The organism is Streptomyces sp. CAU 1734, from assembly GCF_039888735.1.
Taxonomy (GTDB): Bacteria; Actinomycetota; Actinomycetes; order Streptomycetales; family Streptomycetaceae; genus Streptomyces.
Genome location: NZ_JBDQQP010000002.1, coordinates 1 through 114,931, shown reverse-complemented (window position 1 = coordinate 114,931; position 114,931 = coordinate 1). Strand labels below are relative to the sequence as shown.

The 114,931-nt window shown below is 72.2% G+C and carries 101 protein-coding genes, 1 pseudogene and 2 riboswitches (1 of these 104 cut by a window edge); of the genes and pseudogenes, 51 read left to right on the top strand and 51 right to left on the bottom strand.

Annotated features, from left to right (window positions below; translation table 11 throughout):
• Positions 1-29: the final stretch of an RDD family protein gene (locus tag AAFN69_RS04200; RefSeq protein ID WP_347726890.1), read on the top strand. 439 nt of this gene lie to the left of the window's left edge; only the last 29 of its 468 coding nucleotides appear in the window; its start codon lies off the left edge, out of view; it ends in the stop codon at positions 27-29.
• Between the two features lie 111 nt (positions 30-140).
• Here AAFN69_RS04200 and AAFN69_RS04195 read toward each other — a convergent pair whose 3' ends face one another.
• The 4 genes from AAFN69_RS04195 to lipB all read right to left on the bottom strand — a co-directional run bounded on the left by AAFN69_RS04195 (position 141) and on the right by lipB (position 3,385).
• A complete protein-coding gene (locus AAFN69_RS04195; protein WP_347726889.1) occupies positions 141-854 on the bottom strand; it encodes a DUF4191 domain-containing protein in 714 nt (237 codons plus the stop codon).
• Between the two features lie 10 nt (positions 855-864).
• Complete coding sequence (locus AAFN69_RS04190) at positions 865-1,083, bottom strand: hypothetical protein (protein WP_347726888.1); 219 nt, start codon at positions 1,081-1,083, stop codon at positions 865-867.
• A 429-nt stretch (positions 1,084-1,512) separates the two neighbouring features.
• Positions 1,513-2,466, bottom strand: coding sequence for a lipoyl synthase (gene lipA / locus AAFN69_RS04185; RefSeq protein WP_347726887.1), 954 nt, complete (start codon positions 2,464-2,466; stop codon positions 1,513-1,515).
• A gap of 124 nt (positions 2,467-2,590) precedes the next feature.
• Complete coding sequence (gene lipB / locus AAFN69_RS04180) at positions 2,591-3,385, bottom strand: lipoyl(octanoyl) transferase LipB (RefSeq protein ID WP_347726886.1); 795 nt, start codon at positions 3,383-3,385, stop codon at positions 2,591-2,593.
• A gap of 227 nt (positions 3,386-3,612) precedes the next feature.
• Between lipB and AAFN69_RS04175 the strand changes: the two genes are divergently transcribed.
• Entirely contained in the window at positions 3,613-5,088 is a 1,476-nt protein-coding gene (locus AAFN69_RS04175; protein ID WP_347726885.1) for a regulator, read from the top strand.
• Between the two features lie 63 nt (positions 5,089-5,151).
• Here AAFN69_RS04175 and AAFN69_RS04170 read toward each other — a convergent pair whose 3' ends face one another.
• Complete coding sequence (locus tag AAFN69_RS04170) at positions 5,152-6,474, bottom strand: NAD(P)/FAD-dependent oxidoreductase (protein ID WP_347726884.1); 1,323 nt, start codon at positions 6,472-6,474, stop codon at positions 5,152-5,154.
• 288 nt (positions 6,475-6,762) lie between these two features.
• Entirely contained in the window at positions 6,763-7,662 is a 900-nt protein-coding gene (locus AAFN69_RS04165) for a TIGR01777 family oxidoreductase (protein ID WP_347726883.1), read from the bottom strand.
• A gap of 185 nt (positions 7,663-7,847) precedes the next feature.
• On the opposite strand from AAFN69_RS04165, the gene AAFN69_RS04160 reads away from it, so the two are divergent.
• Positions 7,848-8,327: a GNAT family N-acetyltransferase gene (locus AAFN69_RS04160; RefSeq protein ID WP_347727264.1), complete on the top strand. Its 480-nt coding sequence runs from the start codon at positions 7,848-7,850 to the stop codon at positions 8,325-8,327.
• A 31-nt stretch (positions 8,328-8,358) separates the two neighbouring features.
• On the opposite strand, the gene AAFN69_RS04155 is transcribed toward AAFN69_RS04160, so the two are convergent.
• Positions 8,359-8,880, bottom strand: coding sequence for a DUF4240 domain-containing protein (locus tag AAFN69_RS04155; RefSeq protein WP_347727263.1), 522 nt, complete (start codon positions 8,878-8,880; stop codon positions 8,359-8,361).
• Positions 8,881-9,009: 129 nt separating this feature from the next.
• Here AAFN69_RS04155 and AAFN69_RS04150 point away from each other — a divergent pair, with 129 nt between their 5' ends.
• Positions 9,010-9,984 (top strand): SDR family oxidoreductase, encoded by a 975-nt coding sequence (locus tag AAFN69_RS04150; RefSeq protein ID WP_347726882.1) that lies wholly within the window; start codon positions 9,010-9,012, stop codon positions 9,982-9,984.
• Here AAFN69_RS04150 and AAFN69_RS04145 read toward each other — a convergent pair.
• The 8 genes from AAFN69_RS04145 to AAFN69_RS04110 form a co-directional block, all read right to left on the bottom strand.
• Positions 9,968-11,044 carry a WYL domain-containing protein gene (locus AAFN69_RS04145; protein ID WP_347726881.1) on the bottom strand — a complete coding sequence of 359 codons (1,077 nt, stop codon included), beginning with the start codon at positions 11,042-11,044 and terminating at the stop codon, positions 9,968-9,970. The two genes, AAFN69_RS04150 and AAFN69_RS04145, sit on opposite strands and share 17 nt — an antisense overlap.
• Positions 11,045-11,081: 37 nt before the next feature.
• Positions 11,082-11,903 (bottom strand): MerR family transcriptional regulator, encoded by an 822-nt coding sequence (locus AAFN69_RS04140; protein WP_347726880.1) that lies wholly within the window; start codon positions 11,901-11,903, stop codon positions 11,082-11,084.
• Positions 11,904-12,043: 140 nt separating this feature from the next.
• Positions 12,044-14,725: a pyruvate dehydrogenase (acetyl-transferring), homodimeric type gene (gene aceE / locus AAFN69_RS04135; RefSeq protein WP_347726879.1), complete on the bottom strand. Its 2,682-nt coding sequence runs from the start codon at positions 14,723-14,725 to the stop codon at positions 12,044-12,046.
• Between the two features lie 264 nt (positions 14,726-14,989).
• Positions 14,990-15,613, bottom strand: coding sequence for a GntR family transcriptional regulator (locus AAFN69_RS04130; protein WP_347726878.1), 624 nt, complete (start codon positions 15,611-15,613; stop codon positions 14,990-14,992).
• Positions 15,614-15,761: 148 nt separating this feature from the next.
• Entirely contained in the window at positions 15,762-17,579 is a 1,818-nt protein-coding gene (gene sucB / locus AAFN69_RS04125) for a 2-oxoglutarate dehydrogenase, E2 component, dihydrolipoamide succinyltransferase (protein WP_347726877.1), read from the bottom strand.
• Between the two features lie 92 nt (positions 17,580-17,671).
• Positions 17,672-19,060 (bottom strand): dihydrolipoyl dehydrogenase, encoded by a 1,389-nt coding sequence (lpdA, locus tag AAFN69_RS04120; RefSeq protein ID WP_347726876.1) that lies wholly within the window; start codon positions 19,058-19,060, stop codon positions 17,672-17,674.
• A gap of 721 nt (positions 19,061-19,781) precedes the next feature.
• A complete protein-coding gene (locus AAFN69_RS04115) occupies positions 19,782-21,302 on the bottom strand; it encodes a leucyl aminopeptidase (RefSeq protein ID WP_347726875.1) in 1,521 nt (506 codons plus the stop codon).
• A gap of 708 nt (positions 21,303-22,010) precedes the next feature.
• Positions 22,011-22,805: an adenosylcobinamide-GDP ribazoletransferase gene (locus tag AAFN69_RS04110; protein ID WP_347726874.1), complete on the bottom strand. Its 795-nt coding sequence runs from the start codon at positions 22,803-22,805 to the stop codon at positions 22,011-22,013.
• A 105-nt stretch (positions 22,806-22,910) separates the two neighbouring features.
• Here AAFN69_RS04110 and AAFN69_RS04105 point away from each other — a divergent pair, with 105 nt between their 5' ends.
• Positions 22,911-23,654: a hypothetical protein gene (locus AAFN69_RS04105; protein ID WP_347727262.1), complete on the top strand. Its 744-nt coding sequence runs from the start codon at positions 22,911-22,913 to the stop codon at positions 23,652-23,654.
• A gap of 19 nt (positions 23,655-23,673) precedes the next feature.
• On the opposite strand, the gene cobT is transcribed toward AAFN69_RS04105, so the two are convergent.
• A complete protein-coding gene (gene cobT, locus AAFN69_RS04100; protein WP_347726873.1) occupies positions 23,674-24,849 on the bottom strand; it encodes a nicotinate-nucleotide--dimethylbenzimidazole phosphoribosyltransferase in 1,176 nt (391 codons plus the stop codon).
• Positions 24,850-24,955: 106 nt separating this feature from the next.
• Positions 24,956-26,155 carry a bifunctional adenosylcobinamide kinase/adenosylcobinamide-phosphate guanylyltransferase gene (locus tag AAFN69_RS04095; RefSeq protein WP_347726872.1) on the bottom strand — a complete coding sequence of 400 codons (1,200 nt, stop codon included), beginning with the start codon at positions 26,153-26,155 and terminating at the stop codon, positions 24,956-24,958.
• Positions 26,156-26,247: 92 nt separating this feature from the next.
• Here AAFN69_RS04095 and AAFN69_RS04090 point away from each other — a divergent pair, with 92 nt between their 5' ends.
• A complete protein-coding gene (locus AAFN69_RS04090; RefSeq protein ID WP_347726871.1) occupies positions 26,248-26,454 on the top strand; it encodes a hypothetical protein in 207 nt (68 codons plus the stop codon).
• 126 nt (positions 26,455-26,580) lie between these two features.
• Here AAFN69_RS04090 and AAFN69_RS04085 read toward each other — a convergent pair whose 3' ends face one another.
• The 4 genes from AAFN69_RS04085 to AAFN69_RS04070 form a co-directional block, all read right to left on the bottom strand.
• Positions 26,581-27,738, bottom strand: a complete 1,158-nt coding sequence (locus AAFN69_RS04085) for a trypsin-like peptidase domain-containing protein (protein ID WP_347726870.1) — start codon at positions 27,736-27,738, stop codon at positions 26,581-26,583.
• A 140-nt stretch (positions 27,739-27,878) separates the two neighbouring features.
• The gene (locus AAFN69_RS04080) at positions 27,879-29,702 is read right to left on the bottom strand and encodes an ABC transporter ATP-binding protein (protein ID WP_347727261.1); all 1,824 of its coding nucleotides are present in this window, start codon (positions 29,700-29,702) and stop codon (positions 27,879-27,881) included.
• A 165-nt stretch (positions 29,703-29,867) separates the two neighbouring features.
• Positions 29,868-30,590, bottom strand: a complete 723-nt coding sequence (locus tag AAFN69_RS04075; protein ID WP_347727260.1) for a methyltransferase domain-containing protein — start codon at positions 30,588-30,590, stop codon at positions 29,868-29,870.
• Positions 30,591-30,835: 245 nt separating this feature from the next.
• Positions 30,836-31,429, bottom strand: coding sequence for a DUF3043 domain-containing protein (locus tag AAFN69_RS04070; RefSeq protein WP_347726869.1), 594 nt, complete (start codon positions 31,427-31,429; stop codon positions 30,836-30,838).
• A gap of 381 nt (positions 31,430-31,810) precedes the next feature.
• Between AAFN69_RS04070 and AAFN69_RS04065 the strand changes: the two genes are divergently transcribed.
• From AAFN69_RS04065 to AAFN69_RS04045, 5 genes are all read left to right on the top strand, one after another.
• On the top strand, positions 31,811-32,596 hold the full coding sequence (locus AAFN69_RS04065) for a PspA/IM30 family protein (protein ID WP_347726868.1): 786 nt from the start codon (positions 31,811-31,813) through the stop codon (positions 32,594-32,596).
• Positions 32,597-32,680: 84 nt separating this feature from the next.
• Positions 32,681-32,968 carry a hypothetical protein gene (locus tag AAFN69_RS04060; RefSeq protein WP_347726867.1) on the top strand — a complete coding sequence of 96 codons (288 nt, stop codon included), beginning with the start codon at positions 32,681-32,683 and terminating at the stop codon, positions 32,966-32,968.
• A 200-nt stretch (positions 32,969-33,168) separates the two neighbouring features.
• Positions 33,169-34,476, top strand: coding sequence for a histidine kinase (locus AAFN69_RS04055; protein WP_347726866.1), 1,308 nt, complete (start codon positions 33,169-33,171; stop codon positions 34,474-34,476).
• Positions 34,473-35,153 carry a response regulator transcription factor gene (locus AAFN69_RS04050; RefSeq protein ID WP_347726865.1) on the top strand — a complete coding sequence of 227 codons (681 nt, stop codon included), beginning with the start codon at positions 34,473-34,475 and terminating at the stop codon, positions 35,151-35,153. Before AAFN69_RS04055 ends, AAFN69_RS04050 begins: the two co-directional genes overlap by 4 nt.
• A gap of 200 nt (positions 35,154-35,353) precedes the next feature.
• Entirely contained in the window at positions 35,354-38,512 is a 3,159-nt protein-coding gene (locus tag AAFN69_RS04045; protein WP_347726864.1) for an efflux RND transporter permease subunit, read from the top strand.
• Between the two features lie 84 nt (positions 38,513-38,596).
• Here AAFN69_RS04045 and AAFN69_RS04040 read toward each other — a convergent pair whose 3' ends face one another.
• Positions 38,597-39,823: a multidrug effflux MFS transporter gene (locus tag AAFN69_RS04040; protein WP_347726863.1), complete on the bottom strand. Its 1,227-nt coding sequence runs from the start codon at positions 39,821-39,823 to the stop codon at positions 38,597-38,599.
• Between the two features lie 222 nt (positions 39,824-40,045).
• Positions 40,046-41,239, bottom strand: a complete 1,194-nt coding sequence (nadA, locus tag AAFN69_RS04035; RefSeq protein WP_347726862.1) for a quinolinate synthase NadA — start codon at positions 41,237-41,239, stop codon at positions 40,046-40,048.
• A 280-nt stretch (positions 41,240-41,519) separates the two neighbouring features.
• On the opposite strand from nadA, the gene AAFN69_RS04030 reads away from it, so the two are divergent.
• Positions 41,520-41,876, top strand: coding sequence for an iron-sulfur cluster assembly accessory protein (locus AAFN69_RS04030; RefSeq protein WP_347726861.1), 357 nt, complete (start codon positions 41,520-41,522; stop codon positions 41,874-41,876).
• An 89-nt stretch (positions 41,877-41,965) separates the two neighbouring features.
• Here AAFN69_RS04030 and AAFN69_RS04025 read toward each other — a convergent pair whose 3' ends face one another.
• Positions 41,966-43,513, bottom strand: a complete 1,548-nt coding sequence (locus tag AAFN69_RS04025; RefSeq protein WP_347726860.1) for a hypothetical protein — start codon at positions 43,511-43,513, stop codon at positions 41,966-41,968.
• A gap of 103 nt (positions 43,514-43,616) precedes the next feature.
• Complete coding sequence (locus AAFN69_RS04020; protein WP_347726859.1) at positions 43,617-43,835, bottom strand: hypothetical protein; 219 nt, start codon at positions 43,833-43,835, stop codon at positions 43,617-43,619.
• Positions 43,836-43,966: 131 nt separating this feature from the next.
• On the opposite strand from AAFN69_RS04020, the gene AAFN69_RS04015 reads away from it, so the two are divergent.
• Positions 43,967-44,941, top strand: coding sequence for a carbohydrate kinase family protein (locus AAFN69_RS04015; protein ID WP_347726858.1), 975 nt, complete (start codon positions 43,967-43,969; stop codon positions 44,939-44,941).
• A 78-nt stretch (positions 44,942-45,019) separates the two neighbouring features.
• Here the strand turns inward: AAFN69_RS04015 and AAFN69_RS04010 are convergent, their stop codons facing one another.
• Positions 45,020-46,399, bottom strand: coding sequence for an aminotransferase class V-fold PLP-dependent enzyme (locus AAFN69_RS04010; protein ID WP_347726857.1), 1,380 nt, complete (start codon positions 46,397-46,399; stop codon positions 45,020-45,022).
• Positions 46,400-46,823: 424 nt separating this feature from the next.
• On the opposite strand from AAFN69_RS04010, the gene coxB reads away from it, so the two are divergent.
• The 4 genes from coxB to AAFN69_RS03990 all read left to right on the top strand — a co-directional run bounded on the left by coxB (position 46,824) and on the right by AAFN69_RS03990 (position 51,336).
• Positions 46,824-47,789, top strand: coding sequence for a cytochrome c oxidase subunit II (coxB, locus tag AAFN69_RS04005; protein ID WP_347726856.1), 966 nt, complete (start codon positions 46,824-46,826; stop codon positions 47,787-47,789).
• A complete protein-coding gene (ctaD, locus tag AAFN69_RS04000; protein WP_347726855.1) occupies positions 47,786-49,525 on the top strand; it encodes a cytochrome c oxidase subunit I in 1,740 nt (579 codons plus the stop codon). Before coxB ends, ctaD begins: the two co-directional genes overlap by 4 nt.
• Positions 49,522-49,920: a cytochrome c oxidase subunit 4 gene (locus AAFN69_RS03995; RefSeq protein ID WP_347726854.1), complete on the top strand. Its 399-nt coding sequence runs from the start codon at positions 49,522-49,524 to the stop codon at positions 49,918-49,920. The genes ctaD and AAFN69_RS03995 overlap by 4 nt, the downstream gene beginning before the upstream one ends.
• A gap of 162 nt (positions 49,921-50,082) precedes the next feature.
• Positions 50,083-51,336, top strand: coding sequence for an Ig-like domain-containing protein (locus tag AAFN69_RS03990; RefSeq protein ID WP_347726853.1), 1,254 nt, complete (start codon positions 50,083-50,085; stop codon positions 51,334-51,336).
• 137 nt (positions 51,337-51,473) lie between these two features.
• Here the strand turns inward: AAFN69_RS03990 and AAFN69_RS03985 are convergent, their stop codons facing one another.
• Complete coding sequence (locus AAFN69_RS03985; protein WP_347726852.1) at positions 51,474-51,875, bottom strand: hypothetical protein; 402 nt, start codon at positions 51,873-51,875, stop codon at positions 51,474-51,476.
• 182 nt (positions 51,876-52,057) lie between these two features.
• Between AAFN69_RS03985 and AAFN69_RS03980 the strand changes: the two genes are divergently transcribed.
• The 6 genes from AAFN69_RS03980 to AAFN69_RS03955 all read left to right on the top strand — a co-directional run bounded on the left by AAFN69_RS03980 (position 52,058) and on the right by AAFN69_RS03955 (position 59,810).
• A complete protein-coding gene (locus tag AAFN69_RS03980; protein ID WP_347726851.1) occupies positions 52,058-52,675 on the top strand; it encodes a heme-copper oxidase subunit III in 618 nt (205 codons plus the stop codon).
• Between the two features lie 75 nt (positions 52,676-52,750).
• Positions 52,751-53,563 (top strand): c-type cytochrome, encoded by an 813-nt coding sequence (locus AAFN69_RS03975; RefSeq protein ID WP_347726850.1) that lies wholly within the window; start codon positions 52,751-52,753, stop codon positions 53,561-53,563.
• On the top strand, positions 53,560-54,639 hold the full coding sequence (locus AAFN69_RS03970; protein ID WP_347726849.1) for a Rieske 2Fe-2S domain-containing protein: 1,080 nt from the start codon (positions 53,560-53,562) through the stop codon (positions 54,637-54,639). Before AAFN69_RS03975 ends, AAFN69_RS03970 begins: the two co-directional genes overlap by 4 nt.
• The gene (locus AAFN69_RS03965; protein ID WP_347726848.1) at positions 54,636-56,276 is read left to right on the top strand and encodes a cytochrome bc complex cytochrome b subunit; all 1,641 of its coding nucleotides are present in this window, start codon (positions 54,636-54,638) and stop codon (positions 56,274-56,276) included. The genes AAFN69_RS03970 and AAFN69_RS03965 overlap by 4 nt, the downstream gene beginning before the upstream one ends.
• Before the next feature lie 129 nt (positions 56,277-56,405).
• A complete protein-coding gene (gene trpD / locus AAFN69_RS03960; protein WP_347726847.1) occupies positions 56,406-57,470 on the top strand; it encodes an anthranilate phosphoribosyltransferase in 1,065 nt (354 codons plus the stop codon).
• 604 nt (positions 57,471-58,074) lie between these two features.
• Positions 58,075-58,192, top strand: a riboswitch (SAM riboswitch).
• Between the two features lie 241 nt (positions 58,193-58,433).
• Complete coding sequence (locus AAFN69_RS03955) at positions 58,434-59,810, top strand: aminotransferase class V-fold PLP-dependent enzyme (protein WP_347726846.1); 1,377 nt, start codon at positions 58,434-58,436, stop codon at positions 59,808-59,810.
• Here the strand turns inward: AAFN69_RS03955 and AAFN69_RS03950 are convergent.
• The 7 genes from AAFN69_RS03950 to AAFN69_RS03920 form a co-directional block, all read right to left on the bottom strand.
• On the bottom strand, positions 59,759-60,973 hold the full coding sequence (locus AAFN69_RS03950) for a glycerate kinase (protein ID WP_347726845.1): 1,215 nt from the start codon (positions 60,971-60,973) through the stop codon (positions 59,759-59,761). The two genes, AAFN69_RS03955 and AAFN69_RS03950, sit on opposite strands and share 52 nt — an antisense overlap.
• A gap of 39 nt (positions 60,974-61,012) precedes the next feature.
• Entirely contained in the window at positions 61,013-62,425 is a 1,413-nt protein-coding gene (locus tag AAFN69_RS03945) for an SLC13 family permease (RefSeq protein WP_347726844.1), read from the bottom strand.
• Positions 62,426-62,512: 87 nt separating this feature from the next.
• Positions 62,513-63,175 carry a response regulator transcription factor gene (locus AAFN69_RS03940; protein ID WP_347726843.1) on the bottom strand — a complete coding sequence of 221 codons (663 nt, stop codon included), beginning with the start codon at positions 63,173-63,175 and terminating at the stop codon, positions 62,513-62,515.
• Positions 63,172-64,647 (bottom strand): HAMP domain-containing sensor histidine kinase, encoded by a 1,476-nt coding sequence (locus AAFN69_RS03935; protein WP_347726842.1) that lies wholly within the window; start codon positions 64,645-64,647, stop codon positions 63,172-63,174. Before AAFN69_RS03935 ends, AAFN69_RS03940 begins: the two co-directional genes overlap by 4 nt.
• Positions 64,634-65,017 carry a small secreted hydrophilic protein gene (locus tag AAFN69_RS03930; RefSeq protein ID WP_347726841.1) on the bottom strand — a complete coding sequence of 128 codons (384 nt, stop codon included), beginning with the start codon at positions 65,015-65,017 and terminating at the stop codon, positions 64,634-64,636. Before AAFN69_RS03930 ends, AAFN69_RS03935 begins: the two co-directional genes overlap by 14 nt.
• A 186-nt stretch (positions 65,018-65,203) precedes the next feature.
• The gene (locus tag AAFN69_RS03925) at positions 65,204-65,485 is read right to left on the bottom strand and encodes an Lrp/AsnC ligand binding domain-containing protein (protein ID WP_347726840.1); all 282 of its coding nucleotides are present in this window, start codon (positions 65,483-65,485) and stop codon (positions 65,204-65,206) included.
• Positions 65,482-66,219 carry a rhomboid family intramembrane serine protease gene (locus AAFN69_RS03920; protein WP_347726839.1) on the bottom strand — a complete coding sequence of 246 codons (738 nt, stop codon included), beginning with the start codon at positions 66,217-66,219 and terminating at the stop codon, positions 65,482-65,484. The genes AAFN69_RS03925 and AAFN69_RS03920 overlap by 4 nt, the downstream gene beginning before the upstream one ends.
• 157 nt (positions 66,220-66,376) lie before the next feature.
• On the opposite strand from AAFN69_RS03920, the gene AAFN69_RS03915 reads away from it, so the two are divergent.
• The 5 genes from AAFN69_RS03915 (at position 66,377) to AAFN69_RS03895 (ending at position 72,404) form a co-directional block, all read left to right on the top strand.
• Entirely contained in the window at positions 66,377-66,622 is a 246-nt protein-coding gene (locus AAFN69_RS03915) for a hypothetical protein (RefSeq protein ID WP_347726838.1), read from the top strand.
• A gap of 43 nt (positions 66,623-66,665) precedes the next feature.
• A complete protein-coding gene (locus tag AAFN69_RS03910) occupies positions 66,666-68,027 on the top strand; it encodes an NYN domain-containing protein (RefSeq protein ID WP_347726837.1) in 1,362 nt (453 codons plus the stop codon).
• Between the two features lie 355 nt (positions 68,028-68,382).
• Positions 68,383-69,408, top strand: a complete 1,026-nt coding sequence (locus tag AAFN69_RS03905; protein ID WP_347726836.1) for an NlpC/P60 family protein — start codon at positions 68,383-68,385, stop codon at positions 69,406-69,408.
• A gap of 219 nt (positions 69,409-69,627) precedes the next feature.
• Complete coding sequence (locus AAFN69_RS03900) at positions 69,628-70,662, top strand: C40 family peptidase (protein WP_347726835.1); 1,035 nt, start codon at positions 69,628-69,630, stop codon at positions 70,660-70,662.
• Between the two features lie 503 nt (positions 70,663-71,165).
• Positions 71,166-72,404, top strand: coding sequence for a hypothetical protein (locus AAFN69_RS03895; RefSeq protein WP_347726834.1), 1,239 nt, complete (start codon positions 71,166-71,168; stop codon positions 72,402-72,404).
• On the opposite strand, the gene AAFN69_RS03890 is transcribed toward AAFN69_RS03895, so the two are convergent.
• The gene (locus tag AAFN69_RS03890) at positions 72,358-73,659 is read right to left on the bottom strand and encodes a glycosyltransferase 87 family protein (RefSeq protein WP_347726833.1); all 1,302 of its coding nucleotides are present in this window, start codon (positions 73,657-73,659) and stop codon (positions 72,358-72,360) included. The two genes, AAFN69_RS03895 and AAFN69_RS03890, sit on opposite strands and share 47 nt — an antisense overlap.
• Before the next feature lie 157 nt (positions 73,660-73,816).
• On the opposite strand from AAFN69_RS03890, the gene AAFN69_RS03885 reads away from it, so the two are divergent.
• Positions 73,817-74,959, top strand: coding sequence for a glycosyltransferase family 4 protein (locus AAFN69_RS03885; RefSeq protein WP_347726832.1), 1,143 nt, complete (start codon positions 73,817-73,819; stop codon positions 74,957-74,959).
• Between the two features lie 150 nt (positions 74,960-75,109).
• Positions 75,110-76,729: a GMC oxidoreductase gene (locus AAFN69_RS03880; protein ID WP_347726831.1), complete on the top strand. Its 1,620-nt coding sequence runs from the start codon at positions 75,110-75,112 to the stop codon at positions 76,727-76,729.
• Positions 76,730-76,859: 130 nt separating this feature from the next.
• Here the strand turns inward: AAFN69_RS03880 and AAFN69_RS03875 are convergent, their stop codons facing one another.
• Positions 76,860-78,656, bottom strand: a complete 1,797-nt coding sequence (locus tag AAFN69_RS03875) for an AMP-dependent synthetase/ligase (protein ID WP_347726830.1) — start codon at positions 78,654-78,656, stop codon at positions 76,860-76,862.
• Between the two features lie 341 nt (positions 78,657-78,997).
• Between AAFN69_RS03875 and AAFN69_RS03870 the strand changes: the two genes are divergently transcribed.
• The 6 genes from AAFN69_RS03870 to AAFN69_RS03845 all read left to right on the top strand — a co-directional run bounded on the left by AAFN69_RS03870 (position 78,998) and on the right by AAFN69_RS03845 (position 84,423).
• Positions 78,998-79,774, top strand: a complete 777-nt coding sequence (locus AAFN69_RS03870) for a metallophosphoesterase (protein WP_347726829.1) — start codon at positions 78,998-79,000, stop codon at positions 79,772-79,774.
• 169 nt (positions 79,775-79,943) lie between these two features.
• Entirely contained in the window at positions 79,944-80,393 is a 450-nt protein-coding gene (locus AAFN69_RS03865) for an SRPBCC family protein (RefSeq protein ID WP_347726828.1), read from the top strand.
• Positions 80,393-81,601 carry an ArsA-related P-loop ATPase gene (locus tag AAFN69_RS03860; protein WP_347726827.1) on the top strand — a complete coding sequence of 403 codons (1,209 nt, stop codon included), beginning with the start codon at positions 80,393-80,395 and terminating at the stop codon, positions 81,599-81,601. Before AAFN69_RS03865 ends, AAFN69_RS03860 begins: the two co-directional genes overlap by 1 nt.
• A gap of 323 nt (positions 81,602-81,924) precedes the next feature.
• The gene (locus AAFN69_RS03855) at positions 81,925-82,413 is read left to right on the top strand and encodes a DUF5304 domain-containing protein (protein ID WP_347726826.1); all 489 of its coding nucleotides are present in this window, start codon (positions 81,925-81,927) and stop codon (positions 82,411-82,413) included.
• A gap of 170 nt (positions 82,414-82,583) precedes the next feature.
• Positions 82,584-83,525: an ROK family glucokinase gene (locus tag AAFN69_RS03850; protein WP_347726825.1), complete on the top strand. Its 942-nt coding sequence runs from the start codon at positions 82,584-82,586 to the stop codon at positions 83,523-83,525.
• Positions 83,526-83,667: 142 nt separating this feature from the next.
• Positions 83,668-84,423: an endonuclease/exonuclease/phosphatase family protein gene (locus tag AAFN69_RS03845; RefSeq protein WP_347726824.1), complete on the top strand. Its 756-nt coding sequence runs from the start codon at positions 83,668-83,670 to the stop codon at positions 84,421-84,423.
• A 51-nt stretch (positions 84,424-84,474) separates the two neighbouring features.
• On the opposite strand, the gene AAFN69_RS03840 is transcribed toward AAFN69_RS03845, so the two are convergent.
• Positions 84,475-85,230, bottom strand: a complete 756-nt coding sequence (locus AAFN69_RS03840; RefSeq protein WP_347726823.1) for a hypothetical protein — start codon at positions 85,228-85,230, stop codon at positions 84,475-84,477.
• A complete protein-coding gene (locus AAFN69_RS03835) occupies positions 85,223-86,002 on the bottom strand; it encodes an alpha/beta fold hydrolase (protein WP_347726822.1) in 780 nt (259 codons plus the stop codon). The genes AAFN69_RS03840 and AAFN69_RS03835 overlap by 8 nt, the downstream gene beginning before the upstream one ends.
• 190 nt (positions 86,003-86,192) lie before the next feature.
• Here AAFN69_RS03835 and AAFN69_RS03830 point away from each other — a divergent pair, with 190 nt between their 5' ends.
• The 5 genes from AAFN69_RS03830 to AAFN69_RS03810 all read left to right on the top strand — a co-directional run bounded on the left by AAFN69_RS03830 (position 86,193) and on the right by AAFN69_RS03810 (position 91,337).
• On the top strand, positions 86,193-86,945 hold the full coding sequence (locus tag AAFN69_RS03830; protein WP_347726821.1) for a lysophospholipid acyltransferase family protein: 753 nt from the start codon (positions 86,193-86,195) through the stop codon (positions 86,943-86,945).
• A gap of 76 nt (positions 86,946-87,021) precedes the next feature.
• Positions 87,022-88,245, top strand: a complete 1,224-nt coding sequence (locus AAFN69_RS03825) for a DUF5931 domain-containing protein (protein ID WP_347726820.1) — start codon at positions 87,022-87,024, stop codon at positions 88,243-88,245.
• 23 nt (positions 88,246-88,268) lie between these two features.
• Positions 88,269-88,916 carry a response regulator transcription factor gene (locus AAFN69_RS03820; protein WP_347727259.1) on the top strand — a complete coding sequence of 216 codons (648 nt, stop codon included), beginning with the start codon at positions 88,269-88,271 and terminating at the stop codon, positions 88,914-88,916.
• Positions 88,917-89,140: 224 nt separating this feature from the next.
• Positions 89,141-90,169 carry a 6-phosphofructokinase gene (locus AAFN69_RS03815; RefSeq protein WP_347726819.1) on the top strand — a complete coding sequence of 343 codons (1,029 nt, stop codon included), beginning with the start codon at positions 89,141-89,143 and terminating at the stop codon, positions 90,167-90,169.
• A 133-nt stretch (positions 90,170-90,302) separates the two neighbouring features.
• Positions 90,303-91,337, top strand: coding sequence for a 2-hydroxyacid dehydrogenase (locus tag AAFN69_RS03810; RefSeq protein WP_347726818.1), 1,035 nt, complete (start codon positions 90,303-90,305; stop codon positions 91,335-91,337).
• 98 nt (positions 91,338-91,435) lie between these two features.
• Here AAFN69_RS03810 and AAFN69_RS03805 read toward each other — a convergent pair whose 3' ends face one another.
• Positions 91,436-93,421, bottom strand: coding sequence for an anthranilate synthase family protein (locus tag AAFN69_RS03805; RefSeq protein ID WP_347726817.1), 1,986 nt, complete (start codon positions 93,419-93,421; stop codon positions 91,436-91,438).
• Between the two features lie 312 nt (positions 93,422-93,733).
• Here AAFN69_RS03805 and AAFN69_RS03800 point away from each other — a divergent pair, with 312 nt between their 5' ends.
• Together AAFN69_RS03800 and AAFN69_RS03795 are read left to right on the top strand one after the other, a co-directional pair.
• Entirely contained in the window at positions 93,734-95,086 is a 1,353-nt protein-coding gene (locus AAFN69_RS03800; protein ID WP_347726816.1) for a 3-deoxy-7-phosphoheptulonate synthase class II, read from the top strand.
• Positions 95,087-95,273: 187 nt separating this feature from the next.
• Complete coding sequence (locus tag AAFN69_RS03795) at positions 95,274-95,585, top strand: (2Fe-2S)-binding protein (RefSeq protein ID WP_347726815.1); 312 nt, start codon at positions 95,274-95,276, stop codon at positions 95,583-95,585.
• A 38-nt stretch (positions 95,586-95,623) separates the two neighbouring features.
• Here AAFN69_RS03795 and bfr read toward each other — a convergent pair whose 3' ends face one another.
• Positions 95,624-96,103: a bacterioferritin gene (bfr, locus tag AAFN69_RS03790; protein WP_153481579.1), complete on the bottom strand. Its 480-nt coding sequence runs from the start codon at positions 96,101-96,103 to the stop codon at positions 95,624-95,626.
• 157 nt (positions 96,104-96,260) lie between these two features.
• Here bfr and AAFN69_RS03785 point away from each other — a divergent pair, with 157 nt between their 5' ends.
• The gene (locus tag AAFN69_RS03785) at positions 96,261-96,893 is read left to right on the top strand and encodes a sulfite oxidase-like oxidoreductase (RefSeq protein ID WP_347726814.1); all 633 of its coding nucleotides are present in this window, start codon (positions 96,261-96,263) and stop codon (positions 96,891-96,893) included.
• A 60-nt stretch (positions 96,894-96,953) separates the two neighbouring features.
• Here AAFN69_RS03785 and AAFN69_RS03780 read toward each other — a convergent pair whose 3' ends face one another.
• From AAFN69_RS03780 to thiO, 5 genes are all read right to left on the bottom strand, one after another.
• A complete protein-coding gene (locus AAFN69_RS03780) occupies positions 96,954-97,805 on the bottom strand; it encodes a deoxyribonuclease IV (RefSeq protein ID WP_347726813.1) in 852 nt (283 codons plus the stop codon).
• A 179-nt stretch (positions 97,806-97,984) separates the two neighbouring features.
• Complete coding sequence (pknB, locus tag AAFN69_RS03775; RefSeq protein WP_347726812.1) at positions 97,985-99,916, bottom strand: Stk1 family PASTA domain-containing Ser/Thr kinase; 1,932 nt, start codon at positions 99,914-99,916, stop codon at positions 97,985-97,987.
• Between the two features lie 243 nt (positions 99,917-100,159).
• Positions 100,160-100,969: a thiazole synthase gene (locus tag AAFN69_RS03770; protein ID WP_347726811.1), complete on the bottom strand. Its 810-nt coding sequence runs from the start codon at positions 100,967-100,969 to the stop codon at positions 100,160-100,162.
• Between the two features lie 7 nt (positions 100,970-100,976).
• Positions 100,977-101,192 (bottom strand): sulfur carrier protein ThiS, encoded by a 216-nt coding sequence (gene thiS, locus AAFN69_RS03765; RefSeq protein ID WP_347726810.1) that lies wholly within the window; start codon positions 101,190-101,192, stop codon positions 100,977-100,979.
• The gene (gene thiO / locus AAFN69_RS03760) at positions 101,189-102,424 is read right to left on the bottom strand and encodes a glycine oxidase ThiO (RefSeq protein WP_347726809.1); all 1,236 of its coding nucleotides are present in this window, start codon (positions 102,422-102,424) and stop codon (positions 101,189-101,191) included. The genes thiS and thiO overlap by 4 nt, the downstream gene beginning before the upstream one ends.
• Positions 102,422-102,534, bottom strand: a riboswitch (TPP riboswitch). Its footprint overlaps the gene before it by 3 nt.
• A 76-nt stretch (positions 102,535-102,610) precedes the next feature.
• Here thiO and AAFN69_RS03755 point away from each other — a divergent pair.
• The 6 genes from AAFN69_RS03755 to AAFN69_RS03730 all read left to right on the top strand — a co-directional run bounded on the left by AAFN69_RS03755 (position 102,611) and on the right by AAFN69_RS03730 (position 107,772).
• Complete coding sequence (locus tag AAFN69_RS03755) at positions 102,611-102,985, top strand: hypothetical protein (RefSeq protein WP_347726808.1); 375 nt, start codon at positions 102,611-102,613, stop codon at positions 102,983-102,985.
• Positions 102,986-103,019: 34 nt separating this feature from the next.
• Positions 103,020-104,261, top strand: coding sequence for an FAD-dependent oxidoreductase (locus AAFN69_RS03750; RefSeq protein WP_347726807.1), 1,242 nt, complete (start codon positions 103,020-103,022; stop codon positions 104,259-104,261).
• Positions 104,262-104,382: 121 nt separating this feature from the next.
• A complete protein-coding gene (locus tag AAFN69_RS03745; RefSeq protein WP_347726806.1) occupies positions 104,383-104,748 on the top strand; it encodes an Rv2175c family DNA-binding protein in 366 nt (121 codons plus the stop codon).
• A 365-nt stretch (positions 104,749-105,113) separates the two neighbouring features.
• The gene (thiE, locus tag AAFN69_RS03740) at positions 105,114-105,857 is read left to right on the top strand and encodes a thiamine phosphate synthase (RefSeq protein WP_347726805.1); all 744 of its coding nucleotides are present in this window, start codon (positions 105,114-105,116) and stop codon (positions 105,855-105,857) included.
• 60 nt (positions 105,858-105,917) lie between these two features.
• A complete protein-coding gene (metF, locus tag AAFN69_RS03735) occupies positions 105,918-106,835 on the top strand; it encodes a methylenetetrahydrofolate reductase [NAD(P)H] (protein WP_347726804.1) in 918 nt (305 codons plus the stop codon).
• Positions 106,836-106,887: 52 nt separating this feature from the next.
• Positions 106,888-107,772 carry a hypothetical protein gene (locus AAFN69_RS03730; RefSeq protein WP_347726803.1) on the top strand — a complete coding sequence of 295 codons (885 nt, stop codon included), beginning with the start codon at positions 106,888-106,890 and terminating at the stop codon, positions 107,770-107,772.
• Between the two features lie 145 nt (positions 107,773-107,917).
• Here AAFN69_RS03730 and AAFN69_RS03725 read toward each other — a convergent pair whose 3' ends face one another.
• The 5 genes from AAFN69_RS03725 to AAFN69_RS03705 all read right to left on the bottom strand — a co-directional run bounded on the left by AAFN69_RS03725 (position 107,918) and on the right by AAFN69_RS03705 (position 113,970).
• Complete coding sequence (locus AAFN69_RS03725; RefSeq protein ID WP_347727258.1) at positions 107,918-109,426, bottom strand: NAD(P)/FAD-dependent oxidoreductase; 1,509 nt, start codon at positions 109,424-109,426, stop codon at positions 107,918-107,920.
• A 74-nt stretch (positions 109,427-109,500) separates the two neighbouring features.
• A complete protein-coding gene (locus tag AAFN69_RS03720; RefSeq protein ID WP_347726802.1) occupies positions 109,501-110,112 on the bottom strand; it encodes a DUF4126 domain-containing protein in 612 nt (203 codons plus the stop codon).
• 370 nt (positions 110,113-110,482) lie between these two features.
• Positions 110,483-111,100, bottom strand: a complete 618-nt coding sequence (locus AAFN69_RS03715; protein ID WP_347726801.1) for a helix-turn-helix domain-containing protein — start codon at positions 111,098-111,100, stop codon at positions 110,483-110,485.
• A 63-nt stretch (positions 111,101-111,163) separates the two neighbouring features.
• Positions 111,164-113,251, bottom strand: coding sequence for a YhgE/Pip domain-containing protein (locus AAFN69_RS03710; protein WP_347726800.1), 2,088 nt, complete (start codon positions 113,249-113,251; stop codon positions 111,164-111,166).
• Positions 113,251-113,970 (bottom strand): ATP-binding cassette domain-containing protein, encoded by a 720-nt coding sequence (locus AAFN69_RS03705; protein ID WP_347726799.1) that lies wholly within the window; start codon positions 113,968-113,970, stop codon positions 113,251-113,253. Before AAFN69_RS03705 ends, AAFN69_RS03710 begins: the two co-directional genes overlap by 1 nt.
• Before the next feature lie 157 nt (positions 113,971-114,127).
• On the opposite strand from AAFN69_RS03705, the gene AAFN69_RS03700 reads away from it, so the two are divergent.
• Positions 114,128-114,667, top strand: coding sequence for an SAV_6107 family HEPN domain-containing protein (locus AAFN69_RS03700; protein WP_347726798.1), 540 nt, complete (start codon positions 114,128-114,130; stop codon positions 114,665-114,667).
• A gap of 136 nt (positions 114,668-114,803) precedes the next feature.
• Here the strand turns inward: AAFN69_RS03700 and AAFN69_RS03695 are convergent.
• Positions 114,804-114,931, bottom strand: a pseudogene (locus tag AAFN69_RS03695) (IS481 family transposase); the annotation flags it as partial.

Here is a 114,931-nt window from a genome sequence, read left to right as displayed (position 1 = left end):
TCGGCCACGCCGTACAGGTACGGATCTGACCCCGCCCGCCGGCGGGACACGGGTACGAGTGAGGGGCGCTCCCGGTTCGGGAGCGCCCCTCAGGTGTTCGTGGCGCCGTGCGCGGGGCCGCGCACAGCGGAGTGCCGGGGTCAGCGGCCCTTCGGTCCGCCGCCGCGCGGCATCCGCATGCCCTTGGGCATCGGACCCTTCGGCAGCGGCATATTGCTCATCAGGTCGCCCATCGCGCGCAGCCGGTCGTTCGCCGACGCCACCTGCGCGCCCGAGAGCACCCGGGGCAGCTTCAGCATCGTCGTCCGGACCTTCTTGAGCGGCACCTGGCCCTCGCCCTTGCCGACCAGGATGTCGTGCACCGGGACATCCACCACGATGCGCGCCATCTTCTTCTTCTCGGCCGCGAGCAGGGTCTTCAGCCGGTTCGGGTTCCCCTCGGCCACCAGCACGATGCCCGCACGGCCGACGGCCCGGTGCACCACGTCCTGGTTGCGGTTCATCGCCACGGCCGGAGTCGTGGACCAGCCGCGGCCGACATTCTGGAGAACGGCGGCAGCCGCTCCCGGCTGCCCCTCCATCTGTCCGAAGGCGGCCTGCTCGGCCCTGCGGCCGAAAATGATCGCCATCGCGAGGAAGGCGAGCAGGAAGCCCAGAATGCCCAGATAGACCGGGTAGCCGATCAAGAAGCCGATCCCGAGGAAGACACCGAAGGTGACGATTCCCACAGCGGCGATGATCAGACCGATCTTCGGATCGGCCTTTCGCGTCATCTTGTACGTCAGAGCGATCTGCTTCAGTCGCCCCGGGTTCGCAGCAGCGTCAGTGCTGTCTGATTTTGCCTTCCTCGCCATAACAGGAAGTTTACGTGGCCTGCGAGACCCGGCCCGCCACGGCCTCCAGTACATGCTGCGCCTCGACCCGGTCCCTGGCCCGGCGGCGGTCCTCCAGGACCGATGTCCAGGCGTTCCGGCGGGCGGTGCGCTGCCCCTGGCCGAGGAGCAGCGACTCCATGGCGCGCAGGGCGCCGGTGACGGACGGGAGAGCGGTTGCGCGTACGGATCGTCCTGGCGCGGCCTGCATGACGGGGATCCCCTCGGGGTGAATGACGAGCCGGGTACGGGAGAAGGCGCCCGCCCGGCCCGGCCTGTGGGGGTGGGCCGGGACGGGCTGTCTGTGCGCTACAAGAAAAATGGTTGCCTGTCGGTGTTACCAGTGCGTGACCGGGTGGTCAAACAGCGGTGAACCGTTCCTTCAGTGGCCGGGGAAAGCGGAACGGCCCGTACACCGCCCCGACCTGCGGGGAGCGTACGGGCCGTGAGGAGCTGGGGGCTACTGGTGGGTAGTTTCCTGTGCGCGACCTCACACAGAGCGTGAGGGGCGGAGCAGCCCTCGGGCGGACCCCCGACCTACGCCACCGCTCGGCTCCGCCGCACTGTGCCGGTGGTCGCGCTCCGCCTCGCCCTGGCTCCGGCCGCGTGCCCGCCCTCGTACCTCGGGCGGACCCCCGACCTACGCCACCGCTCGGCTCCGCCGCTCCATCGCCTGGCCGAAGAGGCGTCCCGCCCGGTACGACGAGCGCACCAGCGGGCCGGACATCACGCCCGAGAAGCCGATCTCCTCGGCCTCCTCCTTCAGCTCCACGAACTCGTGCGGCTTCACCCAGCGCTCCACCGGGTGGTGCCGCACCGACGGGCGCAGGTACTGGGTGATCGTGATCAGCTCGCAGCCCGCCTCGTGCAGATGCCGCAGCGCCTCGCTGACCTCCTCGCGCTCCTCGCCCATGCCCAGGATCAGGTTGGACTTGGTGACCAGCCCCGCCTCACGGGCCCGGGTGATCACCTCCAGCGAGCGCTCGTAACGGAAACCGGGGCGGATCCGCTTGAAGATCCGCGGCACCGTCTCGACGTTGTGCGCCAGCACCTCGGGACGCGAGGAGAAGACCTCGGCCAGCTGCTCCGGCACCGCGTTGAAGTCGGGGATCAGCAGCTCGACCTTGGTCTGGCCGCCCGCGCGCTCCGCCGTCATCGTGTGGATCTGCCGCACGGTCTCCGCGTACAGCCACGCGCCGCCGTCGTCCAGGTCGTCGCGGGCGACGCCGGTGATCGTGGCGTAGTTCAGGTCCATCGTGACGACCGACTCGCCGACCCGGCGGGGCTCGTCACGGTCCAGCGCCTGCGGCTTGCCCGTGTCGATCTGGCAGAAGTCACAGCGCCGGGTGCACTGGTCCCCGCCGATGAGGAAGGTGGCCTCGCGGTCCTCCCAGCACTCGTAGATGTTGGGACAGCCCGCCTCCTGGCACACCGTGTGCAGACCCTCGCTTTTGACGAGCTTCTGCATCTGGGTGTACTCGGGGCCCATCTTCGCCCGGGTCTTGATCCACTCGGGCTTGCGCTCGATGGGGGTCTGGGCGTTCCGGACCTCCAGGCGCAGCATCTTGCGTCCGTCGGGTGCGACAGCGGACACGTCGGCGCCCCTTTCTGCTATCGCGGCATTCGATTCTGCGGCGTCCACCAGAGTACGCCGGTCATTTGTTCGGCCATACGTCCGGCCAACCCCCGGAGTGCGGGGTGCATTCCCGTGCTCCTGGCTACACCGGTGCCTCCACCGGCCTCGGGCGGGGGTCGGCGTTCGCCAGGATCGTCCGCAGATGGCGCTCCACCACCGGCAGCACCTCCGCGATCGTGATCTCCCGGCCCAGCTCGTTCGCCAGCGACGCCACCCCCGCGTCCCGGATGCCGCACGGCACGATCCGGTCGAACCAGGTGTTGTCCGGATTCACATTGAGGGCGAAGCCGTGCATCGAGACACCCTTCGCGATCCGGATCCCGATCGCGGCCAGCTTCCGGTCCTCCCGGCGCTGGCCCGCGTTGGACGGCGCGTACTCCGGGCCGTTCAGCCGGGGGTCGAATTCCTCGTCCATCAGCCGGGGGTCGAAATCCAGCGAGAGGCCGCCGGGCGACGGACGCGTCTCCACCGGGTCGCCCAGCACCCACACCCCGCTGCGGCCCTCCACCCGGCTGGTCGCCAGACCGAACTCCGCGCAGGCGCCGATCAGGGCGTCCTCCAGCCGGCGGACATGGGCGACCACGTCCACCGGACGCGGCAGCTTCAGGATCGGATAGCCCACCAGCTGGCCGGGGCCGTGCCAGGTGATCTTCCCGCCGCGGTCCACATCGACGACGGGGGTGCCGTCGAGCGGACGCTCGCTCTCCTGGGTGCGCCGGCCGGCCGTGTAGACCGGCGGGTGCTCCAGCAGCAGACAGGTGTCCGGAATCTCATCCGCGAACCGGGCGGCATGCACCTCGCGCTGCTTCTGCCACGCCTCCTGGTACTCGACCGCTTCCCCGCCGAAGCCCAGCCGGACGAACCGCAGCTCATTCACGGCACTGCCTCCCTAGAACCTTCACCACGCACATAACGCGCACCAGCCACTGTACGGCCGTCCGGCCCCGCGTCGCGGGGGCGGTGAGGGCGTCAGCACCGACCCCAATCCTCACACGATCGGATGAATGTGGGGCGAAGGAGGCAGTACTCGCGGTAAGGGCCGCTAAATTCACGCCGTTCCATGAGGGCTGCGTCTGGCCCGGAAGGCAGGAGACCGCACAGCTGATGACGGAACGACCCTCGCAGCGCATCCCCAACCGCCAGCTCGCCGCACTCATCCAGGAAGCGGGATTCTCCCACGCGGGTCTCGCCCGCCGCGTCGATCAGCTCGGGCTGGAGCACGGCCTCGATCTGCGCTACGACAAGACGTCCGTGACCCGCTGGCTGCGCGGCCAGCAGCCCCGCGGGACCACCCCGGCACTGATCGCCGAGGTGTTCACCAGACGCCTGGGGCGGCGGCTCTCGGCCCAGGATCTCGGTCTCGACGCCTGCGCCCCCGTCTACGCCGGGCTGGAATTCGCCGCCACCCCCGAGGAGGCCGTGGACATCGTCAGCGGCCTCTGGCGGAAGGACTCCGGCAGCCACGCCGAACTCCGCAAGATCGCCTTCACCCCGGCCGGTCTCGTCGTCCCCAGCCGCGACTGGCTGATCGGCCGGGCCGACGAACGCGTCGGACGCGGCGACCCCCCGTCCCCGCTCCGCGAGACCACCCCCGGCGGCGCCCGGGTCCCCGCCCAGGGAGTCGGCAGTGTGCCCCGGCAGCGCGCCGCCGAGCGGTCCACCGACCGCGGGCCGGGGCAGCGGGTGTCCGGCGGCGACATCGGCGCCCTGCGCGCCGTCGGCGAGCTCTTCCGCACCCTCGACCAGGCATACGGCGGCGGCCACGCCCGGCAGGCACTGGTCCGCTATCTGGAGCACGAGGCCGAGCCGATGCTGCGCGGCGCCTACGGCGAGACCACCGGGCGGCGGCTCTTCGCCGCCGTCGCCGATCTGACCCGGCTGGCCGGGTGGACCTCGTACGACATCGCCGCACACGGTCTCGCCCAGCGCTACTTCGTCCAGGCGCTCCGGCTGGCGCAGGCCGCCGGGGACCGGGCGTACGGCTCGTATGTGCTGGTCACCATGGCCCGCCAGGCCGTCTATCTCGGCCACGGCCGGGAGGCCGTCCAGCTCACCCGGGTCGCCCAGCAGGGCGTCGGCCCGGCCGCGCCGCCGGTGGTGCAGGCCCTGCTCCACGCGGTCGAGGCGCGCGGCCACGGGGTCCTCGGCGAGGTGCGGGCCTGCACCGGCTCCCTCGTACGGGCCGAACGCGCCCTCGGCGCCGCCCGGCCCGGTGACGAGGTGCCCCACTGGGCCCGCTTCTTCGACGAGGGACAGCTCGCGGACGAATTCGGTCACTGCCACCGGGATCTCCAGCAGTACCGGCCGGCCGTGCAGTACGCCGAGCGCTCCCTCCAGCTCCGGCCGCCCGGTCTCGCCCGCAGCCGGCTCTTCTGCCGGGTCGTCCTCGCCTCCGCCCGGCTCGGGCTCGGCGAGCTGGAACAGGCGTGCGCCCTCGGCGCCGAGGCCGCCCACCAGGCCGCCGAAATGCGCTCGGCGCGCGCCGCCGAGTACGTACGCGACTTCGAGCGCCGCCTGGAGCCGTACCGCGACGCCGCCGCCGTGCGGAACTACCGCGACCGGGTCTCCGCCCTGGGCTGAGCCGGCGGTACGGAGAAGTCGCCGGGCACCCCGTCACCGGGCGCCCGGCGTTCCGTGTGCCGGTCAGGCCGCCGAGGGCAGCGGGCGGGGTTCGAGCGGGCTGCTGATCGCGAAGTCCTGGAGGATCGCCGTCGCCGCCCGGCGGGCCGACAGCAGCGACCCCTGCACCGTGCTCGTCGCCCGGTGGTCACCGCAGACGTACAGGCCCGACAGCACCCGCACCGGGCGGCGCACATCGTGCGAGGGTGCCATCGCCGGAACCGCCTCCGGGGTGTGGTGCACCGCCAGCAGCTCCCAGTCGTCCACCGGGGTTCCGTACAGCCTGGCCAGATGCGCCGCCACCTCGCGCTCCAGATCCGGTGAGGGCGTGCCCAGGACCGTCGAGGAGATCAGCGTCCGGCCGCGCGGCGCCCGGGAGGGGTCCACCTCGCTCATCACCGTCGTGTACGCGACAGGGCCGCCGCCCTCGCCGTCCAGCAGCAGCGCCGTGCCCGTCGGCGGCGCCTGCGGGGCCGAGTGGTGCAGCACCGTCACCGGGTGGAAGCGCGGCACCCGCAGGCCCGGCAGCAGCTCCGCCGCCTCCCGCGCGCCGGTGGCCAGGACCAGCGCCCGGCAGGAGAGCTCGCCGTACTCCAGGGTGGTCACCCGGTTGATCGACGCCTCCTTGACCCGTACGCCGGTCAGGATCGTGCCCGGCGGCAGCTCGGCGGCCAGCCGGTCGGGGAGCGAGGCGGCGCCGCCCGCCGGTACGCAGAGCCGGCCCCTGGCGAAGGCGCGCAGCGCCAGATCGGCGCACCGGCTGGAGGTGGTCAGCTCCGGGTCGCAGAGCAGCGCGGAGAGCAGCGGGCGGAGAAAGCCCTGGACCGTGCGGGGCGGCAGGCCCCGGGCCGCCAGAGCCTCGGCCGCCTGCCGCTCGGGGCGCGCCAGCAGACGCTCCACCGGTGTCGCGGCGAGCCGGGCGAGGGAGGCGCCCAGCCGTGCCTCGTCCAGCGGTCTGGGGGCGCTCGCCAGGGCGCGTGCCATGGTCAGTGCGCCTCTCGCGCTCCCCGGCTCACTGCCCCGGCGAACCGTTTCCCCCATCCGCTGGAGCCGTTCGCCGCTCCGTACCAGGACACCCGGTGCGAAGAGGCGCAGCGGCACTCCGGCGAGGCCCGCCGTGCGGTGCGGTTCGGGGTACGCGGCGTTCATCAGTCTGCCGACCCGGTCGAGCCGGAAGCCGTCGACCTCGTCCGTGGTCATCCGGCCGCCCGGTTGGGGCGCCGCCTCCAGAACGCTGACGCTGACACCGGCTCTGGTCAGTTGTTGGGCCGTGGCGAGACCGGCGACACCGGCCCCGACGATGATGACGTCCGCATGGTCCGCGGTGTGAGCGGTGCGTATGAGCACGTGGGCCCTCCCGAGGTCGGCGCGGCGCTGGTGCGGGGAGTTACCCCGACGCGCTCGCGAAATGCCCGAGTCCGCCTTGAGGGTAAGGATGAGTGACGGGGCGTCGGACACGCGCACAGGACGGGGCACGGGTGCGCGCGGGGCGCATTTCCCGGCGGTTCGGGGCGTGGGGGACCCTTGGGCACACTGTTGCGCCCGGCAGGGCGGGATCCGGCCCCCGGGCGGCCGGTTCGGCGCGGCGGCGGGCGGTGTTCAGGCGGAGGCCGGAGGGGCGGGTGGGGCCGGTGGTCAGCGGGGTTCGCGCAGGGCCGCGGTGATCGCGTCGTCGATGTCCGGGAAGGCGAAGGAGAAACCGGAGTCCAGCAGCCGGCGCGGCACCGCGCGCTGACTGCCCAGCACGTCCTCCGCCATCTCGCCCAGCACCGTCCGCAGCACCGGGGCCGGCACCGCGAGGACCGCCGGGCGGCGCAGCACCCGGCCCATCGCCGCCGTGATCTCGCGGTTGGTGACCGGGAAGGGGGCGGTGCAGTTCACCGGTCCCGAGAGGGATTCGGTGTCCAGGATGTGCCGCAGCGCGGCCACCTCGTCATGGAGGGAGATGAAGCTCCAGTACTGCCGGCCGGAGCCCAGCCGGCCGCCCAGCCCGGCCCTGAAGAGCGGGAACATCCGGGCCCACGCGCCGCCCCGGCGGGAGACCACCAGACCGGTGCGGGCGAACGCCGTCCGGATGCCGGCCTCCTCGGCGGGCGCGGCGGCCTCCTCCCACTCCACACAGACCCCGGGGAGGAAGCCCTCGCCGGGCGGGGCGGTCTCGTCGACCGTGCGGCTTCCGGTGTCGCCGTAGTAGCCGACGGCGCTTCCGTTGAGCAGCACCCGGGGCGGGGTGTCCAGCGAGGCGACCGCCTCGGCGAGGGCCGCCGTGCCCAGGACCCGGCTGTCCCTGATCCTCCGGCGGTACTCCGGTGTCCAGCGGTGGTCGCCCACCCCGGCACCGGCGAGATTCACCACGGCCCCGCAGCCCGCCAGGCCCGCCGTGTCGACGAACTGACGGTCCGGATCCCAGCGGACCTCGTCCCCGGCCCGGGCGGGACGCCGCACCAGACGCACCACCTCGTGCCCGTCCGAGCGGAGTGAGTGGGCCAGTGCCGTACCGATGAGGCCGGAGGAACCGGCGATGGCGATCCGCATGGGCCCATCCTGCCCCTTCGGGCCCTCATGACACAGTTGCCTCCATGTCCGAATCACGTGAATCACCTGAACCCCTTGCGTCGCACAGGTCAGAGGTGACCTCGGTGCCGGATGTGCCGGAAGTGTCGGACGAATCCGGTGCGCCGGGCGGGACGGAGGTGGCGGGTGCGGCGGAGGCGCCGCGCATACGCCTCGCCGAGCTCGCCGACGGTCCCGAGCTGACCGCCGTCGACTGCGCGACCTGGTCCACCCTGCACGCCGTCTCGGCCCGGCCGGTCCCGCCGTACGACCCCTTCTTCGACTCCAACCACCGGCCCGGGGAGTACCTCGTGGCCACGGACGGGCAGGGCGCGATCCTCGGCTATCTCCGGCTCGCGTCGCCCACCCCGCTCGCCTCCAACCGCCATGTGCGCCAGATCCAGGGCCTCGCCGTCCTGGACCGGGCGCGCGGGCGGGGTGTCGGGCGGGCCCTGCTGCGGGCCGGCTGCGCCGAGGCGAGGCGCCAGGGCGCGGTGCGCATCACCCTGCGGGTGCTCGGGCACAACACACCCGCGCGGGCGCTGTACGCATCCGAGGGCTTCACCCTGGAGGGCGTACTGCCCGGGGAGTTCTGGATCGGCGGACAGTATGTGGACGATGTGCTGATGGGGCGCCCGCTGGGCTGACCGGAACGCGGGGGCCGGGGCCCCGGGATCCTCAGCCGGGGCCGAATCGCTCCCACAGCCGGGGGAACCGGGCCGCCAGCGCCGTCTCGTCGTCGAAGTCGAAGGGCGTGCCCACCGGCTCGGCCGCCTGCGGAGCGATCCCCAGATCCGGCGCCACCACACCGGTGAGCTGCTCATACGCCTCGTCCGCCGCGTACCCGAGCTCCTCGCCGTCGCCGTCGAGCTGCTCGTCGAACTCCTCCAGCAGCTCCGCCAGCGCGTCCGGCTCGTGCACCGCGCCCTCGAAGATCTCCCGGCCCTGGCCGATCAGCCAGCAGCGGAAGTAGTCGAACGCGTCATCGCTCGCGCCCCCCAGCAGCACCGCCGCCGCGCCCCACAGATCCCAGGTGTACGCGCGGTTGTAGCGGGCCTCGAAATGGCGCGCGAAATCCAGCACGGAGTCCGGGTCGAGCTGCGTCAGCCGCTCGACCAGCAGGTCGGCATGTTCGTCCGGGTCGCCCTCGGCGGCCTCGCGGGTGCTGTCGACGATCTCCCAGAACTCCGTCTCGTCCATCACGGGTCCAGCATCACGGCCCACGGGGCGCGGCGCACGCGGAGCCGGGCGAATGACGCCCGGAAGCGGGCCGGATCCGGCCCGAAAGCCGGACAGCGGATGTCGGGCATCCGTGCGACGGTCGTGCGTATGACGACAGGAGAGAGCCGCGGGGCGGCCGGACAGCGGGCGGGGACACGGCGGGCGGAGGCGGCGGACGGACCCCTGGCGGGACGGGTCGCCCTGGTGGCCGGGGCCACCCGCGGGGCCGGCCGCGCCATCGCCGTACAGCTCGGAGCCCTGGGGGCGACCGTCTACGCGACCGGACGCACCACCCGCGAACAGGTCAGCGAGATGGGCCGGCCCGGCGAGACCATCGAGGAGACCGCCGAACTGATCGACGCGGCGGGCGGCCGGGGCATCGCCGTGCCCGCCGACCATCTGGTGCCGGACCGGGTGCGGGAGGTGGTGGCGCGGATCGAGCGCGACCACGGGCGGCTGGACATCCTGGTCAACGACGTCTGGGGCGGCAACTCCCTGCTCGACTTCGACACCCGGATGTGGGACGTCGACCTGGACCGCGGACTGCGCATGATCGACCTCGGCGTCAGGAGCCACATCATCACCAGCTCCATCGCCCTGCCGCTGCTGGTGCGGCGGCCCGGCGGACTGGTCGTGGAGGTCACCGACGGCACCGCCGAGACCAATCGCGGATTCCGCGAGAACTTCTACTACGACCTGGCGAAAAACGCTCCCCTCCGCATGGCGTATCTGCTCGGCGAGGAACTGGCCGATGTGAAGTGCACCGCCGTGGCCGTCACCCCCGGCTTCATCCGCTCGGAGGAGATGCTCGACCACTTCGGCCTCACCGAGGAGACCTGGCGCGACGGCATCCCCCGGCAGGAGCACTGGGCGCTCTCCGAGTCACCGCTCTATCTCGCCCGGGGCGTCGCCGCCCTCGCCGCCGACCCGGAGCGGGACCGGTGGAACGGGAAGTCGCTGGACAGCGGGCGGCTCGCCCGGGAGTACCGCCTCACCGACGCGGACGGCAGCAGGCCGGATGTGTGGGGATACATCCTCGCCCAGCGGGCCGGGGAGAGCCCCGAGGTCAACGACTACCGGTAGCCGGAGCGGACGGCGGGCCCGCGTCCCGGTACAGCGCCGCCGTGCGCTCCGCCGCCTCCGCGAAGAGCGCGCGCAGCTCCGCGGGCTCCACCACCTCCGCCTCCGGGCCCAGGGTGGAGAGCTGTGCGTGCGCCACCGCCGGCGACTCCACCCGCAGGGTGACCGTGACCCGGCCGGAGGCGTCCGGCGGGTCCGCCGCCGCCAGGGCCTCCCGGGCCGCCCCCCGGTCCGTCACATACGGCAGCCGCCGGGCGCCGTCCTCCGTCAGCCGCAGCACCACCTCGGCGCGCAGCAGCGAGCGGGCGAACTGATCCGCCCGCTCCGCCCAGAACCCCGGCAGATCGAACTCCTCGTCCCGGGTGAAGTACGGCTCCCCGGCGGCGGCGCCCGGGGCGCCCGGGGTCCCCGAGGCGGCGGGGGTGCCGGGCGGCGCGGCCCCCGGCACCTCCGCCACCGAGGAGAAACGGTCCACCCGGTACACCCGGAAGCTCTCCTCCACCCGGGCGCACAGATACCAGACCCCCGCCTTCAGCACGAGGCCGTACGGCTCCATCAGCCGCTCCACCCGCGCACCCCGGCGGTTGCCGTACTCCGCCAGGATCCGGCGGTCCTCCCAGACCGCCGCCGCCACCGCCGGCAGCAGGGGCGGGGTCCCGGGCTCCTGGTACCAGCCCGGGGCGTCCAGATGGAAGCGCTGCGCCGCGCTCCGGGGGGCGTCGCCCAGCGCGGGCAGCAGCGCCGCCGAGACCTTCAGCCGGGCCGCCGACGCCGCGTCCTCCAGCCCCATCTCCCGCAGCGCCCCGGGCAGCCCGGAGAGAAAGAGCGCCTCGGCCTCGCTGCGGCCGAGGCCGGTGAGGCGGGTGCGGTAGCCGCCGATCAGCCGGTAGCCGCCCGCGCGGCCCCGGTCCGCGTAGACCGGGACCCCCGCCTCCGACAGGGCCAGCGCGTCCCGGGTGACCGTCCGTTCCGATACCTCCAGCTCACGGGCGAGCTCGGCGCCGGTCATGGAGGACCGGGCCTGGAGGAGCAGAACCATCTTGATCAGCCTGGCAGCGCGCATGGCCCCATCCCATCACCCCGGATGCCCCTTCAGAGGGTCAGAGCAGCGGCTCCTGGAGCTCGGTCACCCACTGCTCCTGATCGGGCGGGCAGGCGAGGGTGACCTCGCGGGCGTAACCCGCCGAGCGGTGGCCGCCCGTGTCCAGCCACCGGGCCAGGGTCTGCTCGGTGGCCACGATCCGGCTCATCGGGCCCCGGTGCACGATGGTCGCCGCCCGCTCGATCGGCGGGAGGTCCACGATCGCGAAGTCCGCCCCGTCCCGCCCGGCCGGCACGGAGACCGTGACCGCCGCGTGCACGATGACGGCGCCGTCGGTACCCGGGGCGTCCTCGTAGTACGCGATACCGGGCCCGGACGGAGTCACCCCGGCCGCGTTCAGCCGGGTGAACAGCTCGTCGTAGAGCGGGCCGATCACCGGGCCGATGTGCTCCGGGGCGTAACTGGCCGCCGTGCCGGTCAGCTCCGCGACCCGTACCGCCGGAACGCTCTTCACAAGAATGTCGCTGGTGGGCATCTGCCCCTCGCTCTCAAGAGAGCGGAGTCTCGCCTCGACCTGGCCGAGCCGGGCCGCCGCGGCGGCCATCGCCTCCGCCAGCTCGGCCCTGCGGAGCACGAGCATGCCGCGCAGCTCCTCCGCGGTCACCCGCTCCCGGAGGATCAGCCCCACCTGTTCCAGGGTGAAGCCGAGATCCTTCAGGGCGACGATCCGGTTGAGCCGGGCGAGCTGGGCCGCCTCGTAGTGCCGATAGCCGGTGACCGGGTCGGTACGGGCCGGGCGCAGCAGCCCGATGGCGTCGTAGTGACGCAGCATGCGGGCCGACACCCGGCCGTACCTGGCGAAATCTCCGATGGTGAACATGACTCCCTCAGTGCACGGGTTCACACGGTGTCAGGGTCAAGTCCGCCCGGCGGATTCTCCCGGCCGGCCGGGGCGACGCGCCCCGGACACGCGCGAACACCCCCGGGCCCTGAGGCCCGGGGGTGTTCGACGGAAAGGAACTAGAGACCGTACCGGTCCCGGGCGTCCTTCACGGCCGAGGCCGGGACCTCGCCGCGCCGCGCCAGCTGCGCCAGCGCCGCGACCGTGATCGACTGCGCGTCCACACCGAAGTGACGGCGGGCCGCGTCCCGGGTGTCGGAGAGGCCGAAGCCGTCCGTGCCGAGCGAGGACCACTCCTGCTCCACCCACTGGCTGATCTGGTCCGGCACCTGCCGCATCCAGTCGCTGACCGCCAGCACCGGACCCGGGGCGCCCTCCAGCGCCTTGCGGATGTACGGGGTGCGCTGCTCACCGCGGAGCAGGGCCGCGTCGGACTCCAGCGCGTCCCGGCGCAGCTCGCCCCAGGAGGTCGCGGACCAGACATCGGCCGTGACGCCCCAGTCGGCGGCGAGCAGCCGCTGGGCCTCCAGGGCCCAGTGGATCGCCGTACCGGAGGCCAGCAGCTGGAGGCGCGGCGCGGTCGCGGACGGCGCCTCGCCCTCCTTGAAGCGGTACAGACCCCGGATGATGCCCTCCTCCACGCCCTCGGGCATGGCGGGCTGCGGCTTGGGCTCGTTGTAGACGGTGAGGTAGTAGAAGACGTCCGAGTCCTCGCCCGGGCGGGCCTCGCCGTACATCCGGCGCAGGCCCTCCTTGACGATCACCGCGATCTCGTACGCGAACGCCGGGTCGTAGTTGAGCGACGCCGGGTTCGTGGAGGCGATCAGATGCGAGTGGCCGTCCGCGTGCTGGAGACCCTCACCGGTGAGGGTGGTGCGGCCCGCCGTGGCGCCCACGATGAAGCCCTTGCCGAGCTGGTCGGCGAGCTGCCACATCTGGTCGCCGGTGCGCTGCCAGCCGAACATCGAGTAGAAGATGTAGAAGGGGATCATCGTCTCGCCGTGCGTCGCGTACGACGTGGACGCGGCGATGAAGTCCGCCATGGCACCGGCCTCGGTGATCCCCTCGTTGAGGATCTGGCCGTCCTTGGCCTCCTTGTAGTACATCAGCTGGTCGCGGTCGACCGGGTCGTACGTCTGGCCCAGCGGCGAGTAGATGCCGGCGGACGGGAAGAGCGACTCCATGCCGAAGGTGCGGGCCTCGTCGGGGACGATCGGAACCCAGCGCCTGCCGGTCTCCTTGTCCCGCATCAGGTCCTTGACCAGGCGGACGAAGGCCATGGTGGTGGCCATCTCCTGCTTGCCGGAGCCCTTCTCCAGCGCCTTGAACGCACGCTGCTCCGGCGCGGGCAGCGCCGCCGCGCGCACCCGGCGGGCCGGCGCGGGGCCGCCGAGGGCCGCGCGGCGCTCCTGGAGGTAGCGGACCTCGGGGGAGTCGGCGCCGGGGTGGCCGTAGGGCACCAGGCCGCTCTCGAAGGCGCTGTCCGGGATCGGGAGTCCCAGCAGCTCGCGCATGTCCTTGAACTCGTCGATGGACAGCTTCTTCATCTGGTGGTTGGCGTTCTTCGACTCGAAGCCCTTGCCGAGGGTGTGACCCTTCACCGTCTGGGCGAGGATCACCGTCGGCGCGCCCTTGTGGGCGAGGGCCGCGCGGTACGCCGCGTACACCTTGCGGGCCTCGTGGCCGCCGCGGGAGGTGTGGAAACACTCGGAGATCTGCGCGTCGGTCAGGACCTTCGCGAGCTCGGCGAGGGCGGGCTCGACGCTGAAGAAGTGCTCGCGGATGTAGGCGATGTCACGGGTGGCGTACGTCTGGAACTGCGCGTCGGGCACCGTGCGCAGCCGGCGTACCAGCGCGCCCGTGGTGTCGAGGGCGAAGAGCTCGTCCCAGGCGGAGCCCCACAGGGTCTTCACGACATTCCAGCCGGCGCCCCGGAACTGCGCCTCCAGCTCCTGCACGATCTTGAAGTTGGCGCGGACCGGGCCGTCGAGCCGCTGCAGATTGCAGTTGATGACGAAGGTCAGATTGTCGAGCTGCTCACGGGCCGCGAGGGCGAGGGCGGCGGTCGACTCGGGCTCGTCCATCTCGCCGTCGCCCAGGAAGGCCCAGACGTGCGAGTTGGCGGTGTCCTTGATGGAGCGGTTGTGCAGATAGCGGTTGAAGCGCGCCTGGTAGATCGCCGAGAGCGGGCCGAGGCCCATGGAGACGGTGGGGAACTCCCACAGCCAGGGCAGCCGCCGCGGGTGCGGATACGAGGGCAGACCGGCGCCGCCGGACTCCTGGCGGAAATTGTCCAGGTGGGCCTCGGTGAGGCGGCCGTCGAGGAAGGCGCGGGCGTAGATGCCGGGCGACGCGTGGCCCTGGATGTAGAGCTGGTCGCCGCTGCCGTCGCCCTCCTTGCCGCGGAAGAAGTGGTTGAAGCCGGTCTCGTAGAGCCAGGCGGCGGAGGCGAAGGTGGCTATGTGGCCGCCGACGCCGAAGCGCGAGCCGCGGGTCACCATGGCGGCGGCGTTCCACCGGTTCCACGCGGTGATCCGCTGCTCCATCGCCTCGTCGCCGTCGAAGGCGGGCTCGGCGGAGGTGGGGATGGTGTTGACGTAGTCCGTCTCCAGCAGCCGCGGCACCGGGACTCCGGCGGCCTGGGCGTGGTGGAGCGTGCGGCGCATCAGGTACGCGGCGCGATGCGGGCCGGCGTGCCTGGCGACGGCGTCGAGGGAGGCCGCCCATTCGGCGGTCTCCTCGGCGTCGCGGTCCGGGAGCTGGTCGAGCTCGCTCGGAAGCTTGCCTACGGGGTCGGACATGATCGCCGCCTTCCGGACTGGGAGGGGGTGGAACAGGGGGGTGTAAGGGGTGCCGTGTCTGGCAGGACAGGGCGTGGGGATGCCCTTGACGGAGAACCCCGCAGAGACTGTAAGCCGCTGATCGATGATCGATCAAAGTATTCGGAGATAAAACTTCTCCGTAAAGCGAAATTGGCATGCCGTGCCGCAAAATAGGGCACTCCGTGCCGCGATATGGGGCGGTTGGGGCTGTTGGGGTGGGTGGCTCGTCCGCCGGCCGCGTTCTCAGGCCCGGGGCGCGCAGCCGAGAACATGCGACTTGACGAGCTGGCCGATCTCCGGATCCTGCCGCTTGAACGCCTGGACGAGCGCGTCGTGCTCCTCCGCGTACGACTGCTGGACGGTCCCCAGCCAGCGGATCGACAGCGCGGTGAAGACCTCGATGCCCAGCCCCTCCCAGGTGTGCAGCAGCACCGCATTGCCCGCCGCCCGCACCAGCTCCCGGTGAAAGGCGACGGTGTGCCGCACCTGCCCCGCCGAGTCGCCCGCCAGATCCGCCGCGTACAACGCTGTGACCTGCGGTTCCAGCGCCGAACAGTCATCGGCGAGCCGGTCAGCCGCCAGCTCGGCGGCGATCTGCTCCAGACCGGCCCGGACCGGGTAGCTCTCCTCCAGATCGGCCGCGGTGAGATTCCGTACGCGTACGCCCTTGTTCGGCGCCGACTCGATCAGCCGCAGGCTCTCCAGCTCCCGCAGCGCCTCCCGGACCGGGGTCTGGGAGACCTGGAGCTCGGTCGCGATGCCCCGCTCCACGATCCGCTCACCCGGCTTCCAGCGCCCGCTGACGATCCCCTCCACGATGTGGGCGCGGATCTGCTCCCGCAGCGATTGGACGACGGGCGGGGTCATGAAGGCTCCTTCAGGGGGGCACCGGCTGATACCGGCGAGTACAGCCATCGATTATGCGCCTCGCGGGGGAGCGGGCACTTCGAACACGAGGAAGCGCCCCCGCCCGGTTCCGGGTGGGGGCGCTTCCGCACAGCACTGCCGCCGGGTCTCAGAGACCCAGCTCGACCTCGAACTCGCCCGCTTCGAGGATCGCCTTGACCGCCGACAGGTAGCGGGCGGCGTCGGCGCCGTCCACCAGACGGTGGTCGTAGGAGAGCGACAGGTACGTCATGTCACGGACGCCGATGACGGTGCCCTCGGCGGTCTCGATGACCGCCGGGCGCTTGACCGTCGCGCCGATGCCCAGGATGGCGGCCTGGTTCGGCGGCACGATCACGGTGTCGAAGAGCGCACCGCGCGAACCGGTGTTGCTGATCGTGAAGGTCGCGCCCGCCAGGTCGTCCGGCCGGATCTTGTTGGAGCGCACGGCCCCCGCGAGTTCCGCCGTCTTCTTGGCGATGCCGGCGATGTTCAGATCGCCCGCGCCCTTGATGACCGGCGTCATCAGACCCTTCTCGGAGTCCACGGCGATGCCGATGTTCTCCGAGTCGAAGTACGTGATGGTGCCCTCGTCCTCGTTGATCCGGGCGTTGATGATCGGGTGCGCCTTCAGGGCCTGCGCCGCCGCCTTCACGAAGAAGGGCATCGGCGACAGCTTGACGCCCTCGCGGGCGGCGAAGCTGTTCTTGGCCTGGTTGCGCAGCCGCATCAGCTTGGTGATGTCGACCTCGACCACCGAGGTCAGCTGCGCCTGGCTGTGCAGCGCCTTCATCATGTTGTCGCCGATGAGCTTGCGCATCCGGGTCATCTTGACCGTCTGGCCGCGCAGCGGGGAGACCTCCAGGGCGGGGGTCTTCGCGGCGGCGGCCGGTGCGGCGGCGGGCGCCGCCGGAGCCGGTGCGGCGGCCTTGGCGGCCGCGGCAGCCGCTGCCTCGGCGGCGGAGATGACGTCCTGCTTGCGGATGCGGCCGCCGACGCCGGTGCCCTTGACCTCGGAGAGGTTCACGCTGTTCTCGGCGGCGAGCTTGCGGACCAGGGGGGTCACGTAAGCGTCACCGGAGGGGACAGCCACAGGCGCGGCGGGAGCGGCGGGAGCCGGAGCCGGTGCCGGGGCGGCGGCCGGAGCCGGAGCCGGAGCGGCCGGAGCGGGCGCCGGGGCCTGCTGAACCGGGGCGGGCGCGGGCGCGGGAGCCGGAGCCGGAGCCGGGGTGGGCTCCGGTGCCGGTGCCGGTGCCGGTGCCGGGGCGGCGGGCTGGGCGGGTGCGGCCGGAGCCGTACCCGGAGCACCGATGACGGCCAGCTTGGCGCCGACCTCGGCGGTCTCGTCCTCGCCGACCGTGATCTCCAGCAGCACACCGGCGACGGGCGCCGGGATCTCGGTGTCGACCTTGTCGGTGGACACCTCCAGCAGCGGCTCATCGGCCTCGACCGAGTCGCCGACCTCCTTCAGCCAGCGGGTGACGGTGCCCTCGGTGACGCTCTCGCCGAGGGCCGGGAGGGTGACGTCCGTACCGCTCGCACCGCCCGCGGGCGCGGCCGGAGCCGGTTCCGGAGCGGCGGCCGGGGCCTCGGCGGCGGGTGCCTCGGCGGCCGGCGCGGGGGCCGGCTCCGGGGCGGCGGCGGGCTCCGGGGCGGCGGCCGGGGCCGGGGCCTCGGCGGCGGGAGCCTCGGCGGCGGCGGGCGCGCCCGAGCCGTCGTCGATGATCGCCAGCTCGGCGCCGACCTCGACGGTCTCGTCCTCGGCGACCTTGATGGACGCCAGAATGCCCGAGGCGGGGGCCGGGATCTCGGTGTCGACCTTGTCGGTCGAGACCTCCAGCAACGGCTCATCGGCCTCGACGCGCTCGCCCTCGGCCTTGAGCCAGCGGGTGACAGTGCCCTCCGTGACGCTCTCGCCGAGCGCCGGCAGGGTTACGGAAACCGACATGGTTTCAGTTGCTCCTAACGATGGGGTCTCCCCAGCTCAAGCGAAGCGCGAGCGTGGGGGAAGTGCGGAAGTGGTCGTCGCGCCCGAGCGGGTCAGTCATGCGCGTGCAGCGGCTTGCCGGCCAGGGCCAGGTGGGCCTCGCCGAGCGCCTCGTTCTGCGTCGGGTGCGCGTGGATGAGCTGCGCGACCTCGGCCGGCAGCGCCTCCCAGTTGTAGATCAGCTGCGCTTCGCCGATCTGCTCGCCCATCCGGTCACCGACCATGTGGACGCCGACCACGGCACCGTCCTTGACCTGGACGAGCTTGATCTCGCCCTGGGTCTTCAGGATCCTGCTCTTGCCGTTGCCCCCGAGGTTGTACTTGAGGACGACGACCTTGTCCGCACCGTGGACCTCCTTGGCCTTCGCCTCGGTCAGGCCGACGGAGGCGACCTCGGGGTGGCAGTACGTCACCCGGGGCACGCCGTCGTAGTCGATCGGGACGGTCTTCAGACCGGCCAGACGCTCCGCCACCAGGATGCCCTCGGCGAAGCCGACGTGCGCGAGCTGGAGGGTGGGAACGAGGTCGCCGACGGCGGAGATCGTCGGGATGTTGGTCTGCATGTACCCGTCCACGAGGACATGGCCGCGCTCGATGGCGACGCCCTGCTCCTCGTAGCCGAGACCGGCCGAGACCGGGCCGCGGCCGACCGCGACCAGCAGCACCTCGGCCTCGAAGGTCTTGCCGTCCGCCAGCGTGACGCGGACGCCGTTCTCGGTGTACTCGGCCTTCTCGAAGAAGGTGCCGAGGTTGAACTTGATGCCGCGCTTGCGGAACGCGCGCTCAAGAAGCTTGGAGCTGTTCTCGTCCTCGGCCGGGACCAGGTGCTTCAGGCCCTCGATCACGGTCACATCGGCGCCGAAGGACTTCCAGGCGGAAGCGAACTCGACACCGATGACGCCGCCGCCCAGCACGATCGCGGACTGCGGTACGCGGTCCAGCTTCAGCGCGTGGTCGGAGGAGATGATGCGGTTGCCGTCGATCTCCAGGCCCGGCAGCGACTTCGGTACGGAGCCGGTCGCCAGCAGAATGTGACGGCCCTCCACCCGGGTGCCGTTGACATCGACGGAGGTCGGCGAGGAGAGCCGGCCCGCACCTTCGATGACGGTGACCTTGCGGGAGGCGATCAGGCCGGTCAGACCCTTGTAGAGGCCCGAGATCACGTCGTCCTTGTACTTGTGGACGGCCGCGATGTCGATGCCCTGGAAGGTGGCGAGAACTCCGAACTGCTCGGACTCGCGCGCCTGGTCGGCGATCTCACCGGCGTGCAGCAGCGCCTTGGTGGGGATGCAACCCTGGTGCAGGCAGGTGCCGCCGACCTTGTCCTTCTCGATCAGGGCGACGTCCAGGCCCAGCTGAGCCCCGCGCAGCGCCGCAGCGTAACCGCCGCTACCGCCGCCGAGGATCACTAGGTCGAAAACGGTGCTGGCGTCGTTCGCCACGTCACGTCCTCCATGCATGTGCGCCGGCGCCGGGATCCCCTCTGTCCCGGGGGAACCGGCCGTTCGGCTGGTGTGCGGCCGCTGATTCGTCGGCCCTCTGGTCGGGGCCCTGTCCTGCCGAGAACCCATCTTTGCACTTGTTGGCCGAAGAAGGGACGCGGGGCAGGGGTCTGAGGGCGTCTGATCGATCACCCCAAGGGTTACCGGTCCGTAGCAACGGTTCCGGGGCACCCTCTGATTCCGTCCCCGGAGGCGGTTTCACAGAGAGCGAACGGCCCCTTCGGGGTCCGGTCCGCCACCGTCACCGAGGGGCGCCGGGGGCGATCGCCGGGTGATGGCGGCGGTGACCGCGGGACGCCGGGGGCGATCGCCGGGTGATGGCGGCGGTGACCGCGGGGCGACGGGGCGTGAGGGCGGCGGTGACCGGGGGGCGACGGCGGGTGAGGGCGTACGGCCCCGGCTTCGAGCCCGGCTCCAGCGCGGGTACGGGTCCGGCACCAGCGGGAGGGGGGACGCGTACGGCCCCGGGCCGATGCGTGGCCCGGGGCCGTACCCGTGTCTCCGTGTCCCGCGCCTCCGCGTACCCGGTGTACTCGGTCCGGTTCCCCGGGGCGGCCGTCCGCCGATGTCGGCCGCCCCGGGGAAATCCGTCCCTGTGGTCATCCGTCCCGGGGATCACCCCGGTCCGGAGGTCACCCGCCTCGCGGGTGTCCCGGTGCGGTCAGCCGAGGTCGCCGGCGCCGATCCGCTCCGCCAGCCGGACCAGGGTGCGCACCGAGGAGCCGGTGCCGCCCTTGGGGGTGTAGCCGTACGGCGCGCCCTCGTGGAAGGCCGGGCCCGCGATGTCCAGGTGCGCCCAGCTGATGCCCTCGCCCACGAACTCCTTCAGGAAGAGCCCGGCCACCAGGCCGCCGCCCATCCGCTCGCCCATGTTGGCGATGTCGGCGGTCGGGGAGTCCATGCCCTTGCGCAGGTCCGCCGGGAGCGGCATCGGCCAGGACTGCTCGCCGACCTCCTCCGCGGTCTCGTGGACGGCGGTCCGGAAGGCGTCGTCGTTGCTCATGATGCCGAAGGTGCGGTTGCCGAGGGCGACCATCATCGCGCCGGTCAGGGTCGCGACGTTCACGATCGCGTCCGGCTTCTCCTCGGACGCCTTCCACAGGGCGTCCGCGAGCACCAGCCGGCCCTCGGCGTCGGTGTTGAGCACCTCCACCGTCTTGCCGCTGTACATGCGCAGCACGTCGCCGGGCCGGGTGGCGCTGCCGGACGGCATGTTCTCGGCGAGCGCCAGCCAGCCGGTGACATTGACCGGGAGGCCGAGCCGGGCGGCGGCGATGACGGCCGCGAACACGGCGGCGGCACCGGCCATGTCGCACTTCATGGTCTCGTTGTGACCGGCCGGCTTGAGGGAGATGCCGCCCGAGTCGTAGGTGATGCCCTTGCCGACCAGGGCGAGGGTCTTGGAGTCCTTGGCGTGGGTGTAGGTGAGCTTCACCAGCCGGGGCGGGTTCTGCGAGCCCTGGCCGACGCCGAGGATGCCGCCGAAGCCGCCCTTGAGGAGCGCCTTCTCGTCCAGCACCTGAACCTTGACACCGACCTCCTTGGCGGCGGCGGAGGCCACCGCGGCGAACGCCTCGGGGGTGAGGTCGTTCGGCGGGGTGTTGACCAGGTCGCGGGCGCGGTTGATCTCCTCGGTCACCGCGATGGCGCGCTCGGCGGCGGCCTTGTAGGCCTTGTCGCGCGGCTTGGCGCCCAGCAGGGCGACCTCGGCGAGCGGACCCTTGGGGCCGCCGTCCTTCTTGCCGCCGCCCTGGTAGGCGGTGAAGGCGTACGCGCCCAGCAGCGCGCCCTCGGCGATCGCCTCGGCGTCCTCGGTGGCCTCGATCGGCAGCGCGAACGCGGCCTTCTTCGCCCCGGCCAGCGTGCGGGCGGCGGCACCGGCCGCGCGGCGCAGCGTCTCGGCGGCGTACGCCTCGTCCTTGGCGGGGGCGGCACCGAGGCCGACCGCGATGACCACCGGCGTCTTGAGCCCGGCCGGCGAGGGAAGCTTGGTCACCTCGCCCTCGGCACCCGAGGCACCGAGGGTCTCCAGGACGGCGGCGAGCTTTCCGTCGAACGCCTTGTCCACGGCCTCCGCGCCCGGTGCGACGACCGGACCCTTGGCGCCCTTCGCGACCCCGACGACAAGGGCGTCGGCGCGCAGCGTCGCGGCGCCGGCAGTGCTGAGAGTGAGAGCAGTCACGGTGGTGAAATCTCGCTTCCGTTGAGTTCCTGGGCCTTTCGGGCCCGTTGTGGGGATAGGTCGACATCCCGCCCGGGGAGAGCCTACGCGCGGTCACATTCCCGTCCCACGGCGGCGGTGGCCCCGCACCCGCCGTCCGGCCGGGCCGGCTCCGCCCCGGGCCCTTGCGGGCCGGGCCCGCCGGGCACTCCGGCACCCCGGCGCGCGGGCGCCGCGCACATCCGTACGCCCCGGGGGCACGGCTGTGCGCCGGGGTGACGCCGTGTACGGAGGGTGGTGAAGCGGCGGCGGATTCCCCCGGGCGCCGGCGCCCAACGGCCGCGCCCGGCAGGGACGATGACCCCCGGCCCCGAGAGGTGTCCGGCCCGGTCCGATCCACACCGCGCGGCGCCCGGAGCGGGCCCGGCGGCGGCGTCCCGCGCGGTGCGCGTCCGGTGGCGTCCGGTTCCGCGGGTGCGCGTCCGGTGACGGAGCCCCGCTTCGCAGCCGGCCGGCGGCGGCTCGTCCGGTACGCGTCGGGCGGCGTGCGGCCCGATGCGACGCGGACCCGGCGGCCCGCCGCCGTACTCCGCGCGATCTTCCCGACCGGGACGCCCCCGACGGCGATGGACCGACCGCCCGCCCGGCACGGTGCGGTCCCGGGGACATCCGGCCTGCTCCGCACCGGACCCGGGGCGTCCCGCCGCCCTCGGGCGGGGCCGGGCCGGTTCAGCCCAGGAGGAGTACGACCAGGCAGACCGTCGCCGCGGTCTCCGCCAGGCCGCCGAAGACATCGCCCGTCACCCCGCCGAACCGCCGGACGCAGTGCCGCGACAGCAGCTCCGCCGCCGCGAGCCCGGCGAGGACGGCCAGGGCCTGCCGGAGGGCGGCCGGGCCGCCGAGGGCCGCGCCGGCGCCCGCGCAGGCCGCCGTCACCACCGCGGTCACCAGGAGGGCGGCGGATACCGGGACGGTCTCCGCGACCGCCGCGCCCAGGCCCTCGGGCCGGGCGGCCGGCACTCCCGCCCGGGCCGCGAGGGTGAGGGCGAGACGGGCCGTCACCCCGGCCGTGAGGGCGCCGAGCGCGCCGTGCGCCCAGCTCTCCCCGTACAGCTCGGCGAGGGCCGCGACCTGCGCGAGCAGCACGAGGAGCAGGGTGATGACACCGAACGGCCCGATGTCCGACTGCTTCATGATCCGCAGCGCGTCCCCGGCGGGCTTCCCGCTGCCGAGACCGTCGGCGGTGTCGGCGAGGCCGTCGAGATGGAGCCCCCGGGTGAGGACGGCGGGCACGGCGACGGCCGCCACGGCGGCGAGCGGCGGCCCGGTGCCCGCCAGGAGGAGCAGTCCGCCGGCCGCCGCCGCGAGAAGCCCCGCCACCGCCCCGGCGAGCGGGGCGCAGAGCATGCCCGCGCGTGCCGCCCCCCGGTCCCAGCGGGTGACCCGGACCGGCAGCACCGTCAGGGTGCCGAAGGCGAAACGTATCCCGGCCGCCGCGGAGGGGCCCCTCACTTCATCGTCCACCGCCGCAGGGTAGCCCGGACGCCACTGCGCAGGGCGAATGGTGACGCAGGGGATAAATTGCGCATACATCATGTGCTGCTGCCGGAACGGACGGGGACGATCTGCATGGGCGGCTGGTTCCGGGAGAACATCCTCGACGCCGGGAAGCTCCCGACGCTGCTGGCCCTCGCCTCCTTCGTGCTCACCTTCCTCATCACCCGCACGGTCACCCGGCTGATCAGGGCCGGCCGCGGGCCGTTCCGGAACATCACCCCCGGCGGGATGCACATCCACCATGTGGTTCCGGGGGTCGTGCTGATGGTCGTCGGCGGCTTCGGCGCGGTCGGCAGCGGCCGGTACGGGGTCGCCGCGAGTGTCTGCGCGGTCGTCTTCGGCATCGGCGCGGGGCTGGTGCTCGACGAGTTCGCGCTGATCGTGCACATTCACGACGTCTACTGGAGCGAGGAGGGCCGCCAGAGCGTGGAGGTGGTCATCCTCGCCACCGCCCTCGCCTCGCTGGTGCTCAGCGGTTTCTCCCCGCTCGGCGTGGACACGCTCTCCCCGGACGAGCGCGAGGACCGTGTCACCGTCGTCGCGACCCTGGTGGTGAACTTCCTGCTGGTGCTGATCACCCTCGCCAAGGGCAAGCTCCGGATGGCGCTCATCGGGGTGCTGGTCCCCTTCGTGGCGGTCTTCGGAGCGGTACGGCTGGCCCGGCCCGGCTCCCTGTGGGCCCGCCGCTTCTACCGCGGACGCCACCGGGCCCGCGCCCGGGCCGCCCTGCGCTCCTACCGCCACGACCGCCGCTGGGACCGGCCGCGCCGCCGGCTCCAGGATCTGATCGGCGGCGCCCCGGACCGGGCGGACTAACCCTTCGAAACCGGGCGGACTAACCCTTCGAACCGGCTTCCGAACCCGCTTCCGCCTGGTCTGCCGCTCCTGCCTCCGGACCCGCTTCCGCTTCATCCGCCGGGCCGGCTTCCGCTCCGGCTTCCGCTCCGGCCTCCGGATCCTTGTGCTCCGGCCGCTCCGGAAGCTCCGCGGCCAGCGCGGCGGCGGCCTGGACGAGCGGAAGCGCGAGCAGCGCCCCGGTGCCCTCGCCCACCCTGACACCGTGATCGAGCAGCGGGGTCAGCGTCAGCCGGTCCAGCGCCTTGGCCTGCGCCGGCTCCCCGGTCAGCTGCCCCGCCAGCCAGTAGTCCGGCGCCCGGAAGGCGGCCCGCTGCGCGACCATCGCCGCGGCCGCGGTCACCACCCCGTCGATGATCACCGGCATCCGGCGCACCGCGCTCTGGAGCAGGAATCCGGTCATCGCGGCCAGATCCGCACCGCCGGACGCCGCCAGCAGCTCCAGCTGGTCACCCAGGACCGGCCGGGCCCGGCGCAGCGCGTCCCGGATCGCCGCGCACTTGCGCATCCACGCCAGATCGTCGATGCCCGCACCGCCGCGCCCGGTCACCACCGAGGCGTCCGTACCGCAGAGCGCCGCGATCAGCGTGGCCGCGGCGGTGGTGCCGCCCACGCTCAGATCGCCCAGGACCACCAGATCCGTGCCGGAGTCGGCCTCCTCGTCGGCGAGCGCCACCCCCAGCCGTACCGCCTTCTCGGCCTCCTCGACGGTCAGCGCGTCCTCGATGTCGATCCGCCCGGAGCCGCGCCGCACCCGGTGGCGCACCACCTCGTCCGGCAGCAGCGCGGGATCGCAGTCCAGCGCGGCATCGACGACCCGCACCGGCACCCCCGCCCGGCGGGCCAGCACGGCGACCGGGCTGCCGCCCTCCAGCACGGCGCGCACCAGTTCGTGCGCGGTGCCCTCCTCCCGGCCGGAGACGCCCAGGGACGCCACCCCGTGGTCGGCGGCGAACAGCACCACCCGGGGCCGCTCCAACGGCCGCACCGGCACGGCGGCCTGAGCGGCCGACAGCCACTCGCCCAGCTCGTCGAGTCGGCCGAGGGAACCGGGCGGGACGACCAGCCGCTCCCTGCGGTCCTCGGCATCGCGCCGCACACCGCCGTCGGGGCGCTCGATCAGATCGGAGAAGTCATCGAGATTCAGCCTGCTCATTCGCCGAACAGTACCCGTACGGCACGGCCCGGGGCCGGTCGCCTTCCGGCGGCTCCCGGCGGGCCGCCGCGCCCCGCCCGGCGGTCCCTCCCCGTCCCGTACGAGGTCAGCCGCGCAGAACCAGCGCCTGCCCGGCCACCACCAGCAGCAGTTGCTCGCACTCGGCCGCGAAAGCCGCGTTCAGCCGCCCCAGCTCGTCCCGGAAGCGCCGGCCGGACGCGGTCGCGGGGACCACCCCGGAGCCCGCCTCATTGGTCACGGCCACCACGGTGCGCGAGCTCTCCCGGACCGCGGCGATCAGCTCGGCGATCCGCTCGCGCAGCGCCGTCCGCCCCTCCGCCCGCCACCGGTCGTCGTCCCAGGCGCCGACCCGGTCCATCGCGTCGGTGAGCCAGAGCGAGAGACAGTCGATCAGCAGCGGCGGCCCGTCGGCGCGGAGCAGCGGTACGAGATCGCAGCCCTCCTCGGTCCGCCAGGAGGAGGGGCGCCGCTCCCGGTGCAGCGCCACCCGGTCCGCCCACTCGGAGTCCCCCTCGCGGCGCCCGCCGGTGGCCGCGTACACCACACCGGGGAAGGTCTCCAGCCGCCGCTCGGCCTCCACCGACTTCCCCGACCTGGCGCCTCCGGTCACCAGCGTGCGGCGCGGCACATCCGGCACGGCGTGGTACTCGCCGACGATCAGAGTCGTCCCGTCGGGCACCGCGCGGGTGCCGGCCGCGGCCAGCCTGCGGTCCAGCTCGGGGCCGCCGGGCACCTCGTGGTCCAGATGGACGGCGATCACATCGGTGGTCGCGCCGATCGCCCCGCTGGCGCGGAGCAGCGCGACGGCGTCCGGCCGGCCGATCACATCGGCGACGACCATCTCGTACGCGGCCAGCCCCTCCGCCAGCCCGGCGGGCGCGCCGCCCGGCGGCAGATAGAGCAGCCGGTCGCCGTCGGGCGAGGTGACCTCGTACCCCGTGCCGGGGTTGTCCATCGGCACCGCCCGCACCCGGTGGCCGCTGATCAGTGTCAGTACGCGCCCGTCCGGCACCCGCCCGGCGGACGGCAGCCCGGCGGGGACGTCGACGGCGGGTCCGTCGTGCGGGTGAGTGAGCAGCACCTGGCGCACGCCCACGAGCGAGTGCCCGGCCCGGGCGGCGGCGAGGGCGGCGCCCGGGGTCAGGTCGAGCAGCAGCGCGCCGTCCACGAGCAGCGCGGTGGCCGCCCGCGCCTGGGGGCCGCGGGCGGTCGCGCAGACGGCGCAGGGACAGTCGGGCCGGGGGAGTCCGGCCGGGGCGCCGGTGCCGAGCAGAGTCAGTTCCACAATCCTGATCCTCCCGTGTCACCGCGACGCGTGCGCGCCCGGCTACGCTGCGGGCAGGACGGAGATCACTTCAGCGCCCTTGGGAGGCGGACATGGCCTGGACGTGGCGGTTCGAGAAGTCCGACGGAACGGAGGTCCAGCCGGCGATCGAGCCGGAGGAGTTCACGACGCAGGGGGACGCGGAGTCGTGGATCGGTGAGTACTGGAAGGAACTGCGCGACGGCGGCGCGGACCGGGTGGTGCTCTCCGAGGACTCGACCGTGATCTACGGCCCGATGAGTCTGGACGCCCCGGAGTAGCGCGACCGGGCGCCCCTGTGCGGAGCCATCTCCGGTCCGGCTTCCGTTTCCCGTTCCGTTCGCGGTCCGGCGGCGGTTCCGGCCTTCCGCGCGGGGGTGCCCAGCGGCTCGCTCGCGGCGACGGGCTCAGATCTCGCCCAGGGTCACCCGGGCCGTTCTCTCCTCGCCGTCCCGCACATACGCCACCACGACCTGCTGCCCCGGCCGCTTCGACGCCAGGGCCTCCGCGAGGGTGGTGATGGTGGTGATCTCGGACGAGCCGACCTTGACGATGATGTCCCCGGGCCGCAGCCCCGCCTTGTCCGCCGCGCCGTTCTCCGTGACATCCACGATCGCGGCGCCCGACGGCTGGTAGTTGTCGTCCAGGACCGTCCGGGCGGTGATGTCCAGCGCCGCCCGGCCCGAGTCGGTGACCTTGCCCTTCTGGATGATCTGGTCGGCGACCGTCTTCACCATCGAGACCGGGATGGCGAATCCGATGCCCGGCGCGGCGCTGTCGCCCAGATCCGGATCGGTCGCCGCGAGCGTCGGGATCCCGATCACCTCACTGTCCAGATTGACCAGCGCGCCGCCGCTGTTGCCCGGGTTGATCGCCGCCGAGGTCTGGACCATATTGCCGATGGTCGCCCCGGTCCCGCCGCCGGTCGTGCTCTCGCTCACGGTGCGGCCGATACCGGAGACGATGCCCTGGGTCACGCTGCTGGAGAGCCCGAGCGGCGACCCCATCGCCAGCACGATCTGGCCGACCGCGACCTTCGACGAGTCACCGAAGGCCGCCGCCTCCAGACCGGCCGGGACCCGGTCCAGTCTGATGACCGCCAGATCCTGTTCCGGATAGGCGGAGACCAGCTTGGCGGTCAGCGGCTCCTCGCCGGTGGCGACGGTGACCAGGAAGGAGCTTCCCTCGCCCACCACATGGGCGTTGGTGACGACATGGCCCTTGCTGTCGTAGACGATCCCCGAGCCCAGGCTGTTGCCGGCCTCGATCTGGACGACCGACGGCAGTACGTTCTTGATCACCGTCTCGTAGTCGCTCTGGAGCTCGTTCACCGCCTTGGGGGGCACCGCCCGCGTCGAGTTCCGCGGCTGCCGGTCCGCCGCCGCCGACCCTGCGGGCGACGAGGAGGGGATCCCCGTACAGCCGCTCGCCAGGACGAGTACGCAGACCCCGGCCGCCAGCACGGCCGGCAACCGGCGGCGCGGGCCGCGGGCGGGACGGCGGGGCGGTTGGCGGGGCGGGTGGTGAGCGGGACGGCGGGGCGCGGGATCCTGGGACTCGACCATAAGCGGAGTATGGCTTTTGACCCGATTGCCCGGCATGTCGTGCGCGGCCGATCAGGTGGCGCCGTGCTCCGTCCCGGCCCCTCCGGCCCCCCGGCCCCCCGCCCGCTTCCGCCGCCCGGACGCCCCGGCGTCCCGCCCGCTCAGGCCGTCCGCACCGGGACCCCCGCCCCGGCCGTCCCGCCGCCGCCCGCCGCCCCGGCCGGCGGGACCTCGGCCGGCGGTGCCTCCGCCGGGTCGGGCCCCTGGGTCGCCAGGAATTGGGTCGCCGCCAGCTCCCCGTAGAGCGGATCCCCGGCCACCAGCTCCTCGTGCGTCCCCACCGCCCGGACCTTCCCCGCGTCCATCACCACGATCCGGTCCGCCATGGTCACCGTCGACAGCCGGTGCGCCACCACCAGCACCGTCACCTCCCGCGACACCTCCGCGACCACATCGCGCAGCGCCAGCTCATTGACGGCGTCCAGCTGTGACGTCGCCTCGTCCAGCAACAGGATCCGCGGTCGCCGCAGCAGCGCCCGCGCGATCGCCACCCGCTGGCGCTCGCCGCCGGAGAGCTTGGAGCCCCGGTGGCCGACCACCGTGTCCAGCCCGTCCGGCAGCCGGTCCACCAGCGTGTCCAGCCTCGCCCGCACCAGTACGTCCCGGATCTCGTCGTCCGTGGCCCCGGGGGCGGCGAAGACCAGATTCTCGCGGAGCGTCCCCGCCAGTACCGGCGCGTCCTGCTCCACATAGCCGATGGCCGCCCGCAGCTCCGCCATCGGCCAGTCGCGCACATCCGTGCCGTCGACCAGGATCCGGCCGCCGTCCGGCTCGTAGAAGCGCTCGATCAGCCCGAAGACGGTGGTCTTGCCCGCGCCGGAGGGACCCACGAAGGCGGTCATCCCCGCCCCCGGCACCGTGAAGGAGACGCCGTGGTGCACATCCGGCAGCCCCCGCGCGTAACGGAAGCGGACGTCGTCGAAGACGACCGCCGCCGGGCCGCCCGCCGACGGCCGGGGCGTGCCCAGCTCCTCCGTGCCGAGCCGTTCCGCCTCCACGATCCGGGCGATGGCCGCCGAACCCGCCTGGTACTGGGTCGCCGCCTCCACGAGCTGGGTGATCGGCGAGATCAGATAGAAGAGGAAGAGCAGAAACGCCACCAGGGTGGAGATGGTGATGGCGCCGGAGGCCACCCGGGCGCCGCCGATGCCGAGCACCGCCAGGAAGGACACCTGCACCGCGAGCCCCACCGACGAGCCCGCGACCGACTGCCACTTCGCGGACCGGATGCCCTGCCGCCACGCCTCCTCGGCAGCGGCGGAGACCACCGCGGTCTCGCGTGCCTCGGCGCCGGACGCCTTGAGGGTGCGGAAGGCGCCGAAGGCCCGCTCCAGCACGGTGGCGATCTCGCCCACGGCGGCCTGCGACCGCTCGGTCGACTCCGCGATCTTCGGCATCACCAGGGCGACACAGCCGCCGATGCCCACGATCACCGCCACGGTCACCCCGAGCAGCACCACATCCATCACCCCCATCATCACCAGCGTGGCGACGAAGGCGAGACCGCCGGTGGCGGCCGAGATGATCGACTGGGTGGTCACCGCTCGGAGCAGAGTGGTGTCGGAGGTGACCCGGGACATCAGATCGCCGGGCGGGATCCGCTCCACCTCGGGGAGCCGCAGCCGCAGCAGCCGCCCGATCAGGGTGCGGCGGGCGGCCAGCACCACGGACTCGGCGGTGCGCTCCAGGATGTACGAGCCGACCGCGTCGATGGCGGTGCCGACGACCACCAGCGCGGTGAGCAGGATCAGCACCGCGGCGATCGGCTCGTCGCCGCCGAGCCGCTCCACCAGCTCCTTGGCGGCCAGCGGCTGGGCCAGCCCGGTGACGGTGCCTATCAGGGCGAAAAAGGCCCCGATTGCGACCAGCCGCCGGTGCGGGCGGAAGTGGGTGTACAGCGCCCGCCAGGTCTCCCCGGCGGACAGCTTCACACCGGGCGCTCCGGTGCCGCCGGTCTCCGGGGACGCGGGTACGGGCAGGGGGGCCGGGGTGGATTCAGCGGTGCTCACTTCCGCAAGGACGCGAGAAGGCGCGTTCCACCTGACAGGCCGGCCGGTCTTTCGCGAGCGGTGCCGCCGGGGCGGTGCCGGTCAGCCCCGTACGCCGCACAGATGCAGCAGCGCCGCGACGTGGCGGTACGGATCCGTCCGCCCGGCCCGGTCCTCCGCCGCGAGATGCCGCTCCAGGACATCCACGGCCGGCATCCCGGAGTCGGCCCGCCATTCGGTGAAGACCTGGACGCCGTACCAGGTGTGCAGCGGCGCGGCGATTCCGGCGAGGGTCGAGGTCAGCGCCGCGAGCCGATAGGCGCGTACGACCTCCCCGCGCCGGTCGGTGGTGGTGTCCGCGTCCAGCGCGGCGAGGGTCCCGGCCCAGTCCCCGGTGAGCCCCGGCCGCATGGCCAGCGCGTCGGCGTTCCGCACGAGAAGGGAGAGCAGACCGCCGGGCGCGAGCATCCGGGCCAGCCCGGCGAGCATCGCGTCGGGCTCCTGGGACGACATCAGCGCACCGTGGCAGAGCACCACGTCGAAGCTGCCGGGCAGAAAGTGCACACCGGTCTCGCGGCAGTCGCCCTCGATCAGCCGGACCCGCTCGCGGATCCCGGCCGGCTCGGTGGTCAGCGACTCCCGGGCCTCGCGCAGCAGCGCGGTGTCGGATTCCAGTCCGGTGACGGTGTGGCCGGCCCGGGCCAGCCGGAGCGCCTGCGCGCCCCGGCCCATGCCCACATCGAGGATCCGCAGCCGCTGGCCCACCGGGTAGCGGGAGGCGATCTGCTCGTCGAGCTGGCGGGCGACCAGATCGTGCCGGACGATCTCGCGCAGCCCGCTGCCGAGATCCGGGCCGCCGGGTACGTCGGGTGCCGCGGCCGGGAGCGGCGCGGCGGGAGCGGGCGGGGCGGAGGGCGCGACCGCGCCGGACGGAACAGCCTCCGGGGACGCCGGGGCGTCCGCCGGTACCTCTATCTGCGCGGGGTCGCCCTGGGGGGCGGGGACGAAGAGTCCGCCCGCCACCCTGGGATCGTCCGGCACCGCGTCCGGGAGCCCCACGGCCTCCGTACTCAGGGTCGCTCTCCCCGCTTGACCTGCGGCTTCGGCAGGCGCAGCCGGCGCAGCTGGAGCGTACGCATCAGGGCGTAGGCGACCGCGCCGCGCTTCGGCTCATCCGGGAAGCGCTCATTGAGCTGCTTCTTCAGCCGGATGCCCAGACCGATGGAGTCGATCACCATCATGACGATCACACCGAGCCAGACCAGCAGCGAGGCGCTCTTCAGCGCCGCCACCGGAATGGTGCTCATGATCAGGATGACGACGGCCATCGGCAGGAAGAACTCGGAGACGCAGAAGCGCGAGTCCACGAAGTCACGGGCGAACTTGCGCACCGGACCCTTGTCCCGCACGGGCAGATACCGCTCGTCGCCATTGGCGAGCGCGGCGCGCTGCTTCGCCAGATCGGTACGGCGGGCCTCCCGCTGTCGCTTCATGGCCTCCTTGCGGTCGAGCGGCTGGCTGACCGCACGACGACGCTGGGTCTGCGCCTCACTCCGCTTCGGAGTGGGGCGGCCCTTGGGAGCCTGAGGGTCACGGTTCGGCTGGGAGAGGTCCGGCACCTGATCGGTGGGGGCCTTCTCTGTCTTGGCACGGCTACGGAACACAGCAACCAGGGTACGGGGTGACACGCATGGACCCAACGCCGGAGGGGAACCATCCGAGAGCGTCCTGTGCCAATAAGAGATGGAAAGCCATGGAAAGCCCGCGATGTGCCAATGAATCGAAGCGCAGGGTGTGCGGCGGGCAGGGAAAAGAGAGTGGCCGGATGTGTCCGGGAGAACAGACCGGGTGGCGGACCCGAGGGATCCCTGACAGCCGTCTACTCCTTGCGCGGGATCGGGAACGGTGCGCAGTCGTCCTTGGGGATGAGCGCATCGGCGTCCGAACAGTGCGGTAATGGATGCAGGGCCCGTACTGTTGGTCCTGTTGGAGTGCTGGAGTCGTAGTCCGTCAGAAGGGGGCGCGCGAAGCCCATGAGCGGTGTCATGAAGCGTATGGGGATGATCTTCCGCGCGAAGGCCAACAAGGCCCTGGACCGGGCCGAGGATCCGCGCGAGACCCTCGATTACTCGTACCAGAAGCAGCTGGAGCTGCTTCAGAAGGTACGCCGCGGCGTCGCCGATGTGGCGACCTCGCGCAAGCGTCTGGAGCTCCAGCTCAATCAGCTCCAGGGCCAGTCGTCCAAGCTGGAGGACCAGGGCCGCAAGGCGCTGGCGCTCGGCCGCGAGGACCTGGCCCGTGAGGCGCTCTCCCGCCGTGCCGCGCTTCAGCAGCAGGTCAGCGATCTGGAGACGCAGCACCAGACCCTTCAGGGCGAGGAGGAGAAGCTCACCCTCGCCGCCCAGCGTCTTCAGGCCAAGGTCGACGCCTTCCGCACCAAGAAGGAGACGATCAAGGCCACCTACACCGCCGCCCAGGCACAGACCCGGATCGGTGAGGCGTTCTCCGGTATCTCGGAGGAGATGGGCGATGTCGGCCTCGCGATCCAGCGGGCCGAGGACAAGACCGCTCAGCTCCAGGCCCGTGCCGGGGCCATCGACGAGCTGCTCGCCTCCGGCGCCCTGGACGACTCCTCCGGGATGGCGAAGGACGACATCGCGGCCGAGCTGGACCGCATCTCCGGCGGTACGGATGTCGAGCTGGAGCTCCAGCGGATGAAGGCCGAGCTGGCCGGCGGAAGCAGCGCCTCCCAGCAGGCCATCGAGGGCGGCGGCGCGCAGGACGCCTCCCGGTCGCAGCACAGCACCCGGCCCGACTTCGACAAGAAGTAGCCGCCGCCGGGGCCGTTCGGCGGGCATCGCCGGGCGGCCGGCGCCGGTGCGGGAAGCCGGGGACGCCGACGAAAGGTACGCGTCATGATCGTACGGATCATGGGGGAGGGTCAGCTCAGACTGGCGGACAGCCACTTCGCCGAACTGAACAGACTCGATGACGAACTGCTGGCCGAGATGGAGCGGGGCGACGGACCCGCTTTCCGCGGGACCCTCGCGGCGCTGCTGGACCGGGTCCGCGAGCTCGGCGAGCCACTGCCGGACGATGCCCTGGAGCCCTCGGAGCTGATCCTCCCCGGGCCGGACGCGACCCTGAGAGATGTACGGGACATGCTGGGCGACGAGGGTCTGATCCCGGGCCTGCCCGGCTGACCCGGCACCGACCCGCCCCGTACGCCCCCCGCACGCACACCGGGGCCGGGCCCCCCCGCGCCCCCGGGGGCGCGCGCACTCCAACACACCCGCACCGCTCCCGCCCGGGGCGGTGCGGCGCCGCCCCCGGTGTCCGGTCCGGGACTCCGGCCACCCCGCGCCGGAGTCATCCCGCCCGGCACGCCGTAACGTTGCCTGCCGTGACCTCACTCGCCACCGGCTTCGCCCGCACCCAGCGCTGGCTCCGCGAACATCCGCTGGCCTTCGACGGTGCGATCGCCGCGACCGCCATGGTCTGCATGGTCATCGGGTCGTTCGCCGTGAACGGCGAGCACGGACCCGAATTCGGGTCCCGCACCCCCTCCGCGCGCAGTGTGGTGCTGATCGCGCTGGTCGCCGCCGCCCTGGTGTTCCGGCGGCGCAACCCGATGGGCGTACTGGTCTTCGCCGGCCTGCTCTCCGTGGTCGAGCTCAGCTTCGGCGACCCCTCCGCACCGGTCGCCATGGGCGCCGTGATCGCCCTCTACACCGTGGCCTCCCGCACCGACCGCCCCACCACCTGGCGCGTCGGACTGCTGACGATGACCGTGCTCACCGGCACCGCCATGTTCTACGGCTCCACCCCCTGGTACACCCAGGAGAATCTCGGCATCTTCGCCTGGACCGGCATGGCGGCGGCGGCCGGGGACGCGGTGCGCAGCCGCCGGGCCTTCGTCGACGCCATCAGGGAACGCGCCGAGCGGGCCGAGCGGACCCGTGAGGAGGAGGCCCGCCGCCGGGTCGCCGAGGAGCGGCTGCGGATCGCCCGTGACCTCCACGATGTCGTCGCCCACCACATCGCCCTGGTCAATGTCCAGGCCGGGGTGGCGGCCCATGTCATGGACAAGCGGCCCGACCAGGCCAAGGAAGCCCTCGCCCATGTGCGGGAGGCCAGCCGCTCCGCGCTCAACGAGCTCCGTGCCACCGTCGGACTGCTGCGCCAGTCCGGGGACCCCGAGGCGCCCACCGAGCCCGCCCCCGGACTCGGCGTGCTGGACGAACTCGTCACCACCTTCCGCCAGGCCGGGCTGCCCGTGGAGGTCGCCCGCGCCGACGACGGGCTCAAGCCCCCCTCCGCCGTCGACCTCGCCGCGTACCGGATCATCCAGGAGGCGCTGACCAATGTGCGCAAGCACGCCGGCCAGGAGGCCAGGGCCGAGGTCAGTGTGATCAGGGTGGGCCAGACCCTGGAGGTCACCGTGCTCGACAACGGCCCCGCACCGGAGCGCCCGCCCGCCGCGGGGAACGCCCAGGGGAACACAGCCGGGAACGCCGGGAACGCCGGGAACACAGCCGGGAGCTCCGCCGGGAACGGTGTCGCCCAGCCCGAGGGCGGCCACGGCCTGCTCGGCATGCGCGAACGCGTCACCGCCCTCGGCGGCCGGCTCAGCGCCGGACCCCGCTACGGCGGCGGCTTCCGGGTGCAGGCGATACTTCCTCTCACCGTGCGCCCGGGGGAGAACCGATGACGATCAGAGTGCTGCTCGCCGACGACCAGACGCTGCTCCGCAGCGCCTTCCGGATCCTGGTCGACTCCGAGCCCGACATGGAGGTCGTCGGCGAGGCCGCCGACGGTGCCGAGGCATTCGCCCTCGCCCGCTCCGAGCGGGCCGATGTGGTCCTGATGGACATACGGATGCCGGGCACGGACGGCCTCGCCGCCACCCGGCTGATCACCGCCGACCCCGAACTCGCCCGGGTCCGGGTCGTCATGCTGACCACCTTCGAGGTCGACGAGTACGTCGTGCAGTCCCTGCGGGCCGGCGCCTCCGGCTTCCTCGGCAAGGGCGCGGAGCCGGAGGAACTCCTCAACGCCATCCGGATCGCCGCCAATGGCGAGGCGCTGCTCTCCCCGGCCGCCACCAAGGGCCTGATCGCCAAATTCCTCGCCCAGGGCCATGACGACGACCGCGACGCCCGGAAGTACTCCGCCCGGCTCGAAGCGCTCACCGTCCGCGAACGCGAAGTGCTCGTCCTGGTCGCCGGCGGCCTCTCGAACGACGAGATCGCCGAACGCCTCCAGGTCAGTCCGCTCACCGTGAAGACCCATGTCAACCGGGCGATGGCGAAACTCGGCGCCCGCGACCGCGCCCAACTCGTCGTCATCGCCTATGAGTCCGCACTGGTGCGCCCGCGCGTGGAGTGACGCGGGCGCCGTGCCGGGGGCCGGGGCGCGCGCGCCGCGCCGCGTACTCCAGCCGCGGTATGCGCGGAAGGAAGAAACGGGACCTGCGGGCGACGGGGCGCCCTCCGCGATGGCTGATCGTATAAGCGAGCACCGGGGCCGTGCGCAAGCCGGCCGCGACCCGCGCATGCCGCACGCAAGCCACGGAAGAGAGACACCCCATGTCCTGGCTGTCGAAATTCAGCCTCTCGCAACGTGCCCTCGTCGGGCTGATGGCGATCGTGGCGATCGTCTTCGGCGCGATCGCCGTACCGCAGCTCAAACAGCAGCTGCTGCCCTCCATCGAACTCCCCATGGTCTCGATCCTCGCCCCGTACGAGGGCGCCTCCCCCGAGGTGGTCGAGAAGCAGGTCGTCGAACCGCTGGAGAGCGCCGTCGAGGCCGTCGACGGCATCAAGAGCATCACCTCCACGGCGAGCGAGGGCAACGCCGTGATCATGGCCGGTTTCGACTACGGGGACGGCACCGAGCAGCTCGTCGCCGATGTCCAGCAGGCCGTGAACAGGGCCCGCGCCTTTCTGCCGGAGAGTGTCGACCCGCAGGTCATAGCCGGCTCGACCGACGACATCCCCACCGTCGTCCTCGCGGTCACCTCCGACAAGGACCCGCAGTCCCTGGAGGACCAGCTGGAACGCACCGTCGTCCCGGCCCTGGAGGACATCGACGGCGTCGCCCAGGTCTCCATCGACGGCGTCCGCGATCTCCAGGTCTCCGTCACCCCCGACGACGCGAAGCTCGCCCGCGCCGGACTGACCACCGCCGCCCTCGCCGAGGCGCTGCGCGCGGGCGGCGGCACGGTGCCCGCCGGAATCCTCAGCGAGGACGGCAGGAGCCGCACCGTGCAGGTCGGCGGCGGCTACACCGAGCTCGCGCAGATCGAGAATCTGCGGATCACCCCGCCGCCGGCCCGCCCCGGCGCGAAACCGCGCCCGCCGGTGCGGCTCGCCGACATCGCCGCCGTCGAGCAGACCCCGGCCTCCGCCGTCTCCCTCACCCGCACCAACGGCGAGCCCAGCCTCGCGGTCCTCGCTACCATGGACAACGAAGGCAGCGCGGTCGCCATCTCCGAAGCGGTCCGGGAGAAACTGCCCGAGCTGCGCGCGGACCTCGGCTCCGGCGCCGAACTGACCGTCGTCTCCGACCAGGGTCCCGCGGTCTCCAAGTCGATCTCCGGCCTGACCACCGAGGGCGCGCTCGGCCTGCTCTTCGCGGTCCTGGTGATCCTGGTCTTCCTGGCCTCGGTGCGCTCCACCCTGGTCACGGCCGTCTCCATCCCGCTCTCCGTGGTCCTCGCGCTGATCGTGCTCTGGACCCGTGATCTGTCGCTCAACATGCTCACCCTGGGCGCGCTCACCATCGCCATCGGCCGGGTCGTGGACGACTCGATCGTGGTCCTGGAGAACATCAAGCGCCATCTCGGCTACGGCGAGGAGCGCGAGAGCGCGATCATCAACGCGGTGCGGGAGGTCGCCGGCGCGGTGACCGCCTCCACCCTCACCACGGTCGCCGTCTTCCTCCCGATCGGACTGACCGGCGGCATGATCGGCGAGCTCTTCGGCTCGTTCTCGCTGACCGTCACCGCGGCGCTGCTGGCCTCGCTGCTCGTCTCGCTCACCGTCGTCCCGGTGCTCTCCTTCTGGTTCCTGCGCGCCCCCAGGGCGGTACGCGGCATGGACCCGGACGAGGCCCGGCGGATCGCGGAGGAGAAGGAGGAGCGCAGCCGGCTCCAGCGGGGCTATGTCCCCGTGCTCCGGTTCGCCACCCGCCGCCGCTTCACCAGCATCGCCATCGCCGCCGTCGTCCTGCTCGGCACCCTCGGCATGGGCGGCCTGCTGAAGACCAACTTCTTCGACCAGGGCGAGCAGGAGGTCATGTCCATCAGGCAGGAGCTGCCGCCCGGCACCTCCCTGGACGCCGCCGACGCCGCCGCGCGGAAGGTCGAGAAGGTCCTCGACGGTGTCGACGAGATCAAGGACTACCAGGTCACCGTGGGCTCCTCCGGCTTCATGGCGGCCTTCGGCGGCGGCACCGGCGCCAACCAGGCGTCCTACCAGCTGACCCTGAAGGACGCGGGGGAGTACGAGCGGGCCCGCGACCGCATCGACGCCGGGCTGGCGAAGCTCGACGGCATCGGCGACACCACCATCGCGGCCGGTGACGGTTTCGGCAGCCAGGATCTGAGTGTGGTGGTCAAGGCCGCCGACCCGGCGACCCTGAAGGCGGCCTCGGAGTCGGTCCGCGAGGAGATCGCCGGGCTCGACAACGTCACCGACGTCCAGAGCGATCTCGCCCAGAGCATTCCCCGGATCACGGTCAAGGGCAATGCCGGGGCGTCGGCCGCCGGCTTCAGCGAGGCCACGCTCGGGCTCGCCGTCGCCCAGGCGGTGCGCGGCACCCCGGCCGCCAAGGCGATCCTCGACGACACCGAACGCGATGTCGTCATCACCTCCGCCGAGCCCGCCGCCACCCTCGCCGAACTGCGCGCCCTCGACCTCGGCGGCGTCCGGCTCGGGGAGGTCGCCACGGTGCGGGTGGAGCCCGGACCGGTCTCCAAGACCCGGATCGACGGCGCCCGGGCGGCCACCGTCTCCGCCAAGCCGACCGGTGACAACACGGGCGCGGTGAGCAGCGCGCTCCAGTCGAAGCTGAGCTCCCTCGATCTGCCGGAGGGCGCCACCGCCTCCATCGGCGGTGTCTCGGAGGACCAGGACGAGGCGTTCGCCTCGCTGGGTCTGGCGATGCTGGCGGCCATCGCGATCGTCTTCATGCTGCTCGTCGCCGCCTTCCGCTCGCTGGTGCAGCCGCTGATCCTGCTGGTCTCCATCCCCTTCGCGGCGACCGGCGCGATCGGTCTGCTGGTGATCACCGGCACTCCGCTGGGGGTTCCGGCCCTGATCGGCATGCTGATGCTCATCGGCATCGTCGTGACCAACGCGATCGTGCTGATCGATCTGATCAATCAGTACCGGGCGCAGGGGTACGGAGTGGTCGAGGCCGTCGTGGAGGGCGGCCGGCACCGGCTGCGGCCCATTCTGATGACGGCACTGGCGACGATCTTCGCCCTGCTCCCGATGGCGCTGGGCATCACCGGCCAGGGCGGCTTCATCGCCAAACCGCTGGCCGTGGTGGTGATCGGCGGTCTGATCAGCTCCACGCTGCTCACGCTGCTGCTGGTGCCGACGCTGTACGCGATGGTCGAACTCCGCAAGGAGCGCCGCGCCGCGAAGAAGGCGGCCGGGCGCCCGGGCGGGAAGAGCGGCCCCGCGGACTCCGGCGGATCCGAGGGCGGCGCCGGGGAGCCCGCCCCGGCCGCGGTCTGATCCGCCCGCCCCACCGCACCCCGGTCCGGGACCTGTACGGGTCCCGGACCGGGGTGCGGTGCGTACGGAGCGGGCGGCCGGCCCTCAGCCGGCCCGCGCCGGGCGCCCCGTACCGGCCGCGTCCTGAGCCGGGCCGGCCCCCTCCCGTACCGCCCGGTCGGCCATCCGGCCCGCGGCCACCGCCAGCACCGCGCAGACCGTCATACCCGCGAACATCGGCACCGCCGTGTCCGCCCCGCCGAGCCCCACCAGCGGGGCGACCACGGCACCGAGCGCGCTCTGCGCCGTGCCCAGCAGGGCGGAACCGGTGCCCGCCGCGTCCGGGACCCGGCCGATCGCCAGGGCCGCCGCATTGGCGAAGGCCGGCCCGATGCCGCCGCAGACCACCGCGATCAGCGGCAGCGCGACCGCGGTGGTGAGCACCCCGGCCACCGCCGCCAGCAGCAGCCCGGCACACCCCGCCACCATCGCGTACAGCCCCGCCCGCAGCAGCCGCCCGGGACCCGTCCGGGTCACCAGCCGGGCATTCGCCAGCCCGGTCAGCGCCGCGACGACCGCCCCGCCGCTGAAGGCCACCGATGACACCCCGACACTCAGGCCCAGCACGTTCTGGAGCAGAAACGGCGACCCGGCGATATAGCAGAAGAGGGTGCCGAAGCCGAAGGTGAACGCCAGGGTGTAGCCGTTGTACGCCCGGTCGGCCAGCACCCGGCGCGCCGAGCCGAGCAGTTGCGCCGCGCCGCCGCCCATCCGGCGCTCCTTCGGCAGACTCTCCGGCACCGCGACGAGGACGGCCACCGCGACCACCGCCGCGACCGCGCCGAGCACCCAGAACACCATCCGCCAGCCGGCCGCCTCGATGATCGCGCCGCCCGCGAGCGGGGCCACGATCGGCGCGATGGTGCCCAGCGTCATCAGCAGCGCCAGCAGCCGGGCGGCGGCGGCTCCCTCGGCGACATCGGAGACCACGGCCCGGCCGATGACGACCCCGGCCGCGCCGCTGAACCCGGCGGCGAAACGGGCGGCGATCAGCCACCCCAGGGAGGGCGCCACGGCGCACAGCACGGTGGCGAGCGCACAGGCCGCGGCCCCGGCGAGCAGCGGCCCCCGCCTGCCCCGGCGGTCGGAGAGCGGGCCGAAGACCAGATGCCCGAGGGTCATTCCGGCCAGATACGAGGTCAGGGTGAGCTGTACGCCGGAGGCGTCCGTGCCCAGCTCCCGGGCCATGCCGGGGAAGGCGGGCAGATACATGTCGGTCGACAGCGGACCGACGAGGGTGAGCAGCGCGAGCGCGCCGGTCAGTACGGGCACGACGAGGAACCCCCGGGGGGAGAGAGGACGGCCTGGGGCGGTCGGGCGCTGAAGTGAGAGGTGGAGCGGGACAGGGGCCCGCTCGGAACACCGGAGCCACCGGGGCGGCGGGGCCCATCGGTGGCGCGGCACTCATGTTCGCCGGGAATCCCGCCCGGCACAAGGGAGTACGGGCCCGGAAGCCGCGGCTTCCGGGCCCGTACCGCAGTGGCGGGAGGCGCGCTACGGCAGCGCCAGCATCCGCTCCAGCGCGAGCTTGGCGAAGCTCTCCGTCTCCGGGTCGACCCGGATCCGGTTGACCAGGGTGCCCTCGGCCAGTGATTCCAGCGTCCAGACCAGATGCGGCAGATCGATCCGGTTCATGGTCGAGCAGAAGCAGACGGTCTTGTCGAGGAAGACGACTTCCTTGTCCGGGTGGGCCTTGGCCACCCGGCGCACCAGATTCAGCTCCGTGCCGATCGCCCACTTCGACCCGGCGGGGGCGGCGTCCAGGGTCTTGATGATGTACTCGGTCGAGCCGACGTGATCCGCCGCCGCCACGACCTCGTGCTTGCACTCGGGGTGGACCAGCACATTCACCCCCGGTATCCGGTTCCGGACATCCTCCACGGAGTCCAGCGAGAACCGGCCGTGCACCGAGCAGTGCCCGCGCCACAGAATCATCTTCGCGGCGCGCAGCTGCTCCGCGGTGAGTCCGCCGTTCGGCTTGTGCGGGTTGTAGAGGACGCAGTCGTCGAGCGACATGCCCATGTCCCGCACCGCGGTGTTGCGGCCGAGGTGCTGGTCGGGCAGGAAGAGCACCTGCTCGCCCTGCTCGAACGCCCACTCCAGGGCCTTCTTGGCATTGGAGGAGGTGCAGATGGTGCCGCCGTGCTTGCCCGTGAACGCCTTGATGTCGGCCGAGGAGTTCATGTACGAGACGGGCACGACCCGCTCGGCGATGCCGGCCTCGGTCAGCACATCCCAGCACTCGGCGACCTGCTCCGCCGTCGCCATGTCGGCCATCGAGCAGCCGGCCGCCAGATCCGGCAGTACGACCTTCTGGTCGTCGGTGGTCAGGATGTCCGCGGACTCGGCCATGAAGTGCACACCGCAGAAGACGATGTACTCGGCCTCGGGCCGGGCGGCCGCGTCCCTCGCCAGCTTGAAGGAGTCGCCCGTGACATCGGCGAACTGGATGACCTCGTCGCGCTGGTAGTGGTGGCCCAGGACGAAGACCTTCTCGCCGAGCTTCTCCTTGGCCGCGCGGGCGCGGGCGACGAGATCGGGGTCCGAGGGGGACGGCAGATCGCCGGGACACTCCACTCCGCGCTCGCTCCTGGGGTCGGCCTCGCGGCCGAGCAACAGCAGGGCGAGCGGCGTCGGCTGGACGTCGAGCGAGTCCGGGACGGGCTGGGCGGTGGGCACGACACACACCCTTTCTATTTCTGCGCAGACCTTTTCGTCTATTTGACGCTATCTATCATAACCGCTTCATGTCACTTTGACGATGGCCATAGCGTCGATGTGACGCACCCCCCGGTTGCCGCGTCGTGTCCGCCGGGGGAGCGGTGTGCGAGCATGAAGGAGAAACACCGGTGAAAGGCTCGGTCCCGGAATGAATCCGCGACCGCGCCGGTTGCAATCGTCGGCAAGCAGTCTCCGTACCACCCCTGCCCTCGGGCGGGGTGACCCCATCCCGGGAGTGATGAAGCAGATGTCCGTATCGGACGAGACCAAGACCGCGAACGACGGCATCCTCCTGTCCGACGCCGCGGCGGCCAAGGTCAAGGCCCTGCTGGACCAGGAAGGCCGGGACGATCTGGCCCTACGCGTCGCCGTACAGCCCGGCGGCTGCTCCGGCCTGCGCTACCAGCTCTTCTTCGACGAGCGTTCGCTCGACGGCGATGTCATCAAGGACTTCGACGGCGTCAAGGTCGTGACCGACCGGATGAGCGCTCCGTATCTGGGCGGCGCCTCCATCGACTTCGTCGACACCATCGAGAAGCAGGGCTTCACCATCGACAACCCCAATGCCTCGGGCTCCTGCGCCTGCGGTGACTCCTTCAACTGAGTCCCCCTCCCGGGCCCTGTTCCCCGGAGACACGGCGAAGGCGGTGACCCCCGTACGACAGGGGGTCACCGCCTTCGTCATGCCACCGCTCAGCCGGCCCGCCGCTCCATCGGCTTCCCGGACTCCGCGTCCACCACCTTCCGCGACCCCAGCGGCCGGTCCAGCGTGACCGTCTCGGTCAGCTCCTTCGCCATGGCGACACAGACCCGGCCCGCCTCCGGCTCCGGCTCGGTGATCCGTACCCGCACCTCGGAGCTCCGGCTCTCGTCGGCCGTCACCACCGGCTCACCGCAGACCCCGCCCCAGAACGTCACCGACAGCTTCCGGCCGTCGGCACGGTACGAGGGGCCGCCGGTCTCCGGCTCCCCGGAGGGCGGTACCGGCTCCGACGGCGCCGGACGGTCCAGATATTCGGCCGGCAGCGCGGGCGCGGCCACCGTCCAGGACTCCCCGCCGGCCTCCGGGGCCACCCGGAACAGCCAGGAGGGGACCAGTACCGGGCCGCCGTCCGTCTGAAGCGACGACAGCCCGAAGACGGCTCCGGTCACCTCCAGGGGCCGGGGCGCGGACGGCGGCGGCGCGGGCGCGCAGGGATCGGACGTCCCGGGCTCCGCGCGCTCCTCCAGCGGCACCGCGCTGGCGCAGGCGGGCGCCGGCGGCGGGCAGGGCACATCGTCCCCGGCCCGGAGATCGCCCGGCGCCGGTGATCCGGCCGCGCCCGCCGGCACCCGAGGGGGCTTCACCGCCTGTGTCCCGCACTCCGGCGGCTTCGGGGCGCGGGTCCGCTCCGGGGAGTTCAGCCCCTTCAGCGCCGCCGCCGCCGAGAGCACCGGATACTCGTCGCCCGCCGCCACCGGCGACAGCCGGCCGCTTCCGCCCGTCACCCGGCCGTCCGGGCCGATCCGCACACTCGTCGTCCAGCCGTACGTCGGCAGTCCGCCGAGGACCGGTTCCGCGTTCACCACCCGCTCGGAGCCGGTGACCAGCTTCGCGTTCAGCGCGGCGGTGGACTGGCCGAGCGCCCTGAGCACCGGCCCGGCGGCCTTCTCGGCGGCCTTCTCGCCCAACGGCCGGCCCTCCCCGGAGGCCGCCGGGTCGCCGTCGGACGGGCATGCGCCGCCCCGGACACAGCTGTCACCGGCCGGAGCCGGGCCGTGGGCCAGATGGAGCCAGTTCCCCGGGGCCCGTACATCCACCCGGAGCGACGGCCCGGTGCCGTCCCCGTCCGGCCCGATCGTCCAGGCGGTGCCGTCGGAGACGGGGATGCCCGTCATCCCCAGCGCCCGCGCCAGCCGGGTCACCTCGGCCGCGCCCACGGAGCCCTCGGGACGGTGCACGGCGGCCCGCTCCGGTCCCGCCGGCAGCTTCCCGGCCGCGCGCAGCACCGCGCCGCCGCCCGGGTCCGGCTCACCGGGAGCGATATCCCGCCACATTTGCCCGTCCGGGGAGACCGAGAGCCGGGGCGGCGGCGCGGCGGCCGTGTCCTTCCGGGCGTCCGTCCCGCCGTCGCCGGCCGTCCCCACCAGGGCCGCGTACGCACCGCCGCCACCGGCGATCAGCACCACGGCCGCCACCGAGGCAATGAGCGGAATGCGCCGGCGACCCGTGCTGTCCTGCGACTTCTCCGTACTGCTCACCGCATGGCTCCTTCTCTCCCGGCCCCGAGCGCCGGGGCATGGGTGGGACGGAGCGGGAGCGCGCGCGGTTCCCCGGATCCCGGGGCCGCCGAAGCCTCCCCGGTCAGCCGCCGTATGCCGGCATACGGGAAACCAGCCGGGCCGAGTCCGCCGATACGAAGACTCCATGAATTCTCGAGGGAGACACGGGCGCCGGCGCCGCCACCGCCGGAACCACCCAGTGCGGAGCCATCCGCGCACAGTCCCCCCGCAGCTGGGCCAGCGTGAATTCGGTTTCCCGGAGTGTTTCCGCTGTGCCGGGCAAGGCGATCTGGTTCGTCATGTTCGCACCGTACGCACGGTGGAGCGCGGGTGAAAAGACCTACTATCGGGTAGTTTCGCCCTGTCGGCTCCACCCCTCGCATCGGGGTAGCGTTAAACGTCAACGCCCCCCTGCCACAGGAGCGCCCAGCCGTGCGAATCGCAGTCACCGGCTCCATCGCCACCGACCACCTCATGACCTTCCCCGGTCGTTTTGCCGACCAGTTGGTCGCGGACCAGCTCCACACGGTCTCGCTCTCCTTCCTGGTCGACGGTCTCAATGTGCGCAGGGGAGGTGTCGCCGCGAACATCGCCTTCGGCATGGGCCAGCTCGGCACCAGCCCGATCCTGGTCGGCGCCGCCGGTGCCGACTTCGACGAGTACCGCGCCTGGCTGGACCGCCACGGGGTGGACACCGAGTCGGTGCGGATCTCCGAGGTGCTGCACACCGCGCGCTTCGTCTGCACCACCGACGCCGACCACAACCAGATCGGCTCCTTCTACACCGGCGCGATGAGCGAGGCCCGGCTGATCGAGCTGCACTCCGTCGCCGAGCGGGTCGGCGGGCTCGACCTCGTCTCCATCGGGGCGGACGACCCCGAGGCGATGCTGCGCCACACCGAGGAGTGCCGCTCGCGGAACATCCCGTTCGCCGCGGACTTCTCGCAGCAGATCGCACGGATGAGCGGCGACGAGATCCGCATCCTGCTGGAGGGCGCCACCTACCTCTTCTCGAACGAGTACGAGAAGGGGCTCATCGAGTCCAAGACCGGCTGGAACGACGACGAGATCCTCGCCCGGGTCGGCCACCGGGTCACCACCCTCGGCTCGCGCGGAGTCCGCATCGAGAAGGCCGGCGCCGACCCGATCGAGGTCGGCTGCCCGGAGGAGGAGGCCAAGGTCGACCCCACGGGTGTCGGCGACGCCTTCCGGGCCGGATTCCTCTCCGGCCTCTCCTGGGGCGTCGGGCTGGAGCGGGCGGCGCAGGTCGGCTGCATGCTGGCGACCCTGGTGATCGAGACCCTCGGCACCCAGGAGTACACCCTGCGCCGGGCGCACTTCATGGACCGCTTCCGCAAGGCGTACGGCCATGACGCGGGCGCGGAGGTCCAGGCGCACCTCGGCTGATCCCGATCCCGACGCCCGGGGCCCCGCACGCGCGGGGCCCCGGGCGCGGGCCGTCCGGCCTGATCCGAAAGAGACGCCCTAGACCGCCCGCCGGACCGTGTACGCCGAACCCCGCTCGCGCGTCTCCTCGCCCAGATACTCCTGGTCCCGCATCTCGCACCAGGCCGGGATGTCCAGCCGGGCCGCCGCGTCGTCCGAGAGCACCGTCACCGTGCCGCCGACCGGAACATCGCCGATCACCTTCGCCAGTTCGATCACCGGAATCGGGCACCGCTTGCCCAGCGCGTCCACCAGCAGCGAGGCCGGCCCGGTGGGCGTGCTCGGCGCCGAGGGCGCCGCGCCGAGCCTCTCCCGTACCGCCGCGACCACGCCCGGCAGCACCTCCAGAAAGCGCTCCACCTCCCCGGCCGGAGTCCCCGGCGGCAGGGAGACCCGGACATTGCCCTCGCTGAGCACCCCCATCGCCCGCAGCACATGGCTCGGGGTCAGCGTGCCGGAGGTGCACGAGGAGCCGGACGACACCGAGAACCCGGCCCGGTCCAGCTCGTGCAGCAGCGCCTCACCGTCCACATGGAGGCAGGAGAAGGTGACGAGCTGCGGGAGGCGGCGGACCGGGTCACCGACCACCTCCGCATCCGGCACCAGCCCGGGCACCCGGGCACGGATCCGGTCCACCAGCGCCCGCAGGCGCACCGCCTCGTCCGCCGCCTCCGCCCGGACCGCGCGCAGCGAGGCCGCCGCCGCCACGATCGCCGGGATGTTCTCGAAGCCGGGGGAGCGGCCCGACTCCCGCTCGTCCGCCGGCCCGCCGGGCGCGAACCGCACCCCCTTGCGGACCACCAGCAGACCGACACCCGCCGGGCCGCCCCACTTGTGGGCGCTCGCGGCCAGCAGCGACCACTCCCCGCCGACCGGGCCCCACCCCAGCGACTGGGCGGCGTCCACCAGCAGCGGCACCCCGGCCGCCCGGCAGGCGGCGGCGGTCTCCGCCACCGGCTGCTCGGTGCCGACCTCGTGATTGGCGGACTGGAGACAGGCCAGCGCGGTGTCCGCGCGCAGCGCCTCCGCGAAGGCCGCCGGTGTCACCCGGCCGGTGCGGTCCACCGCGACCTCGGTGGTCTCACCGCCGGTACGGGCGGGGTCGGCCGCGTGGAGTACACAGGAGTGCTCCACCGCCGACACCACCACATGCCGCCCGACCCGGCGGCGGCCCGCGAGCGCCCCCGACACGCCGAGCCGGACCGCATGGGTCCCCGAAGGGGTGAAGACGAGCTCGTCGGGGCGGCAGCCCACCGCGTCGGCGGCGGCCTCCCGCGCCGCGTCCAGCAGCAGCCGGGCCCGCCGCCCCTCCCGGTGGAGCCGCGCGGGATCGGCCCACCCCTCGTCGAGGGAGGCCAGGAGGGCCTGCCGGGCCACGGGGTGCAGCGGGGCGGCGGAGGCGGAATCGAAGTAGGACACGCCGCCACGCTAACCCCCGCCCCGGAGGGTCCGTCAGATGCCCCGGCCCCCCGCCCCGCTCACCCCGCCCCGGCGGTACGCCCGCCGGCCCGTCCGGCGGCCCCTCCCCCAACACGCCCGGCGGCGCGCCACTCGCAGCGGAACGGGCCCCCCGGTCCCATGCCCGCCGAAGTCCTCCCGGAAGCGATTATGTGAGCGAATAGCGGTCCGATTCCCTCGGAAAACCCGGGGATTTCCAGGGGGATTCCACCCCTTCGGGGTGTCGGACGGCGCGTTGGGCACCCTCCCCGCGCGACCCCAAATAGCGTCCAGTAGGGTTTGGTCCGCATAAACATCCAAACCCCTGCCCGCGTCAGGGCCGGCGACCGACCAGCGAGACGGCCGCAGCCCGTCGCGCGGGCCGAGACTCTCGGGAAGGCGCTACGTGAGTCCCAACGGCTCCGACCGCTCGTCGCGGCGCCCGATGCGGCGGAAGCTGCCGCAGGTGCTGACTGCGGGCCTGATCCTGGTTACCGCCACCGGTTGCGAATACACATGGGAAGACTTCCCCCGCCTCGGTATGCCCACCCCGGTCACGGAAGAGGCGCCGATCATCCTCTCCCTGTGGCAGGGCTCGTGGGCTGCCGCGCTCGTCACGGGCGTTCTGGTGTGGGGTCTGATCCTGTGGAGTGTGTTCTTCCACCGGCGTACCCGCTCCAAGGTGGAGGTACCTCCGCAGACCCGGTACAACCTGCCCATCGAGGCGCTGTACACCGTGGTCCCGCTCATCATCGTGTCGGTGTTCTTCTACTTCACCGCGCGTGACGAGTCCAAGCTGCTCTCCCTCTCCGACAAGCCGGCCCACACCATCAATGTGGTCGGCTACCAGTGGAGCTGGGGCTTCAACTACATCCAGGATGTGGAGGGCTCTCAGGGCGACGCCAAGACGGACAAGCACCTGAAGGCGATCCCGAACAAATACCTCGACGCTCTCCCGGAGAACGCCGGCGGTGTCTACGACGCCGGCATCCCCGGCACCCGCAACCCGCAGAACGGCAACCCGGGCCCGACCCTCTGGCTCCCCAAGGGCGAGAAGGTCCGCTTCATCCTGACTTCGCGTGATGTGATCCACTCGTTCTGGGTGGTTCCCTTCCTCTTCAAGCAGGACGTCATCCCGGGGCACACCAACGCCTTCGAGGTGACCGCCAAGGAGGAGGGCACCTTCATGGGCAAGTGCGCCGAACTCTGCGGTGTCGACCACTCCCGGATGCTCTTCAATGTCAAGGTCGTCTCCCCGGAGCGCTACCAGCAGCATCTGAAGGAGCTGGCCGAGAAGGGTCAGACGGGCTACATCCCTGCGGGCATCGAGCAGACCACGCCCGCCAAGGACGCGGAGAAGAAGCAACTGTGAGCATCCTCAACGAATCCCAGGGTGCCGCCGTCGCAGCTGACGACTCATACGAGAACGAGCTGCCCGTACGGCGCAAGCAGCCGGGCAATGTGGTGGTGAAGTGGCTGACCACCACCGACCACAAGACCATCGGCACGCTGTACCTGGTCACGTCCTTCGTGTTCTTCTGCATCGGCGGACTGATGGCGCTCTTCATGCGCGCCGAGCTGGCCCGTCCGGGCACGCAGATCATGTCGAACGAGCAGTTCAACCAGGCGTTCACCATGCATGGCACGATCATGCTGCTGATGTTCGCGACGCCGCTGTTCGCCGGATTCGCGAACTGGATCATGCCGCTGCAGATCGGCGCGCCCGATGTGGCGTTCCCGCGGCTGAACATGTTCGCGTACTGGCTCTACCTCTTCGGCTCGCTCATCGCCGTGGCCGGCTTCCTCACCCCCCAGGGTGCGGCCGACTTCGGCTGGTTCGCCTACTCCCCGCTGTCGGACGCGGTCCGCTCACCGGGTATCGGCGCCGACATGTGGATCATGGGCCTGGCCTTCTCCGGCTTCGGCACGATCCTCGGTTCGGTCAACTTCATCACCACGATCATCTGCATGCGTGCCCCCGGCATGACGATGTTCCGGATGCCGATCTTCACCTGGAACGTGCTGCTGACCGGTGTACTGGTCCTGCTCGCCTTCCCGGTGCTGGCCGCCGCGCTCTTCGCGCTGGAGGCCGACCGGAAATTCGGTGCCCATATCTTCGACGCGGCCAACGGCGGCGCGCTGCTGTGGCAACACCTCTTCTGGTTCTTCGGCCATCCAGAGGTGTACATCATCGCCCTGCCGTTCTTCGGCATCGTCTCGGAGATCATTCCGGTCTTCAGCCGCAAGCCGATGTTCGGCTACATGGGTCTGGTCAGCGCCACCATCGCCATCGCCGGCCTGTCGGTGACGGTCTGGGCGCACCACATGTACGTCACGGGCGGCGTCCTACTGCCGTTCTTCTCGTTCATGACCTTCCTGATCGCGGTGCCAACCGGTGTGAAGTTCTTCAACTGGATCGGCACCATGTGGAAGGGGTCCCTCTCCTTCGAGACCCCGATGCTCTGGACGATCGGCTTCCTGATCACCTTCACCTTCGGTGGTCTGACCGGTGTCATCCTGGCCTCGCCGCCGCTGGACTTCCACGTCTCCGACTCGTACTTCGTCGTCGCGCACTTCCACTACGTCGTCTTCGGCACCGTGGTCTTCGCGATGTTCGCCGGTTTCCACTTCTGGTGGCCGAAGTTCACCGGAAAGATGCTGGACGAACGCCTCGGAAAGATTACTTTCTGGACGCTGTTCATCGGATTCCACGGCACATTCCTGGTGCAGCACTGGCTGGGCGCCGAGGGAATGCCGCGACGCTACGCGGACTATCTCGCCGCCGATGGTTTCACCGCGCTGAACACCATCTCCACGATCGCCTCTTTCGTACTCGGCGCGTCGGTTCTTCCTTTTGTCTACAACGTCTGGAAGACGGCCAAATACGGAAAGAAGATCGAGGTGGACGACCCGTGGGGCTATGGCCGTTCGCTCGAATGGGCGACGTCCTGCCCGCCCCCGCGGCACAACTTCCTCACCCTTCCCCGGATTCGTTCCGAATCGCCCGCCTTCGACCTGCATCACCCTGAGTTCTCGGTGGTCGACCAGCTCGAGAACCGCGGCGAGGTCGACAAGGTCCTGCTCGCCGGGAAGGAGGACGCGAAGTGAAGGTCCAGGGAAAGATGTTCCTGTGGCTCGGCGTCTTCATCCTCGCCGTGGCCATCCTGTACGGCGTGTGGGCCAAGGAGCCGGCGGGCACCACCGCACTCTTCATGGCCTTCGGGCTGAGCGTCATGGTCGGCTACTACCTGGCCTTCACGGCCAAGCGGGTCGACGCCATGGCGCAGGACGACACCGAGGCGGATGTCGCGGACGAGGCCGGCGAGGTCGGCTTCTTCTCCCCGCACAGCTGGCAGCCGCTCGCACTCGCCACCGGCGGTGCGCTCGCCTTCCTCGCGGTCGCCGTGGGCTGGTGGCTGATGTACTTCTCCGCGCCGGTGATCCTCATCGGGATCTTCGGCTGGGTGTTCGAGTACTACCGCGGTGAGAACCAGAATCAGTAGGTGACCGGGCCGGGTCCGGAAACGGAAACCCGGCACCGGTAGCACAGCGCCCGCGCTGTGGGGAATGGACCCGTATCGCCTTCACTCGTGAGGGGGATGCGGGTCCATCCGTTTGCACGTATCCAGCGTGCCGCGGTGGCGACCCGTTCTTAGCGTGTGCATATGAACCAGACGCCGCGCTTCAGCACCGCCTTCCGCTGCACCCTGCTGGTCCTGACCCTGGGGACGGTCGCGACCGCGTGCGGCGACACGGACACGCATCCGCTCTCCAACCAGCCCTTCGACGCCGCCCGGCAGATCGTCTTCAACACCCCCGGCGGCGCGGTGAAGGCCGACCCGGACAAGCCGTTCGAGGTCACCGTCAAGGGTGACGAGGGACGCATCACCGATGTGACCGTGGTCGACCAGACCGGCCACCACCTGGCCGGCGAGCTGACCGCCGACGGCAGCCGCTGGCGGTCCACGGCGGCGCTGGCCGCCGGTGCCAAGTACACCGCCCGGGTCTCCACGGAGGGCAAGGAGGGCGCCCCGGGCAGCCGGGTCCTCAACTTCGGCACCTCCCCCGCGCAGCGGCTGCTGACGGTCGAGTTCGGCCCCGACGCGGGCACCTACGGTGTCGGCCAGCCCATCATCGCGACCCTCAGCCGCCCGGTGAAGGACAAGGCCGCCCGGGCCGTGGTGGAGCGCGCGCTCAAAATCGACTCGAAGCCCGTGGTGGACGGCGCCTGGCACTGGATCGACAGCGAGAACCTCCACTTCCGGCCCAAGGAGTACTGGCCGGCCGGCGCCCGGGTCCGGGCGGTCAGCAATCTGGAGGGCGTCCGCATCGACGGACAGCTCCACGGCGGCGCGGCGAAAGACCTGAATCTGACCATCGGCGACCGGATCGAGGCCATCACGGACGCGTCGAGCCACTACATGACAGTGCTCCGCAACGGAGAAGTGATCAATACCATTCCGGTCACCACCGGCAAGCCCGGCTTCTCCACCCGCAACGGCATCAAGGTGGTCCTCGGCAAGGAGTACTTCGTCCGGATGCGCGGCACCAGCGTCGGCATCGCCGCGAACAGCTCGGAGGGGTACGACCTGCCCGTCTACTACGCCACCCGGGTCACCTGGAGCGGCGAGTACGTCCACGCCGCGCCCTGGTCGGTGGGCTCGCACGGGTACGCCAATGTCAGCCACGGCTGCACGGGGATGTCGACCGGGAACGCCGCCTGGTTCTACGAGACCGTCAAGGAGGGCGACATCGTCAGCGTGGTCAACAGCTACGGCGACGAGATGGACCCCTTCGGCAACGGCTACGGCGACTGGAATCTCTCCTGGGCCGACTGGCGGCAGGGCAGCGCCCTGGTGGCCGGCACCAGGGACGGCAGCAGCGCCACCGACGTGGCCCGGCTGCGCCCGCAGGTCTGAACCGGCCGCCCCGTGTCCGGGGGGCGGAAATCCGGGCCCGACACGCCCGTGCGGCGCCGGGTACCCCGAAGAGCCCAGTGGGCCCCGGGAAATCCCGGAGCCCACTGGAGAAACACTGGAAGAGCCCCCGCCGGGGCTCAGGAGGCCTGAGCGAGCCTCTGACGCAGCAGACCGGCCAGGGCGTCCGCGAACTCCACCGGCTCCACCGGAAGCGTCACAGCGGCCTCGGCGCGGCTCCAGGTGGCCAGCCAGGCGTCCTGCGGACGGCCGATCAGCAGCAGCACCGGCGGACAGTTGAAAATCTCGTCCTTGATCTGCCGGCACACGCCCATACCGCCCGCGGGCACGGTCTCGCCGTCCAGCACACAGACGTCGACACCCCCCTGGTCCAGCTGTTTCAGCACGGCGGGCAGCGTCGCGCACTCAATGAACTCCACCGGCGGAACATCAGCCGCCGGCCTGCGTCCCGCGGCCAGCCGCACCTGTGTGCGGGTGTTCGCGTCATCGCTGTAGACCAGCACGGTGGCGGTCGGCTGCATCGTTCCTCCGCGTCGTTGGATCCTTCACCGGATCAGGTGTCGATGGGCCGGATGCTACTCGCTCCAAGTGCCGGTAAACAGCCGTTCGAACATCCCCGGGATGGGCCGTTCGGGCAGCACAGCACCCACTGACACACCGAACGGCACCCCCGGGAGTGAGGGCGGGATAAGCGACCGACATAATGTCGGTCGTGGCGACAGCAACGACAGTAGAAACCGGGCACGCGCACCCGTCGGTCAATCGGCCGAACCTCACCAGCGTCGGAACCATCATCTGGTTGAGTTCCGAGCTGATGTTCTTCGCGGCCCTCTTCGCGATGTACTTCACTCTGCGCTCGGTTACGGGTGCCGAGTTCTGGTCCGAGAGGGCCGGCCTTCTGGACTTTCCGTTCTCGTTGACGAACACCACGATCCTGGTGCTCTCTTCTCTCACCTGTCAGCTCGGCGTATTCGCCGCCGAGCGCGGCGACGTGAAGAAGCTGCGCACCTGGTTCGTGATCACGTTCATCATGGGCGCCGTCTTCATCGGCGGTCAGGTCTACGAGTACACGGCCCTGGTCCAGCACGGGCTCTCCCTCTCGTCCGACCCCTACGGCTCGGTGTTCTACCTGACCACCGGCTTCCACGGCCTGCACGTGCTGGGCGGACTGATCGCCTTCCTGCTGGTCCTGGGCCGGACCTACGCGGCCAGGAGATTCACCCACGAGCAGGCAACCGCCGCCATCGTCGTGTCCTACTACTGGCACTTCGTCGATGTCGTCTGGATCGGCCTCTTCGCCACGATCTACATGATCAAGTAAGGGCGCGGGCCCCCAGCCCGAAGCAGACACAGTCCAGAAGCATCGACGCAGAAAATCCTGACACCGGGGTAATCCGTGAAAAAGCTCTCCGCACGACGACGCCATCCGCTGGCGGCGGTCGTCGTCCTACTCCTCGCGCTGGCGGCCACCGGGGGGCTGTACGCCGCGTTCGCACCGGCGGACAAGGCACAGGCCGAAGAAACCTCCCAGTCCCTCGCGATCGAGGAGGGCAAGAAGCTCTACACCGTCGGCTGCGCGAGCTGCCACGGAACCGACGCTGAGGGAACCACCGACGGTCCGCCCCTGATCGGTGTCGGCTCCGCCGCCGTCGACTTCCAGGTCGGCACCGGACGTATGCCGGCCCAGCAGCCCGGTGCCCAGGTGCCGAAGAAGAAGGTCGTCTACTCGCAGGCCGAGATCGACCAGATCGCCGCGTACGTCGCCTCGCGCGGCGCCGGCCCGATCACGCCGACCGAGAAGCAGTACAACCCCGAGGGCGCGAACGCGGCCAAGGGCGGCGACCTGTTCCGCACCAACTGTGCCCAGTGCCACAACTTCACCGGCAAGGGCGGCGCGCTCACCAACGGCAAGTACGCGCCCACGCTGGAAGGCGTGAGCAACAAGCATCTCTACGAGGCCATGCAGACCGGCCCGCAGAACATGCCCTCCTTCCCCGACGGCATCCTGCCGGACCAGGAGAAGCGGGACATCATCGCGTATGTCCAGGAGATGAACGACCCGGCCAAGGCGTCCAGCCCCGGCGGTCTCACCCTGGGTGGTCTCGGCCCCGTCAGTGAGGGCTTGTTCGCCTGGATCTTCGGTCTGGGCACGCTGATCGCAGTCGCCGTCTGGGTCGCGGCCCACACCGCTAAGGCCAAGAAGTCATGAGTAGCCAAGAGATTCCAGAAGAGAACCTGCCCGAAGCGCAGGGTGCCGCGCACGGCGCGGGAGGGCACGGCAACACCGCCGTCGCCCAGCGCGTGGACGACGACCCGTTCCACGACCCGGGACTGCCGGCCCACAAGCCGCGCGTCCAGGACATCGACGAGCGGGCCGCCAAGCGGTCCGAGCGCACTGTCGCCCTCATGTTCACGCTCTCGATGCTGGCCACCGTCGGCTTCATCGCGTGCTTCGTGATCTTCCCGGTCGACAAGCTCGTCTACATCTGGCCCTTCGGCCGGGTGAGCGCGCTCAACTTCTCCCTCGGCTGGACGCTGGGCCTGGCCCTCTTCTTCATCGGCGCGGGCGCGGTCCACTGGGCCCGCACCCTGATGTCCGACGAAGAGGTCGCCGACGAGCGTCACCCGATCGCGGCGTCCCCCGAGGTCAAGGCCAAGGTTCTGGCCGACTTCGCGGACGGTGCCCGGGAGTCCGGCTTCGGCCGCCGCAAGCTCGCCCGCAACACCCTCTTCGGCGCGCTGGCCCTGGTGCCGCTCTCCGGTGTGGTGCTGCTGCGCGACCTCGGCCCGCTGCCGGAGAAGAAGCTCCGCTCGACGCTCTGGGCCCGTGGCAAGCAGCTCATCAACATGAACACGCATGAGCCGCTGCGCCCCGAGGACATCACCGTCGGTTCGCTGGTCTTCGCGATGCCCGAGGGGCTGAAGGAGGACAGCCACTCCTTCCAGTCGGAGATCGCCAAGGCCGCCCTGATGATCGTCCGGATCCGTCCCGACGACATCAAGGACAAGCGCGAGCTGGAGTGGTCGCACGAGGGAATCGTCGCCTTCTCCAAGATCTGCACCCATGTCGGCTGCCCGATCAGCCTGTACGAGCAGCAGACCCACCACGTGCTCTGCCCGTGCCACCAGTCCACCTTCGACCTTGCCGACGGCGCCCGAGTGATCTTCGGACCCGCCGGTCACGCCCTTCCGCAGCTGCGGATCGGCGTGAATGCCGAGGGCAACCTCGAAGCGCTCGGCGACTTCGACGAACCCGTCGGTCCTTCCTTCTGGGAGCGCGGATGAGCACTGAGAACGAACCCAAGGGCGCTGCCGGCCAGCGCAAAGCACCCGCCGGTGAGCGGGTGGCCGACTGGGCGGACGGCCGGCTCGGGATCTATTCGCTGGCCAAGGCCAACATGCGGAAGATCTTCCCGGACCACTGGTCCTTCATGCTCGGCGAGATCTGCCTCTACAGCTTCATCATCATCATCCTCACGGGTGTGTATCTGACGCTGTTCTTCTCCCCGTCGATGAACGAGATCGTCTACCACGGCAGCTACGTGCCCCTCCAGGGCGTGCGGATGTCGGAGGCGTACGCCTCGACGCTGGACATCAGCTTCGACGTACGCGGCGGTCTGCTCATCCGGCAGATCCACCACTGGGCCGCGCTGATCTTCATCGCCGCGATGATGGTCCACATGATGCGCGTCTTCTTCACCGGCGCGTTCCGCAAGCCGCGCGAGGTCAACTGGCTCTTCGGCTTCCTGCTGCTCGTCCTCGGCATGTTCACCGGTTTCACCGGCTACTCGCTCCCGGACGACCTGCTCTCCGGCACCGGTGTCCGCTTCACCCAGGGCGCGATCCTGTCCGTACCGGTCGTCGGTACGTACATCTCGATGTTCCTCTTCGGCGGCGAGTTCCCCGGCCACGACTTCGTGGCCAGGTTCTACTCGATCCACATCCTGCTGCTGCCCGGCATCATGCTCGGTCTGCTCGTGGCCCACATGATCCTCGTCGTGTACCACAAGCACACCCAGTACGCGGGTCCCGGCCGGACCAACAAGAATGTCGTCGGCATGCCCCTGCTGCCGGTCTACATGGCGAAGGCCGGAGGCTTCTTCTTCCTGGTCTTCGGCATCATCGCGATCGTGTCGGCGGTGGCCACACTGAACCCGATCTGGGCTCTCGGCCCCTATCGGTCCGATCTGGTCTCCACCGGCGCGCAGCCGGACTGGTACATGGGCTTCGCCGAGGGTCTGGTCCGGGTGATGCCGGGCTGGGAGATCAACGCGTGGGGTCACACCCTCGCCCTGGGTGTGTTCATCCCGCTGGTGATCTTCCCGCTGGTGCTGGGCGCCATCGCGGTGTACCCGTTCATCGAGTCCTGGGTCACCGGCGACAAGCGCGAGCACCACATCCTGGACCGCCCGCGCAACACCCCGACCCGTACCGGCTTCGGTGTGGCCTGGCTCGTCGCCTACTTCGTGATGCTGATGGGCGGCGGCAACGACATCTGGGCCACGCACTTCAATCTGTCGATCAACACGATCACCTGGTTCGTCCGGATCGCGTTCTTCGCCGGACCGGTGCTCGCCTTCATCCTCACCAAGCGGATCTGCATGGGCCTCCAGCGCCGTGACCGGGACAAGGTGCTGCACGGTCGCGAGACCGGCATCATCAAGCGCCTGCCGCACGGTGAGTTCATCGAGGTCCACGAGCCGATCAGCCAGGGCGACCTGTACACGCTCACCTCGCACGAGCAGTACAAGCCCCTGGAGCTCGGCCCCGAGGTCGACGAGAACGGCGTCAAGCGGAAGGTCTCCCCGACCCAGAAGCTGCGCGCCAGGCTCAGCAAGGGCTTCTACGGCGAGGGGAACCAGGTTCCCAAGGCCAGTGCCGAGGAGTACGAGGAGATCACGAGCGGCCACGGCCACCACTGATCACCTGAACTGATCCACGCGATCGCCACAGGGGGAGCCCCGTCCATTCGATGGACGGGGCTCTTCGCCGTCCCCCGGGCTGGATAGGGTGGGGACCATCCCCTACCGAAGCCGGACTCTGGAGCGGACATGAGCGTTGTGACCCCGGTTGGCGGCGACAGCGGGCCTGCGCTCTCCTGGCCCACCGTCCTCAACTCCCTGCTCGACAACCACGATCAGAGCGCCGACGCCACGGCGTGGGTGATGGACCGGATCCTCAGCGGCGCGGCGACGGACGCCCAGATCGCCGGCTTCGCGGTCGCGCTCCGGGCGAAGGGCGAGACCGTCGAGGAGATCTCCGGCCTGGTCCGGACGATGTACGAGCACGCCAGACTCATCGAGGTGCCGGGCCCGAGCGTGGACATCGTCGGCACCGGCGGCGACGGCGCGAAGACGGTGAACATCTCCACCATGTCCGCGATCGTGGTGGCGGGCACCGGCGCGAAGGTGGTCAAGCACGGCAACCGCGCCGCGTCCAGCGCCTCGGGCGCCTCGGACGTCCTGGAGCAGCTCGGCGTCAATCTGGAGCTGAGCCCCCAGCGGGTCGCCGAGGTCGCCGAGGAGGCCGGGATCACCTTCTGTTTCGCGGTGAAGTTCCATCCCGCGCTGCGGCATGTGGCGATGGCCCGCAAGGAACTCGGAATCCGTACGGTATTCAACTTCCTGGGCCCGCTGACCAACCCCGCGCGGGTACGGGCCCAGGCCACCGGCGTCGCGGACGCGCGGATGGCCCCCGTCCTCGCCGGTGTCCTCGCCGAGCGGGGCTCCTCCGCGCTGGTCTTCCGCGGTGACGACGGCCTGGACGAGCTGACCACCACGGCCACGTCGAAGGTCTGGATCGTCCGCGACGGAGCGGTGCGCGAGGAGTCCTTCGACCCGCGCGACATCGGCATCGACCTGGTCCCGGTCGAGGCCCTGCGGGGCGCGGACGCCGGGTACAACGCGGACATCGCCCGCCGGCTCCTGGCCGGCGAGCGCGGCCCGGTCCGCGAGGCCGTCCTGCTGAACTCGGCGGCGGCACTGGTCGCCCTCCACCCGGGCGATGCCCCGCTCAAAGACCAGCTCGCGGCGGCGGTGGAGGTGGCGGCCCGCTCGATCGACTCCGGCGCGGCGAAGGCGGCGCTGGAGGGCTGGGTGACGGCGAGCCACGCCTGACGCGTGCCCGCGGGTGTCCCCGCGGGCGCCGTGCGTCCCGGGGCGCGGGCGTATCTCCTCGGGCGCCGCGCATCCCGGGGGCGCGGGCGTTCCGCAGGACGCGGGCCCTCCGCGGGGCTCCGCCCCGCACCCCGCGCCTCAAACGCCGGCGAGGCTGATATTCCGGCGCCCGAGCCCGTCGCGAGCGAGCAGAGCCCCTCCCGGGGGAGACCGAGGCGCGGCACTCCGGGCCGGGGCGAGCGAAGAATAGCCTCGCGGGGGGCGTGGATGCCGACCCCAGCCCCGCCGGGGGTGATGTCGCCATTCGCGGCCTGTCGATTCAGCCTCGCCGGCGTTTGAGGCGCGGGCCCCTGGCCTTGGCGGGTGAACCCGGCCTCGCCGACGGGTGTGGATGCCGGCTCCAGCCCGGCCGGGGGTGATGTCGCCATTCTCAGCTCGTCGGCGGGCGTGGATGCCAAATTCAGCCTCGCCGGCGTTTGAGGCGCGGGGCTCCGGGGCGGAGCCCCGGTTGCGGGAAGGGGCGGGGAGGGGAAAAGGCCCCCGCCGGGGTCCGGATGGCGGACAGGGTTGCGGCCCCCCGCCACCGTGGCATAACGTCAAGTCAGGTCATGAGCGACAGCGACTACGGCCCCGGCCCGCTGTCCGGCAACCCTCCGTCCGTGGCGGGGTGCCCCGGGTGAAGACCAGGCCGTGGTCAGCGAGGTCCGCGGCAAGCGCGGACCCCTGCATTCCCTGGGGTCCTGGTCCTCAAGGGAGCAGTCTCGTGAGCAAGCGAATGCGATAGGGCGCCAAGCCCCTTCTTCACCACCCCCTCCGCGCGGCACACACCGCGTGTCCGAGGCACACCCCCATGCACGGCCGCACGGTCGCCCGGCCATTCCGCCACGCCCGCCGCACCGCCGGCACCGCGCACCCGCATGGGCCCGAGAAGCCATCCGCCTTGTCCTGCCGGGAGAATTCGCCATGTCCGCACGCCCGAACACCGCCGTCGACACCTCCGTCTGTGCCCCGCTCCCCGTCCTCGGCCGGGATGTGACCGTGCCGCTGGTGACCGGCGGCGAGGTGACCTACGCCGCGCTCGACTACGCCGCCAGCGCCCCCGCCCTCCAGCGGGTCTGGGACGATGTGGCCGCCTACGCGCCCTACTACGGCAGCGTGCACCGGGGCGCCGGCTATCTCTCGCAGCTCTCCACCGACCTCTTCGAGAACAGCCGGCGGACCGTCGCCGAGTTCCTCGGCTGCCGCCGCGACGACCAGGTCGTCTTCACCCGCTCCACCACCGACTCGCTCAATCTGCTGGCCGCCGCGCTGCCCGCCGACTGCCAGGTCTTCGTCTTCGAGACCGAGCACCACGCCTCGCTGCTGCCCTGGCGGGACGCCCGGGTGACCTACCTCAACGCGCCGCGCACCCCGGCGGACGCCGTCTCCACGCTGGAGCGGGCGCTCGCCGACCGGGACCCGTACGGTCCGGCGCTGGTCTGTGTGACCGGCGCGTCCAATGTGACCGGTGAGCTGTGGCCGGTACGGGAGCTGGCCGCGGCGGCCCACGCCCACGGCGCCCGGATCGTGCTGGACGCCGCACAGCTCGCGCCGCACCACCCCGTCTCCGTCGAGGAGTTGGACGTCGACTGGATCGCCTTCTCCGGGCACAAGCTCTACGCGCCGTTCGGCTCGGGAGTCCTCGCAGGGCGCGCCGACTGGCTCCAGGCGGCCGAGCCGTATCTGGTGGGCGGCGGCGCCTCCCGGAAGGTCGCGCGCCGGGCGGACGGCGGGGTGGAGGTGGAGTGGCACACCACGGCCGCCCGTCACGAGGCCGGTTCGCCGAATGTGATCGGGGTGTACGCCATCGCCTCGGCGTGCAAGGCGCTGACCGAGGCCGGGTTCGACACCCTGGTCGCCCGTGAGCAGCTGCTGGTCGACCGGGTCCGTGCCGGGCTCGCCGCGGTGCCCGAGGTCCGGGTGCTCTCGCTCTTCGGCGACGACGCGCCCCGGGTCGGGGTGATCTCCTTCGTGGTGGAGGGCTGGAACAGCTCCCACTTCGCCGCCGCGCTCTCCGCCGAGTACGGCATCGGCGTCCGCGACGGTCTCTTCTGCGCCCACCCGCTGGTGCGCACCCTGCTCGGCAGCGACCCGCAGGACCCGGGCGAGTGCGGCGCGCCGGAGGCCGAGCCGGGGGAGCGTTCGCTCAACGCGATCCGGGTCAGCTTCGGCGCGGGCACCCCCGACGAGCATGTCGACCGTTTCCTCCAGGCCGTGGGCGAGCTGGTGCGCGACGGCGCGCGGTGGAACTACCGCACCGAGGACGGCCGCTGCGTCCCGGACACCGACACCGCCGTCTGACGGCTCTCGCGCGACGACAGCCGGGTCCCGATCAGAATCATCCGCAGCGAGCGCTCGGCCGCGTCGGTGAGGAACTCCCCGCCGCGCCCGAGCGCCTCGGTGAGGCTCATCGGCGCGGGCAGGATCGAGCCGTACGCGTCGACCCCGGCGGAGTACACCTGCCGTGCGCCCTCCCCGATGGTTCCGGCGAGGGCGAGTACGGGGCGTCCGTACCGCTTCGCCCGGCGGGCGACCTCGGCGGGCACCTTGCCGCGCACGGTCTGGTGGTCCAGCGCGCCCTCGGCGGTGATGACGAGATCGGCGCGGGCCAGCCGGTCGTCCAGATCCATGTCGTCCAGCAGCACCTCGAAGCGCGGCAGCAGTTCGGCGCCGAGCGCCGCGAGTCCGGCGCCCAGCCCGCCGGACGCGCCGGTGCCGGTGCCGGTGCGCAGATCGGTGCGGACCCGCAGATCGCGGGTGAGGACGGCCGCCCAGTGCTCCAGATTCCCCGCGAGCTGTTCCACCTGCGCGGGGGTGGCGCCCTTCTGCGGCCCGAAGACCCTGGCCACACCGCGCTCGCCGCAGAGCACGTTGAAGGGGTTGCAGGCCACCCGTATCGAGGTGGCGGCGAGCCGGGCGTCGAGACCGGCGGCGTCGATCCGGTCGAGCCGGTGCAGTTCCCGTCCGCCGTGCGGGAGTTCGCGGCCGTCCGCGTCGAGCAGCCGGGCGCCGAGTGCCTGGAGCGCCCCGGCGCCGCCGTCGGAGGTCCCCGAGTCGCCGCAGCCGACGAGGATCCGGCGGGCGCCGGTGTCGAGGGCGGCCCGGATCAGCTCGCCGACGCCGCGGGTCGTGGTGGCGCCGGGGTCGCGCAGTTCACGCGGTACGAGGGAGAGTCCGGCGACCGCGGCCATCTCCACCACCGCGGTCTCGCCGTCGCCGAGGAGCGCGAAGTGGGTGGGGACGGGCTCGCCGGTGGGGCCGGTGGCCCGCAGCCGCACCAGCCGTCCGCCGGAGGCGGCGGCCATGGCCTCGGCGGTCCCCTCACCGCCGTCGACCAGGGGGATGAGGTCGATCTCGGCGTCCGGCAGCACCCGCCGCACCCCGGTGGCGATGGCCTCGGCGGCGGACTGGGCGGACAGGGACTCCTTGAAACCGCTGGGGGCGACGGCGACACGGATCAGCATGTGAGGGAACTCCTTGAGAGGGCTTGGGGAGTACGGGCGTCAGCGGAGCGGCACGCCGAGCAGGGGCCAGACGGCGACGGCGAAGAGCAGCACCAGCGCTGCCGTCGCGGGGGCCAGCACGGCGGAGAGGCGCAGCAGATCGCGGGGGGTGTAGGTGGGGGTGCCGGGGATGTCGGCGAAGAGGGTGACCGGTTTCGCCGAGGCCGGCAGGGTGTGGCAGAAGCCCGCGGCGGCGGTGGAGGCCAGCGCGGCGGCCACCGGATTGACCCCGGCCCCGATCGCGGCGGCGACCACCAGCGGCACCAGCACCGAGGAGCGCGCCGAGCGGGACTGGAGCACCAGATGGGCGATGGTGGAGACGCCGATCACCACGGTCAGGAAGAGCCACGGCGGCAGATCCAGCGGCACCCCGTCGACCAGCCACTTCGCGGCGCCTGAGTCGGCGAGCGCGACACCCATGGCCATGGTCGCGGCCATGAAGAGCAGCAGTGACCAGGGCACCGTCTTCAGGGCGTCCTTGAGCCGCACGGTGCCGAGCGCCGGGGAGGCGGCGACTATGGCGCCGATGAGGGCGACGACCGCGGGCGGCACCCGGTGCAGCGGTTCACTGCACCACAGGGCGACGACGGTGGCGAGCAGCAGGGCACAGCGGGTCTCGGCGGCCTCCCAGGGCCCGGTGACGGGACGGTCGCTGTGCTCCTGGATCTGTGCCGCGGTGATGCTCACCGGGCCCCGCCGGTCCTCCCGCTTCGTGGTGGTGAGCAGTACCAGCTCCGCCGCCAGATGAGAGGAGACCACCGCCAGCGGCAGCCCTATGAGCAGCCACTCGGTGAATCCGATGCGCTCGCCGACGGCCTCCCAGAGCACCGAGACGGTGATCAGATGGGCGCCGGCGCCGATCAGGGTGGCGACGGCCGAGAGCAGGATGACGGTGGGGAAGAGCAGCGCCAGCATGACGACCAGGCGCTTGCGGTCCGCGAGTACCTTCGCCAGGGCGAGGAAGACCGGCATGGCGAGCGCGGCGCGCCCGGAGGTGGCCGGTACCGCGAAGGCCGTGACGACCAGCGCGGCGGTGGTGAGATGAACCAGCTGCCGTACGGTCGTGGCCCCGCCGACCAGAAAGGCCGCGGCCCGTCCGGCGAGCCCGGTCCTGGCCACCGCGGCGGCGAGGACGAAGGCGCAGATCAGCAGCCAGACAGTGTCGTCGCCGAGGGTGCCGAAGAGCTCGTCGCTGTTGATCACCCCGGTCACCGTGAGCGCGAGACCGGCCCCGAGGGCGATATAGGTGTCGTCTATCGGGGTGCCGATCCAGGCACAGGTCGCCATGGCGAAGACGGCGAGGGTGATCCGGGCGTCCGAGCCGAGCTGCGGGAAGTTTCCGGGGACGGCGAGCAGTGCGCAGATGCTCAGGGCCACGCACAGGGTCGCCGCTTGTCGCAGGTTCAAGGTCACATGAAAGAGGTTTCACCGGAGCGGTGAGCACTCCATGAGCCCTTCATGAAGGAAACTTCACACGAGTGAACCCGTTCGGCCCCGTGGTCATTCGGGGAGGCGGTAGCCCATTCCCCGTACCGTCTCGACCCGTCCGGCGCCCAGCTTCTTGCGCAGCGCGCGCACATAGACATCGACGATGTTGGAGCCGGGGTCGAAGTCGTATCCCCAGACATGGGAGAGGATCTGCTCCCGGGAGAGCACCTGCCCGGGGTGCCGGAGAAAGAGCTCCAGGAGCACGAACTCCCGTGCGGTGAGATCGACCAGCTGTTCGCCGGAGCGGGCTCTGCGGGTGCGCAGATCGAGGCTGAGCTCGCCATTGCGCAGTACGGTCACCTCCGGCGCGCCGGCCGCGGTGCGGAGCCTGAGCCGTACCCGGGCGAGGAGTTCCTCGAAGCGGAAGGGCTTGGTCATCCAGTCGTCCGCGCCGCCTTCGAGGCCGGCCACGGTGTCGCGCACCGAGTCGCGCGCGGTCAGGATGATCACGGGCACCGAGACCCGGGCCTCGCGCAGCTGCCGCAGTACGGTGAAGCCGTCCCGGCCGGGCAGTCCGATGTCCAGGACGACCAGGTCGAAACCGCCGGTCAGCGCGTACTCATAGGCGGCGTCGCCGTCGCCGACGACGGTGGTGGTGAAGCCGTTGGCCCGCAGGCCCTTCTCCACGAAGGCGGCGATGCGTTCCTCGTCCTCGACGATGAGTATCCGGTTCACAGCTCTGCTTCTCTCAGGTCACTGGGGTCTGTGGGGTCCGCCGAGTCCCTCGCTCCGGGGAGGACGAGCACGAAGGTGGCTCCGCCGCCGTCGGTGGGACGCAGTTCCACCTGCCCGCCGTGGCCCTCCGCTATGGCTTTGACGATCGCGAGACCGAGCCCGGCTCCGGTGGCGCGGGTGCCCCGGCGGGCGGTGCCGCGCCGGAACCGTTCGAAGATCACTCCGGCGTCCTGGGGCTGCACCCCGGGCCCGCTGTCGGCCACGTACAGCTCTATGCCGTCCTCGCGGCTGCGGGAGCCTATGCTCACCCGCTGCCCGTGCACGGTGTGCTGGACGGCGTTCTGGGCGAGCTGGACCATGGCCTGGGTGATCCGCTGGGAGTCCAGGTCGGCCTCGGCGTCGATGGCCTCGGCCAGCCGCCAGTCCCGTTCGCCGAGCGCGCGTGCCTTGACGAAGACATCGGCGGTCAGCTCGCCGATCTGGACGGGTCCGGGGGAGACGAAGTCGGGGCGCTCGGCCTTGGCGAGCAGGAGCAGGTCCTCCACGATCCGGCTCATCCGGTCCAGCTCCTCCATCACGATCCGGACGGTCTCCTCGCGTTCGCCGGGGCCGTCGCCCATCAGCTCCAGATGGCCGCGGACGATGGTGATGGGGGTGCGCAGTTCGTGTCCGGCGTCGTCGACGAATTCGCGCTGGGCGGCGAAGGCGCGTTCCAGCCGGTCCAGCATCGCGTTGAAGGTCTCGGCGAGGGCGGCGATGTCATCGCGTCCCTGGACGGGGATGCGCCGGGTCAGATCCTGTTCGGTGAGGTCGGCGGCGGCGGTGCGGACCAGCCGCACGGGTTTGAGGATCCGGCCCGCGACCGCCCAGCCGACTCCGGTGGTCATCAGCAGGGCGACCCCGGAGATGGCGAGGAGCATGGTGAAGACGTTGTTCGCCTTCGCCTGCTCCCCGGCGGGGTGGAAGGCGACGACGAAGGTGGCGGGCGCCCCGGAGGAGCCGATGCGCACCTTCGCCCAGCGCACCTCGCCCTGGGGACGGTTCAGGGTGCCTGCGGTGTCCTCGGAGTCGAAGACCGCCTCGACCGAGCGGCCGTCGCCGGCCAGCGGGTGATCGATCCGCAGCTCGCGCTGCTGCACCCGGGTGGCGATGCCGCCGTCGGGGCGCCCTATCAGCCCCAGCAGCTCCTCGTCCGGATCGGCGTACTGCCGGCTGAGGAAGAGATCGAGCAGCTGGGTGGGGTCGGTGAAGCGGTCCCCGGTGGAGGGGTCCACCCCCTCCTTGGCGAGGTAGGCGAACTCCTCGGCCTCCTGGACCAGGAGGCCGTTGATCCGGTTGTCCACGTCGCGCAGGAGAACCGAACGCGTCGCGGCGGCGACGGCGACCAGGGCCACCGTCATCACCAGCAGCAGCCAGAGCAGGATACGCAGCCGTGCGGAGACCCGGCGGCGTACCGGATCAGCCGTCGTCACCGAAGTCGTCGCCGCCCGGGCCGTCGTCGCCCTGCCCGTTGTCGTCGTCGTCGCCCCCGCCGGCCGGGGGCTTGGGGGAGGCCGGGGGAGTGGTGCCGGATGTGCCGGAGGGCTTCTGCGACGGGTCCGCGGAGGACCCCCGGGACGGATCCGCGGAGGTGCCCTCGCTCATCCGCGGCGGCGGGATCGTCTCATCGGTCGGCACCGGTGGCGGGGAGCTCGGGGATCCCGGGGCGCCGCTCTCCAGCTCCACCTTCGAGGGCACCTTGCGGTCCTCGGGGCGGTCGGTGAGGGCGTAACTCGTCACCGCGATACCCAGGGGTATCGCGACGACGGCGGCGAGTGCCGCTATGCGATGCGAGAAGACCATGTGTTCGATGGTGGCTACCCCACCAGAGGTGCTGGATGAGACGGAGATGAAGAAGTCCTCATCTTGCTACCCGGAGGGGTCCGGAGGCCAATTCCGGAGGAAGGGATTCCGGCTGTGTCGCCCGGCGCCCGGGATTTCCGGCCGGCCCGCCCGCCTCCGGGGACCCCGGGGCGGCGGGCGCGCGGCTCAGGAATCCAGCCCGATCGCGAACGCCGCCTCCAGGTCGTGCTGGGAGTAGGTCCGGAACGCGACATGCGTGTCGGTGGCCTCCACGCCGTCGATACGGCTGATGCGCCCCGGAATGACCTCGGCCAGATCGTCGTGCCGGCCCACCCGGACCATCGCGATCAGGTCATAGGTGCCGGTGACGGAGAAGACCTCGCTCACGCTCTCCAGAGCCGCGATCTCCTCGGCGATCTCGGGGATGCGGTCCACGCTGGTCTTGATGAGCACGATCGCGGTGATCACGGCTGGCTTTCTCCCTCGGTGGCCCCTGGTTGGGTCTTCACTCTAGCCGTACGCCCGTAACGCCCCCAGGCGTGGAGGAACCCGGCGCCGAACCCCACCACATGCGCCAGATAGGCCACCCCCGGTCCGCCGGTGCCCGCACCGGTGGCCGCCAGCCACTGGAGGACGAACCAGAAGATCAGCACCGCCCAGGCGGGGAAGCGCAGCGGAAGAAAGAAGAGGAAGGGGAAGAGGCTGGTGACCCTGGAGCGGGGAAAGAGGAAGAGGAAGGCGCCGAGCACCCCCGAGATCGCCCCCGAGGCCCCCACCAGGGTCTGCTCGGACCCGGCGTTGGCCGCGGCGAAGGCGAGGAGCGCGATGTATCCGGTGGCCGCGTAGAAGAGGACGAATCCGATGCGGCCCATGCGCTCCTCGGCCATCGCGCCGAAGACGTAGAGGAAGAGCATGTTGCCGAGCAGATGCAGCCAATTCCCGTGTACGAAGAGTGCGGAGAACGGGGTCACCAGCGCTCCGGGTGCGCCGCTCATCAGTTCGGCGGGAATGACCCCCCACCGCTCGAAGTAGCCGCTCCGCGCGGCGAGCAGCGCGTCGCCGGTCCCGTACCCCGGAGCCAGCCCCGACACCGGGCTGACCAGGAAGATCGCACAGCAGGCGGTGATCACTCCATAGGTCATCACCGGCCCGGTCGCCGCACCGCGGACCGTGTTGAGGGCCAGCGCCCGCCAATCGACCATGGACAGATCATGGCGTAGTGGAATGGAACGGTACAGAGTGCCTCGCCGTGTCCCCACCCGGCCATGAGGCCATAGAGTTACGGGCAGTACACCCGCAGTTCGACGGCGCACCGCGGCTCCCGCACACCGCACCCGTACGACGAAAGAGGTCTGCACCATGACGACGACGGTCCCCACGCCGACGGCCGACACCCGCTGGCGGTGTGCACTCTGCGGGAATCTCACCCGCTTCGATGTCACCCGCTCGTCGAAAGTAGTGGAATACGTCCATCTGGACCTGGCCGGGGAGCCCACGGTCGAGGAGCGCGACGTGCTCAGTGAGACCATCGAGTCCGTGCGCTGCCGCTGGTGCAACGCCGTGGACAAGATCGAGCTGGTGGACAGGCCGGGCGCCGACTCCTGAGGGAGCGGTGCGAGGGCCCGTAGCGGTAGTGGGGTGACGGATCGTGGAGCAGCCTGACAGCGGCGCCGAGCCGGCCGATGCGGCCGGCGACGCCGCAGAGGCGCTCGACCGACCCCTGCCGGAAGGCGTCCGGCGCAGGGTCGTGGCCCTGGTCTCGGACGCCTTCGGCGGGCTCACCCTCTCCGAACTCCCCGGGCAGCTGAGGCAGTACGCCCGCTTCACGCCGACCCGGCGGGCCAAGTTCGCGGGCAACGCGATGGCGGCGGCGCTGGAGAGCGATCCGCTCTTCCGGCAGCGCATCGGCGAGCGGCTCGCGCTGGCCCAGCCGGAGCTCTGCGGGGCACTCGCCGCCGGGTCGCCGCCCGCCGCCGCCGACCCGCTCGATGTGGCCGCCGCCGCGTATGTGCTGCGGCCCGCCGGCTGGGTGAAGCTCGTCGCCGCCGCCGGCGAGGAGGCCGTCCGCGCCGACGCCGAGCGCGCCGGCGAGGCCGGCCGGCGCGAGGTGGAGCGGCTGCGCGAGGAGCTGGTCGAGGCCCGCGGTCTGACCAAGAGCGAGACCGAGCGGCTGCGCACCGAACTGGACGCGGCCCGCCGGGAGGCGGAATCCCTCCGCCGCAAGGTGCGCAGCGCGCAGAGCGACATCAAGCGCGGCGAGGCCGCGCTGCGCCGGGCGGTCGCCGAGATCGAGTCCGTGCGGTCGGAGGCCGCCGCGCAGGTGTCCTCGGCGGAGAGCGAGACCCGGCGGCTCAAGGCGCGGCTGACCGAGGCGGAGGCCGCGGTGGAGGCGGGCCGGCGGGCGGCCAGGGAGGGCCGCTCGGTGGAGGACATGCGGCTGCGGCTGCTGCTGGACACCGTTCTCGACGCGGCCCAGGGGCTCCGCCGGGAGCTGGCGCTGCCGCCCGCGTCCAGCCATCCCGCCGACACGGTCGACGCGGTGCAGCCGGGCCGGATGTCGCCGAAGGACATCGCGGCGCGGGCGCTGTCGGAGACCGATCCCGCGCTGCTGGACCAGTTGCTGGCGCTGCCCCAGGCCCATCTGGTGGTGGACGGCTACAACGTCACCAAGACCGGCTATCCCACCATGCCGCTGGAGAAGCAGCGGCTGCGGCTGCTGGGCGGCCTCTCGGTGCTGGCCGCGCAGACGGGCGCGGAGGTCACCTGTGTCTTCGACGGCGCCGAGCTGGCCGCCCCGGTGCTGCTGGCACCCCCGCGCGGGGTGCGGGTGCTGTTCTCCAAGCCCGGGGTGACGGCCGACGAGCTCATCCGCCAGCTCGTCCGGGCGGAACCGCCGGGCCGGCCGGTGGTGGTGGTCTCCACCGACCGCGAGGTGGCCGACGGGGTCGCCAAGGCCGGGGCCCGCCCGGTCGCCTCCGTACTGCTGCTCAAGCGTCTCTCCCGGGTCTGACCGCGCCGGGCGCGATGTCGAACTCCGTCCCCAATGACCGAATTCGTGTGATGGGGGATGAGACGTAGGGTCAAGTGCCCATTACCGCGGGTGGGATGTGGGTAAAGAATGCGCCCGTGACCGATATTTTTCCCGGAGGGATTTGAAGTGATCACAGAGAGGTCACTAAGGTCAGGCGACAAACCTTCGCGCGGTTGATCATCCATACGGGGTGACGGCGAAGGAACCGCCGTGTCCGAGCGGGCCGTCCGCAGCTCCCCGTTCGCCCGGGAAGAACGGCGGCACAGCGCACGGAGCCGGGGATCTCCATCCCCCTCGCCCGGCAGGCGGCCCGAAAGAGAAGGAGCCGGCCTTCGTGGCGTCCCACCGTCGTGCCAAGCAGCCGGGCCGCGCCCGCGTGACCGTGCTCACCGCGACCGCCGCCGCGGCCGTCGCCCTCACCTCGCAGACCGCCCAGGCCGACCCCAAGCCGGGCAAGTCCGAGGTCAAGGCGAAGGTCGACAAGCTCTACGAAGAGGCCGCGAAGGCGACGGAGAAGCTCAACGGCGCCAAGGAGCACCAGGGCAAGCTCCAGAAGCAGGTCGACAACCTCCAGGACAAGGTCGCCCGCGGCCAGGACGAGCTCAACGAACTCCGCGACACCCTCGGTTCGGTGGCCAGCGCGCAGTACCGCTCCGGCGGCATGGACCCGGCCCTCCAGCTCTTCCTCTCCTCGGACCCGGACACCTATCTGGAGAAGGCGTCCGCGCTCGACCAGCTCGGCGCCAAGCAGTCCCAGGCGATAGCCGAGATCCAGGGCAAGCAGCGCTCCCTCGCGCAGCAGCGCCAGGAGGCCCAGGAGAAGCTCGGCGACCTCGCCGACACCCGCAAGGAGCTCGCGGACAAGAAGCGCGAGGTCCAGACGAAGCTGGGCGACGCGCAGAGGCTCCTCAACTCCCTCACCGCGGCCGAGCGGGCCGCCATCAAGCAGGACGAGACCCGCGCCAACCGCACCCAGCAGCGCGCCGAACTCGGCGACTCGGTCCCCGCATCGCAGCGTGCCGCCGCCGCGCTCGCCGCCGCCCAGAGCAAGATCGGCAAGCCGTACGTCTGGAGCGCCTCCGGCCCCAACTCCTTCGACTGCTCCGGCCTCACCTCCTGGTCCTACGCCCAGGCGGACGTCTCCATCCCGCGCACCTCGCAGGCACAGGCCCAGATCGGCACCCGGATCACCTCGCAGAGCGCCCTCAAGCCGGGCGACCTCGTCTTCTTCTACGGTGACCTGCACCATGTCGGCCTCTACGCGGGCAACGGCCAGGTCCTGCACTCGCCGCGCACCGGAGCCGTCGTGCGGTACGAGTCGATGAACAACATGCCCTACCAGTTCGGCGTACGCGTCTGACGACCCGCCGACCGGTGCCGCCCCGACCCGGGCGCCACCCCGGGATACCCCCGATCGGGGGAAATCCCACCCGCTCCGCTGACGTCGCGCCCTGCCGGTGACCTGTGAGTCTCCCGGCAGGGCGCCGCCATGTGCACTCCCCGGGGTCGTTGGCCGCCGTGTGGTCGCCGGGCTACTGTCCACCCCGCAACAGCCCTCGTACGGAAGGGAGCGCGGCCCGTGGCGTCCCATCGACTGCCCTCGCAATCCGGTCACACCCGCGGCACCAGGGCCACCGTGCTGACCGCGGCGGCCACGGCGGCGGCCGTGCTCGGGGCGGTGCCCGCGCTCGCCGCCCCGCCCGACTCCCCCGACTCCCCGGCGAGCGCCCGCGCCGCGGTGGACCGGCTCTTCACGGAGGCCGAGCGGGCGACCGAGCGCTTCAACGAGGCCGGGGAACAGGTCCGCGAGCAGCGCCGCCGGCTGAGCCGGAGCCAGGACGGAGTCGCCCGCGGCCAAGAGCGCATCAACCGGATGCGCCAGGCGCTGGGCATGGTCGCGGTGGCCCAGTACCGCTCCGGCGGCATGGACCCCGCGCTCGATCTGCTGCTCTCCTCCGATCCCGATACCTTTCTCGCCAGGGCGGAGGCGCTCCGGCGGGTCGGTGAGCGCCACACCACCGTGCTCCGGGAATTCCGGCTCACCCAGCGCGAACTCGACCGGGAGCGGGCGGAGGCCGCGGGCGCCCTCGCCGAACTCGAACGCGGCCGGGCCGCGGTGACCCGCCACAAGCGGACCGTGGAGCGGAAACTCGCCCTCGCCCGGCGGGTCCTCGGCACGATGACCGCCGACGAGCGCGCCGCCCATGACCGCGCCTCGCGCGCGGGCACCCCCGGCCTCCTCGGCATCTCGGGCGACGCCCCGGCCTCGGCCCGCGCCGCCGCCGCCGTGCGGGCCGCGCGCAGCGCGGTGGGCCGCCCCTATGTGTGGGGCGCGAGCGGCCCCGCCGCGTTCGACTGCTCGGGGCTGATGCAGTGGGCCTACGCCCGCGCGGGCGTGAGCCTGCCCCGCACCTCGCAGGCGCAGGGTTACGCGGGGCGCCGCGTCTCCCTGGCGGAGGCGCGGCCCGGCGATCTGATCACCTACCGTGCGGATGCCAGCCATATCGGCATGTACATGGGCGCCGGCCAGGTGATCCACGCCCCGTACCCCGGCGCGGCGGTCCGCTACGACCCGGTCGGCATGATGCCCATCTCCGGAGTAACCCGCCCCTGACACGTGGGCCGCCGCCCGGGAGGTCCTCTGCGCGGCGGCTTGCTTCCCGACCCCCGGGCCCGGCAAGTCCAGGCCCTCGCGGGGCTCCGCCCCGGACCCCGCGCCTCAATCGCCGGCGGGGCTTGGTTGTTCGGCCCTTGTGGGGCTCCGCCTCTGACCCGGTGCCTCAATCGCCGGCGGGGCTGATTTTGTTCGCTGCGAAACTCTTCGGCCCGGGGGACGAGCGCCCCTGCCGTTGCCGCAGGGCCCTCGTCGCCGACTCGGGAGAGGCCCGCACCCGGGACCAAGCCGCCAGGCACCAGCCTCGCCGAGGGGCGAATCAAGCCCCGCCGGCGATTGAGGCGCGGGGTCCGGGGCAGCGCCCCGCGAGGGCCCGAGTCCGGCGGACCCGCCTCGCGGGGAGTCCGCCCCCGCACGGAGCACCGCCCCCCACAAGAGCCCGCCCCCGCCCCCGGAGACACCGGAAAAGGCAGGTCGCGCGGCAGGTGCGTACGATCGGGGGCGTGGTGGAACAGGGGCGCGACCGGCGCCATGCGGTGCGGGCCCTCGCGGGGGTCTCGCTCGCCGCCGCGCTCGCCCCCGCACTCCTGGCCGGCTGCGCCGGGACACCGCCGGCCGACACCGCCGCCGGCGCCATCCGGCAGACCCTCGACCGCCGCGCCGCCGCCGTCCTCGCCGGGGACGAGAACGCCTACCTCGCCCAGCTCGCCCCCGGAGCCCCCACCCGCGCCGGTGAGCTGCGGCTCTTCCGCAATCTCGCCGATGTGCCCCTCGACTCGTGGGAGTACCGGCTGGGCGACGTCGACCGCCGCGGCGACACCGCCGTCGCCGCCGCCGAGCTGCGCTACCGGATCTCCGGTCACGACACCGCCCCGGTCACCGCCGCCCGCACCCTGGAGCTCGTCCGGCGCGACGGCCGCTGGTATGTGACCGCCGACCGCGCCGCGAAGGGCGCGCCGGAGCAGCTCTGGCAGCAGGGCGATGTCCAGGTGGTGCGCGGCGAGCGCAGCCTGGTGCTGGCGGTCGGGCAGGACACCGCCCGGCTCACCGCCCTGGCGGCCGGCGCCGACCGTGCCGTACCCGCCGTCTCGGACGCCTGGCCGGAGCGGTGGGCGGGGCGGGTGGTCGTCCTCGTACCCGATTCGGTGGAGGCGATGGGGGCCCTGCTCGGCACGCGCGGGGCCGCGTACCGGGGGATCGCCGCCGTCACCACCGGGACGACCGGCGGTTCGGGGGCGGCCCCGGCGGACCGGGTGATCGTCAATCCGGTGGCGTACGGCGCCCTCGGCGAATCCGGCCAGGAGGCGGTGCTCATCCATGAGACCGCCCATGTGGCCACCCGTGCCCACACCTCGCCGGCCACCCCGATGTGGCTCTCGGAGGGATTCGCCGACTGGGTCGCCTACCGGGACACCGGCCGTACCGCGGCCCGCACCGCGCCGGAGCTCCGCCGCGCGGTGCGGGCCGGTGATCTCCCGGCCGCCCTCCCGGCCGACGCCGACTTCGCCTTCGGCCGGGAGGCGGACGCGCTGGCCCGCGCGTACGAGGGCGGCTGGCTGGCCTGCGAGCTGATCGCCGAGCGGTGGGGCCGGGACCGGCTGACCGGCTTCTACCGCGCGGTGGGCGCCGGGGAGCACCGGGAGAGCGCGGTGGAGTCGGCGATGTCCCGCGTGCTGGGGACCACCCCCGCCGAGTTCACGGCCGAGTGGCGGGCGTTCCTGCGCGACCGGCTCGGCGGCTGACCAACCGCGCGCGCCGGTCCCGGTCCGGCACGGTGCCGCGCCAGAGCCGTACGCACGCGGTCACCGCCGCCGCCACCAGCAGCCCGTTCCGCACCACCAGCAGCGACACCCCGAGCGGGTCGCTCGCCACCACATGCGCGAACCAGACGGGGAACTCCAGTACCGTCACCCCCGTCGCCGCGAGCACCAGCGCGGCGGGGAGCGTCATCCGGGTCTCCCGGAAGGTCAGACAGACCGCCGCGAGACCGACCAGCCAGAGCAGGTACTGCGGACTGATCACCCGGCTGGTGACGGTGAAGAGCGTGACCGCCGCGAACGCCGCGTCCGCCGCTGTCGCCGCGCCGAACTCCCGCGCCCGCAGCCGCCACACCGCCAGCCAGCCCAGGGCGGCCAGCGTGAGGGCCAGCGCCAGCGCCGACACCAGCCGGACCCCCGGTCCGATGAACTCCACCGAGCCGTGGTTCAGGGCCGGCCCGCCCTCCCAGCCGAAGTGCCGGGCGGCGTGGAAGACCAGCGCGCCCAGCGACTCCACCTCGGTGCCCCGGTCGCGCTGCGCGGTGAGAAAGCCCAGGGCGCCCGGCATCGCGGCGGCCAGGATCAGGGTGGTCCCGGCGGCCGCGGCCACCGCCGCGGTGAGGGCCCGCCGCAGCGGACGGCCGGGCGCCGCGCCGGCGAGCAGCAGCACCGGCCAGACCTTGAGCAGGGCGCCCGCCGCCGCCAGCGCCCCGAATGCCCGGGGGCTCCGGGCCGCCGCGAGCAGCGCGGCGACCGCGACCGCCGTGACCATCAGGTCGTAGCGGGCGTAGCCGGTGGGCCCGAGCAGCGGTACGCCCGCGATCCACACCCGGAGCCCGCGCGAGGACCGCCCGGGCCGCCCGCCCGCGTACCGCAGCAGCGCGAGGACCGCCGCGTCGCAGAAGAGGATCAGCAGGAAGAACGCCTCGGTGTAGGGGAGGAAGGGCAGGGCGGCGGGGGAGAGGATGGCGAGCGCGGCGGCGGGCGGGTACTGCCAGGTGACATCGCCCGCCGGGAAGACGCCGGTGCGCAGGGTCTCGTACCAGCCCCGGTAGATCACCGACACATCGGCGGTCACATCCGGGCCGGGGAAGGGCAGCGCACCGAGGACACAGAGCAGCAGTGCCGCCCTGGTGACGAACCAGACCGGCCAGGCGAGCCGGACGGGCCGGACCGGCGGGGCGGATCGTGCCGTACCCGCCGTCCGGACCGGGAGGATTCCGCCGGGTCTCTCCGGCATGAGCGCCTCACCCTTTTCATTAAAATATGGGGGAGTTGGGGGTATTGGTAAGGGTTCATCATCCCGTGTCCCCCCATGGTCCGGCGGTGAGGCGCGGCCGGACGGTTCGCCGGGTCCGTTCGGCCGCGCCGGGGGACTTCGGTACTGTCGGCCCACGATGCACAAGACCCTGATCGTGACCAACGACTTCCCGCCCCGCCCCGGTGGAATCCAGGCATTTCTGCACAATATGGCGCTGCGCCTGGATCCCGACCGGATCGTCGTCTACGCCTCCACCTGGAAGCGGGGGCGCGAGGGCGCCGAGGCGACCGCCGCCTTCGACGCCGAGCAGCCGTTCACCGTGGTCCGCGACCGTACGACGATGCTGCTGCCGACCCCGGCCGTCACCCGCCGGGCCGCGGGGCTGCTGCGCGAGCACGGCTGCGAGTCGGTGTGGTTCGGCGCCGCCGCCCCGCTCGGGCTGATGGCCCCCGCCCTGCGCCGGGCCGGCGCGCGCCGGCTGGTCGCCACCTCGCACGGCCACGAGGCGGGATGGGCGCAGCTGCCCGCGGCCCGGCGGGCGCTGCGCCGGATCGGCGAGGGCACGGACACGATCACCTATCTCGGCGAGTACACGCGTTCCCGGATCGCCGCCGCCCTCACCCCCGAGGCGGCGGCCCGGATGGTCCAGCTCCCGCCGGGGGTCGACGAGAAGACCTTCCACCCGGATTCGGGCGGTGCGGCCGTGCGGGAGCGGCTGGGGCTCAGCGACCGTCCGGTGGTCGTCTGCGTCTCCCGGCTGGTGCCGCGCAAGGGCCAGGACACCCTCATCCGCGCCATGCCCGCGATCCTCGCGCGGGTCCCGGAGACCGTGCTGCTGATCGTCGGCGGCGGGCCGTACGAGAACGATCTGCGCGCCCTCGCCCGGGACACCGGTGTCGCCGCCGCCGTCCGCTTCACCGGCGCGGTGCCCTGGGCGGAGCTGCCCGCGCACTACGGCGCCGGGGACGTCTTCGCGATGCCCTGCCGCACCCGGCGGGGCGGTCTCGATGTCGAGGGTCTCGGGATCGTCTATCTGGAGGCGTCGGCGACCGGTCTCCCGGTGGTGGCCGGTGACTCCGGCGGCGCGCCGGACGCGGTCCTGGACGGGGAGACGGGCTGGGTGGTCCGGGGCGGCTCGGCGGCCGATTCCGTCGAGCGGATCGTGGCCCTGCTGGAGGATCCGGAGCTGCGGGCCCGGATGGGCGAGCGCGGCCGGCGGTGGGTGGAGGAGAAGTGGCGCTGGGATCTGCTGGCGGAGCGGCTGCGGCTGATCCTCTGACGCCCCGGCGGGCGTCCGCGGTCCGGCGCGGGAGCGCCGCGCCGTCCGTGCGACCCTCGGCCGGGCCGCGTCAAGGCAACTCCGGTTCGAATTCGATTTCGAACCCCGCCGGGTATGGGAAGTGCGCGGAATCTCGCCCATGATCGCTCCATGACAACTAACCTGACACGTCGTCACATGCTGGGCACGGCGGCCCTCCGGACCGCCGCCGTGCTCGGCTTCACCCGTATCGGCCTCTCCTCGGCCGCCGCCCGGGAGCCCGCCGCCGAGAGCCGCGCCCCCGCCGTGGTCGTCGGCTCCGGCTACGGCGCGGCGGTCGCCGCGCTCCGCCTCGGCCTGGCGGGCGTCCGTACCGTCGTCCTCGAAATGGGCCGGCTCTGGGACACCCCCGGCACCGACGGAAAGCTCTTCTGTCCCACCATCACCCCCGACCACCGCTCCATGTGGTTCCGCACCCGCACCGAGGCACCGCTCTCCACCTTCCTCTGGCTCGATGTGGTCAACCGCGGCATCCGCCCCTATCCCGGCGTGCTCGACCGGGTCGACCACGGCGCCATGTCCGTGTACGTGGGCCGCGGTGTCGGCGGCGGATCCCTGGTGAACGGCGGTATGGCGGTGGTCCCGCCGCGCGCCTACTTCTCCGAGATGCTGCCGGGGGTCGACGCGGACGAGATGTACCGCACCCACTTCCCGCGCGCCCGCCGGATGCTCGGCGTCAACCACATCGATCCGGACTGGTTCGAGTCCACGCCCTGGTACCGCTACTCCCGGGTCTCCCGCGCCCATGCCCGCAGGGCGGGCCTGGGCACCGTCCTGGTGCCGAATGTCTACGACTTCGGCTACATGCGGCGCGAGGCGGCACGCGAGGTACCGAGGTCGGCCCTGGCGGGCGAGGTCATCTACGGCAACAACCACGGCAAGCGCAGCCTCGACAAGAGCTATCTCGCCGCCGCCCTCGCCACCGGCAAGGTCACCATCGAGACCATGAGCCGGGTCAGGGCCTTACGGCGCGGCCCGGGCGGCTATGTGCTCACCGTGGACCGCTCCGACCTCGCCGGCCGGGTCACCGGCACCCGGGAGATCGGCTGCGCCCGGGTCTTCCTCGGCGCGGGCAGCCTCGGCACCACCGAGATCCTGCTCCGGGCGCGGGAGACCGGCGCCCTGCCCGAGCTGGACGCCGAGGTCGGCCGGGGCTGGGGACCCAACGGCAATGTGATGACCGCCCGTGCCAACCACCCCTGGGACACCGTCGGGGCCCGGCAGTCCGCCATGCCGGTGCTGGGCATCAACGACTGGAACAACCCGGACCATCCGGTCTTCGCGGAGATCGCCCCGCTGCCGATGGGGCTCGAACACTGGATCAGCCTCTATCTGGCGATCACCAGGAACCCGGAACGCGCCGACTTCAGCTATGACGCGGCGACCGACTCGGCCCGGCTGAACTGGACCGCCTCGCAGAGCCTGCCCGCCCTGACCGCCGCGAAGTCGCTCTTCGACCGGATCAACCGGGCCAACGCCACGGTCTACCGGCACGATCTCTTCGGCGGGAACCGGGCCTTCGCCGACGACTTCACCTATCACCCGCTGGGCGGCTGCGTCCTCGGCCGGGCCACCGACGGCCACGGGCGGGTGAAGGGGTGTCCGGGGCTGTACGCCGTCGACGGCTCGCTCATCCCCGGCTCGATCGGCGTCAATCCCTTCGTCACGATCACGGCCCTCGCGGAACGGAACATGGAGCGGATCATCCGGCGGGATCTGGCCGCCGCCTGACCGGCGTGTCCGGGGGCACCGGCCGCGCGGGTGCGGGACCCCCGGACACCGGCGGCGGACACCGGCGGTGGGTACGGGCGCTGGGATCGGGATGCCCGGGCGCGCGGGGCGCGTACCGCCCCGCACCGGATCAGCTCCGGTAGATGCCCTCGATCTCGTCCGCGAAGTCCTTCGCCACCACATTGCGCTTCAGCTTCAGCGACGGCGTGATGTGCCCGGCCTCCTCCGTGAACTGATTGGGCAGCACCCGGAACTTCCGCACCGACTCGGCCTTGGAGACCGCCGCGTTGCCGTCGTCGACCGCCCGCTGCACCTCCGCCAGCAACTGCGGATCGTCCCGCAGCGTGGCGGCCGTCGAACCGGCCGGCTTGCCGTGGGCCGACGCCCAGCGGCCCAGGAAGTCCTCGTCCAGGGTGATCAGCGCGCCCACGAACGGCCGGCCGTCGCCCACCACCATGCACTCCGCGACCAGCGCATGCGCCCGGATGCGGTCCTCGATCACGGCCGGGGCGACATTCTTGCCGCCCGCCGTCACCAGGATCTCCTTCTTCCGGCCGGTGATCGAGAGGAAGCCGTCCTCGTCGAGGGTGCCGATGTCACCGGTGTGGAACCAGCCGTCGGCCAGCGCCTCCGCCGTCGCCTCCGGGTTGTTCCAGTACTCCTTGAAGAGGTGCTCGCCGTGGAGCAGCACCTCGCCGTCGTCGGCGATCCGCACCACCGAACCAGGCAGCGGCTGCCCGACCGTGCCGATCTTCTGCCGGTCCCAGGGGTTGAAGGCGGTCGCCGCGCACGACTCGGTGAGGCCGTACCCCTCCAGCACGGTGAAGCCGATACCCCGGAAGAAGTGCCCCAGCCGCTCGCCCAGCGGCGCGCCGCCGGAGATGGCGTGCTCGACGCGCCCGCCCATGACGGCGCGCATCTTCGAGTAGACCAGCTTGTCGAAGATGCGGTGCTTGATCCGCAGTCCCAGCGACGGCCCGCGGGCGATGTCCTGGGCGCGGCTGTACGCGATGGCCGTCTGCGCGGCCATGTCGAAGATCCGGCCCTTGCCGTCGGCCTGCGCCTTCGCCCGGGCGCCGTTGTAGACCTTCTCGAACACCCGCGGCACACCGAGGATCAGTGTCGGCCGGAAACTCGCCAGCTCGTCGGTGAGGTACTTGATGTCGGGCACACAGCCCAGCCGGATCGGGGCCATCATCGCCGCCACCTCCACCAGCCGCCCGAAGACATGCGCGGCCGGGAGGAAGAGGAGCACCGAGCACTCGCCGGTACGGAAGAGGGGCTTCAGCCGCTCGACCGCGTTGCCGCACTCGGCGAAGAAGCTGCGGTGGGTCAGCACACAGCCCTTGGGGCGGCCGGTGGTGCCCGAGGTGTAGACGATCGTCGCCGGGTCGTCGGCCTTCGCGAGGGTGGTCCGCTCGTCGACGGTCGTGTCCGGGACACCGGCACCGGCCGAGACCAGCCGCTCCACCGCGTCCGCCTCGATCTGCCACACCTCGCGGAGCCCGGGCAGCCGGTCGCGCACCGAGGCCACCGCGGCGACATGCGCGTCGCTCTCCACGATCGCCCCGACCGCGCCGGAGTCGGCGAGGATCCAGGAGATCTGCTCGGCCGAGCTGGTCTCGTACACCGGGACGGTGACCGCGCCGGCGGTCCAGATCGCGAAGTCGAGCAGGGCCCATTCGTACCGGGTGCGCGACATCAGGGCCACCCGGTCACCCGGCTCCACACCGGCGGCGATCAGGCCCTTGGCCGCGGCGCGCACCTCGGCGAGGAATTCGGTGGCGGTGACATCGACCCAGGCGTCGCCGGACTTTCTGCCGATGACCGCCACATCGGGATGCTGAGCGGCATTGCGCCGGATCAGATCCGTCAGGTTGCCGTCCGAAGGGACCTCGTACAGGGCCGGAAGGCTGAACTCGCGCAAGACTGCTGCTCCTCATCGGGCGCCGGTGCCACGGCTCTGTGTGATGCACCGGTTGCGGTCCAAGATCGGGCAGGTGCTCGAAAACGGCGGCGAGCACGACTGGACTGCCCGGACGTTACCCACCAGTACCCGTTCCGGATAGGGGGTTCCGGCGAGATGTTCCCTGCGTCACACGTGTATACGACTACTCCGCGAGGGTAGTCCACGCGGCGGCCGGGCCGAAAGAACAACCCGGCGGACCTCCGGCGTCCGTCCGGTGTCCGGCGGGTGCGCACCCGCCCCGGCGCCCCGCTCGCCGGGGCGCTGTCCACCCGGCCGGTCGGCGATTTATGGTGATCGTCATGCCAGGCACCCGGGTGAATGTGGTCAGCGACGTACACGGCAACGCCGGCGATCTCGCCAGAGCGGGTGAGGGCGCCGACGCCCTGATCTGCCTCGGCGACCTCGTCCTCTTCCTCGACTACGCCGACCACTCGCGCGGCATCTTCCCCGAGCTCTTCGGCACCGCCAACGCCGACCTCATCGTCTCGCTGCGCACCGCCCGCCGCTTTCCCGAGGCCCGCGAGCTCGCCCGCCGGCTCTGGGCCGAGCTGGGTCTGGAGCGGGAGACGGCCATCGAGGAGGCCGTGCGCCGCCAGTACGCCGAACTCTTCGCCGCCTTCCCCACCCCCACCTACGCCACCTACGGCAATGTCGACATGCCGGACCTGTGGCCCGAGTACGCCCGCCCGGGCACCACCATCCTGGACGGTCAGCGCGCCGAGATCGGCGGCCGGGTCTTCGGCTTCGTCGGCGGCGGGCTCCAGACCCCGATGCGCACCCCGTACGAGATCCCCGACGAGGAGTACGCGGCCAAGGTCGAGGCGCTGGGCGAGGTCGACGTCCTGTGCTCGCACATCCCGCCGGAGGTGCCCGAGCTCACCTATGACACGGTCGCCCGCCGCTTCGAGCGGGGCAGCTCCGCCCTGCTGGCGGCGATCCGCCGGACCCGGCCGCGGTACGCCCTCTTCGGCCATGTCCACCAGCCGCTCGCCGCCCGGATGCGGGTCGGCGCCACGGAGTGCGTGAATGTGGGGCACTTCGCCTCCACCGGCCGCCCGTGGACCCTCGAGTGGTGATCCGCGCACACCCGCACACCCGCGCGCCGCCCGCCCGCGCCGGCCCGCGCGCCCCGGACGCCCGCGCCGGGGGCCGGGGCCGGGCCCGACCGGGGCGCGATAGCCTGCACACCACACAATCACCCGGTCCGTACCGCAGTTCGTACCGCACTGTTGAGGAGCCGCAGCGATGGCGGAACACACCAGCTCAAGCATCACCATCGAGGCGGCTCCGGCCGAGGTGATGACCGTGATCGCCGACTTCGGCCGCTACCCCGAGTGGACCGGAGAGGTGAAGCAGGCCGAGGTGATCTCCCGTGACGCCGAGGGCCGCGCCGAGCAGGTGCGGCTCGTGCTCGACGCCGGGGCGATCAAGGACGACCACACCCTCGCCTACACCTGGAACGGCGCGAACGAGGTCAGCTGGAGCCTGGTCAAGTCCCAGATGCTCCGCTCCCTGGACGGCTCCTACATCCTCGCCCCGGTCGGCGGCGGCGACCGCACCGAGGTCACCTACCGGCTGACCGTGGACGTCAAGATCCCCATGCTCGGCATGATCAAGCGCAAGGCCGAGAAGGTCATCATCGACCGCGCGCTCGACGGCCTGAAGAAGCGCGTCGAGAGCGGACCCGCCGCCTGATGCGCACGGTCCTCGTCACCGGGCTCGGCGGCGCGGGCCGTACCACCGTCGCCGCGGCGACCGCCATCGCCGCGGCCGCGCGCGGCAGCCGCGTACTCCTCCTCGCCCGGGACACCGCCCCGGACGGACTCCTCGGCACCGCGCTCGCCGCCACCCCGGTCGAGATCACCCCCGGTCTGTGGGCGGCCCGCACCGACAGCGGGGCCGTCTTCCGCGCCGAATTCCTCGCCCTCCAGGAGCGGGCCGGCTCGATGCTCGATCTGCTCGGCGCCACCCGCCTGGCCGGCGAGGAACTGACCGAGCTCCCCGGCAGCGCGGAATTCGCCCTGCTCAGGGCGCTGGCCACGGCCGTCGATGGCGGCTGGGACCTGGTCGTCGCCGATCTGCCGCCGGTCCGCGAGGCCCTCGCCCTGCTCGCCCTGCCCGGGGAACTGCGCCGCTATCTGCGCCGGCTGCTGCCGCCCGAGCGCCAGGCCGCCCGCGCGCTGCGCCCCGTACTCGCCCAGCTCGCCGGGGTCCCGATGCCGGTCCAGGAGCTGTACGAGACCGCCGCCCGCCGGGACACCGAACTCGCCGCGGTCCAGGCCCTCCTCGCCGCCCCCGGCACCGCGGTGCGGCTGGTCGCCGAGCCCGGACCGTCGGCCGCCGGCGAGCTGCGCACCGCGCGCACCGGCCTGGCCCTGCACGGCATGCGCACCGAGGCCCTCGTCGCCAACCGGATCCTGCCCCGCCACTCCGCCGACCCCTGGCTCGCGGGGCTCGCCGCCCAGCAGGAGAAGACCCTCCAGGAGTGGCACGGGGAGTGGGCGCCCGGGACCGCCGTCATCGAACTCCCGCACACCGGGCAGGACCCGCGCGGCACCGCCGCCCTGGCCCTCCTCGCCGCCCCCGGCCGGACACTCGCCCCGGAGCCCCTGCCGGCGCCCCCCGCCCCCGGCCCGGATCCCGCCGTGATCGGACGGGTCGAGGACCGGCGCACCGACGACGGCACCCTCGTCTGGTCCATCCCGCTGCCCGGAGCGCGCAAGGGGGACATCGGTCTGGTGCGGCGCGGCGACGAACTGCTGCTGCGCGTCGGCCCCTTCCGCCGAATCGTTCCGCTGCCGTCCGCGCTGCGCCGCTGCGCCGTCTCGGGCGCGGCGCTCACCGGCGACGTCCTCGCGGTCCGCTTCACCCCCGACCCCGGACTCTGGCCGAGCGGCGGCTGACCGTCCCTCCGGTGGTGACGCACGGGGCGGACGGGACGGCGGCGCACTCTCCCTGGAGCGGCCGTCGGGCCGCCCTCGCGGCCGGGTCCACCGTCCCGTACCCGTACACACCCGTAAAGGATCTCCGCCGCGGCGCGCGCGGCCGTCCCCGGTGATCTCCGGCGCCCGCCGGTACGGCGGTCCGCGCACTGAACGGTCCGCGGCCATTCGGGTACCGTCGAAGGCGGGACAGACCGCCCCGCCACGACACCGACGACACCGACGGCCCTCCGGGGACGCCGGCCGCGCCGTCACCACCACGCCATCCCGTCCAGGAGTACGCCTTGAGCGATGCCACCGAGCGTCACCCCTCCGACACAGGGCCCGCCGCCGGCACCGGCTCGCCCGCAGCCGCCCCCGATGCCGACGCCTGGGCGGACGCCTGCGCCGAGGATCTCGCGGAGGAGAAGGCGCGCCGCCGCGCCCAGTACGGGCCGCCGCCCGGCTCCGCAGCCGATGAACTGCGCAAACTCTTCGGTGCCGTGGCCGACAAGGTCACCGAATTCCAGTCCTCCCTGCCCGGGATGGCCGCCCAGAGCGCCGTACAGCAACTGGTCAGCCAGGCGAAGTCGGCGGTCGAGCCGGTGATCGAGCGCAACCCCCAGGTCTTCGACCATCTCGCCGCCGCGGGCGGCGAACTCCTCGCCGCCTACCGTTCCGCGGTCGAGAAGCAGGAACGCCGCTGGACCCAGGGCCCGTCCGCGGCCGGGGACGAGCCCGGCGGCCCGCGCGACGAGGGACAGGCCCCGGGCGAGCGGATCGATCTCGACTGAGCCCCCGGAGGATCCGGAAGATCCGCGAGGGGCCGGCGGCGGTGCGGTGCGCGGAGCCGCCCCCCGCGGCCCCTCCCGGCACCGCGCGACGGCTTCCGCGCGCATCCGGAGCCGATCCTCCCTCCGGTACGGTGGGCCACAGCGGGGCTCGACCGAATACTGAGGGACACATGGGACTCACCATCGGCGTCGACATCGGCGGCACGAAGATCGCGGCGGGTGTCGTCGACGCGGCGGGCACCATCCTGGACACGCACACCGTGCCCACTCCGGCCACCCCCGGAGGCATCGTCGACGCGATCTGCTCCGCCGTCGGCGCGGCCGGCCAGGGGCACGAGATCGAGGCCGTCGGCATCGGCGCGGCCGGATATGTGGACGACAAGCGGGCCACCGTCCTCTTCGCCCCGAACATCGACTGGCGCCATGAACCGCTGAAGGACAAGGTCGAACAGCGCGTCGGGCTGCCCGTCGTGGTGGAGAACGACGCCAACGCCGCGGCCTGGGGCGAGTACCGCTTCGGCGCCGGCCAGGGGCACGACGACGTCATCTGCATCACCCTCGGCACCGGCCTCGGCGGCGGCGTCATCATCGGCAACAAGCTCCGGCGCGGGCGCTTCGGTGTCGCCGCCGAGTTCGGCCACATCCGGGTGGTCCCGGACGGCCTGCTCTGCGGCTGCGGGAGCCAGGGCTGCTGGGAGCAGTACGCCTCCGGCCGCGCCCTCGTCCGCTACGCCCGCCAGCGCGCCAACGCCACCCCGGAACATGCCGAGATCCTGCTCGGCCTCGGCGACGGCACCATCGAGGGCATCGAGGGCAAACACATCAGCGCGGCGGCCCGGCGGGGCGACCCGGTGGCCGTCGACTCCTTCCGCGAGCTGGCCCGCTGGGCCGGCGCGGGCCTGGCCGATCTCGCCTCGCTCTTCGACCCGTCCGCGTTCATCGTGGGCGGCGGGGTGTCCGACGAGGGCGAACTGGTCCTGGAACCGATCCGCAAGTCCTTCCGCCGCTGGCTGATCGGCGGGCAGTGGCGTCCGCACGCCCAGGTGCTCGCGGCCCAGCTCGGCAACAAGGCCGGTCTGGTGGGCGCCGCCGATCTGGCCCGCCAGGGCTGACCGCTTCCGGCCCCGGCCCCGGGCGGTCCGTCCGCCCTGGGGCCGGGCGCTCCGGCGGGTGCTCCCGGGGCGATGGGCCGAAGGGCTGTACGGCCCACGCGGAGCCCCGGAACCCCGGCCCCGCCGTCGTAGAGTGCCGTCCATGGCGATCACCGCACTCCCCAACTCCCGCACCGAGAACGACGGTTCCGCCGTGATCCGGGTACTGAGCTACAACATCCGCTCCCTGCGCGACGACGAGGAAGCCCTGGCCCGCGTCATCCGCGCCTGCGCTCCCGACCTCGTCTTCGTCCAGGAGGCCCCGCGCTTCTTCCGCTGGCGCAAACACGCCGCCCGGCTCGCCGCCAAGACCGGTCTGCTGGTGCTCGGCGGCGGCGCGACCGCGGCCGGCCCGCTGCTGCTCTGCACCCTGCGCGCCGCGGTCGAGCGGACCGAGGACATCCTGCTGCCGCTCACCCCCGGACTGCACCGCCGGGGTTTCGCCACCGCGGTGGTCCGCATCGGCGGCGCCCGGATCGGTCTGCTCAGCTGCCATCTGAGCCTGAACCGCGATGAGCGGTACGCGCAGGCCGGCATGGTCCTGGAACGCCTCGCGGAGATGGGCACCCCGCACACCATCGCCGCCGGGGACCTCAACGAGCGCCCCGCCGGCCGCGGCTTCCGCCGGATCGCCGCCGGACTCCAGGACTGCTGGACGGCCGCCCCCTGGGGCGGCGAGTACACCTTCCCGCCCGGTGACCCGGACCGGCGGATCGACGCGATCTTCGCCGGCGAAGGGGTGGAGGTGCTCGGCTGCGGGGTGCCGGTGGGTCTCCCGGGAGTCTCCCGGGACGACCTGAACGCGGCCAGCGATCACCTTCCGGTGCTGGCCGCGCTCAGAGTCCCCGCCTCGGTGTGAGGTGCCGCCGGCCCCGGAGGGCCGGCGGCATCCGCCGGTCGCCGGGCCGCGTCAGACCACGGCTCCCCGGCCCGGATCGTCATGCCCCTCGTCGTCATCGCCCGACATCCGGGCCACCAGGGTGGCGAACCCGCCCACGAAGCCGCCGACACAGAGGGTCGTCAGCCACCAGGACAGATACCACTGGAACACCACGGCGAGCAGCATCAGCACCGGACCGCCGATCACCGCGATCCAGGCGAACTTCGCGGTGGTGTCGGCCTCCGGCAGCGGCGGCGGCTCCGGCGGGACGAAATGCCCCTCGTCGCTCTCGTCGAGGTCGTCGTCCTTGGGCTCGCTGATCCGGTAGTCGCGGGGGCCCCCGCCGCCGACCCCGGGGGCGAAGGTGATGGAGCCGCCCAGGACGGGAGGTCTCCCCTCCGCCGAACCGGACTCCGGCTCCCCGCCCTGTTCGTCCTTCCCGGTGCTCTCCGTCTTCTCCGTCTTCTCCGTGTTCCCGGGCTTCTCCGTGCTTCCGGCCTTCTCGGGTTTCCCGGGTTCTCCGGCCCTCTCCGGATCGGGCTCGGCCCGCCCCGCTCCGGATTCCGCGCCGCCCTCGGCCTCCGCCTTTCCGTCCCGGTCGGTCCGCCGGTCGCCGGGAATCTCATTCACCTTGCCCTCCAGGCGCGCGAGATCCTCGACCGACTTGAACGGTTTGGCGCCCGGCGGGTCCGGGGGCTCCTCGCCGTACCCCGCGACAATGGCGGCCCAGACCGCCTCCTCGTCGATGGGCTGCGGCTCCGGATCCGCGTCGTGCTGCTCAGCCACCGCCTGTGCTCCCCTTCGTCCCGATGCGAGGAGCGAACCGGCTGACGAACTCGTAGCTCTCCTGGAAAATCCGCTCCGCATCATGGTCCAACGTCGCGACGTGGTAGCTCTGTTCCAGCAGGATCTCCCGAACATCGGTGGAGGAGACCCGCCCGAGGATCCGCGCCGAATCGGCCGGCGGCACCACATGGTCCCGCGGGCTGTGCAGCAGCACCATCGGCTGGGTCACCTGGGGCAGCTCCGCGTCGACCAGCCGCAGGAAATTCCGCAGCGAGTGCGCCGCCCGGAGCGGCACCCGGTCGTAGCCGACCTCCACCGCCCCCTCCTTCGCGATGTCGCCGGCGAGCCCCGGCGTCGTCCGCACGAGGTGGCGGGCGACGGGCAGGGCGTGGGCGGCGAGCCCGTGCACCTTGTTCGCCGGATTGACCACCACGATTCCGCGCACCGAGTCCCCGTGCTTGGCGGCGAGCCGCAGGGTCAGCGCCCCGCCCATGGAGAGCCCGAAGACGAAGACCTGCTCACAGCGGGCCAGCAGCTCGCGCAGCGCGCGGTCGACCTCCGCGTACCAGTCCTGCCAGCCGGTGATCTGCATGTCCTGCCAGCGGGTGCCGTGCCCCGGGAGCAGCGGCAGGGACACGGTGAGCCCGCGCTCCGCCAGATATTCGGCCCAGGGGCGCAGCGATTGCGGGGAACCGGTGAATCCGTGACAGAGAAGGACGCCGACCTCGCCGCCCTCATGGCGGTAGGGCTCGGCTCCGGGAAGGACCGGCACCGGGATCTCCATTTCTGTGACATCAGGTGTGGCGTCAAGTGTGACGGGAAGCCCGAAGGCGTATCTCACCGTACGCGACCGCACTGACACCGACCAGATCCGTATCCACGCCGACGAGGGGATACCCGGTCACCACGGGTTAAGGTCTGTTCGACAGCAATAGGAGGCATTCGAGTTGATCTACGGCGCCATGAAGTTCTCCATCGGAGGCTCGCTGAAGCTTGCCTTCAGACCGTGGGTGGAGGGTCTGGAGAACATTCCCGCCGAGGGCCCGGCGATTCTCGCGAGCAACCATCTCTCGTTCTCCGACTCGTTTTTCCTGCCCGCGATGCTCGACCGCAAGGTCACTTTCGTCGCGAAGGCGGAGTATTTCACCTCCCCCGGGGTCAAAGGCAGGCTCACCGCCGCCTTCTTCCGCGGTGTGGGCCAGGTCCCGGTGGACCGCTCCGGTGCCCGGGGCGCCGCCGACGCCGCGATCAATGCCGCGATCCAGGTACTGGAGAACGGCGGTCTCTTCGGCATCTACCCCGAGGGCACCCGCTCGCCGGACGGCCGGCTCTACCGGGGCAAGCCCGGCGGCCTCGGCCGGATCACCCTCGCCACCGGCGCCCCGGTCATTCCCGTGGCCATGATCGACACGGAGAAGATCCAGCCGCCGGGCAAGGTCGTCCCCAAACTCATGCGCCCCGGCATCCGGATCGGAAAGCCGCTCGACTTCAGCCGGTATCAGGGCATGGAGGGCGACCGTTTCATTCTGCGCTCGCTGACCGACGAGGTCATGTACGAGATCATGAAACTCTCGGGCCAGGAGTACGTGGACATCTACGCCACCGTCGCCAAGCGGCAGATCGCCGACGAGGAGAAGGCGGCGAAGGCGGCGGCGAAAGCAGCCCAGTCGGACCGGGCCGCCGAGGTGCGGCAGGATCCGGGGGAGAAGCCCTAGCCGGGGCGGTCCGGCGATTTCAGACCATTGGGCGCGCAGGGGCGCGCCCGCTGTTTCCGGGGGGAGGCGCGGGGCCGTGGCCAGGCGTGAGCGGGTGGTGAGGATGTCGGTGGAGCAGCCGCTGTGGCAGGCGCTCACCGCGTATCGCGTACTGACCATGGTCTACGCGGTACTCCTCTTCGTCTTCACCACCGACCGGTTCGAGCGCCCCTGGATCGGCGCGGTCTTCCTCGGCGTACTGGCGGTCTGGACGCTGGCCACCCTGCCCAAGGTCTCCGGCGCCGTCCGCTGCACCAAGCGCTTTCTCGGCGCCGATCTGGCGGTCGCGCTCGCCGGGATACTGCTCACCCCGCTCGCCGATGTGCATGCCCGGCAGATGGACGGGGCCACCCTGCCCTCGATATGGACCGCGGGCTCGGTCCTCGCCTTCGCGATCAAGGGCGGCTGGCGGTGGGCCGCCTTCGCGTCGTCCTTCGTCGCCGTCGCCAACATCGTCCAGCGCGGTGAGCCCAGCCGGGACACCTTCCACAATGTGCTGCTGGTCTGGGTCGCCTCCATCGCCATCGGCTATGTGGTGGAGGTCGCCCGGGCCTCCGAGGCCACCCTCGCCCGCGCCCTGGAGATCGAGGCCGCCACCCGTGAGCGGGAGCGGCTGGCCCGGGACATCCACGACAGCGTGCTCCAGGTGCTGGCCATGGTCCAGCGCCGGGGCACGGCGCTCGGCGGTGAGGCGGCCGAACTGGGACGGATGGCGGGGGAACAGGAGGTCGCCCTGCGCACCCTGGTCTCCAGCGGTCTGGTGCCCACCGCCCGCGCCAGCGAGGACCCCGCGCTCGGCGCCGTGGTGCGCGCGGTGAACGAAGGCGGGGAGGAGTACGAGGAGGGCGGCGGGTCCGCGACCCGCGATCTCCGCTCGCTGCTCGCCCGGCATGCGAGTGCCCGGGTGACCCTCTCCGAACCGGGCGCGCCGGTGACCCTGCCGGCCGCCGCCGCGCGGGAGCTGGCCGCCGCTGTCAGTGCCGCACTGGACAATGTGAACAGGCACGCGGGCTCCGGCGCGCATGCCTGGATTCTGATCGAGGACTGGCCGGACGAGGTGATCGTCACGGTCCGGGACGACGGACCGGGCATCCCGGAGGGACGGCTGGACCAGGCGGCGGGGGAGGGGCGGCTCGGGGTGGCCCTCTCCATCCGGGGGCGGCTGCGGGATCTGGGCGGCACCGCCGAGCTGATCTCGGTCCCCGGCCAGGGCACGGAAGTTGAATTGAAGGTTCCACGGGGGAAGGCGGAGAGCGCGTGACACAGGAGCGGACGACCAGGGTGATGGTCGTCGACGACCATCCGATGTGGCGGGACGCGGTCGCCCGCGATCTGGCCGCGGCCGGTTTCGATGTGGTCGCCACGGCGGGCGACGGCCGCCAGGCGGTCCACCGCGCCCGGGCCGCCGTGCCCGAGGTGCTGGTCCTCGATCTCAATCTGCCGCTGCTGCCGGGCGTCCAGGTCTGCAAGGAGCTGGTCGGCGCCCTGCCGGGGCTGCGGGTGCTGGTGCTCTCCGCGAGCGGCGAGCATGCGGATGTACTGGAGGCGGTGAAGTCCGGCGCGACCGGCTATCTCCTGAAATCCGCCAGTACGGAGGAGCTGATCGACGCCGTCCGGCGCACCGCCGTCGGGGATGCCGTCTTCACCCCCGGCCTGGCCGGACTGGTGCTGGGCGAGTACCGCCGGCTGGCCTCCGAGCCCGTCCCGGCCCCGGGTGCGCAGGAGCCCAGGGCGCCGCAGCTCACCGACCGGGAGACCGAGGTGCTCCGGCTGGTCGCCAAGGGGCTCTCGTACAAGCAGATCGCCGAGCGGCTGGTGATCTCCCACCGCACCGTGCAGAACCACGTCCAGAACACCCTCGGCAAGCTCCAGCTCCACAACCGCGTCGAATTGGTGCGGTACGCGATAGAACGCGGCCTGGACGACGCCTGATCCCGGGCCCCGGCCGCCGGTGCGCCCGGGGCCCGCGCCGGCCTTGCATCCTCTGGCGTAGCGGAGATTCCCGGCCACATCACTCGTTCGAATGAATCCGAACGGCGGTTGTGGATCAAGTGCCGCATTCGGTGCGGGAATTGACCTTCCAGCCCATCACGGAGTGACCTGGATCACCATTAGCGTGGCGAGCCGTAGGACTCATCGGGCGAAGGGAAGTATCCATGCGCGTCGGAGTACTGACCGGGGGCGGCGACTGCCCCGGCCTCAACGCCGTCATCCGCGGGGTCGTCCGCAAGGGCGTCCAGGAGTACGCGTACGAGTTCGTCGGTTACCGCGATGGATGGCGCGGGCCTCTCGAAGGCGATCTCATCCCGCTCGGCATCCAGGCCGTCCGCGGCATCCTGCCGCGCGGCGGCACCATTCTCGGATCCTCGCGCACCAACCCGCTCAAGGCGGCGGACGGTATCCGCCGGATCAAGGACAACCTCGCCAAGGCCGAGGTCGACGCCCTGATCGCGATCGGCGGCGAGGACACCCTCGGTGTCGCCGCCCGGCTGCACGACGAGTACGGCGTGAAGTGCGTCGGCGTACCGAAGACCATTGACAACGACCTCTCCGCCACCGACTACACCTTCGGTTTCGACACCGCCGTCGGGATCGCCACCGAGGCCATCGACCGCCTCCACACCACCGCCGAATCCCATATGAGGGTCCTGGTGGTGGAGGTGATGGGCCGCCACGCGGGCTGGATCGCCCTCCACTCCGGCCTCGCCGGCGGCGCCAACGCCATCCTCATCCCGGAACAGCGCTTCGACGTGGAACAGGTCTGCACCTGGGTCACTTCGCGTTTCAAGGCCACCTACGCGCCGATCGTGGTCATCGCCGAGGGCGCCATGCCCAAGGACGGCGATCTGGTGCTGAAGGACGGCACCCTCGACTCCTTCGGCCATGTCCGCCTCTCCGGAGTCGGCGAATGGCTGGCAAAGGAGATCGAGAAGCGCACCGGCAAGGAGGCCCGCACCACGGTTCTCGGCCATGTCCAGCGCGGCGGCACCCCGAGTGCCTTCGACCGCTGGCTGGCGACCCGTTTCGGCCTGCATGCGATCGACGCCGTGCGCGACGGGGACTTCGGCAAGATGGTCGCCCTGCGCGGCACCGACATCGTCCGGGTGCCGATCGCCGACGCCACGGCGAAGCTCAAGACCGTGGAACCGGAGCTGTACTCGGAAATCGGCGTGTTCTTCGGCTGACCGGCCCAGCCGAGAGCGCGTCCCGGGTCCGTTGAAAGGCGCGTCCGGGCTGTGAGCCGTATATTCGCCGTGCCGTCCGCCGCCGCGGCGGCCGGCACCCACCGGCTCACAGCCCACCCCTCCGGGAGCAGCCGTGGACATCCTCGCCTTCGGGGTGCAGGCCGATGAGCGCCCGCTGATCGAGCGCGCCTTCGCCGCCCTGCCCGGTCTCGGCCCCGTCCGCTGTGTGGACGTCTTCCTCGGCCGGGACACCGCGCCCATCGCGGCCGGCCACGAGACGATCTCCACCAGCGTCAACGCCGATCTGAGCGCCGAGGTCCTCCGGATCCTGGCCGCCGGCGGCACGAGGATGATCGCCCAGCGCTCCACCGGCTTCAACAACATCGATCTCGACGCCGCCGAACGCCTCGGCATCGCCGTCGCCCGGGTCTCGTACTACTCCCCGTACTCCGTCGCGGAATTCGCCTGGACCCTGGCGATGGCCCTCAACCGCAGGATCGTCCGGGCCTCCGCCCGCACCAGGGACTTCGATTTCCGGCTCGACGGGCTGATGGGCCGCGATCTGCACGGCCGCACCGCCGGAATCCTGGGCACCGGCAAGATCGGCGAGGCGTTCGCCCGGATCGCGCACGGATACGGCATGAAACTCCTCGGCTGGGATGTCGCCGAGAACCCCGCCTGCGCCGCGCTGGGCATGACCTACACCGGCAAGGACGAGCTCCTCGCCGCCGCGGACCTGGTCAGTCTGCATGTGCCGCTGCTGCCCGCGACCCACCACCTCATCGACGCGGCGGCGCTGCGGTCGATGCGGGACGAGGCGATCCTGGTGAACACCGGCCGCGGCGGACTGATCGACACGAAGGCCCTGGTCGGGGAGTTGCGCCGGGGCAGATTCACCGGGGTGGGGCTCGATGTGTACGAGGCTGAGGCCGGGCTCTTCTTTCTCGACAAGTCCATGGAGGCGATCGAGGACGACACTCTCGCCCGGCTGGTCACCTTCCCGAATGTGCTGGTCACCTCGCATCAGGCCTACTACACGGAGGACGCGGTCGGCCAGATCGTCGAGGCGACCGCGCGGAATGTGAGCGACTACGCGGCCGGCCGCCGGACCGATGACTTCCTGGTGCCGGCGGCCGGCGGGGACGGCACCGCGTCCCCCTCCGGCTGAGCCCCGGGGCCCCGGACGGACGCCCGGGAGCCACCAGCCCCCGGACCCCGCCGCCGGGAGACCGTCCCCCGGACCCCGTCGCCCCGGGAGACCGTCCCTCAGACCGCGCCCGCCCCCGGACCCGCCCCCGAGGCCGCGCCCGCCCCCGTACCCCCGGACGCCGCCCCCGCCCTCGGCCCGTCCGGCAGTCCGGCGCCCATCCCGGGCCCGTCCAGCAGCCGGGCCACCACCCCGGGCCCGTCCAGCGTCAGCACCGACTCCGGATGGAACTGCACCGAGGCGAAACCGGCACCCCGCAGCGCGTACACCTCCCCGCTCGCCGGGTCGCGCGACACCTCCACCCCGGCCGCCGCGAGCGCCGCCGCGCCCCCGTCGTCACAGCGCGCGCCGAAGCTGTTGTAGAAGCCCACCGTCTCCGTCCGCCCGAAGAGCGGGATCCGCTCCTGCGCGCCCTGGAGGGGCGAGTCCTTGCGCACCGCCGCCAGCCCCAGCTCGGCGGCGATCAGCTCATGCCCGAGACAGACGCCCAGCAGCCCGTGCCGGTGTCCGCGCAGCAGCTCGGCGGCGAGTCCGCGCAGCGCCCGCATCCGGGGGTCACCGGCGTCACCCGGATCGCCCGGCCCCGGTCCGAGCACGATCAGCCCCTCGAAGGCGAGCGCCGCCTCCCGCAGCCCGGGCTCGTCGAAGCGCCGCACCGTCACCTCGCGCCCGGTCGACCGCAGCAGATGCGCCAGCATCGCGGTGAAGGTGTCCTCGCAGTCCACCACCAGCGCCCGGCCCGCCGCCCCCGCCCGGGGCTCATCGGCGGGCTCCCGCATCCGCAGCCAGAACGGCGCCAGATCCGCCCGCCGGGCGTCCAGCGCCGCCCGCACCCGGGGATCGCCGGCGAGCCGGGCCGGCACCTGCTCCGCCGGGGGCCGGCCGGGGCGCACCCCCAGCGCCGCCAGCACCCCCGCCGCCTTCGCATGGGTCTCGGCGACCTCGCCCGCCGGGTCGGAGTTCCGCACCAGCGTGGCCCCGACCCCCACCCGCAGCCCGCCCGCCGGGTCGATGTCGGCGGTACGGATCAGAATCGGCGAGTCCAGGGTCTGGGCGCCGTTCCCGTCCACCCCGAGCAGCGCCAGCGCCCCCGCGTAGTAACCGCGCCCGCCCGGCTCGTGGCGCTCGATGACCCGGCAGGCGTTCTGCACCGGCGAGCCGGTGACCGTCGCCGCGAACATGGTCTCCCGCAGCACCTCGCGCACATCGAGCGAGGACCGCCCGCGCAGCTCGTACTCGGTGTGCGCGAGATGCGCCATCTCCTTGAGCCGGGGCCCCACGACCACCCCGCCCCGGTCGCCCACCGCGCACATCATCTTCAGCTCCTCGTCCACCACCATGGAGAGCTCGTCCCGCTCCTTGGGGTCGGCGAGGAAACGGAGCAGCGCCTCCGGATCCGGCGCCCCGTCCGGATAGCGGAAGGTGCCGCTGATCGGGTTCATCACCACGGTGCCCCCGCTCATCCGCACATGGACCTCCGGGCTCGCGCCGACCAGCGTCCGGTCCCCGGTGTGCACGGCGAAGGTCCAGTAGGCGCCCCGCTCGCCCGTCAGCAGCCGGCGGAAGAGCGCCAGCGTGTCCGCCCGGCCGAAGCCGGGGATCCGGCCGGTGTAGGTGCGGCGGATGACGAAGTTAGCCCCCTCGCCCCGGCCGATCTCGTCCCGCACCACCCGGCGGACGACCTCCGCGTACTCCTCGTCCCCGATGTCGAAGGCCCCGCCCTCGACGCGTACGCCGTGCGCGGGCAGCGCCGCCAGCACCTCGTCCAGGGGGAGGTCGTACGACTCATCGGCGACCAGCACACTCAGCGGGGTGCCGTCGTCGCGCACCTCGAAACCGCGCTCCCTGATCTGCCGGAACGGGATCAGCGCCAGCGACGGGCGGCCGGAGACGGGCAGCTCGGCGAGGGCCTCCGCCTCGTGGACCGCGCCGATCAGCAGCTCGACCTCCTCGTGGCCGCGGCCGGGGGCGCGTCTGCGGAGCAGGGCGAAGGGGCGGTCGTCGTGGAGAAGCCGGGCGAGTCGTTCGAGTCCGTCACGGGACATCCGGATCTGTTCCTTCCAGGGAGGAAGGGCCGGGAGAGGGGGCTCGGCCGGCCTCCGCGGGGCGGAGGGCCCGGAAAACACCGAAGGCCGCCCTCTCGGGCGGCCTTCGCGAGTGTGTGGGTACGCGCAGTCAGCGGGCCGCCGGAGGAGCGGTCCACCACCAGTTCTGGTTCAGCTGGGTCGGGTGCGCGAACATGCCGCGAACCCTACCCCACGCCCCACCCGTCCCTGCCGCCGCGGAATTATGGAATGTGTGTCTCATTTACTGGGCGGGCGGCTGTACGGGTCCCCGGACCCCGTACTGTTGGCGCTGTGACCGTGAACGCTAAGACCACCCCTGCGGGTGGCAACACCTGGCGAGACCTGCCCGCGGCGCAGCAGCCCGAGTACCCGGATGCCGAGGCTCTGCGCGATGTGATCGCCGAGCTCGAAAGCTATCCGCCGCTCGTCTTCGCGGGCGAGTGCGACCAGCTGCGCGCCCGGATGGGAGCCGTCGCCAGGGGCGAGGCGTTCCTGCTCCAGGGCGGCGACTGCGCGGAGTCCTTCGAGGCCGTCGGGGCCGACCACATCAGGGCCAAGCTCAAGACCCTCCTCCAGATGGGCGCGGTGCTCACCTACGCCGCGTCCGTACCCGTGGTGAAGGTCGGCCGCATCGCCGGCCAGTACTCCAAGCCGCGCTCCAAGCCGACCGAGACCCGCGACGGTGTGACCCTCCCCACCTACCGGGGCGACTCCGTCAACGGCTTCGACTTCACCGAGGCGTCCCGTGTCCCGGACCCCGAGCGCCTGAAGCGGATGTACAACGCCTCCGCCGCCACGCTCAACCTGGTCCGCGCCTTCACCACCGGCGGGTACGCCGATCTGCGCCAGGTGCATGCCTGGAACCAGGACTTCGTGAAGTCCTCGCCCTCCGGCCAGCGCTATGAGCAGCTCGCCCGGGAGATCGACAGCGCGCTCAACTTCATGGAGGCGTGCGGCACCGACCCGGCCGAGTTCCGGACGGTCGAGTTCTTCTCCTCCCACGAGGCGCTGCTGCTCGACTACGAGTCGGCCCTGACCCGGACCGACTCCCGCACGGGCCGGCTGTACGACGTCTCGGGCCACATGGTCTGGATCGGCGAGCGCACCCGCCAGCTCGACGGGGCGCACATCGAGTTCGCCTCGCGGATCAGCAACCCGATCGGGATCAAGCTCGGCCCGACGACCACCGTCGACGAGGCGCTGACCTACATCGACCGGCTCGACCCCGACCGCGAGCCCGGCCGGCTGACCTTCATCGTCCGCATGGGCGCCGACAAGGTCCGCGACAAGCTCCCCGAGCTGGTGGAGAAGGTCACGGCCTCCGGTGCCACCGTGGCGTGGGTCACCGACCCGATGCACGGCAACACCTTCGAGGCGGCCTCCGGTCACAAGACCCGGCGCTTCGACGACGTGCTCGACGAGGTCAAGGGCTTCTTCGAGGTCCACAAGGCGCTGGGTACGCACCCGGGCGGCATCCATGTGGAGCTCACCGGCGACGATGTCACCGAGTGCGTGGGCGGCGGCGACGAGATCTTCGTCGACGATCTGCACCAGCGGTACGAGACGGCCTGTGACCCCCGGCTCAACCGCAGCCAGTCGCTCGACCTGGCCTTCCTGGTGGCGGAGATGTACCGCGACCAGTGAGTCCGGTCCCGGGCGGATCTTCGGCTGAATTGCCGTCTTTCCGCAAGGGATCTTCCCCCGTGCGGCAGTGGGGCGCGAATCCTTGTGATTCGCGCCCCACTGTGCTTTTGTGCCCTTACCGGCACGGGTAAGGTTAGGTTAGCCTCACCGAGTATCGGCAGGGCACGATCAGCGATCCCATCGGGAGGTGAACCGCGTGTACGTCTGCTCATGCTTCGGCATCACCGAGAAGCAGGTGAGGGAACACGCGGCGGCCGGTGCCTGCACGCCCCGCCAGGTAGCGTCGGCGAGCAAGGCGGGCACGGACTGCGGGTCGTGCGTCCGTACGATCCAGTCCCTTCTGGGCCGGGGCGGCTGCCCCAGGCGTGAGCTGGCCGACCAGGGCAAGCCCGCACTGAGCACGGTCGCCGAAACCGCCGGTGTCACGGTCTCCGCCGGTGCGGCGGGTGTGTCACTCCTCGCCGCCGGCGACACGGGGCGGTCCGGGCTGGCGGCCTGAGGCCGTCCGAAGGGCCCGCCGAAGGCGGTCCGGGCGGCTCAGCTCTCCGGCTGCTCGATCTGCTGGGCCAGATAGAGCGGCTCGCCGAGGGACTCGATCAGCTCCAGCTGGGTGTCGAGATAGTCGATGTGGTGTTCCTCGTCCTCAAGGATCGACTCGAAGATATTCGCCGAGGTCACATCTCCCTTCGCCCGCATGACCTCGATACCGCGCTTGAGGCGGGCGATCGCCTCCACCTCGACCTGGCGGTCCGCCTGGAACATCTCGGTCACCGTCTGGCCGACCCGGACATGGAACAGGCGCTGATAATTCGGCAGGCCGTCGAGGAACAGAATGCGTTCCGTCAGAACATCCGCATGCTTCATCTCGTCAATGGACTCGGCACGGGTGTACTTGGCCAGCTTGGTCCAGCCCTTGTTCTCCTGAATTCGGTAATGGAGCCAGTACTGGTTGATCGCCGTCAGCTCGCCGGTCAGCTGCTCATTCAGAAACTCGATGACCTCGGGGTCACCCTGCATCGCGAATGCTCCTTCCACACAGGTGGCTGAGGGGGCAGGTGCGCGCATCCTCGCATCGCCATCCGGGGCCGTCCAGTAAGTGCCTCCTTAGTAGGAGTTGCCCGAATCGGGCCAGACCTGGTCATGACCACCCCTCCCGGTCTGTCACCATTGAGGCATGGGTCAGCCGGAGAACCGGGAATTTCGCGCACCGGAGGAGTCCTCGCTTCCCCCGGGACAGCGATTGCAGCGCGGCTGGCCGGTCACCCACTACGGGCCCGTGCCGAAGTTCAAGCCGGACCGCTGGGAGTTCCGCGTCTTCGGTGCCACGGCCGACGGGGACAAGCACTGCTGGAACCACGAGGAGTTCTCGGCACTGCCCTTCACCTCGGTCGTCGCCGATCTGCACTGCGTGACGAAGTTCAGCATGCTGGGGGCCGAATGGGGTGGTGTGTCCGCCCGTACGATCGCGGAGCTCGCCCCGCCCGCCGGTGATGTCACCCATGTGATGGTGTGGGCGGAATACGGATTCAGTGCAAATATGCGGCTCGCCGACTTCACCGACGAGCGGTCGATTTTTGCCACCCATAAGGACGGCGAACTGCTCACCGCCGAACACGGATTTCCGCTCCGGCTCGTGGTGCCGCGGCTCTATGCCTGGAAAGGGCCCAAATGGGTCCGGGGCGTGGAGTACATGACCGCCGACCGGCGGGGCTTCTGGGAGGAGCGCGGATACCACAATCTCGGCGACCCCTGGCGCGAGCAGCGGTACTCCTACCAGGAGGAACCGGGCGACGGTCCCGAGCTCTGATCCGGCGGTACGGGGACGGGCCCCGGCTCGGCCCGGAGAGATCTCACCCCCGCGGCGACGTCACCCCCGGAGCGACTTCAGCCGCGCCACATCCGCCGCGTGTCCCTCCGGGCCGCCCGGTGTCTCGATGATCAGCGGCACGCCATCGGTGGCGGGATGGCGCAACAGCTCCCGGAACGGCTCCGCGCCTATGTGACCGGCGCCGATATTGGCATGCCGGTCCTTGTGCGCACCGGCGGGCTCCTTGGAGTCATTGGCGTGGATCAGCTTCAGCCGCCCCGTACCCACCGTCTCCACCAGCAGATCCAGGGTGCGCGCCATCCCCCGCGGGGCCGCGAGATCGTGCCCCGCGGCATGGATGTGACAGGTGTCGAGACAGATGCCGAGCCGGGGATGGGAGTCGAGCGCGTCGAAGTAGGGCCCGAAGTCCTCGGCCCGGGAGCAGAGCGAGAAGCCCTGGCCCGCGGTCGACTCCAGCAGCAGCGCGGGATCGTCCTCATGGGTCAGCTCGTCCAGCAGCGGCAGCACCAGCTCCCGCACCTGTGCCAGCGCCACCTCCCGCGTACGGCCCCCGGTCGCCGAACCGGTGTGCACCACCACCCCGAGCGCACCGATCTCCCGGCCCCGCCGCAGGGAGTGCCGCATCGACTCCACCGACTTCTCGGCGGTCGCCTCGGTGTGCGAGCCGAAGTTGATCAGATACGGGGCGTGGACGTACACCGAGAGCCCGGCCTCGGCGCACCCGGCGCGGAAGGCCTCGTCCTGTGCCGGGTTCCCGGGCGGGGTCGCCCAGCCGCGCGGATTGGCCACGAAGACCTGAAGGGTCTCGGCCTTCAGCTCATGGGCGTAGGGGAGCCCGGTGGTGGCCAGACCGCCCGCCACGGGGACATGTCCGCCGACGGGGTTGCGCATGAGTGTCTCCGTGAGTCTGTTGCCGGGGCGCCGCCGGACGGCGGATTCCCGCGGGCCGGCGCGATGCCGGTGGTTCGGATGGGGGCGTGCGGCGCCGGGGCGGGCCGCGATGGGAGGCGTACGGCGTCGGGGCGTACGGGGGAGGCGGTTCCGGGCGCGCGGCGCGGGCGCGCCCCCGGTCACAGCCCCTTGACCTCGATGGTGACCTTGCCGCCCTCCGGGGCCTCCTCGCCCGCGCCGGGCGACTGACCCGTCACCTCGTCCCCCAGATACGGGAAGCTCTTCTCCACCGCGACCTCGAAACCGGCCGCCTCCAGCTCCGCCCGCGCGTCGTCGGCGCTCTTCCCCACGACATCGGGGACGGAGACCATCCGCGGCCCCTTGGAGACGGTCAGGGTGACGGTGTCGCCGCCGGCGAGTTTCGACCCGGCCGCCGCGGACTGCCGGGCAACCGTGCCCGCCTTCTCCGGGGCGTGGATCCGGCCCTCGGCGATCACCACCTCGAACCCGTCACCCTCCAGCCGCTCACGGGCCACCGCGAGCGGATCCCCGGTCACCCCGGGGACCTCGACCGGGGAGCCCTTGCTGACCACCAGGGCGACCGCGGACCCCGGGCTGCGCCCGGTCCCGGCCCCCGGATCGGTGCGGATCACCGCGCCCTGCGGGACCGCGGCGCTGAATTCCCGGGTCATCGCTCCGGGCTCCAGCCCGGCCTTCTCCAGGGCCCGCTCGGCGTCGGCGAGCCGCTCGCCCGCCACCGACGGGACCCGGACGATCTCCGGTCCGCGCGAGACGACCAGCGTCACCGAGCCGTTCCCGCGAATGCGCTCACCGAGCGCCGGATCGCTGGTGATGACGGTGCCCCGCGCCACGGTCTCGCTGAACTCCCGGCGCACGCCGCGGACGTCGAGCCCGGCGCCGGCCAGTTCTTTCCACGCCTCGCTCTCCGTCTTCCCGATCAGCGCGGGCACCCGGGTGAACTGCCCCGAATTGATGTACCAGACACCGGCACCTCCGCCCAGCACCAGCAGAACGGCGACCACGATCGTGACCACTCCGCGCCTCGGCAGCGCCGGCCGGCGGAGCCGGAGCCGGGACCGCGCCGGGGTGGGTTCCACGGTGAGCCGGGCCGTGTGGCTCACCGGGGGCCGCTCCCGGGGGAGCGCCCGCGCGATCACATCGGTGGGCTCCTCCCCGGCCGGGTCCCGGGTGCCGGAATCCGCCGCCGGGGTCCTGGCACCCGGAGGCATCAGATCCAGCTGCTCATCGGTGAGCGCGGCGCGCGCCTCGCGGGCCGCCGCCAGCAGCGCCACCGCGTCATGGGGGCGGAGCTCGGGATTCCGGGCGGTGGCGCCCGCGACCAGCTCGTCCAGCTCCACCGAGAGCCCCGGCACGGCCGCGGAGGGCGCCGGCACGTCCTCGTGCAGATGCCGGTAGAGCACCTGGGCCGAGGTGCTCCCGCCGTGCGGCTTGGCGCCCGTCAGCATCTCGTAGAGCACGACCCCGCAGGAGTACACATCGGTACGGGTGTCGGAGGTGCCCTCCTCGATCTGCTCGGGCGCCAGATAGGAGACCGTGCCCAGCACGGTGCCGGTGGTGTTCGTCACCGAGCCGACCGCGCGCACCAGCCCGAAATCGGCCACCTTCACCCGGCCGTCGTCCCCGATGAGCACATTCTCCGGCTTGATGTCCCGGTGCACGAAGCCGGCCCGGTGCGCGGCGCCGAGGGCGGCCAGTACGGGCTCCAGGATGTCCAGGGCGGCTCTGGGCCGCAGGGCACCGCGCTCGCGCAGCACGTCGCGCAGGGTGCAGCCCGCGACGTACTCCATGGCCAGATAGACATAGGCGCCCTGCGCGCCCTGGTCGAAGACGCCCACCACATTGGGGTGCGCCAGCCGGGCCACCGACTTCGCCTCGCGGATGAAGCGCTCCACGAAGGTGACATCGGCGGCGAGGGCGGGATGCATCACCTTGAGGGCGAGCTCGCGGTCGAGGCGGGTGTCGACGGCCCGGTAGACCGTGGCCATACCGCCGACGGCGATACACGCGTCGACGCGGTAGCGGCCGTCGAGCACCTGCCCGACGAGAGGGTCCTGGAGGGTCGTGTCCACCCGGTGATTCTACGAGCCGGCGGTGACAGCGCCGCCGGGCCGGGCTCCGCCGGGGCCGTACCGCAGCGGAGCTGTGACACGCCCGCCGCCGTCCGGCGGTGTTCCGCCCGGTCCGGCGGCGCTCTCACGGGGTGTACGGGCGGGGCCGTGACCGTACCGCCTCATACCCGCCCGGACCGAGCGCCCGGACCGGGCGGGCGGCCCTGGAGACCGGCCCTGGAGACCGGCCGTCCCCGCCGGGGCTCAGCCGTCCCCGCCGGTGAAGGCCGGGCGCTCCGGGTCCAGCTCGGCGAGGCCGGACTCGGGGGAGGAGGCGCGGGCGAAGTGGCGGCGCGGGATCCGGCCCGCGCGGCGGGCCAGGCGGCCCGCCGCCACCGCGTGGCGCATCGCCTCGGCCATCAGCGCCGGCTCCTGGGCGCGGGTCACCGCCGAGGCCAGCATCACCGCGTCGCACCCGAGCTCCATGGCGAGAGCGGCGTCGGAGGCGGTGCCCGCGCCCGCGTCGAGAATGACCGGGACCCCCGCGGCCTCCACGATCAGCTGGAAATTGTGCGGATTGCGGATACCGAGGCCGGAGCCGATCGGCGAGCCCAGCGGCATGATCGCCGCACACCCCGCGTCCTCCAGCTTCCGGGCGAGGACCGGATCGTCGCTGGTGTACGGCAGGACGGTGAAACCGTCGTCCACCAGGATCTCCGCCGCGTCGAGCAGTTCGACGGGATCGGGCAGCAGGGTCCGCTCGTCGGCGACGACCTCCAGTTTGATCCAGTCGGTGCCCAGGGCCTCCCGGGCCAGCCGGGCGGTGAGCACGGCCTCTCCCGCGGTGAAGCAGCCGGCCGTGTTGGGCAGCACCCGGATCCCGAGCCGGCGCAGAACGGAGAGGACCGAGCCCCGCACGGTCGGGTCGAGCCGGCGCATGGCGACGGTGGTGAGCTCGGTGCCGCTCGCCACCAGGGCACGTTCCAGGATGTCGAGACTGGGCGCGCCGCCCGTGCCCATGATCAGCCGGGAGGTGAGAACGGTGTCGCCGATGGCGAGCGGATCGTCGGACATCGCGGGCTCAGCCTCCCTGGACAGCGGTGAGAACTTCGATCCGGTCGCCGTCGCCGAGCGGGGTGTCCGCCCACCGGCCGCGGGGGACGACGGTCTCGTTGACCGCCGCCGCGACTCCGGACCGGGCGGTGGTGAGCTCGGCGATCAGGGTGTCCAGCGTGGTTCCGGTGGCGAGTTGTCGCCATTCGCCGTTGACGGAGACGGCAGGGGGCACAGTGGTCATACGGGCTGCTCCAGAGGGGCGGCGGGGGAGAAGCGTCGGGGGGTGAAGGGAAGGGCTTCCGCCGGCAGGGTGCCGGTCGTGAGCACGGTCGCCATCGCGTCTCCGGTGACGGGGGTCAGGAGCACCCCGTTGCGGTGGTGGCCGGTGGCCAGCAGCAGGCCGGGGAGCGCGGTCGGGCCGAGCAGCGGGGCGTTGTCGGGCGAGCAGGGGCGCAGTCCGGCGCGGGTCTCGGTCAGCGGCAGTTCGGTGATGCCCGGCAGCAGTTCATGGGCGTCGCGCAGCAGTTCGTACACCCCGCCCGCGGTGACGGTGGTGTCCCAGCCCAGCTCCTCGCTGGTCGCGCCGACGACCAGCTCACCGTTCTCGCGCGGCACCAGATAGACCTGGCTGCCGCGGACGACGGCCCGGACGGTCCGGGTCAGGAAGGGGGCGTATGCCCTGGGCACGGCCAGGCGCAGCACCTGGCCCTTCACCGGGCGGACCGGCGGCACCGCCTCGTCGGGTACGCCGTCGAGCCGGCCGCTCAGGCTGCCGCCCGCCAGCACCACCTGGCCGGCGGAGAGCTCGGTGCCGTCCGTCAGCCGGGCGCCCGCCGCCCGGTCATGGGCCACCGTGAGGCGCTCGGCCCAGCCGCGCCGGAATTCCACCCCGGCCCGCTCGCAGGCGGTGACCAGCGCGGAGGCCAGCCGGCGGGGGTCGACCTGGTGGTCGCCGTCCACCCGGAGCCCGCCGCGCACCCCCGGCGCGAGCATCGGCTCCAGCCGGCGGCACTCGCGGCCGGTGAGCCACTCGGACTCCAGGCCGGAGCGCCGCTGGAGGGCGTGCAGCTCGCGCAGGTGGGCCCGGTCGTCGGCGTCGAGGGCGACGGAGAGGGTGCCGCGGGCGCGGTAGCCGACGCGCTCCCCGCTCGCCTCCTCCAGCTCGGCGGCGAAGGCGGGGTAGCGGCGCGCGGAGGCCAGGTTGAGGGCGAGCAGGGTCTCCTCGCCGTAGTGGAGTTCGGTGACGGCGGCGAGCATTCCGGCGGCCACCTGGGCGGCTCCGCCACCGGGTTCCGGATCGGCGACGGTCACCCGGGCACCGCGCTGCGCGGTGCGCCAGGCCGTCACCAGACCGATGATTCCGCCGCCGATCACCAGCACATCGGCGGTGTCCGGCGGCCGGCCCCCGGTGTCCCGGGTCCGGGGGATGTTCGCGGTGCCCGTCGGAGGGCTGTTCGGGGGGATCTGCGGCATGGGCGGTCGGCCCCTCCCTTCGCCGGCATGACCCGGATCAGGTTCGTACGGTCGGAGGCCGGCCAGCCCCCCTCTCAGCCCGGTGCGTCCGGGCTCCCGCGAGTGCTTTACGGTGGCCACCCTAACCAACGGTCCCGGCTCGCGGTAAGGCGCGGTGAGCCCGGTTCGGCACAAGGGAGCAGCGCAATGGCACGGTCGCTCGACGGACTCGTACTCGCACCGGTGGCGGATCAGGCCCCCGGTCAGGTCGGCACCCGCACCCGGTTCGGCTATCACGAACGCGACGGCCGCGTCTGGGCCGAGTACGACGGCGGTGACGTGGTTCACGGGCGTCTGGTGGGCACCCGCGAGGGAGACCGGCTGGATTTCCGCTACGTCCAGCTGAAGACGGACGGCACCACCTCCTCCGGGCACTGTGTCTCGGTCGTCACCGAACTGCCCGACGGGCGGGTGCGGCTGGACGAGACGTGGGAGTGGGAGTCCCAGGAGGGCAGCGGCACCAGCGTGGTCGAGGAGGTGCGCCCGCCCGCCCCGGGGATATCCGCCGGCACCCATTCCTGACGTGCCATCAGGTGCGGGTGCGTATGGTTGATCCGTGAGCGAGCAGCGGAGTGAAGAGCGGACGCCGAGGGTGGTCGTCGTCGGTGCGGGCATGGCGGGGGTGCAGACCGCCGTGGCCCTGCGGGAACAGGGCTTCACCGGTGACATCACCCTGATCGGCGCCGAGCCCCATCAGCCCTACGACCGGCCCCCGCTCTCCAAGGCGGTCCTGCTGGGCAAGGCCGAGGGGTCCGCCTTCGACATCGACTTCGAGGATCTCGGCATCGAGCTCCGGCTCGGCTGCGAGGTGACCGGCGTCCGGCCCGGGGACCACGAGCTGGACACCGGGGCCGGGCCGGTCCCGTACGACACCCTGGTCATCGCCACCGGCGCGGAACCGCTCACCCTCCCCGGCACCGAGGGGGTGCCCGGGGTCCATCTGCTGCGCACCCTCGACGACGTGGACCGGCTCCGGCCCGTCCTCGCGGAGAAGCACCGCATCGTGGTCGTCGGCGCGGGCTGGATCGGCGCCGAGTTCGCGACCGCGGCGCGCGAGGCCGGCTGCGAGGTCACCGTGGTGGAGGCCGCCGAGCGCCCGCTGGCCGGCGCGCTCCCCGCCGAGGCCGCCGCCCCGATGGCCGGCTGGTATCCGGAGCACGGCGTCGAGCTGATCACCGGCGCGCGCGTCGCGGGCATCGAGCCGGGCACCGTCCTGCTCGCCTCCGGGCGGCGCGTCGAGGCCGGCGCCGTGGTCGTCGGCATCGGGGCCCGCCCGGCCACCGGATGGCTCGCGGGCTCCGGGATCGCCGTCGGTCCCGACGGCGCGATCACCGCCGACGCCGGACTGCGCGCCTCCGTGCCCGATGTGTACGCGGTCGGCGACTGTGTGTCCTTCCCCTCCGCCCGCTACGGCCGGCGCCTCGTCGTGCACCACTGGGACAACGCCCTCCAGGGCCCGCGCACCGTCGCCGCGCGCGTGGTGGCGGCCGGCCCGGCCGGTCCCGGCGGCCCGCCGCCCAGCTACGACCCGGTGCCGTACTTCTGGTCCGAGCAGTTCGGCCGGTTCGTGCAGTACGCGGGCGACCACCACGGCGCCGACACCACCCTGTGGCGCGGCGATCCCGCCGAGCGGGCGTGGACGGTGCTCTGGCTCCGCGAGGGCGCGCTCGTCGCCCTGCTCACCGTCGACCGCCCCCGGGACCTGGCGCAGGGCCGCAAGCTCCTGCTCTCGGGCGCCCGGCTGGATCCCGTGCGGGCCGCGGACCCCGCCGTCCCCCTGAAGGCGGCGTCGAGCTGAAGTCGACCCGCTCCCGATGCGCCGCTCTGACCAGGTAATATGGCCGGGCATTGGTGTTCGGTGCGCCACTTGGGGCCGAGCCCCGCTACCGGCTGTCAGTCCCGGATGGCACGCTTGTCCCGTGACCGAGATTGACGCAAACATCGATGCTCTCGTCCCCGCCTGGCTCACCCTCCCCGACATCGCCGAAAACCTCGGTGTCGAGGTGACGCGCGTCCGGCAGCTGGTCAAGGAGGGCCAGCTGATCGCCGTGCGCCGAGGTGAGAACCGGGCGCTTCAGGTACCCGCCGCCTTCATCGACGGCGACAAGGTCGTCAAGGGCCTCGCCGGCACCCTGACGCTCCTGAGGGACGACGGCTTCACCGACGAGGAAATGCTGGAGTGGCTCTTCACTCCGGACCCGAGCCTGCCGGGCACTCCCGCACAGGCGCTCAGCGAGAACCGCGGCACGGAGGTGAAGCGCCGCGCACAGGCGCTCGCCGTCTGATGCGCGGCCGGGGAAGACCCCCGGCCGCAGCGGCGAAACACCCACACCGGCGCCCGCGCAGCCATGCTCCGGCGCCGGGACACCGATGCCCCCGGTACGGGCCGAGGCGCCGATGACCCGATGTCATCGCCGGCGTGCCCGTCACCCCGCCCACAGGCGTGAGCCGGATCCCGGGCGCCGTCGCCCATCCGCCGTGTGCCGATGACACGGACGTCCGGGCCCGCGCGCCGATGCCGTGACACCGCCGGGCGAAGGCCGCCCGGCGGTGTCACGGCGGGCCCCGGCGGTGTCCGGGCGGCCGAGGGGCGCGTACGGTGCCCCTGCGGGCCGCCCGGGCACCGCCGACCACCCAGGGGGGACCAGCCATGCCCACGAGCCAGGAGCCGCAGCCGGGAAGCCGCCCGGAGACATCCGGAGGAAGCCGCCCGGAGCCGTCCGGAGCCCCGCCCGCCCCGCGCCCCTCGCTGGCCGGAGCCCGGCTCTACCTCTGTACCGACGCGCGCAAGCGCCGGGGAGACCTCGCCGCATTCCTCGACGCGGTGCTCTCCTCCGGTGTCGACGTCGTGCAGCTCCGGGACAAGAGCCTGGAGGCCGCCGAGGAGCTCGACCACCTCGCCGTCCTCGCCGACGCCTGCCGGCGGCACGGCAAGCTCCTCGCGGTGAACGACCGCGCGGACATCGCCCATGCCATCGGCTCCGACGTGCTCCACCTGGGGCAGGGCGATCTCCCCGTCCCGGCGGCCCGCGCCGTCCTCGGCGCGGCCCCTCTCATCGGCCGCTCCACCCACAGCCCCGCGGAGGCCGAGGCCGCCGCCGTCCAGCCGGGTGTGGACTACTTCTGCACCGGCCCCTGCTGGCCCACACCCACCAAGCCGGGCCGCCACGCCCCCGGCCTGGAGCTGGTGCGCCACACCGCGGCCCTCGGCACCACCCGGCCCTGGTTCGCCATCGGCGGCATCGACGCCCGGAATCTGGACGAGGTGCTGGACGCCGGAGCCCGCCGGATCGTGGTCGTACGGGCCATCACGGAGGCCGCCGACCCGGCCGCCGCGACCGCCGGTCTCGCCCGCCGGATCAGGGCCCGGAGCGGCGATTCGGATGGCGCATAAGTGATGTCCGATTGGTGGACTCCGGTTGGGAGACCCTCCCGCCCTGGATAACCTGCGGGTATGGCTCTCGGAACTCCATCGACACGGACTGATCGCGCACGGACGGTGCGCGAGTTGCTGGCGACGGGCGAAACATCCTATTCCTTTGAATTCTGGGCGCCGAAGACGGAAAAGGGTGAACGCAACCTCTGGAACGCCCTCCGGCGGATCGAGGCCGTCGCGCCCAGCTTTGTCTCCGTGACCTATGGTGCCGGCGGCTCCACCCGCGCCGGCACCGTCAAGGCCACCCAGGAGATCGCCGCCGACACCACCCTCACCCCGGTCGCCCACCTCACCGCGGTCAACCACTCCATCGCGGAGCTGCGCAACATGGTGGGGCAGTACGCCGACGCGGGGATCCGCAACATCCTGGCCGTCCGGGGAGACCCGCCCGGCGACCCCATGGGCGAGTGGATCGAGCACCCCGAGGGCGTCCGCTACGCGGCCGAACTGGTCGAGCTCATCAAGGAGTCGGGCGACTTCTGCGTCGGCGTCGCGGCCTTCCCCGAGATGCATCCCCGGTCCACCGACTGGGACACGGACATCCGGCATTTCGTCGCCAAGTGCCGGGCCGGCGCCGACTACGCCATCACCCAGATGTTCTTCCGGGCCGAGGACTACCTCCGGCTCCGCGACCGGGTGACGGCGGCCGGCTGCGACACTCCGATCATCCCCGAGATCATGCCCGTGACCAGCGTCAAGCAGCTCGAACGGTTTGCCCAGCTCAGCAACGCGGCCATCCCCGGGAAGCTGAAAGAACGGATCCTCTCCGTCAAGGACGATCCGGCCGCTGTACGCTCCATGGGAATCCAGTTCGCAACGGAGTTCTGCGCCGAGTTGCTGTCCGAAGGTGTGCCCGGACTTCACTTCATCACGCTGAACAACTCCACGGCGACACTGGAGATCTACGAGAATCTCGGGCTGCACGAGCAGTCGTAATCGGCCATACCCGTTCCGCGTCCGGCGCGGGGGCCGAAGGAGAGGGGCGGGCATGGGCTGGACGGTCCTCTATATCGCGTTCGGCGTCGTCGCGCTGTGGCTGCTCGGCGAGGTGCTGTTGCAGTACAAGGCGCGGCTGCGCTGGCGGCTGCTGGCCTTCGGCGGCTTCGTCGGGGTGGTGCTGGGCGTACTGATCCCCTCCGTGCTGGTGATCGCCCTCGGCGCGATCACCTTCGCGGTCGGACAGACCTATGTGACGCTCTCCTTCCGCCGGGGCTTCTCCACCGGCTGGGCGATCGGCGGGCGCCCCGGCGCCAGCCGCCGCCGCAAGGCCGGCGCCCCGGAGCCGTCCCGGGAGCCCGCGCTGGAGATCTCCGGCCTGGAGGAGACCTCCGCCATCGGCACCGGCGACGGCTTCCCCTCCGCGGGCGACGCCGGATTCCCGGCGGGCCCCGTCCCCGAGTCGGTCTACGAACCGCTGCCGATGCCCGACGACACCGCCGGGTACGGCGTGTACACCGACGCGGCCTGGGACGCGGTCCAGCAGGACCGGCACCCGCAGCAGGACTCGTACGACGCCGGCCGGCAGGACCAGTACGCCCCCGCCGGCCAGGACGCCTACGACCCCTACTACGGAGCGCCCCAACCCGCCGCCGCACAGGGCGAGTACGACGCCGGACAGCCGCAGTACACCGGATACGCCGACCCCTTCGCGGGCGGCGGCCGGCCGGACGGCGGGCAGTACGGAGGCGCCGACGCCTACGACAGCTTCGGCAACCAGCAGCCGTACAACCCCGATCCCTACTACGGCCAGCACTCCGCCACGGACACTCCGCCCGGCGGCGTCTGGGTCCCGCAGCAGCGGTACTCGGAGAGCGACCGGCAGCCGCCGCACGACTACGGCGACGAACCGAACGAGCAGCAGTACCGCCACTGACACCGCCCGGACGGGCACCCGCGGGGCACGGCCGGGGCGACCGGGCCGTGCCCGGCGCCGTGTACCCGTCGCCCGGCCGCCCCGCCGTGACGCCCTCCGGCCGCGGCGGAACCGGACCGCGCGAATCCGCCAGCGGTCCTCCGGATCACTGAGAGCCCCGGAACCCGGCCCCTTCCACGATCAGCCCGGCCACCAGCGCACCGGACATCCCGGCATGGGCCAGCCCGCCGCCGGGATGGGCATGGCCGCCCACCAGAAGGAAGCCGGGCAGCCCGGTGGTGTTCGAGGGACGCAGCTGCCGCCCTCCCGCACCGGCCAGGGCGGGCGCCGGTATCGCACCCGTCTCCGCGGGCGTCAGAATCTCGTGCCAGAGCAGCCGCTCCCGCACTTCCGAGGGGCCGTCCGCCGGCGCCCCGGCGGCCAGGGCCGCCCCCGCGGCGTCGATCAGGATCTCCGCATACCGCTCGCGCACCGCCTTGTCCGCCCAGTCGACCGCCCCGCCGGCCCCGGTCACCGTCGCCGAGACGGTGACCGCCTCGTGTGCCGCGTCCGGGCGGGTGCGCGGATCCCCGGGCCGCAGCACGGTGACCGTCGGATGCCCGGAGAGCCGGCCGCCGAAGACCGCTCCGGCCTCCTCCTCCCCGTCCCGCCCGTGCACCACGGTCCGGTGCGCCGCCCCCTCCGGACGCGCCCCCCGCAGCGCCATCAGCACCGTGAACCTCCCCGGCAGCGGCACCCCGCCGCTCTCCTCCCGGGGCCGCACCTCCCCCTCGCCCCACAGCTCCCGGCCGGTCAGACGGATCGCCTCCGCCGCGCTCACCCCCGCCACCACATGATCGGCCGCCGCGACCGAGCCGTCCGCCAGCTCCACCCCCGCCGCCCGGCCGTCCCGCTCCACGACCGAGACCACCTCGGCGCCGAAGACGAACTCGACCCGCCGGGCCGCACACCGCTCGTACACCGCACGGGCCAGCTCCCGCAGCCCGCCCTCCACATACCAGCTGCCGAAGGTCTGCTCCATGTACGGCAGCAGCGCGGCGCCCGCCGGGGCCACCCGGGGATCCAGCCCGTACCCCAGCACGGTGGAGCCGAGGAGCGCGGCCAGCCGGGGATCGGCCAGCTCCCAGGCGCCCGCCTCCGCCACCGTGGACGCCTGCCGGACCCGCAGCAGCCGGCGCTGCCGGGGCGCCGGATAGGGATCCCGCTCCAGCACCCGCCAGTCCCGCCACAGCGGCTCCTCCAGCAACGGCCGCCGGGAACGGTCCCAGGCATCCCGGGCCCGCCCCAGGAAATCGCCCCACCGCTCGCCCGCGCCATCGCCCAGCGCCGCCTCCAGCGCCGAGACGATCCCCGCCCGCGAGGCATTCGGCAGCGAGACCGCCGTGCCGTCGGCGAAGAGATGGCGGCTCGCCGGATCCACCTGGGTCAGGCCGACGCACTTCTCCAGCGGCTCCCGGCCCGTCTTCACGAACAAGTCCCGCCAGACGGCGGGCAGATGCAGCAGACCGGGACCGGTGTCGAAGACGAAGCCGTCCCGCTCGACGGAGCCCAGCGCCCCGCCATGGGTCGCCCCGCGCTCGTACACCGTCACCCGGTGACCCGCCACGGCCAGCCGGGCGGCTGCCGCCATGGCGCCCATCCCGGCGCCGATCATCGCAATCCGTGCCATGCCAGTGACTTTATCGACCACCACTGACAATCCCGCCGCGCGGCTGTGACCAGCGGCTCTCACTCGGGCGGCCGGACCGCGGCGGCCAGTCGCCGCTCCTCCCGCCGCTGCGCCCGGCGCCGCAGGAACCGCCGGATCCGGGACGCGAGAAGGATCACCACCACGATGCCCAGCGCCAGCAGAACCGCGGCGATGATCGCCGCCGGCAGCGGATGGAAGATCGCGAAGGAGACGATCCCGGCGACCCCCAGATCCTCCGCCACGCTCAGACCGATATTGCTGAACGGCTCCGGCGACGTGTTGACCGCCATCCGGGTGCCCGCCTTGACCAGATGGCTGAGGAGCGCGGTCGTGCCGCCGACCGCCCCGGCCGCCAGCTCCGGCAGCGAACCGCTCTCACCGGCCAGCAGCGCCGCCACCACGGCCCCCGCCACCGGCCGGATCACCGTGTGCACGGAGTCCCACAGCGAATCCACATAAGGGATCTTGTCGGCCACCGCCTCGCAGAGAAAGAGCACCCCGGCGGCGATCAGCACATCGGGCCGCTGGAGGGATTCGGGCACCTCGTCGGTCAGACCGGTGGCGCCGTAGAGGCCGAACAGCAGGACCACCGCATAGGCGTTGATCCCGCTGGCCCAGCCGCTGGTGAAGACAAGAGGGAGTACGGACACGGACGCGATCGTAACCAGGTGCCGGGCCCGGCGGCTGAGTACGCGTGCGCACTGGTGAGTACCGCTACCCGGGGTGTGAGATGAGTATCCGTACGGATGGGCCGGGGCCCGCCCGGACGGAAGAGTGGGGACCACGGAGGGGGCGCGGCGCCGGCACCGCCGACACGGGGCGGCCGTGCCGGCGCCGCACTCCCGACGGAGAGCGGGGGCGTACGGCGAACAGCGGCACCGATCCGCCGGGACGTTTCCCGGTACGGGGGAGCACGGGGGAAGAACGGAGAGATGCCGGCCGCGGCGGGACTCGGGGGGATCGAGTCCGCCGGGCCGGCATCTCTCCGTTCACCGCCGGCTCTCCCTCACCGGCCCCGGCTCAGCGCCCGCTGACCCGCCCGTGCAGCAGCCGTGACAGCGCCGCGTGCACATCGTCCAGCGACCGCTCCCGCTGGAACGACTGCCAGTCCAGCGCCGCCACCAGCACCATCCCCACCAGCGCCGCCGCGGTCAGCGGAATGTCGATCTCCTCGCTCAGCTCCCTGTTCTCGACCGCCTCCCGCAGCACCGTCTCCACCACGGCGACCGCCTGCTGACGCACCACCAGCAGCGTCGACTGCCAGGCGCGATTGGTGCGCCACAGCTCCGCCACATACAGCTGGGTGAACGCCGGATAGGTGTCGATGAAGCCCAGACCGGCCCGGATCATCGCGTCCAGGGCCTCGACCTTGGTCCCCCCGCGCGCGGCCGTCTCATCGGCGGCGCTCTGGAGCGAGGCGGTCAGCAGGCCGACGCCGTACCGCAGCAGCTCCTCGAAGAGCTCGGTCTTGCTCTTGAAGTTGTAGTAGACCGTGCCCTTGGCGACCCCGGCCCGCTCGGCGATCTCATCCACCGTGGTCGCGGAGAAACCCTGCTCGGCGATGAGCGTCACCGCCGCCTCGTAGAGCTTCGCCCGGGTGGCCCGGCGCCTGGTGCTGGTGCTGTCCGTCGCGTCCATGGTGTCGATTCTCACAGGTCTTGGAGGTTTCACGGGCAGGGTTCCGGATGCTGACCGGCCGTCTCAGAGGCTGAGTTCGGGATGGAGCCGGTCCAGGGTCCACACCTGCTTGCGGCGGGCGGAGAGCGCGGTCAGCGCCAGCGCGCCCGCCGTGAAGGCCAGCAGCACCAGAGTGCCCAGCCACACCGGTTCGAGACCGCCGCCGGTGATCAGCCTCCGCAGCGCCTCCACCACATAGGTCATCGGCAGGAACGGATGGATCGCGTTGAAGAATCCAGGGCTGGTCTGGACCGGATAGGTGCCGCCCGCCGAGGTGAGCTGGAGCATCAGCACCGCCAGCACCAGGATCCGCCCGGCCGCGCCGAAACGGGCGTTCAGCCACTGGATGATCGCCGCGAAGCAGCCGATGACCAGGGCGAGGAAGCCCACGGTCCCGGCGGCATGCGCCATCTGGAGACCCAGCGACCAGTGCAGTACCGCCATCAGCGCACCGACCTGCACCAGACCGATGGCCACCACCGGCAGCCAGCCCGCCAGCGCGATCCGCCAGGCCGAGGCGCCCGCGGCCAGCGCCCGCCGGTTCATCGGCTGAATGATCATGTAAGCGACCATCGCGCCGACCCAGAGCGAGAGCGGAATGAAGTACGGGGCGAAACCCGTGCCGTAGTTGGGCGCCGCATGCAGGGACTGATTGACCAGCTGCACCGGATCGGCCATCGCCGCGGTACGCAGGTCCCGCTCCTTCTTCTCGTGGGCGGGAATCCCGTCCGCGCCGTCGTTCAGGCCGCCGGCCAGCTCCTTCGACCCGTCGGCCAGCTTGAAGAGCCCGCCGCCCAGATCCCCGGCGCCCTTCTGGAGACGGCTCACCCCGCTGTCGATCTCACTGGAGCCCGAGATGGCGCCGCCGAGTCCGGAGTGCAGTTCGGCCGCTCCCGCGGCGACGCCCCGCGCGCCCGCGTCGAGGGCGTTGATCCGCGCCAGGGCGGAGTTCAGATCCTTGTTGAGGTCCGGTGAGCGCTCGGCCAGTTCGTCCGCCCTGCGCTGGAGATCGGCGAGCCGGCCATCCAGCTTCCGCAGGGCCTCGCCGTTCTCCTTCACCAGCGCGCCGGCCTTGCCGCCGGCCTCGGCGGCGGCCCCCGCCGCGTCCTTGGCGCCGGAGAGCGCGGAACACAGGGCGGGGTCGGGCTCCGCCGGCTCCGTACAGCGCTCCCGGTGCAGTGCCTCCAGCTTCTCGGCCGACTGCTGGGCCGACCCCGCGGAAGCGGGCGCGGCGTCCGCGAGGCCGTCCAGCGCCTCCCGGATGGTCCGCGAGGCGTCCGAGACCAGCCGCGCCGCGTCGCCGACGGACTTGCCGTTGTCCTTCAGATACGGCCGCAGTTCACCGGCGAGGCCCCGGGCGGTGCCGGCGAGCCCGCCGGTGCCGTCCGCGATCTTCCGCGAACTGGTTTCGAGTTCGGCCGCGCCCTGGTTGAGCCGGGCCAGGCCGCCGGCCAGCTTCCCGGTGCCCGCCTTGGCGCTGCGCAGGCCGTCGGCGAGATCCGCGGCGCCCTTCTCGGCCTTCCCGATGCCGCCGGTCAGCTCGTCGGCGCCCTTCGCCGCGTCCCTGGTCGCGTCGTGGATGTCCGAGAACGAGATGAACATCCGGTCCAGGAACGAACGGGACGCCTTGGTGGAGGCGGCGGTGCGGACCTCGGCGAAGACGGTACGGGAGACCTGGCCGACGATGTAGTTGTTGGCGTCATTGGTCCGCACCCGGAGCGTGCCGGTCCCGGGGGAGTCCCCGGACGACGAGGCGATGCGCTCGCTGAAGTCCTCGGGCATGGTCAGCGAGAGGTAGTACGCGCCGTCCTCGACGCCCTCGCGGGCCTCGGCGCCGCTCACCTCGTGCCAGTCGAAGACCTCGCTCTCCCGCAGTTTCCGGGTGATCTCGTCCCCGGCGGAGACCTTCTCGCCACCGGAGGTCGCCCCCTTGTCGTCATTGACCAGGGCGACGGGAATCCGGTCGAGCCGGCTGTACGGGTCCCAGAAGGACCACAGGTAGAGCGCGCCGTACAGCAGGGGCAGCAGCACGATCGCGACCACCGCGGCACGGGGGAGGCGGCCTCTGCCGAAACGCTTCAGTTCGAGCGCGGCGAGTCGGGGGGAGCGCATCAGACCGTCACCTCTCCGGCCGTTTCGGTCCCGGCCCGGACGGCGATCGCGCCCTCGGGGGCCTGACTGCACACGGCCAGTACGGTCGTGCCGGATTCGGCGACCGAGCGCAGCAGCCGCCAGCCCTCGGCGCGTTCGCCGTCGGAGAGCTTCAGATCGGCGTCGTCCACGGCGAGCAGCCCGGGGCGGCCGATGAGGGCCAGGGCGACCGACAGCCTCAGCGAGCCCAGTCGTTCCAGGGCGCGGACGGAGGTGTTCCCCCGGCGGGGGAGCGAATCCGGGTCCAGCCCCGCGGCGGCCAGGGCCTCATCGACGCGCTGCCGCGCCTCGCGCGCCCGTTCGCCGCGTGGACGCAGCAGGGCCCGCAGCGAACCGTCGAACCGGCGCTGGAGGAGGGCGCGTTCCCGCAGATGCTCGATGACCGTCAGGGCCGGGTCGAGCTCGCTCACACCCGGTACGGGCCCGAGCGCGGTCATCGCACGGACGGCGGCCATCCGGCGCGGCAGCGGCAGCCCGCCGACCTCGGCGCGGCCCTCGGTGGGGCGCATCCGCCCGGTGAGGGCGAGCAGCAGACAGGTCCGGCCGGAGCCGGAGGGCCCCTCGACGGCGATGAGCGAGCCGGGCGGTGCCTCGATGTCCACCGACCGGAAGGCCCAGCCGCGCGGGCCCTTGAGCCCGAACCCCTCGGTCACGACGGCTGCCCCGTGCGGGCTGTCCACGTACGCTCCCCCTCTTTTGAACTGACCAGTCAGTGCAAAAGTTAGCGGCGAACCTGGCGTTGAGGCAAAAGTGCAGGTCAGGGCTGATTGTCAGTGGGTGCCCTCACGATGGACACATACGGCCACAGTGCCGTCACACGACGACAGGAGGTTCGTCATGGCCAGCCATCACGGGGCAGCCGCACACCGGCGCCGTGTCCCCGGCCCTGTCCCCTCACTGACCGGGCCGGCGAGCGATGTGCACCCCGTGCTGCGGCGTGCCTCGGCGCCGCCGGCCGCCCTCGATCTCCTGGCCCAGGCCCGCGCGGGTCTCGACGAGGCCGCCGGGCTCTCCACCCCCAATGAGCGATACGCCACCGCGCATCTGGCGGCTCTGCGCACCGCCGCGGCGGTCCTCGCCGTCCGGGGGCACCCCGACGGCCCGTCCGTCCCCGGCACCACCCCCACCCCGCCGCGGCGCGGCCGGCGGGCCGCGATACGCAGCGCCTGGGAGCTGCTCGCCGAGTCGGCCCCCGAACTGTCCGAGTGGAGCGCCCACTTCGCCGCGGGGGCGCCGCGGAGGGCGCGCGCGGAGGCGGGCATACGCGACGCGGCGAGCGACTCGGAGGCGGAGGGGCTCCTCCGCGACGCCGCGATGTTCCTCCGCGTGGTGGAACGCCTCCTCGCCCTCCCGCCACCCCCGCCCGGACCCGCGTAGCCCGGCCGCCTTCCCGGCGCGCCTGCCTCCGGCGGGGCGGAGTGTTGTGCGCCCTCGCCCCGGGTGCGGGTCCCTTCCCGGGGCTCCGCCCCGGGCCCGGCGCGGCTGCCTCCGGCGGGGCCGAGTCTTGTGCGCCCTAGCTGTATTGACCCGCAGGGTTGTTTACGCGGCTGATGGGTGGGTGTCCGCCGAGGGCGGTGTGGCTGCGGTGGTGGTTGTAGGTGTGGAGGAAGTCTGCCAGGGCTCGGGTCCGCTCGTCATTCG

Coding starts and splice junctions, on each gene's coding strand:
- AAFN69_RS04195 (WP_347726889.1), bottom strand. CDS start 854: ATGGCGAGGAAGGCAAAATCAGACAGCACTGACGCTGCTGCGAACCCG.
- AAFN69_RS04190 (WP_347726888.1), bottom strand. CDS start 1,083: ATGCAGGCCGCGCCAGGACGATCCGTACGCGCAACCGCTCTCCCGTCC.
- AAFN69_RS04175 (WP_347726885.1), top strand. CDS start 3,613: ATGACGGAACGACCCTCGCAGCGCATCCCCAACCGCCAGCTCGCCGCA.
- AAFN69_RS04165 (WP_347726883.1), bottom strand. CDS start 7,662: ATGCGGATCGCCATCGCCGGTTCCTCCGGCCTCATCGGTACGGCACTG.
- AAFN69_RS04155 (WP_347727263.1), bottom strand. CDS start 8,880: ATGGACGAGACGGAGTTCTGGGAGATCGTCGACAGCACCCGCGAGGCC.
- AAFN69_RS04150 (WP_347726882.1), top strand. CDS start 9,010: ATGACGACAGGAGAGAGCCGCGGGGCGGCCGGACAGCGGGCGGGGACA.
- AAFN69_RS04145 (WP_347726881.1), bottom strand. CDS start 11,044: ATGCGCGCTGCCAGGCTGATCAAGATGGTTCTGCTCCTCCAGGCCCGG.
- AAFN69_RS04140 (WP_347726880.1), bottom strand. CDS start 11,903: ATGTTCACCATCGGAGATTTCGCCAGGTACGGCCGGGTGTCGGCCCGC.
- aceE (WP_347726879.1), bottom strand. CDS start 14,725: ATGTCCGACCCCGTAGGCAAGCTTCCGAGCGAGCTCGACCAGCTCCCG.
- AAFN69_RS04130 (WP_347726878.1), bottom strand. CDS start 15,613: ATGACCCCGCCCGTCGTCCAATCGCTGCGGGAGCAGATCCGCGCCCAC.
- sucB (WP_347726877.1), bottom strand. CDS start 17,579: ATGTCGGTTTCCGTAACCCTGCCGGCGCTCGGCGAGAGCGTCACGGAG.
- AAFN69_RS04105 (WP_347727262.1), top strand. CDS start 22,911: ATGGGCGGCTGGTTCCGGGAGAACATCCTCGACGCCGGGAAGCTCCCG.
- cobT (WP_347726873.1), bottom strand. CDS start 24,849: ATGAGCAGGCTGAATCTCGATGACTTCTCCGATCTGATCGAGCGCCCC.
- AAFN69_RS04090 (WP_347726871.1), top strand. CDS start 26,248: ATGGCCTGGACGTGGCGGTTCGAGAAGTCCGACGGAACGGAGGTCCAG.
- AAFN69_RS04085 (WP_347726870.1), bottom strand. CDS start 27,738: ATGGTCGAGTCCCAGGATCCCGCGCCCCGCCGTCCCGCTCACCACCCG.
- AAFN69_RS04065 (WP_347726868.1), top strand. CDS start 31,811: ATGAAGCGTATGGGGATGATCTTCCGCGCGAAGGCCAACAAGGCCCTG.
- AAFN69_RS04060 (WP_347726867.1), top strand. CDS start 32,681: ATGATCGTACGGATCATGGGGGAGGGTCAGCTCAGACTGGCGGACAGC.
- AAFN69_RS04050 (WP_347726865.1), top strand. CDS start 34,473: ATGACGATCAGAGTGCTGCTCGCCGACGACCAGACGCTGCTCCGCAGC.
- AAFN69_RS04045 (WP_347726864.1), top strand. CDS start 35,354: ATGTCCTGGCTGTCGAAATTCAGCCTCTCGCAACGTGCCCTCGTCGGG.
- AAFN69_RS04030 (WP_347726861.1), top strand. CDS start 41,520: ATGTCCGTATCGGACGAGACCAAGACCGCGAACGACGGCATCCTCCTG.
- AAFN69_RS04020 (WP_347726859.1), bottom strand. CDS start 43,835: ATGACGAACCAGATCGCCTTGCCCGGCACAGCGGAAACACTCCGGGAA.
- AAFN69_RS03990 (WP_347726853.1), top strand. CDS start 50,083: ATGAACCAGACGCCGCGCTTCAGCACCGCCTTCCGCTGCACCCTGCTG.
- AAFN69_RS03985 (WP_347726852.1), bottom strand. CDS start 51,875: ATGCAGCCGACCGCCACCGTGCTGGTCTACAGCGATGACGCGAACACC.
- AAFN69_RS03980 (WP_347726851.1), top strand. CDS start 52,058: ATGTCGGTCGTGGCGACAGCAACGACAGTAGAAACCGGGCACGCGCAC.
- AAFN69_RS03970 (WP_347726849.1), top strand. CDS start 53,560: ATGAGTAGCCAAGAGATTCCAGAAGAGAACCTGCCCGAAGCGCAGGGT.
- AAFN69_RS03965 (WP_347726848.1), top strand. CDS start 54,636: ATGAGCACTGAGAACGAACCCAAGGGCGCTGCCGGCCAGCGCAAAGCA.
- trpD (WP_347726847.1), top strand. CDS start 56,406: ATGAGCGTTGTGACCCCGGTTGGCGGCGACAGCGGGCCTGCGCTCTCC.
- AAFN69_RS03955 (WP_347726846.1), top strand. CDS start 58,434: ATGTCCGCACGCCCGAACACCGCCGTCGACACCTCCGTCTGTGCCCCG.
- AAFN69_RS03950 (WP_347726845.1), bottom strand. CDS start 60,973: ATGCTGATCCGTGTCGCCGTCGCCCCCAGCGGTTTCAAGGAGTCCCTG.
- AAFN69_RS03930 (WP_347726841.1), bottom strand. CDS start 65,017: ATGGTCTTCTCGCATCGCATAGCGGCACTCGCCGCCGTCGTCGCGATA.
- AAFN69_RS03920 (WP_347726839.1), bottom strand. CDS start 66,219: ATGGTCGATTGGCGGGCGCTGGCCCTCAACACGGTCCGCGGTGCGGCG.
- AAFN69_RS03915 (WP_347726838.1), top strand. CDS start 66,377: ATGACGACGACGGTCCCCACGCCGACGGCCGACACCCGCTGGCGGTGT.
- AAFN69_RS03890 (WP_347726833.1), bottom strand. CDS start 73,659: ATGCCGGAGAGACCCGGCGGAATCCTCCCGGTCCGGACGGCGGGTACG.
- AAFN69_RS03885 (WP_347726832.1), top strand. CDS start 73,817: ATGCACAAGACCCTGATCGTGACCAACGACTTCCCGCCCCGCCCCGGT.
- AAFN69_RS03880 (WP_347726831.1), top strand. CDS start 75,110: ATGACAACTAACCTGACACGTCGTCACATGCTGGGCACGGCGGCCCTC.
- AAFN69_RS03870 (WP_347726829.1), top strand. CDS start 78,998: ATGCCAGGCACCCGGGTGAATGTGGTCAGCGACGTACACGGCAACGCC.
- AAFN69_RS03865 (WP_347726828.1), top strand. CDS start 79,944: ATGGCGGAACACACCAGCTCAAGCATCACCATCGAGGCGGCTCCGGCC.
- AAFN69_RS03860 (WP_347726827.1), top strand. CDS start 80,393: ATGCGCACGGTCCTCGTCACCGGGCTCGGCGGCGCGGGCCGTACCACC.
- AAFN69_RS03850 (WP_347726825.1), top strand. CDS start 82,584: ATGGGACTCACCATCGGCGTCGACATCGGCGGCACGAAGATCGCGGCG.
- AAFN69_RS03845 (WP_347726824.1), top strand. CDS start 83,668: ATGGCGATCACCGCACTCCCCAACTCCCGCACCGAGAACGACGGTTCC.
- AAFN69_RS03830 (WP_347726821.1), top strand. CDS start 86,193: ATGAAGTTCTCCATCGGAGGCTCGCTGAAGCTTGCCTTCAGACCGTGG.
- AAFN69_RS03820 (WP_347727259.1), top strand. CDS start 88,269: ATGGTCGTCGACGACCATCCGATGTGGCGGGACGCGGTCGCCCGCGAT.
- AAFN69_RS03815 (WP_347726819.1), top strand. CDS start 89,141: ATGCGCGTCGGAGTACTGACCGGGGGCGGCGACTGCCCCGGCCTCAAC.
- AAFN69_RS03805 (WP_347726817.1), bottom strand. CDS start 93,421: ATGTCCCGTGACGGACTCGAACGACTCGCCCGGCTTCTCCACGACGAC.
- bfr (WP_153481579.1), bottom strand. CDS start 96,103: ATGCAGGGTGACCCCGAGGTCATCGAGTTTCTGAATGAGCAGCTGACC.
- AAFN69_RS03785 (WP_347726814.1), top strand. CDS start 96,261: ATGGGTCAGCCGGAGAACCGGGAATTTCGCGCACCGGAGGAGTCCTCG.
- AAFN69_RS03780 (WP_347726813.1), bottom strand. CDS start 97,805: ATGCGCAACCCCGTCGGCGGACATGTCCCCGTGGCGGGCGGTCTGGCC.
- AAFN69_RS03770 (WP_347726811.1), bottom strand. CDS start 100,969: ATGTCCGACGATCCGCTCGCCATCGGCGACACCGTTCTCACCTCCCGG.
- thiS (WP_347726810.1), bottom strand. CDS start 101,192: ATGACCACTGTGCCCCCTGCCGTCTCCGTCAACGGCGAATGGCGACAA.
- thiO (WP_347726809.1), bottom strand. CDS start 102,424: ATGCCGCAGATCCCCCCGAACAGCCCTCCGACGGGCACCGCGAACATC.
- AAFN69_RS03755 (WP_347726808.1), top strand. CDS start 102,611: ATGGCACGGTCGCTCGACGGACTCGTACTCGCACCGGTGGCGGATCAG.
- thiE (WP_347726805.1), top strand. CDS start 105,114: ATGCCCACGAGCCAGGAGCCGCAGCCGGGAAGCCGCCCGGAGACATCC.
- metF (WP_347726804.1), top strand. CDS start 105,918: ATGGCTCTCGGAACTCCATCGACACGGACTGATCGCGCACGGACGGTG.
- AAFN69_RS03730 (WP_347726803.1), top strand. CDS start 106,888: ATGGGCTGGACGGTCCTCTATATCGCGTTCGGCGTCGTCGCGCTGTGG.
- AAFN69_RS03725 (WP_347727258.1), bottom strand. CDS start 109,426: ATGATCGGCGCCGGGATGGGCGCCATGGCGGCAGCCGCCCGGCTGGCC.
- AAFN69_RS03715 (WP_347726801.1), bottom strand. CDS start 111,100: ATGGACGCGACGGACAGCACCAGCACCAGGCGCCGGGCCACCCGGGCG.
- AAFN69_RS03710 (WP_347726800.1), bottom strand. CDS start 113,251: ATGCGCTCCCCCCGACTCGCCGCGCTCGAACTGAAGCGTTTCGGCAGA.
- AAFN69_RS03700 (WP_347726798.1), top strand. CDS start 114,128: ATGGCCAGCCATCACGGGGCAGCCGCACACCGGCGCCGTGTCCCCGGC.